The sequence below is a fragment of the Nocardiopsis valliformis DSM 45023 genome (genome assembly GCF_000340985.1).
GTDB classification, from domain to species: domain Bacteria; phylum Actinomycetota; class Actinomycetes; order Streptosporangiales; family Streptosporangiaceae; genus Nocardiopsis; species Nocardiopsis exhalans.
Genome location: NZ_ANAZ01000025.1, coordinates 1 through 115343, shown reverse-complemented (window position 1 = coordinate 115343; position 115343 = coordinate 1). Strand labels below are relative to the sequence as shown.

102 protein-coding genes (1 of these 102 running past the window's edge) are annotated in these 115343 nt (G+C 69.8%); 45 read left to right on the top strand and 57 right to left on the bottom strand.

Annotated elements, in window-relative coordinates; translation table 11 throughout:
• Positions 1-1000, bottom strand: the 5' end (the start) of a protein-coding gene (gene recD2 / locus D457_RS0122250) for an SF1B family DNA helicase RecD2 (protein ID WP_017582885.1). Its footprint begins 1274 nt before the window's first position; 1000 of the gene's 2274 nt are visible here — the first part of the coding sequence; it begins with the start codon at positions 998-1000; its stop codon lies off the left edge, out of view.
• Between the two features lie 13 nt (positions 1001-1013).
• Positions 1014-1496, bottom strand: coding sequence for an MmcQ/YjbR family DNA-binding protein (locus tag D457_RS0122245; RefSeq protein ID WP_017582884.1), 483 nt, complete (start codon positions 1494-1496; stop codon positions 1014-1016).
• A gap of 1109 nt (positions 1497-2605) precedes the next feature.
• Here D457_RS0122245 and D457_RS0122240 point away from each other — a divergent pair.
• Complete coding sequence (locus D457_RS0122240) at positions 2606-3655, top strand: serine/threonine-protein kinase (RefSeq protein ID WP_017582883.1); 1050 nt, start codon at positions 2606-2608, stop codon at positions 3653-3655.
• Here D457_RS0122240 and D457_RS0122235 read toward each other — a convergent pair.
• Positions 3652-4143: a hypothetical protein gene (locus tag D457_RS0122235; protein WP_017582882.1), complete on the bottom strand. Its 492-nt coding sequence runs from the start codon at positions 4141-4143 to the stop codon at positions 3652-3654. The two genes, D457_RS0122240 and D457_RS0122235, sit on opposite strands and share 4 nt — an antisense overlap.
• 382 nt (positions 4144-4525) lie before the next feature.
• Here D457_RS0122235 and D457_RS0122230 point away from each other — a divergent pair, with 382 nt between their 5' ends.
• The gene (locus D457_RS0122230) at positions 4526-6664 is read left to right on the top strand and encodes a bifunctional metallophosphatase/5'-nucleotidase (protein ID WP_026116904.1); all 2139 of its coding nucleotides are present in this window, start codon (positions 4526-4528) and stop codon (positions 6662-6664) included.
• 69 nt (positions 6665-6733) lie between these two features.
• Here D457_RS0122230 and D457_RS0122225 read toward each other — a convergent pair whose 3' ends face one another.
• On the bottom strand, positions 6734-7201 hold the full coding sequence (locus tag D457_RS0122225) for a hypothetical protein (RefSeq protein ID WP_017582880.1): 468 nt from the start codon (positions 7199-7201) through the stop codon (positions 6734-6736).
• A 164-nt stretch (positions 7202-7365) separates the two neighbouring features.
• On the bottom strand, positions 7366-7980 hold the full coding sequence (locus D457_RS0122220; protein WP_152514322.1) for a hypothetical protein: 615 nt from the start codon (positions 7978-7980) through the stop codon (positions 7366-7368).
• A 301-nt stretch (positions 7981-8281) separates the two neighbouring features.
• Here D457_RS0122220 and D457_RS0122215 point away from each other — a divergent pair, with 301 nt between their 5' ends.
• From D457_RS0122215 to D457_RS0122205, 3 genes are all read left to right on the top strand, one after another.
• The gene (locus D457_RS0122215; RefSeq protein ID WP_017570862.1) at positions 8282-8950 is read left to right on the top strand and encodes a response regulator transcription factor; all 669 of its coding nucleotides are present in this window, start codon (positions 8282-8284) and stop codon (positions 8948-8950) included.
• A 65-nt stretch (positions 8951-9015) separates the two neighbouring features.
• Positions 9016-10299 carry a sensor histidine kinase gene (locus D457_RS0122210; protein WP_017582879.1) on the top strand — a complete coding sequence of 428 codons (1284 nt, stop codon included), beginning with the start codon at positions 9016-9018 and terminating at the stop codon, positions 10297-10299.
• A 231-nt stretch (positions 10300-10530) separates the two neighbouring features.
• Positions 10531-12675 (top strand): SpoIIE family protein phosphatase, encoded by a 2145-nt coding sequence (locus tag D457_RS0122205; protein ID WP_017582878.1) that lies wholly within the window; start codon positions 10531-10533, stop codon positions 12673-12675.
• Here D457_RS0122205 and D457_RS0122200 read toward each other — a convergent pair.
• The 3 genes from D457_RS0122200 to wecB all read right to left on the bottom strand — a co-directional run bounded on the left by D457_RS0122200 (position 12672) and on the right by wecB (position 17959).
• Entirely contained in the window at positions 12672-14864 is a 2193-nt protein-coding gene (locus D457_RS0122200) for a glycosyltransferase (RefSeq protein ID WP_017582877.1), read from the bottom strand. The two genes, D457_RS0122205 and D457_RS0122200, sit on opposite strands and share 4 nt — an antisense overlap.
• 92 nt (positions 14865-14956) lie before the next feature.
• Positions 14957-16729 carry a hypothetical protein gene (locus D457_RS0122195; protein WP_017582876.1) on the bottom strand — a complete coding sequence of 591 codons (1773 nt, stop codon included), beginning with the start codon at positions 16727-16729 and terminating at the stop codon, positions 14957-14959.
• Between the two features lie 120 nt (positions 16730-16849).
• Entirely contained in the window at positions 16850-17959 is a 1110-nt protein-coding gene (gene wecB, locus D457_RS0122190; RefSeq protein ID WP_017582875.1) for a non-hydrolyzing UDP-N-acetylglucosamine 2-epimerase, read from the bottom strand.
• A 265-nt stretch (positions 17960-18224) separates the two neighbouring features.
• On the opposite strand from wecB, the gene D457_RS0122185 reads away from it, so the two are divergent.
• From D457_RS0122185 to D457_RS0122170, 4 genes are all read left to right on the top strand, one after another.
• A complete protein-coding gene (locus D457_RS0122185) occupies positions 18225-20006 on the top strand; it encodes a glycosyltransferase family 4 protein (protein WP_193374534.1) in 1782 nt (593 codons plus the stop codon).
• A 112-nt stretch (positions 20007-20118) separates the two neighbouring features.
• Positions 20119-21489, top strand: coding sequence for a nucleotide sugar dehydrogenase (locus D457_RS0122180; RefSeq protein ID WP_026116902.1), 1371 nt, complete (start codon positions 20119-20121; stop codon positions 21487-21489).
• A gap of 286 nt (positions 21490-21775) precedes the next feature.
• The gene (locus D457_RS0122175; protein WP_026116901.1) at positions 21776-22942 is read left to right on the top strand and encodes a glycosyltransferase; all 1167 of its coding nucleotides are present in this window, start codon (positions 21776-21778) and stop codon (positions 22940-22942) included.
• A 125-nt stretch (positions 22943-23067) separates the two neighbouring features.
• Entirely contained in the window at positions 23068-23673 is a 606-nt protein-coding gene (locus D457_RS0122170; RefSeq protein ID WP_017582871.1) for a malonic semialdehyde reductase, read from the top strand.
• A gap of 59 nt (positions 23674-23732) precedes the next feature.
• Here the strand turns inward: D457_RS0122170 and D457_RS0122165 are convergent, their stop codons facing one another.
• The 6 genes from D457_RS0122165 to D457_RS0122140 all read right to left on the bottom strand — a co-directional run bounded on the left by D457_RS0122165 (position 23733) and on the right by D457_RS0122140 (position 29515).
• Positions 23733-25418: a PP2C family protein-serine/threonine phosphatase gene (locus D457_RS0122165; RefSeq protein WP_017582870.1), complete on the bottom strand. Its 1686-nt coding sequence runs from the start codon at positions 25416-25418 to the stop codon at positions 23733-23735.
• The gene (locus D457_RS0122160; protein ID WP_017582869.1) at positions 25415-26461 is read right to left on the bottom strand and encodes a SpoIIE family protein phosphatase; all 1047 of its coding nucleotides are present in this window, start codon (positions 26459-26461) and stop codon (positions 25415-25417) included. The genes D457_RS0122165 and D457_RS0122160 overlap by 4 nt, the downstream gene beginning before the upstream one ends.
• Entirely contained in the window at positions 26458-26895 is a 438-nt protein-coding gene (locus D457_RS0122155) for an anti-sigma regulatory factor (RefSeq protein ID WP_017582868.1), read from the bottom strand. Before D457_RS0122155 ends, D457_RS0122160 begins: the two co-directional genes overlap by 4 nt.
• Complete coding sequence (locus D457_RS33125; protein WP_017582867.1) at positions 26892-27308, bottom strand: STAS domain-containing protein; 417 nt, start codon at positions 27306-27308, stop codon at positions 26892-26894. The genes D457_RS0122155 and D457_RS33125 overlap by 4 nt, the downstream gene beginning before the upstream one ends.
• Before the next feature lie 21 nt (positions 27309-27329).
• Positions 27330-28208, bottom strand: coding sequence for an STAS domain-containing protein (locus tag D457_RS0122145; protein WP_026116900.1), 879 nt, complete (start codon positions 28206-28208; stop codon positions 27330-27332).
• Positions 28209-28348: 140 nt separating this feature from the next.
• Positions 28349-29515, bottom strand: coding sequence for a PP2C family protein-serine/threonine phosphatase (locus D457_RS0122140; RefSeq protein WP_017582865.1), 1167 nt, complete (start codon positions 29513-29515; stop codon positions 28349-28351).
• A 169-nt stretch (positions 29516-29684) separates the two neighbouring features.
• Here D457_RS0122140 and D457_RS0122135 point away from each other — a divergent pair, with 169 nt between their 5' ends.
• On the top strand, positions 29685-30182 hold the full coding sequence (locus D457_RS0122135; protein WP_017582864.1) for a MarR family transcriptional regulator: 498 nt from the start codon (positions 29685-29687) through the stop codon (positions 30180-30182).
• A 395-nt stretch (positions 30183-30577) separates the two neighbouring features.
• Here D457_RS0122135 and D457_RS0122130 read toward each other — a convergent pair whose 3' ends face one another.
• The 8 genes from D457_RS0122130 to D457_RS0122095 form a co-directional block, all read right to left on the bottom strand.
• The gene (locus D457_RS0122130) at positions 30578-31408 is read right to left on the bottom strand and encodes a glycosyltransferase (RefSeq protein ID WP_193374533.1); all 831 of its coding nucleotides are present in this window, start codon (positions 31406-31408) and stop codon (positions 30578-30580) included.
• A 295-nt stretch (positions 31409-31703) separates the two neighbouring features.
• Positions 31704-32474 carry a CDP-alcohol phosphatidyltransferase family protein gene (locus tag D457_RS0122125; RefSeq protein WP_017582862.1) on the bottom strand — a complete coding sequence of 257 codons (771 nt, stop codon included), beginning with the start codon at positions 32472-32474 and terminating at the stop codon, positions 31704-31706.
• Positions 32452-33501 carry an iron-containing alcohol dehydrogenase family protein gene (locus D457_RS0122120; protein ID WP_017582861.1) on the bottom strand — a complete coding sequence of 350 codons (1050 nt, stop codon included), beginning with the start codon at positions 33499-33501 and terminating at the stop codon, positions 32452-32454. Before D457_RS0122120 ends, D457_RS0122125 begins: the two co-directional genes overlap by 23 nt.
• 5 nt (positions 33502-33506) lie before the next feature.
• Positions 33507-34238 (bottom strand): phosphocholine cytidylyltransferase family protein, encoded by a 732-nt coding sequence (locus tag D457_RS0122115; RefSeq protein WP_017582860.1) that lies wholly within the window; start codon positions 34236-34238, stop codon positions 33507-33509.
• Between the two features lie 33 nt (positions 34239-34271).
• On the bottom strand, positions 34272-35009 hold the full coding sequence (locus D457_RS0122110) for a DUF5941 domain-containing protein (protein ID WP_017582859.1): 738 nt from the start codon (positions 35007-35009) through the stop codon (positions 34272-34274).
• Positions 35006-35743 carry a hypothetical protein gene (locus tag D457_RS0122105; RefSeq protein ID WP_017582858.1) on the bottom strand — a complete coding sequence of 246 codons (738 nt, stop codon included), beginning with the start codon at positions 35741-35743 and terminating at the stop codon, positions 35006-35008. The genes D457_RS0122110 and D457_RS0122105 overlap by 4 nt, the downstream gene beginning before the upstream one ends.
• 200 nt (positions 35744-35943) lie before the next feature.
• On the bottom strand, positions 35944-36753 hold the full coding sequence (locus D457_RS0122100) for an ABC transporter ATP-binding protein (protein ID WP_449406555.1): 810 nt from the start codon (positions 36751-36753) through the stop codon (positions 35944-35946).
• 107 nt (positions 36754-36860) lie between these two features.
• Positions 36861-37706 (bottom strand): ABC transporter permease, encoded by an 846-nt coding sequence (locus tag D457_RS0122095; RefSeq protein ID WP_017582856.1) that lies wholly within the window; start codon positions 37704-37706, stop codon positions 36861-36863.
• Between the two features lie 347 nt (positions 37707-38053).
• Here D457_RS0122095 and D457_RS0122090 point away from each other — a divergent pair, with 347 nt between their 5' ends.
• Both D457_RS0122090 and D457_RS0122085 read left to right on the top strand, forming a co-directional pair.
• Positions 38054-38806 carry an IspD/TarI family cytidylyltransferase gene (locus D457_RS0122090; protein WP_017582855.1) on the top strand — a complete coding sequence of 251 codons (753 nt, stop codon included), beginning with the start codon at positions 38054-38056 and terminating at the stop codon, positions 38804-38806.
• Entirely contained in the window at positions 38803-39576 is a 774-nt protein-coding gene (locus tag D457_RS0122085) for a glycerophosphodiester phosphodiesterase (protein WP_017582854.1), read from the top strand. The genes D457_RS0122090 and D457_RS0122085 overlap by 4 nt, the downstream gene beginning before the upstream one ends.
• Positions 39577-39588: 12 nt before the next feature.
• Here D457_RS0122085 and D457_RS0122080 read toward each other — a convergent pair whose 3' ends face one another.
• The 3 genes from D457_RS0122080 to D457_RS0122070 all read right to left on the bottom strand — a co-directional run bounded on the left by D457_RS0122080 (position 39589) and on the right by D457_RS0122070 (position 42193).
• On the bottom strand, positions 39589-40677 hold the full coding sequence (locus tag D457_RS0122080) for a DUF4429 domain-containing protein (protein ID WP_017582853.1): 1089 nt from the start codon (positions 40675-40677) through the stop codon (positions 39589-39591).
• Positions 40678-40783: 106 nt separating this feature from the next.
• Positions 40784-41791 carry a glycosyltransferase family 2 protein gene (locus tag D457_RS0122075; protein ID WP_017582852.1) on the bottom strand — a complete coding sequence of 336 codons (1008 nt, stop codon included), beginning with the start codon at positions 41789-41791 and terminating at the stop codon, positions 40784-40786.
• Between the two features lie 159 nt (positions 41792-41950).
• Positions 41951-42193 carry a TM2 domain-containing protein gene (locus D457_RS0122070; protein ID WP_017582851.1) on the bottom strand — a complete coding sequence of 81 codons (243 nt, stop codon included), beginning with the start codon at positions 42191-42193 and terminating at the stop codon, positions 41951-41953.
• Between the two features lie 296 nt (positions 42194-42489).
• Between D457_RS0122070 and D457_RS0122065 the strand changes: the two genes are divergently transcribed.
• The 6 genes from D457_RS0122065 to D457_RS0122035 all read left to right on the top strand — a co-directional run bounded on the left by D457_RS0122065 (position 42490) and on the right by D457_RS0122035 (position 49599).
• A complete protein-coding gene (locus D457_RS0122065; RefSeq protein ID WP_017582850.1) occupies positions 42490-43995 on the top strand; it encodes an LCP family protein in 1506 nt (501 codons plus the stop codon).
• Between the two features lie 35 nt (positions 43996-44030).
• Positions 44031-44726, top strand: coding sequence for a hypothetical protein (locus tag D457_RS0122060; RefSeq protein ID WP_017582849.1), 696 nt, complete (start codon positions 44031-44033; stop codon positions 44724-44726).
• A gap of 267 nt (positions 44727-44993) precedes the next feature.
• Complete coding sequence (locus D457_RS0122055) at positions 44994-46325, top strand: UDP-glucose dehydrogenase family protein (protein ID WP_017582848.1); 1332 nt, start codon at positions 44994-44996, stop codon at positions 46323-46325.
• A gap of 116 nt (positions 46326-46441) precedes the next feature.
• On the top strand, positions 46442-47140 hold the full coding sequence (locus tag D457_RS0122050) for a TNT domain-containing protein (RefSeq protein ID WP_017582847.1): 699 nt from the start codon (positions 46442-46444) through the stop codon (positions 47138-47140).
• A 338-nt stretch (positions 47141-47478) separates the two neighbouring features.
• Positions 47479-47904: an OsmC family protein gene (locus D457_RS0122040; RefSeq protein ID WP_026116899.1), complete on the top strand. Its 426-nt coding sequence runs from the start codon at positions 47479-47481 to the stop codon at positions 47902-47904.
• A 1122-nt stretch (positions 47905-49026) separates the two neighbouring features.
• A complete protein-coding gene (locus tag D457_RS0122035; protein ID WP_026116898.1) occupies positions 49027-49599 on the top strand; it encodes a TetR/AcrR family transcriptional regulator in 573 nt (190 codons plus the stop codon).
• A 34-nt stretch (positions 49600-49633) separates the two neighbouring features.
• Here D457_RS0122035 and purE read toward each other — a convergent pair whose 3' ends face one another.
• Both purE and D457_RS0122025 read right to left on the bottom strand, forming a co-directional pair.
• Entirely contained in the window at positions 49634-50167 is a 534-nt protein-coding gene (gene purE, locus D457_RS0122030) for a 5-(carboxyamino)imidazole ribonucleotide mutase (RefSeq protein WP_017582844.1), read from the bottom strand.
• The gene (locus D457_RS0122025) at positions 50164-51321 is read right to left on the bottom strand and encodes a 5-(carboxyamino)imidazole ribonucleotide synthase (protein ID WP_039831715.1); all 1158 of its coding nucleotides are present in this window, start codon (positions 51319-51321) and stop codon (positions 50164-50166) included. The genes purE and D457_RS0122025 overlap by 4 nt, the downstream gene beginning before the upstream one ends.
• A 195-nt stretch (positions 51322-51516) precedes the next feature.
• On the opposite strand from D457_RS0122025, the gene D457_RS0122020 reads away from it, so the two are divergent.
• The gene (locus D457_RS0122020) at positions 51517-52017 is read left to right on the top strand and encodes a GtrA family protein (protein WP_017582842.1); all 501 of its coding nucleotides are present in this window, start codon (positions 51517-51519) and stop codon (positions 52015-52017) included.
• Here D457_RS0122020 and D457_RS0122015 read toward each other — a convergent pair.
• A complete protein-coding gene (locus tag D457_RS0122015) occupies positions 52011-53012 on the bottom strand; it encodes a CPBP family intramembrane glutamic endopeptidase (RefSeq protein WP_017582841.1) in 1002 nt (333 codons plus the stop codon). The two genes, D457_RS0122020 and D457_RS0122015, sit on opposite strands and share 7 nt — an antisense overlap.
• Before the next feature lie 437 nt (positions 53013-53449).
• Between D457_RS0122015 and D457_RS0122010 the strand changes: the two genes are divergently transcribed.
• The gene (locus tag D457_RS0122010; RefSeq protein WP_017582840.1) at positions 53450-54589 is read left to right on the top strand and encodes an Mrp/NBP35 family ATP-binding protein; all 1140 of its coding nucleotides are present in this window, start codon (positions 53450-53452) and stop codon (positions 54587-54589) included.
• 139 nt (positions 54590-54728) lie between these two features.
• Here D457_RS0122010 and D457_RS0122005 read toward each other — a convergent pair whose 3' ends face one another.
• The 4 genes from D457_RS0122005 to sigE form a co-directional block, all read right to left on the bottom strand.
• Positions 54729-55790, bottom strand: coding sequence for a S1C family serine protease (locus D457_RS0122005; RefSeq protein WP_017582839.1), 1062 nt, complete (start codon positions 55788-55790; stop codon positions 54729-54731).
• A 603-nt stretch (positions 55791-56393) separates the two neighbouring features.
• Positions 56394-57479, bottom strand: coding sequence for a hypothetical protein (locus tag D457_RS0122000; protein WP_017582837.1), 1086 nt, complete (start codon positions 57477-57479; stop codon positions 56394-56396).
• On the bottom strand, positions 57476-58237 hold the full coding sequence (locus D457_RS0121995) for an anti-sigma factor family protein (protein ID WP_051072994.1): 762 nt from the start codon (positions 58235-58237) through the stop codon (positions 57476-57478). The genes D457_RS0122000 and D457_RS0121995 overlap by 4 nt, the downstream gene beginning before the upstream one ends.
• A 2-nt stretch (positions 58238-58239) precedes the next feature.
• On the bottom strand, positions 58240-58872 hold the full coding sequence (gene sigE, locus D457_RS0121990) for an RNA polymerase sigma factor SigE (protein WP_026116896.1): 633 nt from the start codon (positions 58870-58872) through the stop codon (positions 58240-58242).
• A 353-nt stretch (positions 58873-59225) separates the two neighbouring features.
• On the opposite strand from sigE, the gene D457_RS0121985 reads away from it, so the two are divergent.
• Entirely contained in the window at positions 59226-59816 is a 591-nt protein-coding gene (locus tag D457_RS0121985) for an O-methyltransferase (RefSeq protein ID WP_026116895.1), read from the top strand.
• 88 nt (positions 59817-59904) lie between these two features.
• Here D457_RS0121985 and D457_RS0121980 read toward each other — a convergent pair whose 3' ends face one another.
• From D457_RS0121980 to D457_RS0121965, 4 genes are all read right to left on the bottom strand, one after another.
• Entirely contained in the window at positions 59905-61395 is a 1491-nt protein-coding gene (locus tag D457_RS0121980; RefSeq protein WP_017582834.1) for a leucyl aminopeptidase, read from the bottom strand.
• Between the two features lie 111 nt (positions 61396-61506).
• Entirely contained in the window at positions 61507-61674 is a 168-nt protein-coding gene (locus D457_RS34985; RefSeq protein ID WP_014909697.1) for a DUF3117 domain-containing protein, read from the bottom strand.
• A 383-nt stretch (positions 61675-62057) separates the two neighbouring features.
• Positions 62058-62642, bottom strand: coding sequence for a hypothetical protein (locus D457_RS0121970; protein WP_026116894.1), 585 nt, complete (start codon positions 62640-62642; stop codon positions 62058-62060).
• A gap of 186 nt (positions 62643-62828) precedes the next feature.
• Positions 62829-63368, bottom strand: a complete 540-nt coding sequence (locus D457_RS0121965) for a hypothetical protein (RefSeq protein WP_017582832.1) — start codon at positions 63366-63368, stop codon at positions 62829-62831.
• A gap of 78 nt (positions 63369-63446) precedes the next feature.
• Here D457_RS0121965 and D457_RS0121960 point away from each other — a divergent pair, with 78 nt between their 5' ends.
• Complete coding sequence (locus D457_RS0121960) at positions 63447-63827, top strand: hypothetical protein (RefSeq protein ID WP_017582831.1); 381 nt, start codon at positions 63447-63449, stop codon at positions 63825-63827.
• Here the strand turns inward: D457_RS0121960 and D457_RS0121955 are convergent.
• From D457_RS0121955 to D457_RS0121945, 3 genes are all read right to left on the bottom strand, one after another.
• Entirely contained in the window at positions 63824-64600 is a 777-nt protein-coding gene (locus tag D457_RS0121955; protein ID WP_193374532.1) for an LOG family protein, read from the bottom strand. The two genes, D457_RS0121960 and D457_RS0121955, sit on opposite strands and share 4 nt — an antisense overlap.
• 111 nt (positions 64601-64711) lie before the next feature.
• A complete protein-coding gene (dapE, locus tag D457_RS0121950) occupies positions 64712-65776 on the bottom strand; it encodes a succinyl-diaminopimelate desuccinylase (protein WP_017582829.1) in 1065 nt (354 codons plus the stop codon).
• 132 nt (positions 65777-65908) lie between these two features.
• A complete protein-coding gene (locus D457_RS0121945) occupies positions 65909-66745 on the bottom strand; it encodes a 2,3,4,5-tetrahydropyridine-2,6-dicarboxylate N-succinyltransferase (protein WP_017582828.1) in 837 nt (278 codons plus the stop codon).
• A gap of 210 nt (positions 66746-66955) precedes the next feature.
• Here D457_RS0121945 and D457_RS0121940 point away from each other — a divergent pair, with 210 nt between their 5' ends.
• Entirely contained in the window at positions 66956-67843 is an 888-nt protein-coding gene (locus D457_RS0121940; RefSeq protein WP_017582827.1) for a hypothetical protein, read from the top strand.
• A 65-nt stretch (positions 67844-67908) separates the two neighbouring features.
• On the opposite strand, the gene dapC is transcribed toward D457_RS0121940, so the two are convergent.
• Together dapC and fdxA are read right to left on the bottom strand one after the other, a co-directional pair.
• On the bottom strand, positions 67909-69018 hold the full coding sequence (dapC, locus tag D457_RS0121935; protein WP_017582826.1) for a succinyldiaminopimelate transaminase: 1110 nt from the start codon (positions 69016-69018) through the stop codon (positions 67909-67911).
• A gap of 200 nt (positions 69019-69218) precedes the next feature.
• The gene (gene fdxA, locus D457_RS0121930; protein ID WP_014908468.1) at positions 69219-69539 is read right to left on the bottom strand and encodes a ferredoxin; all 321 of its coding nucleotides are present in this window, start codon (positions 69537-69539) and stop codon (positions 69219-69221) included.
• A 183-nt stretch (positions 69540-69722) separates the two neighbouring features.
• Between fdxA and D457_RS0121925 the strand changes: the two genes are divergently transcribed.
• The 3 genes from D457_RS0121925 to D457_RS0121915 all read left to right on the top strand — a co-directional run bounded on the left by D457_RS0121925 (position 69723) and on the right by D457_RS0121915 (position 72754).
• A complete protein-coding gene (locus tag D457_RS0121925) occupies positions 69723-69980 on the top strand; it encodes a putative acetyltransferase (protein WP_017582825.1) in 258 nt (85 codons plus the stop codon).
• Positions 69981-70283: 303 nt separating this feature from the next.
• Entirely contained in the window at positions 70284-71645 is a 1362-nt protein-coding gene (locus tag D457_RS0121920) for a hypothetical protein (protein ID WP_017582824.1), read from the top strand.
• 71 nt (positions 71646-71716) lie between these two features.
• The gene (locus D457_RS0121915) at positions 71717-72754 is read left to right on the top strand and encodes a site-2 protease family protein (RefSeq protein ID WP_017582823.1); all 1038 of its coding nucleotides are present in this window, start codon (positions 71717-71719) and stop codon (positions 72752-72754) included.
• Between the two features lie 13 nt (positions 72755-72767).
• On the opposite strand, the gene D457_RS33120 is transcribed toward D457_RS0121915, so the two are convergent.
• On the bottom strand, positions 72768-73241 hold the full coding sequence (locus D457_RS33120; RefSeq protein ID WP_239646181.1) for a hypothetical protein: 474 nt from the start codon (positions 73239-73241) through the stop codon (positions 72768-72770).
• Positions 73242-73292: 51 nt separating this feature from the next.
• A complete protein-coding gene (gene mshB / locus D457_RS0121905; protein ID WP_193374531.1) occupies positions 73293-74159 on the bottom strand; it encodes an N-acetyl-1-D-myo-inositol-2-amino-2-deoxy-alpha-D-glucopyranoside deacetylase in 867 nt (288 codons plus the stop codon).
• A 162-nt stretch (positions 74160-74321) separates the two neighbouring features.
• Between mshB and D457_RS0121900 the strand changes: the two genes are divergently transcribed.
• Positions 74322-76529 carry a S9 family peptidase gene (locus tag D457_RS0121900; protein WP_017582820.1) on the top strand — a complete coding sequence of 736 codons (2208 nt, stop codon included), beginning with the start codon at positions 74322-74324 and terminating at the stop codon, positions 76527-76529.
• Between the two features lie 90 nt (positions 76530-76619).
• Here the strand turns inward: D457_RS0121900 and D457_RS0121895 are convergent, their stop codons facing one another.
• From D457_RS0121895 to D457_RS33115, 5 genes are all read right to left on the bottom strand, one after another.
• Positions 76620-78791, bottom strand: coding sequence for a serine/threonine protein kinase (locus tag D457_RS0121895; RefSeq protein WP_017582819.1), 2172 nt, complete (start codon positions 78789-78791; stop codon positions 76620-76622).
• A gap of 546 nt (positions 78792-79337) precedes the next feature.
• Complete coding sequence (locus D457_RS0121890; RefSeq protein WP_017582818.1) at positions 79338-81230, bottom strand: serine/threonine-protein kinase; 1893 nt, start codon at positions 81228-81230, stop codon at positions 79338-79340.
• Between the two features lie 90 nt (positions 81231-81320).
• Positions 81321-83123, bottom strand: a complete 1803-nt coding sequence (locus D457_RS0121885) for a serine/threonine-protein kinase (RefSeq protein ID WP_083926828.1) — start codon at positions 83121-83123, stop codon at positions 81321-81323.
• Positions 83124-83164: 41 nt separating this feature from the next.
• On the bottom strand, positions 83165-84955 hold the full coding sequence (locus D457_RS0121880) for a serine/threonine protein kinase (RefSeq protein WP_026116892.1): 1791 nt from the start codon (positions 84953-84955) through the stop codon (positions 83165-83167).
• 38 nt (positions 84956-84993) lie between these two features.
• On the bottom strand, positions 84994-85944 hold the full coding sequence (locus D457_RS33115) for a hypothetical protein (protein WP_017582816.1): 951 nt from the start codon (positions 85942-85944) through the stop codon (positions 84994-84996).
• A 166-nt stretch (positions 85945-86110) separates the two neighbouring features.
• On the opposite strand from D457_RS33115, the gene D457_RS0121870 reads away from it, so the two are divergent.
• From D457_RS0121870 to D457_RS0121845, 6 genes are all read left to right on the top strand, one after another.
• Positions 86111-86488, top strand: a complete 378-nt coding sequence (locus tag D457_RS0121870) for a DUF3054 domain-containing protein (RefSeq protein ID WP_017582815.1) — start codon at positions 86111-86113, stop codon at positions 86486-86488.
• Between the two features lie 58 nt (positions 86489-86546).
• Entirely contained in the window at positions 86547-86945 is a 399-nt protein-coding gene (locus D457_RS0121865) for a hypothetical protein (protein WP_017582814.1), read from the top strand.
• Between the two features lie 63 nt (positions 86946-87008).
• Entirely contained in the window at positions 87009-87737 is a 729-nt protein-coding gene (locus D457_RS0121860) for a TrmH family RNA methyltransferase (protein WP_017582813.1), read from the top strand.
• A 58-nt stretch (positions 87738-87795) separates the two neighbouring features.
• Positions 87796-88431, top strand: a complete 636-nt coding sequence (locus tag D457_RS0121855; RefSeq protein ID WP_017582812.1) for a GNAT family N-acetyltransferase — start codon at positions 87796-87798, stop codon at positions 88429-88431.
• Between the two features lie 89 nt (positions 88432-88520).
• On the top strand, positions 88521-89156 hold the full coding sequence (locus D457_RS0121850; RefSeq protein WP_017582811.1) for a GNAT family N-acetyltransferase: 636 nt from the start codon (positions 88521-88523) through the stop codon (positions 89154-89156).
• A 47-nt stretch (positions 89157-89203) separates the two neighbouring features.
• Complete coding sequence (locus tag D457_RS0121845) at positions 89204-89779, top strand: AAA family ATPase (protein ID WP_017582810.1); 576 nt, start codon at positions 89204-89206, stop codon at positions 89777-89779.
• A 68-nt stretch (positions 89780-89847) separates the two neighbouring features.
• Here the strand turns inward: D457_RS0121845 and D457_RS0121840 are convergent, their stop codons facing one another.
• The 3 genes from D457_RS0121840 to D457_RS0121830 are packed head-to-tail and all read right to left on the bottom strand — an operon-like array spanning position 89848 to position 93188.
• Positions 89848-90594, bottom strand: a complete 747-nt coding sequence (locus tag D457_RS0121840) for a succinate dehydrogenase/fumarate reductase iron-sulfur subunit (RefSeq protein WP_017582809.1) — start codon at positions 90592-90594, stop codon at positions 89848-89850.
• Positions 90591-92537, bottom strand: a complete 1947-nt coding sequence (locus tag D457_RS0121835) for a fumarate reductase/succinate dehydrogenase flavoprotein subunit (RefSeq protein ID WP_017582808.1) — start codon at positions 92535-92537, stop codon at positions 90591-90593. The genes D457_RS0121840 and D457_RS0121835 overlap by 4 nt, the downstream gene beginning before the upstream one ends.
• Complete coding sequence (locus tag D457_RS0121830; RefSeq protein ID WP_083926827.1) at positions 92538-93188, bottom strand: succinate dehydrogenase cytochrome b subunit; 651 nt, start codon at positions 93186-93188, stop codon at positions 92538-92540.
• 131 nt (positions 93189-93319) lie between these two features.
• Here D457_RS0121830 and D457_RS0121825 point away from each other — a divergent pair, with 131 nt between their 5' ends.
• The 6 genes from D457_RS0121825 to D457_RS0121800 all read left to right on the top strand — a co-directional run bounded on the left by D457_RS0121825 (position 93320) and on the right by D457_RS0121800 (position 101586).
• On the top strand, positions 93320-94309 hold the full coding sequence (locus D457_RS0121825) for a LysR family transcriptional regulator (RefSeq protein WP_017582806.1): 990 nt from the start codon (positions 93320-93322) through the stop codon (positions 94307-94309).
• Between the two features lie 239 nt (positions 94310-94548).
• Positions 94549-96384, top strand: coding sequence for a glycosyltransferase family protein (locus D457_RS0121820; protein ID WP_017582805.1), 1836 nt, complete (start codon positions 94549-94551; stop codon positions 96382-96384).
• 203 nt (positions 96385-96587) lie between these two features.
• A complete protein-coding gene (locus D457_RS0121815; protein ID WP_193374529.1) occupies positions 96588-97421 on the top strand; it encodes a hypothetical protein in 834 nt (277 codons plus the stop codon).
• A 79-nt stretch (positions 97422-97500) separates the two neighbouring features.
• The gene (locus tag D457_RS0121810) at positions 97501-99462 is read left to right on the top strand and encodes a fumarate reductase/succinate dehydrogenase flavoprotein subunit (RefSeq protein WP_017582803.1); all 1962 of its coding nucleotides are present in this window, start codon (positions 97501-97503) and stop codon (positions 99460-99462) included.
• Positions 99459-100250 (top strand): succinate dehydrogenase/fumarate reductase iron-sulfur subunit, encoded by a 792-nt coding sequence (locus tag D457_RS0121805; protein ID WP_017582802.1) that lies wholly within the window; start codon positions 99459-99461, stop codon positions 100248-100250. The genes D457_RS0121810 and D457_RS0121805 overlap by 4 nt, the downstream gene beginning before the upstream one ends.
• Before the next feature lie 217 nt (positions 100251-100467).
• Complete coding sequence (locus D457_RS0121800) at positions 100468-101586, top strand: hypothetical protein (RefSeq protein ID WP_017582801.1); 1119 nt, start codon at positions 100468-100470, stop codon at positions 101584-101586.
• Between the two features lie 80 nt (positions 101587-101666).
• Here the strand turns inward: D457_RS0121800 and D457_RS0121795 are convergent, their stop codons facing one another.
• From D457_RS0121795 to D457_RS0121780, 4 genes are all read right to left on the bottom strand, one after another.
• Complete coding sequence (locus D457_RS0121795; RefSeq protein ID WP_017582800.1) at positions 101667-102302, bottom strand: MBL fold metallo-hydrolase; 636 nt, start codon at positions 102300-102302, stop codon at positions 101667-101669.
• Between the two features lie 71 nt (positions 102303-102373).
• A complete protein-coding gene (locus tag D457_RS0121790) occupies positions 102374-103357 on the bottom strand; it encodes an adenylate/guanylate cyclase domain-containing protein (protein ID WP_017582799.1) in 984 nt (327 codons plus the stop codon).
• Between the two features lie 109 nt (positions 103358-103466).
• On the bottom strand, positions 103467-103988 hold the full coding sequence (locus D457_RS0121785) for a PH domain-containing protein (protein ID WP_017582798.1): 522 nt from the start codon (positions 103986-103988) through the stop codon (positions 103467-103469).
• A gap of 72 nt (positions 103989-104060) precedes the next feature.
• Positions 104061-104891 carry a biotin--[acetyl-CoA-carboxylase] ligase gene (locus D457_RS0121780; protein WP_017582797.1) on the bottom strand — a complete coding sequence of 277 codons (831 nt, stop codon included), beginning with the start codon at positions 104889-104891 and terminating at the stop codon, positions 104061-104063.
• 126 nt (positions 104892-105017) lie between these two features.
• On the opposite strand from D457_RS0121780, the gene D457_RS37730 reads away from it, so the two are divergent.
• Complete coding sequence (locus D457_RS37730; RefSeq protein WP_017582796.1) at positions 105018-105410, top strand: Uma2 family endonuclease; 393 nt, start codon at positions 105018-105020, stop codon at positions 105408-105410.
• Positions 105411-105419: 9 nt separating this feature from the next.
• Positions 105420-105779 carry a Uma2 family endonuclease gene (locus tag D457_RS37725; RefSeq protein ID WP_338043091.1) on the top strand — a complete coding sequence of 120 codons (360 nt, stop codon included), beginning with the start codon at positions 105420-105422 and terminating at the stop codon, positions 105777-105779.
• A 63-nt stretch (positions 105780-105842) separates the two neighbouring features.
• On the opposite strand, the gene D457_RS0121770 is transcribed toward D457_RS37725, so the two are convergent.
• Positions 105843-108488, bottom strand: a complete 2646-nt coding sequence (locus D457_RS0121770) for a phosphoenolpyruvate carboxylase (protein ID WP_017582794.1) — start codon at positions 108486-108488, stop codon at positions 105843-105845.
• Between the two features lie 263 nt (positions 108489-108751).
• On the opposite strand from D457_RS0121770, the gene D457_RS0121765 reads away from it, so the two are divergent.
• The 3 genes from D457_RS0121765 to D457_RS0121755 all read left to right on the top strand — a co-directional run bounded on the left by D457_RS0121765 (position 108752) and on the right by D457_RS0121755 (position 112452).
• Positions 108752-110362, top strand: coding sequence for an acyl-CoA carboxylase subunit beta (locus tag D457_RS0121765; RefSeq protein ID WP_017582793.1), 1611 nt, complete (start codon positions 108752-108754; stop codon positions 110360-110362).
• Positions 110359-110598, top strand: coding sequence for an acyl-CoA carboxylase subunit epsilon (locus tag D457_RS0121760; RefSeq protein WP_017582792.1), 240 nt, complete (start codon positions 110359-110361; stop codon positions 110596-110598). Before D457_RS0121765 ends, D457_RS0121760 begins: the two co-directional genes overlap by 4 nt.
• An 87-nt stretch (positions 110599-110685) precedes the next feature.
• On the top strand, positions 110686-112452 hold the full coding sequence (locus D457_RS0121755; RefSeq protein ID WP_017582791.1) for an acetyl/propionyl/methylcrotonyl-CoA carboxylase subunit alpha: 1767 nt from the start codon (positions 110686-110688) through the stop codon (positions 112450-112452).
• Between the two features lie 69 nt (positions 112453-112521).
• Here the strand turns inward: D457_RS0121755 and D457_RS0121750 are convergent, their stop codons facing one another.
• A complete protein-coding gene (locus tag D457_RS0121750; RefSeq protein WP_017582790.1) occupies positions 112522-113136 on the bottom strand; it encodes a Uma2 family endonuclease in 615 nt (204 codons plus the stop codon).
• Positions 113137-113669: 533 nt separating this feature from the next.
• Between D457_RS0121750 and D457_RS0121745 the strand changes: the two genes are divergently transcribed.
• The gene (locus D457_RS0121745; RefSeq protein ID WP_017582789.1) at positions 113670-115151 is read left to right on the top strand and encodes a dicarboxylate/amino acid:cation symporter; all 1482 of its coding nucleotides are present in this window, start codon (positions 113670-113672) and stop codon (positions 115149-115151) included.
• The last annotated feature ends 192 nt before the right edge of the window (positions 115152-115343 follow it).

Sequence of the window (115343 nt, the reverse complement as noted above, 5' to 3'; positions counted from 1 at the left end):
CGAGCCACTCCAGGGCCGCGGGCCAGTCCACGTCCGTGAAGGCGGGCAGGCGTTCCTCGGGTGTGTCCAACAGGGATCGCAGTCCGGAGGCCAGGCCCATCTCCGCGCGGTGGAAGGGCAGCAGGTAGACCGCGCGGACCGGTTCGTCCTCGGGCCCCGGCACGGTCTCGCGGGCCACGCCCTCCTCCGCGACCAGTTCGGCCAGGCACTCGATGACCAGCCCGGCCTCCACCTGGAGGATCTTCACCGCGGCGGAGATGAGCCGCTCCTCGGGCAGGTAGCAGTGGCCGTCGTTGCTGGACTCCGACAGCGTGAACTGGATGCCCGCCATGACCCGTTGGGGGCTGTCGTGCGGAATGCCGACCGCCTGGGCGATGGTGTCGGCGGTCTTGAAGCCGATCCCCCACACCTCCGAGGCCAGGCGGTAGGGCTCCTTCTGGACCACCTCGATCGAGGAGTCCCCGTACTTCTTGTAGATGCGCACCGCCAACGAGGTGGTGACCTGGACCCCCTGGAGGAAGACCATGACCTCCTTGATGGCCTTCTGCTCCTCCCAGGCGTCCGCGATCAGCTTGGTGCGCTTGGGGCCCAGCCCGGGCACCTCGATCAGGCGCTTGGGCTCCTCCTCGATGACCTCCAGGGCGTCTGTCCCGAAGTGCTCCACGATCCGCTCGGCCATCTTCGGCCCGATCCCCTTGATCAGCCCGGAGCCGAGGTAGCGCCGAATCCCCTGAACCGTGGCCGGCAGGACCGTCGTGTAGTCGTCCACGTGGAACTGACGGCCGTACTGGGGGTGCGAGCCCCAACGACCGCGCAGCCGCAGCGCCTCGCCCGGCTGGACGCCCAACAGGGAGCCCACGACCGTGAGCAGGTCGCTACCGCCCCGGCCGGTGTCGACCTTGGCGACGGTGTACCCGGTCTCCTCGTTGGCGTAGGTGAGCCGTTCCAGGACCCCCTGGACCACCGCCTGTGAGGGAGCGGGCTTGGATGGGGTGGGCACGGTGTACCGCCTCTCAGCCTTCCACTCCGGTGGGAACCTCCGGGGTGCCCTCCCCCAGAGGCGGGGTGCCCTCCCCCAGAACCGCCAGCACCCGCTCCCGGTCCGCCCGGCGCAGACTGCGAGCGACCAGGACATACGAGTGTCTGAGCATCTCCACCAGCTCATCGTCGGGCACACTGCCGTCCAGCAGCACCGAGTTCCAGTGTCGTTTGTTCATGTGCCAACCGGGCGTGACCGCCGGAAACTGCCCCCGCAGCTCCAACGCGAGCTCCGGGTCGCACTTGAGGTTCACCGTGGCAGGGCCATCCTCAGAAGTACGGGAGCCGCCAGGACTGCCAGAGTCTCCGGAGCCACTGGAGCCTTGGGAGCCACCGGTGAGCAGGGCGAACATCTTCTGCCGGGCCACCTTGTACACAAGGGGCCCCGGCCCGAAGGGCTCACTCTCCTCAGCCTCGGGAAACCACAGCGCCGCGTCGATGAACTCCTCAGGTGTCATGCCTCTCCCCAGTCCCCCTGATTCCCGGCCGGTATCGGCTCCGCCAGTGCTGGCTTGCTCCGCCAGTGCCAGCTTGCTCTGCCGGTGCTGACTTTCTCTGCCGGTGCTGACTTCGACATTGCCAGAGGACACCGACCTTCGGGAGTCCGGGCCACCAATCTGTGGACAACCGCCCCGCCCCTGAACCCGCCCAGAAACAGCACGTTGTGACACGTTGCGGCACGGTCCCATCGGTCCCATCGGCCCCAGATAGCTGCCGGGCCATGGGGGCTCTGGCGGGCTTCCTGCGTTGTGTGGGGTCCCTCGGGTTCCCCCGTTTCCCGCCGCTTGATGGTGGCCGTCTCCGCTGCGCGCGTCAAGGTCGTCGCCGTCGCGGCTTCGCCGGATCAGGGCGCTCCACCTTGACCCGCTTCGCTGCGACGGCGGTTGGCGGCTGTCGGGAAACGGGGCAGGAGTGGTCCGGGGTGGCAGACGGGCCCCAAAGGGGCCCAACTACCAACTGCGCGGCCTTCGGCCGGTGCCCTCCACCGCTCTGCGCGCAACGCCTGGCCGTGTCGCGGCCGGTCAAGGTCGGCGACGGAAAAACGGCAGCGACGGCCCCGGTCTCCCCAGGCCTGCGTGGATCGGGCCGCGTGTCGCGGCCGGTCGCGCGTGCCATCGGACACCCGGCGGTGAGGGGTGAGTTCAGCGCTGTGGTGTTGGCTCTGGGGAGGCCAGGGTGTCCGTAACCTGCGTCTGGGGGCTGTCCACTGCTTCCGAAACCCCCTCATCCCCGATGATCTTGCTACCAGAAGCAAGTTCGGCGCCGAACTTGCTTCTGGTAGCAAGATCATCTTCGAAACAGGGGCCGAAACCGGGCTCGGGGCGGGTCGCGGTTGTGGTTCGCAGACCGGCGTGACCGGCCGCGACACGCGGCCCGGTGCGCGCAGGGGTGGGGAGAGGAAGGGCAGCGCGGACGGCACGGAGCAGTCAGGGGGGCAGGTGGACGGGCTGTCCGTCGAGGAGCGTGAGTTGCAAGAGGGATCCTCACGACCGTCGTGGTCCGATCCCAGCGAGGGGTCTGCGGATAGGATCCGGCACGTCCCTCCCCACGGTCGGTTGGAGTTCTCATGAAGGCACGCGGTGTACGCAGACTCGCCCCGCTGGAGCCGGGAGACCCCCGGGAGATCGGCGGGCACCGGGTACGGGGGCGGGTGGGTTCGGGCGGCATGGGCACGGTCTATGCCGCCGATTCGCCCGGGGTGCACGGCTATCTCGCGGTCAAGGTGGTGCACCCGGCGCAGGCGCGCGACCACCGGTTCCGGGAGCGGTTCGCGCACGAGGCGCGGCTGCTCGCCAAGGTCAACAGCCCTTCGGTGGCCCGGTTCGTGCGTGCGGACGTGGGAGCCGAGCTGCCGTGGATGATCACCGAGTACGTGCCCGGGCCCACCCTGCGCCACCACGTGGAGAGGTTCGGCCGGTTGCGCGGGGGCATGCTGCTCGGCGTGGCCGTGGGGGTGGCCGAGGCGCTGCGCGCGATCCACGCGGCCGGAGTGGTGCACCGCGACCTCAAGCCCAGCAACGTGGTGCTCTCGGGGCAGGGGCCGAAACTGTTGGACTTCGGGATCGCGCACGCGGTGGAGGACCCCGACCCCACGAAGTGGATCCGGTTGCGGCGGATGCGGCGGGCCTACCGGGACCTCAAGCTGCCCTCCCCGGACTCCCTACCGGACGAGCGCCCCGCCCAGCAGCGCGACAAGCTCGGCACCCCGGGGTGGATCAGCCCCGAGCAGTACCAGCGCCAGCCCACCACGCAGAAGTCCGACGTGTTCCTGTGGGGTGCGACGGTCGCGTTCGCCTCGGCCGCGCACGACCCGTTCGGGATGGCCGCGCCCAAGGAGATGTCCCGACGGGTGCAGTTCGAGGAGCCCGACCTCCAGCACCTGCCGAAGGAGCTGGAGAAACTGGTGGCGGCGGCGATGAGCAAGGATCCCGACGACCGGCCCGACACCGCGGAGCTGCTCCGGGCCGTCCTGGCCCTGGAAGGCCCCGAGGGCGGGGTCCGCGCTCCGGCGGAACCGGTGACGGGCACCGGGCCCCGGGCCGTGCGCGCCCTGTTGGAGCGCCAGTGGACCAAGGTCGCGGTGCGGGTGCCCCTGCCTCCGCGGGGGCGCGGCTAGAGCAGACCGTAGTAGGCGCGGCTCTCCTTGGCCCACATGAAGCCCAGCATCGTGACGGCGAAGCCGAGCGGGACGATCATAAGGATCTCACCGCCGAGCAGACCCCACAGCAGGATGCCGCCGGCCACGCCCTGGAAGAGCATGGTGGCCCAGAAGACTCCCACCGTGCGGTTGCGCAGGCGAGAGGCGATGAAGAAGGACAGGGCGCCGTACAGCCCGGTCACCACGACCCCGAAGGCCATGAACGAGCGCATCATGTCGAGGTCGAAGGCCATGGCGACGCCCTGCTCGGCGGCCATCGCGGTCTGTTCGTCCAGCGCCGCCTGCATCTCCTCGGGAGAGGCGGACAGGCCCATGATGAAGAGCAGGGACATCAGGATCCCGCAGACACCGCCGATGTACATCAGGGTGCGCACAGTGGAGACCCGCTTGGGCATGGGGGCGTCAGGACGCAGCGCCTCGTAGTGCGGTGCGTTGAAGTCGGGCATCCCTCGCGGTGAGGGGACCCCGTTCTGTCCCGCGTTGGGGTCGTACGGGTCCTGGCCAGAGGGAAACACGAACGTCCTCCGAGGGAATCGAGCCGACTGTCCCCTCCATGGTAGGGGCGCGTGGTCGCGGCGGTGCGGGCCCGTGGGCGGATCCGGCCGGCGCGCAGACCAAAAATCATCACTCAGGGCGACCGAAATACGCACACCGTAACCTTCGGCGACACGCGGAAGTTGGAAAACTGCCTGCACACGGGAGATTCTGCAAATCGTAACCCCCAGGCCCGTGCTCCAACACCTGTCCCCATCTAGGGTGAACAAACTCTGGCCCCTCCCGCCTCAGAGCGGAAACCCCGCACGATCCCCCAAAGGAGTCACAGCAGACATGTCCAGACTCGTGCGCACATCTGGCGCATTGATCCTGACAAGCGCGCTGGTGGTGCCCTTCGCGCCGACGGCCAGCGCCTCCGCGCCCATGGACACCCCCGACGGCGACGCGGCCTTCACTCTCACCCTCCTGCACGGGAACGACCCCGAGTCCGCCCTCCTGCACGCCTCCGCCGATCCGGAATTCGGCGGAGCCGCGCGCTACACGACGCTGATCAACCAGTTGCGTGACGACGAGGCCGCGGGCACCGGCGCCGGTGACGACGAGTCCGACAACCGCGGTGTGGTCGCCGTCAACTCCGGTGACATGTACCTGCCCGGCCCGGAGCTCTCCGCCTCGCTGGAGGACGGCGCACCCTTCTACGACGCGATCGCCACCTCCTACGCGGGCTACGACGCGATCTCCATGGGCAACCACGAGTTCGACTTCGGCCCCGAGTTCTACGCCGAATTCATCAGTGCGGTGCCCGAAGACGTCCCGTTCGTCGCCGCCAACGTGGACGTGTCCGGTGAGCCCGAGCTGGCGGCGCTGGAGGCCGCGGGCCGGATCGCCCCGAGCACGGTCGTCGAGGTCGAGAACGATGTGCAGGTCGGTATCGTCGGCGCGCTCTACCCGGCGCTCGCCACCATCTCGAGCCCGCGCAACGTCGTGCTGGACGAGGTCGTCGGCCCGGTCCAGGCCGAGGTGGACCGGCTGGCCGCCGACGGGGTCGACAAGATCATCATGATCTCCCACCTGCAGAACATCACCTACGAGGAGCGGGTCGCCCGGGAACTGACCGGAGTCGACGCCGTGGTCTCCGGCGGTGGCCACGAGGTGATGGCCAACCCGGAGGACGCCCTGGTCCCCGGTGACGAGGTGACCGTCCACCCGGGTACCGGCGCACCGCTGTCCTACCCGCTGTGGGTGGACGATGCCGAGGGCGCTGAGGTGCCCATCGTGACCGCGGGCTCCGACTACAAGTACGTCGGCCGCCTGGTCCTCAACTTCGACGCGAACGGTGACCTGGCCTCGGTCGGCGACCGCTCCGGCCCGGTCCGGGTCTCCGGCACCGGTGACGACGCCGTCGAGCCGCACCCCGAGGTCGAGGCGCAGGTGACCAAGCCGGTCGCCGACTACGTGAAGGAGCTCGGCAACACCGAGATCGCGCAGAGCGAGGTGGCCCTGGACGGCGGCCGGGACCCGGGGGTGCGCACCCAGGAGACCAACCTGGGCAACCTGATGGCGGACTCCCTGCTCGACGCCGGTAAGCGCAACGCCGAGGAGTACGGTGTCGCCGAGCCGCAGATAGGCATCCAGAACGGCGGAGGCATCCGCAACGACTCCGTGATCCCGGCCGGTCCGCTGTCGGCGCTGGACACCTACTCGATCGCCCCGTTCGCCAACCAGGTGGCCGTGGTCCCGGGCATCCCGCGTAGCCAGGTCAAGGAGCTCCTGGAGCGCGGTGTGGCCGCCACGCCCGCCGCCGACGGCGGCTTCATGCAGGTCGCCGGGGTCAACTTCGCCTACGACCCCGAGCGGACCGCCCAGGTGGTCACCGAGGACGGCGAGGTGGCCACCCCCGGTGAGCGTGTGCGGCACGCGATCCTGCACGACGGCACTGTGCTCGTCGAGGATGGCGAGGTCGTGGACGGTGACGCGATCACGATCGCGACCAACGACTTCTCCGCCCGCGGTGGCGACATGTACCCGTTCCGGGACGCCGACTTCACCGTGGTGGGCACGACCTACCAGGGCGCTCTGGAGCACTTCGTCACCGAAGCCCTGACGGGTCAGATCACCGCCGCCGACTATCCCGAGGGCGGCTCCGGCCGCATCGTGATCGGTGAGGAAGCCACCACGCCCCCCGGTAACGGCGGCGGTGACGACGATGACGACAACGGCGGCGGCGGTACACCCGACCCGACCGACAAGCCCACCGACAAGCCCACCGGCGACCCGGATGACAAGAAGCCGGGCGGCTCCGACGGCAAGGGTGACGGCAAGGACGACAAGGCCGGTTCCCTGCCGGTGACCGGTGGTGCCCTGGCCGGTCTGATCATCGCCGCGGTGGTCGCCACGGGCGCCGGCGGCAGCGCGCTCTACCTGAGCCGCAAGCGCAAGTCGGCCACGGACGTCGGCGAGCTCGACAGCTAGGTCCGCAGGCCTGACCGAACACGGCGGGCCCGTCCGAGCACACCTCGGACGGGCCCGCTTCGCTGTGTCTCAGCAGCGCGGCAAACCCTCGATCGGCTGCCAGGGCTCGTGCCCGCGGAAGGCCGTAGCGCTGACGAAGACGTCCTGATTGCCGGTGTGGTCGTCGGTCAGCGCCCACCAGGTCGAGTAGCCTTCGCCGTCGGAGTGGGGCTCCCCCTCCACCTGGCAGAAGTAGTAGTGGCGTCCGGCCCACAGCCAGCCGCCAGTGGGGTACCGGCTCTCCTGCGACCAGTAGGTCCGCGCGTCGCGCCAGGTGGAGTAGTAGTGGCGGTGTGAGAGACCGGCGACCCCGGCACGCTGCCCCTCAACCCTCTCGGCCCTCTCGGCCACGGCGTACTCGGCCGCTCCGGCGGCCGGTGCCGCGAAGGCCACCGGAAGAAGCACCACCAGCGCGGCCAGGGTGCCCAACCGCACGCCCGCACGCCGCCGGTCCTTGGATCCGTGTCGTTTCCCAGCCGTGTCGTCGCGCCTGGCCATCAGCACTCCTCGTGTGCCCCGGACCGGGTTCGGGGTCCGAGATGTAGGGATAGGTCGGGTGGGGGCCGGGGTCCCGAGACCCGTCAACCACCACCAACACCCCCATTGTCACTCAGAGCAACAGAATGGGCACGCAATGACTCGGCATGTGACCAGGAGGCCCGTCAGCACCCGGTGAGGGCCTCGGTGTCCGCGGCCATGTCGTCGCGCTCGGACTGGTCCATGGAGCCGCCCTCGAACCAGATGAGTACGATGTGGCAGGCCTCCTGGACGTCCACCATCTCGTTGTCGTCCTCCGCCACCTGGGACCGCAGGCCCGCGACCACGATGGTGGCCGTGAACATGTTGTCGAAGGCGATGATCCGGGCGAGGTTGGTGTCCACGGCGCTGGTGCAGACGAAGACGTCATCGTCGCCGTCGCACAGGTCACCGGTGATGTCGATGCCCGCGTTGAGGTCGTAGTCACCTCTCAGCTCAGCCACCACTTCCTCCGCGGACAGCAGGTCCTCGGGCTCCTGCGTGGGGAGTTCGGTCGGCTCCTCGGTGGGATCGGGGCTGGGGAAGGGGTCCTCGGTCGGGCTCGGGAAACCCTCGGGCGAGGGAGACGGAGAAGGGGCCTCGGTGGGCGAGGGTTCCGGTTCGGGCTCCTGGTCGGCCGCGAACCGGCCAGCGACCACACCCCCGAGCGCAAGGCCGCCACCGAGGAACGAGGCACCGGCCAACACCGCGATGACGGCGAGCACCGCAACCATCCCGGTCCCGTACCTGCCACCGGGCACGGATCCCAGTGGAGGTTCCGGCGGAGGTCCCGGCGCGGGAAAGCCGAATTCGCCTCCGCCGTAGGGCGGGGGGTTGGGGTTCACGTGCGAGCTCCTCTGTCTCCGGGAAGGTTCGTCTGAGGGGTACTCTCACACCCTCACGTTCCAGCTTCCCAGTTTCACCAAGAACGTGCAAAGAAAAGGCCCATGGTGGCTATTTACACCATTTGACCGGTATGTGATTAGCGTATTTTCGGCCAACCTTGGGCCATCCGGCGCGCATAATAGGGAAATGCGCCACCCTGGACCTACGATCGGCTCCATGACCTGCGTTTTGCTGGCCGAAGACGATGTCTCGATCTCCGAGCCTCTCGCGCGCGCACTCCGACGCGAGGGTTACACGGTAGACGTGACCGTCAACGGCATTGAGACACTCGACCGCGCCCGTGCGGGAGACATCGACCTCATGGTCCTGGATCTCGGACTCCCCGAAATGGATGGCCTTGAGGTGGCACGTCGGCTCCGCGCCGAGGGTCACGGAACGCCGATCCTGATCCTGACCGCCCGAGCGGACGAGGTCGACACTGTCGTCGGCCTCGACGCCGGTGCCGACGACTACGTGACCAAACCCTTCAGACTCGCCGAGCTCCTGGCCCGCGTCCGTGCGCTCCTGCGCCGCGGCGGGGCCGAGGTCCCGGTGGTCCACGGGGTCCGGATCGACAACGACTCGCGCCGTGCCTGGCTAGGCGAGCGCGAACTCCAGCTGACCACCAAGGAGTTCGACCTGCTGCGCGTGCTCGTACGCGACGCGGGAAAGGTGGTCACCAGGGAACAGATCATGCGGGAGGTGTGGGACACCAACTGGTGGGGGTCGACCAAGACCCTGGACATGCACATCTCGTGGCTGCGCCGCAAGCTGGGGGACGACGCCAACCAGCCTTCCTACATCACGACCGTCCGGGGCGTTGGGTTCCGGTTCGAACGAGACTGACACGACCTTGGGTTCGACGCGCTTGCCGGTCGACCGCCCCGGGGGTCGGACGGACGTGAGGTGACATGCGCAGGCGGATGGTTTTCTCCACCCTGGTGGTGACCGTCATCGCCGTCATGCTGCTCGGGCTGCCCCTGGGTGCGCTCACCTACAAACTGGTGCACGACGAGGCCAGTCGGCAGCTTGAGGGCGAAGCCGAGCTGATCGGTGTCGAGAGCGACAACATGCTCGAGCGCCACGGTGAGATCGACCTGGCGGGGTTCGACCGGGAGCACCCGGACCGGTTCGTGCTCATCACGCCCGCGGACGGGCCGGCGGTGACCGCGGGCGACCCTGCCCTGAACCCGGAGTCCGCGGACTCCCCGCCGCTGATCAAAGCGTCCATCACCACCAGCGATCTCACCCGGGTTGAGGTGTGGAGCAGCAGCGAGGACGTGCAGGAGAGCGTGGTCCGGGCCTGGCTGGGGATCGCCTCGCTGTCCCTGCTCGCGATCGGGGTCGCCGTGGGTCTATCGATGTTCCAGGCCCGCAGACTCACCCTGCCGCTGGTGGACCTTGCGGCCACCGCCGAACGCCTCGGTTCCGGGGTGACCACACCGTGGGGCCATCGCTACGGCATCCCGGAGGCCGACCGCGTCGCCGAGGTGCTGGACCGCAGCGCCGAACGCATCGCCGGCCTCATCGCCACCGAACGCCACTTCGCCACCGACGCCTCACACCAGCTGCGCACCCCGCTGACCGCGCTCACCATGCGGTTGGAGGAGATCATCGCCGAAGCCAACAACCCCGAGGTGGTCCGTGAGGAGGGCGAGGCGGCCCTGGCCCAGACCGAACGGCTCGTCGAGACCGTCGAAAGCCTGCTCGGCCGCGCCCGCAAGAGCCAGAACCCGGAGGTGGAGCCGGTGGAGCTCGACCCGGTCCTCAACCACCTCCAGGAGGAGTGGTCCCCGGTCTTCCACCAGGAACAGCGCAGGCTCCTGGTGACCGGCGACCCAGGACTGACCGCCATGACCGTTCCCACCGACCTCGCCCAGATACTGGCCACCCTGGTGGAGAACGCCTACAAGCACGGCGCGGGGACCGTGACCATTCGCCGCCTCGACACGGGCCAGTCCGTGCGCATAGAGGTCAGCGACGAGGGCGAGGGCGTCCCCGAGCACCTGTCCGGGCGGATCTTCGAGCGCGAGGTCAGCGGGGGAGGCGGCACCGGCCTGGGGCTGGCCCTGGCCCGCCACATCGCCGAGTCCGAGGGCGCCCGCGTCGAGCTCGTGCAGACCAGGCCGACCACTTTCGCCCTGTTCCTACCCGCCGGAGCGGGCGGGCTGTCGAAAATGACCGGACCGGTCTAGGTTTACGCCGAGGCGTTCGCCGGGCCACCGGCCCGACCGCACGGCCCGTGCCGGGGCTTCCCCTCGCGGACCGCACAGGCCTGACACGCACTTGACCCGCGGCGGAGGCCGGAGTGCGTATCTTCGGGTTCAGAGCGTGTTACGCCGACACCAGCGAGAGCATCCGCGGAACACTCCCGGGGACACCCGCATCCAGGGGGACGTATGTCTGGATCTGAGCCCGTTGGCCCGTTGCCGGGTCCTAGCGACCTGATCGACGGCCTGCGCCGCGCGATGGCTGCCGTGGAGGCGCATGCCGGTGGTGTCTACCTCTGGGACCCGGAGTCCTCCGCGCTGCGCATGGCCGTCCTCGTCGGCATGCCGCCCGACCTCCTGCACGCCTGGTACACGGTCAGCCCCGACACGGCTCTGCCCGTAACCGACGCGATCCGCACGAACGGCCTGATCTGGGTTCCCGACAGTGCCGGCGTCGCCCGCAGCTACCCGAGGATCGCGCTGGTACTGCCCTACGACGTCTCGATCGGCTCCTACCCGATCGGTGACCGGGACGCGGTCCACGGCGCGCTGTTCGTCATCGGGCGTTCCAGGCAGACCCCGGAGGTCCCCGAGGAGGGGGTGCGCGAGTTGGACGGCGCCGCCCGGGAACTCGCGAGGGTGCTGGAACGCTCCCGCGAGCTGGGGGCCCCGATCGTTCCCCCGAAAACCCCGCTCATCCCGGACCCGCCGCACAGCTCCCGCACTCCCGTAGCCGGTTTCACCGAGATGGTGGAACGCCTACCCCAGGGGCTTTGCGCGCTCGATACCAACGGGCGCTTCACCGTGGTCTCGGAGACCGCCTCCGAGCTCATGGAGGCGCCGAGCGGGGCACTGGTGGGACGGACTCCGTGGGCCGCGCTGCCGTGGCTGAACGACCCCGCCTACGAGGACCGCTACCGGGCGACCGTGTTCAGCCGGGTGCCCTCGCACTTCGTGGCGCTGCACCCCCCGGACCGCTGGCTTTCCTTCCGTCTGTACCCCGACGACACGGGGGTCACCGTCGTCATCACCCCGACGGAGGTCGACTGGACGGACGCCGGGACGGAGAGCGGGGAGGACGCGCCCCGCTCCCCTACCAGGACGGGCTTCCTCTACCACGTGCTGCACTTGGCCTCGGCGCTCACGGAGGCCGTCGGTGTGACCGACGTGGTACGGATCGTCGCCGAAGAGATCATGCCGACCTTCGGCGCCTCGGCCCTGGCCCTGTTCGGGCACGACCAGCGGCGCCAGCGGCTGCTCCTGCTCGGACAGCAAGGGTTCGACCCGGACTTCCTGGAGCTCCTGAACGAGAGCACCTCCCGTACCCGCGCCCCCGTCGCGCGGACCACCGTCACGGGGGTGCCGGGCTTCTTCCGGTCCGCTGGCAACCTCCGCTCCGCCTACCCCGACCCGGGCGTCCATATCCAGGACGGCCTGGAAGGCTGGGCCTTCCTCCCGCTGGTCGCCTCGGGTCGGACGACCGGCACGTGTGTGCTCGCCTTCACCGACCAGCACACGTTCTCCGTGCAGGAGAGGGGCGTCCTCACCGCGCTGGGCGGCCTGATCGCCCAGGCACTGGAGCGGGCCCGCCTGTACGACTTCAAGCTCGGCCTGGCACACGGGCTCCAGGACGCGCTGCTCCCCCGGTGGACCCCACAAGTGCGCGGACTCTCCGTGGCGACCCGGTACCTGCCCGGGACCGACGGTATGGACATCGGCGGCGACTTCTACGACCTCATACCCCTGGGTGGGAACGCGGGCGCGGCCATCGGCGACGTCCAGGGACACAACGTCTCGGCCGCGGCGCTCATGGGGCAGCTCCGCACCGCCCTGCTGGCCTATGCCACGACTTCGGACGAGGGGCCCGGCGCTGTGCTGCGGCGGGTGAACCAGCTCCTGTGCCTGATGGAGTCGGAACTGTTCGCCTCCTGCCTCTACCTGTGCCTGGATCCCGCGACGGGCAGGGTAAGCATGGCCAATGCCGGTCACCCCTCCCCGATCCTGGCCGATGAGTCCGGGGGGCGTGTCCTGCCCGCTCCGGACGGCCTCCTGCTCGGCGTCGACGCGGAGGCCGACTACTCCGAGAGCGAGTTCACCCTCCACCCGGGGGCCACGCTGGCGCTGTACACCGACGGGCTGGTCGAAAGCCCCGGTGTGGACCTGGAGAGGGCCCAGCAAGACCTCGCCGACCGGCTCGCAGAGGCGTCCCGCAGACCGATCGACGAGGTCGTCGACGAGTTGACCCGGGCAGCGCTCTCAGAAACGCACCGCCGCGACGACATCGCGCTCATGGTGCTGCGCACCGAGACCTGGGAGGCGGCTCCCGCGCGTCCACGGACGCCGCCCCGGGACAGCCGCTAACCCCCAGCACCGGCGTGAGCGGTAGAACCCTGCCCGGCCGGAACCTCGCCTCGGACCACCAGGTCGCTCCACAGGCCGCGCACCCGCTCCAGGCCGTACACCGAGGTCACCTCGGCGCGGGCCCGATCGCTCTCCTCAGTAAACCGACCCTCCGAGACCGTGGCGTGGATCGCCTCGGCCATCACGACCGGGTCGTCGTGGATCCAGTGCGGGTCGTAGATGGTGTCCGACCCGGGCCACGGCAGCAGCGCGGGGACGCCGCCGGATGCCGCACACTCGGCAGGTGCCAGGTGGAAGGACTCGTCGTCGCTGGTGGAGAGGACGAACCCCACCCGGCGCAGCCAGGTGGCCACATCCGGGCCGAAGCCGTCGAAGATTACCCCGGAGGCCAGCTGTTCGTCACGCTGGATGCGCCGGTAGACCCGCTCGAAGTAGGCGCGCTCCTCGGGTCGGTTCCAGATCCACCAGTACTCCCACGGCTGTTTAGTCTTGACCGACAGCGTGTAGCGCGGGTCCATCCGGCGCAGTTCCGAGAGCACGTCCAGGCCGCGGTCCAGACGTTTGCGCGAAGGCGCGATGCCGATCATGCCCAGCGAGTACTCGGCCCCGGCGAGCTTGGGCCGGTCGAGTTGGCGGTCGTCCACCCAGTTGGGCAGGACCACGACCTTGTCGGCGGGCCAGCCGGTCAGTTCGCGGGTGAGGTCGGCGTAGTGCGGGCTCACGCACACCACCGCGTCGACCTTGCCGATGTCCAGTCGGCGCGGCCACTCGGCGTACAGCTCGAAGCGGTGCAGGCGGACGATCAGCCGCTGGTCGGGGCGCTTCCACTTGGCGTAGAACAGGGCGTTGGGCCCGCACCACTCGCAGATGACGACGTCGGCCCAGCCGGCGAGTTCCCGGGACCGGTACTGGTCGTGGGTGCTCAGCCCCTCCCACTCGTCGATGCGCACGTCGAGGCCGGGCAGGGAGTCCAGGTACTCGGCCAGGCGGGTGAAGAACTTGAGGTCGTGGCCGGCGATGACCACCTTGAGCGGTCGTTCGGGGTCGGCGCCCGCGGGGGCGGCCGGGATCGTCTCGGCCAGGTAGCCGCGCAGGCGTTCGGCGGCCCGCTCCAGGGTGTGCTCGGCCGCGGCTGCCCGGCAGCGCTCGGCGGCCTCTGCGTACACGGCGCGGTCGTGGTAGGCGCGGGCGATCACCGCGGCCACCGAGGCAGTGTCCTCACCGGCGAAGAGCGGGTAGTCCGCGCCGAGCAGCGCCTCATGCATCGGGGTGCGGTTGAGCACCACCGGCAGGCCAAGGGCGCCCAGTTCCAGGACCTTGGTGGACAGCTCCAGGCTGGCGTCCATGTCGGGGTCGCGCCAGGACAGTCCGAAGTCGCATTCGGCGGACTGGCGGAGCGCGTCGGCCCGGGCCATACCGCCGCGCCAGTCCACGTTCGGGGTGCTCTCCAGGGCCTTGCGCATGCGCTTGGCCCAGTCGGCGGGTTCGGCGTGGATCTTGTCGCCGATCATCACTAGTTCGGAGTCGACTCCAAGGCGGGAGAGCTCCTCGGGGAGCCCGGTCATCTCCAGGGTGTTCCAGCGGGGCGCGAACTTTCCGGTGTAAGCCAGCCGAGTGCGGGCGTGGGTCTGGCCGTCGGCGGCGACGCCCTCGGGCACCGCGGCGACCGGCGGGAAGAGCACCGAACGGCCGCAGGCGGCGGGCACCGTCGACTCCAGGAACGCGCGCAGCTCCTCGGTCTGGCAGAGCACGAACCGGGAGGCCAGAGCGATGTCGGTGAGTTCGGCGGTGGCCGTGGCGGTGAGTTCGCCGACGCTGTGCGGGAAGTCGGTGAGGTAGGTCCACAAGCGTCCGGCCAGGGCCTCCTCCTGGGCAGCCAGTCCGGCCAGGCGGCGGCCCCGCACGACCACGAGGTCGAAGGGTTTGCGGGCGTGCAGCCTGCCCATGAGCTCCACGGCCTGCTCGGGCGTGAGCCCTCGCGGACCGAGGTCGGACAGCATCTTCTCCTCGTAGGGACGGACCAGCCGAACCCCGGGGGTCTCGGTAAGGGGCGCCGTGAGCCGGTCGGTGCGCACCTGAGCCTTGAGCAGCAGGGTGACCTCGCATCCGGCCGCGGCCAGGGCCTGCGCCATCGACTGCGCCCAGATCGCCGAGCCGTCAATGATGTTCAGGTCCACGTCCCCGTACAAGAGTGCGCGCGGAGGAGGTGTGCTCACGTTCTTCCCTTCGGATGCTGATGGGTGGCCCACGGAGGACTTTCGGGAGGGCGACGGATGGCTGTTCACCCGACCGCACCCGTCGAGGCGTCGGCGTGGGTGGGGCCCTCGTTGTCGCCGTCGGCCCCGGTCCCGTGGTCGGGGCCCAGGGCCAGCAGGCGAGTGCCGCGCCGGTTCCACTCCGCCGGGGGCCAGCCGCGCCGCAGCAGCTCGGTGCGGGCGAGTTCAGGGGTGACCGAGGTGACGAAGACATACTGCCGTCCCCCCGTGTCGCGGTCGAAGAAGCCCCGCTCCCCCGCCCCGGCCACTGCCGCGCCGCCGGTCGCCGCGCTGTCCGCGCCTTCGGGGGTGTCCGGGGTGCCGACGGCGTCGGCATCCGAGCACTCGGCGGCGCAGGCGAGGTCGGCGAGCCGGTGGCGGCCGACCGGCCCAGTCCACAGGTGTGACCAGGGCGAAGTGGCGCGTTCGGCCAGGGCCGCCCAGTGCTGCGGCGGGAAGCCGCCCACCTGGGAACAGGTCTGGTCCCGGGTGAGTTCCTCCGGGGTGTCGGGCGCGGTGGAGCGGACCGTGCGCACGGTCAGCCCCTCGGCGCGCAGGCGCTGGACACCGGGCATCCGGGCGGCGGTGTCGGGCACGACCAGTTCGGCTGGGCGCAGCCGGGAACCCAGAAGGTCCTCGGCCAGGCGTTCGGCGTCGGCCTCGGAGGCCGGGTCGGCCAGGACCGCGACGCCGCGGCCGCTCAGCGGGAGTTCGGTGCCGGGGGTGCCCGCCGCGAAGTCGAGGCCGTGCAGGAGCGCGGCCAGGCGGACCGGGGCGGCCTCGTCGAGGAACACCTGCCGGAGCATGGCGCGCACCTCGCGGGGGGTGGGCTGTTCCGCGCGCAGCCGGGGCACGCTGACGGCGAGGTCCTCGCTGTCGGGCAGGGGCACGGCCGGGTGCGTGATGACCCGGGTGCCGCAGGCCCAGGCCCGGCGGCGCAGGCGCAGGTTGCCGTGGCCGGACTCGGGGATCACGGCGACGTTGGCGGCGCGCAGGGCGTCGGGCAGCCCCGGGGAGTCGGCGTCGACCACGCCCACGCCGAGGTCCTGGAGGACGTCGGGGACCGGTTGGTCGGGTGCGGTGCGCACGAAGACCGCCTCGGGCCCGGAGACGAGTTCGGCGGCAACGGGGTTGTACAGGTGCAGCGGCACCCCGGCGTCACCCTTGTGTACGCGGTCGAAGCCGAGCTGGCGCAGGGCGGGCGGGGCGGGCGCGTCGTCGAGCAGGACCGTGGGAATGCCGCGGGCGGCCGCGGACTCCAGGACCCAGTGCAGAGCGCGGGTGCGGTCGACGGCGGCGGGGTCGCCCGCGTGCGCCCAGGGTGACCCGGGCGCGGCCGCCGAGGAGGACACCAGGAGCAGGTCGACGTCGACGGCGTCCATGACGATCTGGGCGTCGTGCGGGCGCAGCGGCACCGAGCGCAGGTAGGGGTCGACGGCCTTCTCCACGGCCGGGCCGAGGACGGTGGCGACGACCAGCAGGTCCTCACGACCGCCGCTGAGCCCGGTGAGGAGGCGGGCCTCCTGGCGTTCGGCGTCGAAGGAGCGGACGGGTTCGACCCGGCGGCGTGCGGTGTGGTTGGTGCTGCCGCTGCGCCGCCAGAGCCGGTAGAGGTCGCGCGGGAGCTTGACCAGAGAGCGGCCGGGGCGCTTGGCCGCGGCGGTGAGCGCCCGGCCCACCTGGAGTGATGTGGAGCCCTCGAGCGAGGCCAGGCGGGCCTGGGCTTCCTGGAGCTGGGCCTCGCGCTCGGCAAGGGCTTGCCGAAGCTGTTCGGTCTGGCTCTGTTCACGCCGTTTCACGGTCTGCCACCTTGTGCTCGGTTCGAAAAACCTCGGGTCGGGGCACCGCTGTGCCCGTCGGTCGGTCCAGGTGCCCGGGGGCGCCCGTGCGGATGGGGTTCGGGACCTCGACCATTCCGGTCACCGGGACCACTGGGTGAGGACGGAGGCGATACGCTCCCCGGAACGGCCGTCCCACAGCGGCGGTACGTCGCCGATCCGCTCTCCGGTGTGGCCGTCCAGGACCTTGGTGAGGGTCGGCAGGAGGTCGGCCTCGGTAACCAGCTGGTTAGTGCCGTGGGTGATGGTGACCGGGCGTTCGGTGTTGGGGCGCAGGGTAAGGCAGGGGACCCCGAGGATGGTGGTCTCCTCCTGGACGCCGCCGGAGTCGGTGACCACGGCGGCGGCGCCGCGGGTGAGCGCGACGAAGTCGAGGTAACCGAGCGGTTCGAGCAGACGCACCCTCGGGTGGTCCCCCAGTCCGGCGGCGTCGAAGGCGGCCTTGCCGCGCGGGTGCACGGGCATGACGACGTCGGTGAGGTCGGCGATCTCGTGCAGGCGCTCGGTGAGGCGGGCGACGTTGGCGGGGTCGTCGACGTTCGCGGGCCGGTGCAGGGTGGCCGCCACGTAGCGTTCCGGCAGGTCGAGGCGGGCGCGCAGGGCGTCGGCGTCGAAGCGGTCGAGGTTGCCCAGGAGGGTGTCGATCATCGGGTTGCCGACGAGGTGGACGCGGTCCGGGGAGACGCCCTCCGCGGCCAGGTGACCGACGGCCTCGGGGCTGGTCGCGAACAGCACGTCGCTGAGCTGGTCGGTGACGCGCCGGTTGACCTCCTCCGGCATGGTGTTGTCGAAGGAGCGCAGGCCCGCCTCGACGTGCGCGACGGGGATGCCGAGCTTGGCGGCGACCAGAGCGGCGGCGATGGTGGAGTTCACGTCGCCGTAGACCACGACCATGCCGGGGGTGTTGGCGGTGAACTCCTTCTCCAGACCGACCATGAGGGCGGCAGTCTGAGCGGCGTGCGAGCCCGAGCCGACGCCGAGGTCGACGTCGGGGGTGGGCAGGCCGAGGTCGCGGAAGAAGACGGCGGACATGCGGTCGTCGTAGTGCTGACCGGTGTGCAGGACCGTCTGGTGCGCGCCCCGCCCGCGCAGGGCGGCCACGACCGGCGCGGCCTTCACGAAGTTGGGGCGGGCCCCGACCACGTGGACGATCCCGGTGTCCTGGCTGCCAAGAGGGGCACTCGTTGCCACGGCTGCTTCCTTCTGCTTCTGGTGGGGTGACTGCTGTGCTGGTGTAAGTCGGATGACGGCTGGGCGGGTCGGGGTCGGTCATGCGGCACGCGGGTCAGGTGACGGAGTTCCTTGCCCCAGCCGTTCCGTCCGTGTCGCCGTGGTGTCACCACCTGGCCACGTCCACGTGGTTGTGTGACTGACCGTGGATGACTCCCAGATTCCCGAACCCCGTGTTCCGCGTCCGCGTGTCCTGTGGCCGAGGGCGGTGACCTTCACCGCGTCCCTGGCCTGGCACCATCTGCGCTCCGATCCCGCTCGCCTGCCGCTGCTGGCGCCCCGGCTGCTGCCCGGCCCCGTACGGGGTGCGGCCCGCACCGTGGCGGCCCGCTCGGGTGCCCTGCCGCGCGCCTACGCCCTGTGGGACCAGGGGCGACGCGAGGAGGCACGCGGGGTGCTGCTGTCCGCGGCCGGTGGCGCCTCGCCCCGCAAGGTGGGGCGCCTGGTCGCGGCGGCTCTGGCTGCCGGGGACGCAGACACCGCGCGTGAACTGGTCGAACGCATCCCGCCGGGGCCGCATCGGACTACGGCGGAGCACCGGACGGCCCTGGCCACGGGGCGCGCCGTCCCCGCGTCCCCGTCCGTTTCGCCTGACCGTCACGGGTTCACGTTAACCCGCGATGCGCCAACGCGGCCTGACGACACGGTGAACGCTCAGCGACCGGCGCGGACGGCCGGTGAGGCGGCCGGTACGACCCCCGGGGCGGACGATGACAGGACTTGGCGGGTGGCCTCGGAGCGGGTGGCCTCGGATCCGGCCAGGCCCGGGGCGGGGGTGCGAGTCCTGCACCTGGTCACCAACGCGTTGCCGCACACCAACGCGGGCTACACCCAGCGCACGCACAAGATCGCGGTCGCGCAGCGTGAGGCCGGGATGGATGTACACGTGGCCACCCGGGCCGGGTATCCGCTGACCAAGGGGAAGCTGGACGCGCGCACGCTGGTGCGCGTGGACGGGATCCCCTATCACCGGCTACTGCCCTGGGCGGCGCCCAGGGACCACGTCGAGGAGCTGGAAGCCGGGCTGCGGCTGGCGTCGAAGCTGGTGGAGGCGCTGCGCCCGGACGTGCTGCACGCGGCGAGCAACCACCACAACGCGCGGCTGGCGCTGGAGCTGGGGCGCCGGTACGACATCCCGGTTGTTTACGAGGTGCGGGGTTTCCTGGAGGAGTCCTGGCTGTCCCGGGACCCCTCCCGGAGTGTGGACGACGCCTTCTACCGGGCCGAACGCGCGAGCGAGACCGAGTGCATGCTCGCCGCCGACCTCGTGGTGACACTCGGGGAAGCCATGCGCGCCGACATCGAGGCACGCGGGGTGCCCCGGGAGCGACTGCTGGTGGTGCCCAACGCCGTGGAGGCGTCGTTCCTGGAACCGCTGCCCCCGGGGGGCGGGGTTCGGGAGGGGCTGGGCATCGGCCGGGAGGAGTTCGTGGTCGGCACCACCACCAGCTGCTTCGGTTACGAGGGGCTGGAGGTGCTCCTGGACGCGGTGGCGTCCATGCGCGCGCAGGGCGAGTCCGCGCACGCGCTGATCGTCGGTGACGGGCCGGAACTGGCCACGCTGCGCGATCGCGCCGAGCGGCTCGGGCTGGCCGGTGCGGCGCACTTCCCGGGGCGGGTCCCCGCCGACCGGGTCCGGCACCACCACGCCGCCCTGGACGTGTTCGCCGTCCCACGGCTCGATGAACGGGTGTGTCGGTTGGTGACGCCGTTGAAACCGGTGGAGGCTATGGCCGGTGGGCTTCCTGTCGTCGCGAGTGACCTCCCGGCACTGCGAGAGATCGTGGAACCGGGGGTGTCTGGTGAGTTAATTCCGGCTGGCGAATCGGCCTGTCTAGCTGATGTGCTGACAAAACTCGCTTACAGTCATGAAAAGCGGACGTCCTACGGCCGAGCAGGTCAGGAGCGTGTCGGCGCCAAACGAACGTGGACCCAGGCCGTATACCGCTACAACCAGGCGTATCGGGTTCTTATTCGAAAAATGTCCGGACCAGGCCAGAATCCGTAACCGAGGTCAACGTCTGCCTAGACTCGGACGTCCAGTACTCCGAATGGCAGCCCCACGGCAAACCTCGAATATTTACGCCCGTTCACGAAATGAATGCGAGTGTGACCACGAAGTGGATGCCGCAGCCTCCAACCCAACCACTGTCCCCGAGCAGAGCTCTAGCTCGGCCAGCGACCTCGTCGTCCTCGGCCTCGGTTACGTCGGTCTACCTCTGGCGGCCGAGGCCGTCTCAGCAGGACTGAGGGTGACCGGTTTCGACGTCAGCACACGAGTGGTCGACGGTCTCAACAAAGCCGTGTCGCACATCGACGACCTGTCCTCCGATGACGTCAACTCGATGCTGGACCAGGGGTTCAGCGCAACCACGGATCCGGCGTGCCTGGCCACGGCGCACACCATCGTCATCTGCGTGCCCACCCCGCTCTCCCCCGAGGGCGGACCGGACCTGGGCGCGGTCACGTCGGCTTCCAAGGCCATCGCCGCCCACCTGTCCCCGGGGACCCTGGTGATCCTGGAGTCCACCACCTACCCGGGCACCACCGAGGAGGTCGTGCGGCCGCTGCTGGAGGAGTCCGGTCTGGTCGCCGGGGCCGACTTCCACCTGGCCTTCTCGCCCGAGCGCATCGACCCGGGCAATGCGACCTTCGGCGTGGCCAACACCCCGAAGGTGGTCGGCGGGCTCACCGAGGAGTGCGGGGAGGCGGCCGCCGCCTTCTACGAGCACTTCGTGAACACCGTGGTCCGCACCCGCGGCACCCGCGAGGCCGAGATGGCCAAGCTGCTGGAGAACACCTACCGGCACGTCAACATCGCCCTGGTGAACGAGATGGCCGTGTTCTGCCAGGAACTGGGCATCGACCTGTGGGACTCGATCGCGGCGGCGGCCACCAAGCCGTTCGGTTTCCAGGCGTTCTATCCCGGTCCGGGTGTGGGCGGTCACTGCATCCCCATCGACCCGAACTACCTCTCCTACAAGGTCAAGACCCTCGGCTACCCGTTCCGGTTCGTCGAGCTGGCCCAGGAGATCAACGGGCGGATGCCCGCCTATGTGACCCAGCGCGCCCAGGAGCTGCTCAACGACTCCGGGCTCGCCCTTTCGCGGTCCAAGGTCCTGTTGCTGGGCGTGACGTACAAGGCCGACATCGCCGACCAGCGTGAGTCGCCCGCCCGCCCGGTGGCCCGCAAGCTCGCTGCCAAGGGCGCCACGCTCACCTACCACGACCCGCACGTGGAGTCCTGGCAGGTGGACGGGGTGGACATCCCGCGCTCGACCGACCTGGAGCAGGCGATGGCCGACGCCGACCTGACCATCCTGCTCACCGACCACAGCGATTACCGGCCCAAGCTGCTCACCGAGTACGCGCGACTGCTCCTGGACACCCGGGGCGTCCTACGCCGGTCCGAGCCGGAGTCCGAGTCCGTGGCCGAGATTCCGACCCAGGTCCGCCGCCACGTCCAGCGCGAAGGCTTGCAGACCCTCTAGCCTCCGCTTCGGGGACTGCCAGGTCTGCGCGGCCCCGCACAGCCGCGCACAAGGCCGAACACAAGGCACGTCGACCCGGACGCCAGACGGCGTTCGGCGGCGTGCCTTCGCGCGTTCACCGTCGCCCAACCGAAGGTTCACCCGAATCACCCCCCGTGTCCACTCGGCTTTCCTCAGTGTGTTTCCGCAGGTGAATACCGTGTCGTGCAGCTGATACCGCGCCTTCAGAGCGGATCATCGAATACGGACCAGTAATACCAAACGGTGACACACGTAGGTGATCTCGATGCACGCGCTTGTGGCCACGATTGTGCACCACCCCGAGGACGCCCGGATCCTGCACCGCCAGATCCGAGCGCTCGTGGACGCCGGACACACTGTGACCTATGTGGCTCCGTTCCGGGAGTGCGGGGTGATCCCCTGGGACCAGGTGCGCGCCGTGGACGTGCCCCGTGCCTCCGGCCGCGACCGGATGTCCGCCATCCAGGCGGCCCGGGCCGTACTGGCCAAGCTGGCCCCGCAGGCCGACCTCCTGCTCTTCCACGACCCGGAGCTGCTGCTGGCCCTGCCCGCCAAGCGCCCGGTGACGGTGTGGGACGTCCACGAGGACACGCCCGCCGCACTGCTCACCAAGCCGTGGGTCCCACAGCCGCTGCGCCGCCCGATCGGCAGTGTGGTGCGCGGCTTCGAACGCCGCGCCGAACGCCGGATGCGCCTGATCCTCGCCGAAGAGGGGTACCGGCCGCGTTTCAGGGGCGACCACCCGGTGGTGCCCAACACCACCGACGTCCCCGAGGTACCACTCCGCCCGCCGGGCGACGACCGGGTCGTCTACCTGGGCCAGCTGTCCAGGGCCCGGGGCGCCCACGACCTGATCGAGATGGGCCGCCAGCTGCGCGACCACGGGGTTCGCCTGGAGGTGATCGGCGGCGCCGACCACGAAACCCGTCCGCTGCTGCGCGAAGCCCACCAGGAGAACGCGCTGCACTGGTACGGCTTCGTGCCCAACGACCGGGCCCTGCGTATGGCCGCGGGCGCGCTGGCCGGGATCAGCCTGCTGCACGACACCGACAACTACCGGCACTCCCTTCCCACCAAGGTCGTGGAGTACATGGCCCACGGGCTGCCGGTCGTCACCACACCGAACCCGATGGCCGCGGCTCTGGTCGCCAAGCGCCCGGAGGGCCCGGCCGGGACAGTGGTGCCCTTCCAGGACCCCGCGGCGGCCGCCTTGGCGGTACTGGAACTGCGCCGCGACGAGGCGCTGCGCCACGAGTACGCCCGCACCGGACACCACATCGCGCAGACCTCGTTCCACTGGCCGGTGCAGGCGCGGCTGTTCGTGAAGAAGCTGGAGGAGTGGGTGGCCGAGGCCAACAGCCCCGCACCCAGGATCCCCCGCCCGCGCGCTCCCCGCCAGGGAGGACGCAGACGCAGCGCGTTCAGCGAGTAACTCGGGGCCGTGAAGCAGCTCACATATTGTTTGTGTGGAAATATCTTCCCAGTCAACTAGGTTGGGACCGGTAGTCGTCCTCCGACGGCTCCCACCACCCGCACGAGCACCGCCGAGGTTTCGCCATGACTGACACCCTGGTCCTGCACAAGGACGCCCAGGACCTGCTGTTCCGTAGCGCCCGCACCGCCAACACCTTCACCGACGAACCGGTGACCGACGAGCAGCTGCGCGCCATCTATGACCTGGTCAAGTACGGCCCCACGGCGATGAACAACCAGCCGCTGCGCGTCACCGCCGTCCGCTCCCCCGAGGCCCGCGAGCGCCTCGTCAAGCACATGGCGGGCAACAACGCCCCCAAGACCTCGACGGCCCCGCTGGCCCTGGTCCTGTCCGCGGACAGCTCCTTCCACGAGCACTTCCCGAAGACCTTCCCGGTCATGCCGGACGCGCGCGACAACTTCGCCGGCATGCCGGTCGAGGCCCGCGAGTCCATGGCGCTGCAGAACGCCTTCCTCCAGGTCGCCTACCTGATCATGGGCGTGCGCGCCGCCGGTCTGGCCGCCGGCCCGATGACCGGCTTCGACGCCGAGGGCGTCCGCAAGGAACTCTTCGGCGAGGACTCGACCCAGACACCGGTCGTCGTCATGAACATCGGCAAGCCGGGCCCCGACGCCTGGTTCGACCGTCTGCCGCGGCTGGACTACGAAGAGGCCGTCACCGAGATCTGATCCCGGAACAGCCGTGGAGGGGGCGGGCGCCGCGCGGCGCCCGCCCTTCCTTGTTCGGGTCAGTCGGTGTCCGCGGTCGGGCTCAGGAGCAACATGCAGACGTCGTCGTCGTAGGAGTGGCCGCGCAGGGCCGAGGACAGCAGTTCGTCGGCGGCCCGCTCCGGGTGACCGCCCGTTCGAAAGGCGGTTCCGAAGCCCTCCGCCAGACGGGCGATGCCGTCGTCGATGGACTCCCCACGGCGTTCGACCAGGCCATCGGTGTACAGCAGCAGTGCTCTGCCCGGCGGAATCTCCACGCGGTGGTCGGTGTGGGTGAGGTCGACGGGGAGGCCCAGCATGCCGCCCGATGGCATCTCGATCGGGGTGGCCTCGCCCGGCGCTTTGCTCAGCAGCGGTGGCGGGTGCCCGGCCGAGGCCATGGTCACCTCGGAACCGCCCTGTCGGAAACGGATGATGACGGCCGTGGCGAACAGGTCCGGTTCCAGACGGTCGAGCAGCCGGTGCAGGAGCCCAAGAAGGGCGGCCGGGCTGCGCTCGTCCACCGCGTAGGCGCGCAGAGCGGTCCGCAGCTGGCCCATGGTGACCGCGGCGTGGATACCGTGCCCGGTGACGTCCCCGACCACGCCGATGTACTCGCCGTCATCCAGGGGGAAGACGTCGTACCAGTCCCCGCCCACGTTCATGCCGTCCTCGGCGGGGAGGTAGCGGGCGGTGAGTTCCAGTCCGGGGACCCGGGGCAACTGGGTGAGCATGGCCCGTTGGAGCGCGGAGGCGGTGTCGCGCTCGTGCTCGAAGCGCTGGGCGTTGTCCAGCGCCGAGGCGACCCGGCGGGCGAGCTCGCCCAGCATCAGGCTGTCGTCCTCCACGTCGGCGACGCGGTGCAGCACCATGGCCCCAAGCGACTCGGAGGGCAGCAGTAAGGGGAAGGCCGTGCCACGCACTCCGTCGCTCTTGGGCTCGCCGTCCACGGGAAGGCGCTCACTCACCGCGCGGACGACCTCGGCCGGAGGTTCCTGCGTGTCGGAGCCGCCGAGGGCGACCAGGGTGTCGTCCTCGGCGCACACCCAGAGGTCGACCGCCAGCGCGTACGCCGGAACGAGGAGTTTCTCCAGGCGCCCGTAGATCTCCGGGCGCTGGAGAGTGGTCATGAGCTGGGCGCTGGCCGCTGACAGAAAGGTCAACCGGTTGCGTGCGCTCTCGGCCTCGTCCCGCGCCGCGCGCTCGGCACGCAGCAGACGACGCTGCTCGTCGCTGGCCTGGGCGAGTTCTGCGTGCAGTGCCAGAACACCCTGGTTGGTCTCCTCCAGCTCCCTCTGGTGCGAGGCGAGTTCGTCGGCTCGCTCACGGGCCAGGCGGGCCACCCGCAGGTGGCGGCGGTCGTCGGCCAGCTGCTGGACGGACAGTAGTTCGACTTCGGAGACGTCCTTCGCGGGACCTTCCCTTCCCTGCCCAGGCCTCGGCAGGGGGCTCTCGAGGTTCAGGGTCCCGACCCAGGCCTGCGCTTCCCGTCCGTCCCCCGCGACGGTGACCCGCAGCACGCGGTGGTCGCTCGACACTTCCAACCGCACCTCACCGGGCCGACCGGACTCCACCTGGTCCAGCGCGCGCTCAGTGGTGACGGACAGGAACTCCGCCGCGGCGTCCGGGGCGTGCGGGGCCGCTCGCAGGATGTGCCCGATACGCGCGCGGGCCAGAGCCACGTCCACCGGGGAGCGGACGGCTTCACACAGGAGATGGTGACTCATACCGTCTTCCCCTCGAAGCGTTCGGTGTGCAACACGACAGCGACGGCGGTGTCGTCCCGCAGGGGGCGGGCGGCACTGCCCGCGTCACGGAAGACCCGTCCGGCGATCAGCGCGGCGTCATGGTTGAGCAGGCGCTCGACCCCGTCGGGGGACCAGCGGCTGGGAAGCCCATCGGTGTAGAGCACGAGGAGGTCGCCCCGGTTCCACACCCGGCGAAGCGGTACCGGGGTGCGCAGCCCGAACGCACCGACGATGCCGGGCTGGGAAAGCAGGGTCTCCCAGCGCCCACCGCTGTACAGCCGGGCGCTCACGTTACCGACCCCGCAGAAGGTCAACCGGTGGGCCGACTCGTCGATGTCGGCGATGGCCAGGGCGGCGCCCCGGGTGGACCGCAATTCGGTGTGCAGCAGACGCAGCAGTGCCTCGGGGGGCTCCCCGGCCTGACGTCGCACCGTGCTGGCGGCGGTGTCGCTGGCCTCCGCCGCCGCGGGCCCGTGCCCGAGGCCGTCAGCGAGCATGACAGTGCGGTGTCCCGAGCCGCTGCGGAAAGCCAGTCCGTCGCCGGACTCGGGACGACCGCCGAGCGGCAGGTGCAGGCCTCCGGTGATGGCGGGACCGACGAACAGGGCGCTGTGCTCGGGCGCGGCGATGCGGGCCAGGGCGAGGGTGCCCCGCCCGGGGGCGCTGTCGATCTCGAAGTGGTCGCAGGCCCGAGCGCAGGCGCCCAGTCCGCTGCCGAGCGAGCCTCCGGTGGAATAACCGTCGGCCATGGCCCCGGACACGTCGGGGATACCCGGTCCGTGGTCCAAGGCGAGGATCTGCAGAGCGCGGGCGTTGCCCCAGTCGTCGCGCGCCACCTCGGCGACGATCCGGCCCCCGCCCGCGTACTTGACCGCGTTGGTCGCCAGTTCCGTAGCGGTCAGGGCGGCGTCCGCGGCCCTGGCCGGTCCCAGGCCGGCCGCGGCGGCAGCTTCCTCCGCGGCCTCCCTGGCCCGGCGGACCAGTGTGGAGTCACCGACCGCCACGTCCCAGACCCTGGTCATCGGAGTCCATAGGGTGCGGGGCCCGACCACAGGGTGATGGTGACAGTGGTGCCCTCGCCCGGTTCCGTGTTCACCGAGAACTCATCGACCAGGCGCTTGGAGCCGCTCAGTCCCATACCAAGCCCTCCGGCGGTGGAGTAACCGTCACACAGCGCCTGTTCGACATCGCTGATGCCGGGCCCGTCGTCACCGAAGGTCAGGGAGAGCCCCTGGCGGCCCCGACTGTCGCAGACCTCGTCCATGGTGACGGTGCCCCCGCCGCCGTGGACGAGGGTGTTGCGGGCGAGTTCACTGGCCGCGGTCACCAGCTTGGTCTGCTGGACCAGGCCGAACCCGAGCTCCAGGGCCAGGGTGCGCACACGCTGACGCACGGTTATGAGATCGGCGTCACTGCGGACCGGAAGGCTGACGGTGGTGCGCTCATGGGTGCTCACGACGGTGTCCGATCGTTGCCCCTGGCGGCGGATCGGACACCGGTGTCCCGGATCTCGACCCCGAACCGGGAGGCCGCCTCGGTAACGTTTCGCGCGGTCTCCAAGCCGGGGAGGGTGAGCCCCAGCTCCACCAGGGTGATGGCGACGCCGGGACGCATGCCCACCAGCACAACCTGAGCGGCCAGCAGCCGGGCGCTGGCGGCCACCTCTGCCAGGACCCTGGCCAGGAAGGAGTCGACCATGTCGAGTCCGCTGATGTCGATGATGACCCCTCGGGCTCCGGTTCTGGACACGGTGAGGGTCACGTCCGTCCGCAGGTCGACGGCCGCGTTGTCGGGGAGCTCCCCCTGGATGCTGATGAGCAGGACGCCACCCAGGTCCAGAACGGGAACGGGGGATGATCCAGGCTGCACGGTTGTGGTCCGATCGGTCTGTCAGCGGCGGGGCACGAACCCCTGGTCCTTGTCGCTCTGCCGTTCCAGCGCCAGTTCCAGCGCGTCGGCGAGGGTGGCCCGGGTGGTGACCGGGCCGAGGTCGAGTCCTAGCTGGACGATGGTCTGGGCGATCGCGGGCCGGATGCCCGAGATCACGCAATCGGCCCCCATGAGGCGGGCGGAGGCGACGGTCTTCATCAGGTGCTGGGCGACGAGGGAGTCGACTGTGGGCACCCCGGTGATGTCGAGGATGGCCATGGTCGCGTTGTGCTCGACGACGGCCTCCAGGAGGTTCTCCATCACCACCTGGCTGCGGGCGCTGTCGAGCATGCCGATCAGGGGGACGGCCACCAACCGGTCCCAGAGCTTGATGACCGGGGTGGTCATCTCCATCAGCTGCTGGCGCTGGCGGTCTACGATGTCACGGTTCTCCTGGAGCGTGGTCTCGATGACCACCACTCTGAGAGTGGACAGAAGCTCGGTCCACAGGAGCCGGGCCCGGAGCGCGTCCGCCTCGTCCGTTTCAGCCGTCTCGCGCTCCAGGACCTCGACGGGGGCCGCACCGAGCGCTCCGACCTCGCGGTCGACCTGGCCGATGGAAAGCCCCGAGCGGGTCCTCGAGGCGCTCATCGCGGCCAATTGTTGCCGGATCGATCCGAAACCCGGAGCGTCGATGTCACCCACCCTGCCGCTCTCAGCCACCTGGGCCAGAGATTCGAGGACCGCGTGGCAGGCTTCCACCGCCTCATCCCTGGTGACGGTGAAAACCGCTTGGAAGAGCGGCAGGTCCGCCCAGCGCTGGGCGATCTGCTCGTTTCTCACCCTCAGAAGCCGCGCCACCGTCTGTGGCGCGTTCCCTGCCGGGGGGACTTCGGTCATGTGGATCCCATCGTTTTTTGGTTGCCGCCCGACAACTGTCTACCAGAAGGCCGCCGGAACTGTCGGTTGTCGACCCGGCCCCTCGCTCGGGAGGGATCCCCACCGAGGGCGAGCGGACCCGGCGCGCTCGGTGCCGGAGGTCAGCCCTTGCCCCACCAGTCGAGGCACACGACCAGGGCGTCATCCTCACTGGTCGAGCCCTGGCGGTAGTCGGTGAGGTTGCGCAGGATCTCCTGGGGCACTGAGGCCGCGGGGAGCAGCCGGGTCGAGAGGATCGAGCGCGCCAACGCCCGGGCACCGAAGAAGTCGGATCCGGGACCGTAGGCGTCAAAGACCCCGTCACTGACGAACACGAGCCGGTCCCCGCGCTGGACCATGAAGTGCTGCGCCGTGTAGATGGTGTCCTCCGCCATACCCAGCGGCATCTGGGCCTCGAAGGGGTAGTGGATCACCGTGTCGTCCCGCAACACGTACAGACGGGGCGATCCGGCATCGACCACCTCAACCTCTCCGGTGGCGGGATCGAAGGAGAGAAGGAGCACATCAAGGTAGCGCTCACCGGAGTGCTGGGCGTAGACGGCCTTGTCCGCGAGAGCGACCTGGTCGGCCAACGGGACCCCGGCCCGCCGGGCGTTGCGCAGGGCGTTGACGGCCAGGCTTGTCAGCAGGGACGCCTCGATGCCCTCCCCCATACCGTTGGTGACGCTGAGCAGGAGGCGGTCGCTCCCGGCCGACCAGTCGAAGTTGTCACCGTGGATGGCGTAGGCGGGCTCCAGCTGCGCCCCGAGGCTGTACTCGGGGCATTCATAGGCGCGGCCCGCCAGCAGGTCCCACTGCATCTCGGCTGCCAGGGTGAGGCGGTCGCGGCGCCGAATCTCCCGGTACAGGTCGGTGTCCCGTTCGGCGACGAGGAGTTCGTGCCCCAGGGTCCTCGCGATCCGCTCCAGTTCGCGGAGGACGCCTCGGTCCGGTTCGGCGGTGGGCAGCTCCACCACGAGAACACCCAGACGGTCTCCCCGCACACTCACCGGAAGACGAACGACCGATCGTCCGGCACCCGCGAACTTCTCCACCAGGCTCGTCTGGGATCCGAAGGCCCGGCCATCCACGCTGTTGAACAGCGAGTGCTGCCTGGGGTGCTCGTTCGGCTCGGTGACGTAACACAGTGCCGTCATTCCGTAGTCGGCCAACAGAAGATCCACTGCCAGCACGCTGTAATGCGCTCCCAAGGCACCGCGGAGCGCCGTCAGCAGTCCGTCGGGCTTGGCCTGTTGCAGGGCCCGTACGACCGCCTCGTAACCGTTCAAAGTCGTCAACCTGTGTTTTCTGTGCGGGATTCTCTGCGTGTCCACCGGGTTGTGGGCTGGACACGGTCGGCGGGCACGGAACCGGGCGTTCCGTTATGGTCTTGGAGATACCCGACTGCCGACCAAGGCACGGGTTCGACCCACAACCGTGATGTGGTGAGGCTGGAAAGTGAGTGCTGAATCGCAGGACAAGGCGTATGACGCCACCCGGATCGCCTCGGAAGCGACCGAGTTGGTCGAGGTGCTGTGGGGGCGGGGGCGCGCGGTGGCGACCGCTCCGGTATCGGCGTCCCAACTGAAGGTTCTGTTCATTCTCGAGAATGAGGACGGTGTGAACCTCAGGACCGTCACCGATCGTCTGGGCTCCACCCCTCCATCTGTCAGCAGGCTGTGCGACCGCCTGGAAGCAGTCGGTTTCGTGAACAGGACCTCCAGCCCCAACAGCCGTCGCGAGTTGAGGGTCTGGCTGACCGAGAGTGGGCGCTCCTTCATCCGGGACCTGCGCGACCGGCGGGAGCAGGAGCTCCACGCGGTCGTCGCCCTGATGCCCCCGAGGAAACGAGCGATGCTGCTGGAGGGACTCACCGCCTTCCGGGAGGCGGCGAACCGTGCCGACAGCGACGCCGGAGGGGCTGAACGCGAGCAGCGTGGCTTCCATTCAGCGTAAGCCACACTGCTCGCGTCTTCCTTCGAGAACAATGCCCACAAGGTTAATTATTGTCAAGAAGCAACATTTATGATGCCTGCCGCACAGACCCGCGCGTACCGACCCGGGCCCACGGGAACCAGGCCGTGAGCCTCACCGGATCCGGGCAGGAGGGCGGGCACGGCCGCCCCCGAGTCAACGGCTGTGTGGGCCCGCACCCGGTCCGTAGCTGACGACGACCGCTCCGACCACTACGGCCCGGGCCGACGGCACCGGATCCCGGCGCCGCCCCGCGGCTGCCCGCGCCAGTGCGAGGCGGCTTCGAGCAGGGGCAAGAGATCCCTTACGGGGGTATCGCTCGAGGGGTGCGTGCCACGTGGCACGCACCCCTCGGCGCAAGGACAGAACGAGTTCGGTCAGATGATCGGGGGGCGGCCAGCTCGGGTCATCCGCCAGGCGGTCTTCCAGCTGATGGGGGTGCGCGGGCCCGCGTCCTCGCGCCAGCCCTCGCGGAAACCGGCGAACCAGGACTTGAGTGCGGCGCGGTCCCGCTCGCGCAGCACCGTGAGGCCCACCCAGGTGCCCAGGTAGGCGAAGGCCAGCAGCCACGGGAGGTTACGGCGGGCCAGCCACACCCGGTTGCGGGCGTTGAGCCGGTAGAAGTTCTCGTGCCGGGTCGGTGCGACGGCCGGGTGGTACATCACAGCGTCGGCGTCGTACTCGATGGTGTACCCGGAGTCCATGATGCGCCAGGCGAGGTCGGTCTCCTCGTGGGCGTAGAAGAACTCGCCGGGCAGGCCGCCGCCCTCGTCGAAGGCGGTGCGGCGGACGGCGCTGGCGCCGCCGAGGAAGGTGGTGACCACACTGGACTTGCGGGAGTCGCCCACGCGCAGCCGCGGTACATGGCGGCGCTGGTCGGGGCCGCCGTCGGGGTCGGCGATGCGGAACGACAGCGCTCCCAGGGCCGGTTCGGCGGCGAAGCGTTCACGCACGTGCCTAGCCAGGTCCATGGACCGGTACCAGCCGTCGTCGTCCAGGAACAGGACGATGTCGCCGCTGGTCGCCCGCACGCCCTCGTTACGGCCCGCGGGGATGCCCACGTTCTCCGGCAGGCGCACCGTGGTGACGCCCTCCGGCAGCTCGGGCAGGTCGGCGCCGTTACCGACGACGACGACCTCGACGTCCGCACCCTCCTGCTCGAACACGCTGGTGATCGCGCGGCGCAGCTCGGCCGGGCGATTGCCCATGGTGAGCAGAACGCAGGACAGGGTGGGCTTTCCGGTACCGGGCACCTGGGAGCTGCTCCGTTCGGCTCCTGGCGCGCGGGTCGAACGCGTGGCGGACGCGTCGGAGCCTTGCGGGGGAGGGATCACGGGTGTGGCCATGGTTGCGACCGTTCAGTGGACGTCGTGCGACTGGCAGGTGTACACCTGCCAACTTTCGCAGAAACAGACTAACGAAAGGATAAAAACGAAGTGTACGGAGCCGTGAACGGGGTATCGCTCACGGCTCCGTAGGAGACGTCAAAACGTCATCATCGCGTTACTCGAGGCGGCGGGAGGCGAGCACGCTCACGAAGTGCGCGAAGCTCATCAGAACCGCCACGCCCGCGCAGGCCACGACCAGGATCCGGGTGGCCATCAGGTCCCCGAGGAAGAGGTCGGCCACGGCCGCCACCACCACGATCAGGGACAGCTCGACCGCCTGGATCAGGCGGTGCACCTTCAGCATGGAGGCCAGGCGGCGGGCCAGGCTCAGCCCCGAGGACTTCGGCTTCATGGCCTCCTCGGAGATCTTCTCCGGCAGGCCGGCCTTGGCCCGGGCCACCACAACGTTGTCGGTCTCGGCCTTGATCAGAACGACACCGAGCGCAGCGGTCATGCCCAGGATGACCCAGCCGCCCGCCTCGAACTCACCCTGGGCGCGGATGCCCAGGCCGATCAGCAGGGCGACCTCGGACACGTAGTGCCCGATGCGGTCCAGGTAGATCCCGGCCACGCTGGTGCGGCCGGTGTAGCGGGCCACCTCGCCGTCGGAGCAGTCCAGCAGGAGGTAGATCTGCACGAACACGGCGGCGAGGATCGCCGACCACAGTCCGCCGAAGGCCACGATCACACCGGCCAGCACGCCGAAGACCATCATCAGGTAGGTGATGGGGTTCGGCGGCACGCGCAGGCGCACGAAGAGGGTCGTCAGGTACGGGGAGATGTCCCGCATGTAGAGACGGCCCGCCCAGTGCTCCTCATTGACGCGCTCCTTGATCCCCGCGGGCTGGCCGCCCGCGCGGACCTCAGCGACCGACGGCTTCGACATAGTCCGCGACACTCCGCCCGATCTCGTCCTCGGAGAGGTTCAGGTGTTCAAGGATGGTGAACCGGCCCGGGCGGGTGCCCGGGGCGTGGGCCACCGCACGCGCGAACGAAGCCTCGTCGAGACCGACGTCGGAGGGCACGATCGGCAGGTCGTGGCGGATCAGGCAGTTCCTGATCTCATCCATCCGCGCCTGCGGCCAGTCCAGGTGCTTGACCCGCAGGTAGGACGCGTACAGCGCACCCAGACCGGCGAGCTCACCGTGGTTGCTCGTACCGGGGTAGAGCTGGGTGATGGCGTGCAGGATCTCGTGGCAGGCGCCACTCGCCGGGCGGCTGGACCCGGCGACCACCATGGCCATGCCGGACAGCACCAGGCCCTCGGCCAGGATCTTGATGAACCCCTCGGAGTCGATCGAGTCGGGGCGGTGCAGGACCGCCTCGGCGGCCACGCGCGCGAACGTGACGGCCATGCTGTCGATCGGCTCGTCGTTCACCTTCCCGGCGAGCTCCCAGTCCTCGATGGCCGAGATGTTGCTGACCACGTCACCGATACCGGAGCGCACCAGGTGTGGCGGGGCCGCCCGGACGTAGTCGACGTCGATGACGATCGCGAGGGGCATGGTGACGCCGATGGACGGCTTGCCACCCTCGTGCTCCAGAGAGCTGACGGGAGAGGCGATGCCGTCGTGGGCCAGGTTCGTGGCCACGGCCACCATCGGGATGCCCGCCATGGTCGCGGCGAACTTGGTGACGTCGATGATCTTGCCGCCGCCGATACCGGCCACGGCCTCATAAGCACCGGAGCGCAGCTTCTGGCCCAGTTCGGTCGCCGCGTCGACGGTGCCTTCCTCGACCTTGAAGACCTCGCAGTTGGGCAGGTCGAGGTCAGCGGCGATCTGTGCGCCCTGGCCCGGGCCCACCGCGACGGCGATGCGTCCCTCGGTGGCGATCCGGCGGTCGGACAGCACCGTTCCGAGCGAGGCGATGGCTCCCCGGCGAACGTCGATCGCCAGCGGGGAGGGGAGCATTCGGGCTAGTAGTGGCACGCGATCTCCCTTGCCTTGGCCAGGTCGTCGTGGTTGTCGACCTCGACCCAGTCGACCTTACCGATGGGGGCGACGGAGATCTTCTCACCGCGGCGGACGAGCTCCTGATAGCCGTCCTCGTAGTACAGCTGCGGGTCGCGCTCCCAGGTGGCTTTGAGGGCGTCGGCCAGGCGCGGGGCCAGCGAACCCTCGATGAGGGTGGCGCCGATGTACTCACCCGCGGCGGTGGCTGGGTCCATCAGTTTGGTGATGGTGCTGAGGTGGCCCTCGTCGTCGAGGGTCACCTTCATCTCCTCGTCGGCGAGGGTTTTCACGTTGTCCACCGCGAGGAGGAGTTCCGGGCCCCGGGCGGCGAGTAGCGTTTCCTCGACGCTCACCGGGTGCACGGTGTCGCCGTTGACCAGGAGGACGCCCTCGGAGAAGAACTCACGCGCGGTCCACAGGGAGTAGGCGTTGTTCCACTCCTCGGCCTTGTCGTTGTAGCTGAGGGTGAGCTTGACGCCGTGGCGCTTCTCCAGCGCCTCCTTGCGCTCCTCGACGGCCTCGGCTCGGTAACCGACCACGACGACGACGTCGGTGAGCCCGGCGGCGGCCAGGTTACGCAGCGAGATGTCCATGATGGTCGTCTCGCCGTCAACAGGCACCAGGGCCTTGGGCAGGGTGTCGGTGTAGGGGCGCAGACGGCGCCCCGCGCCTGCGGCGAGAACCATTCCGAGCATGAGGGCGTGTTCCTCCTTAGTGCGAGGAGGCTCTCACGCCTCCCCGTTCGTTCCGGCGGCCGGTTGGCCCCCGTCTCCCCGGCGGGTGATCGGGTGATCACCCAGGACGGCGGCGTTGTCGCCGCCCTGCGTGACGGCGCTGACGCCCACGTCGGTCACCGGTGTGGCGCTCCAGGTGCGCACGGCCTCGCGGACGAGCAGGATCGCCAGGTATGCGGCGAGTATGCCGTAGGCGGTGGTGAGGGCGGAAAACGCGCCCCCGACCGCGATGACGAGCATCCGACCGTCCCAGCCGAGCGCGGCGCGCCGCACCCACACCGGTCGGCTGACACCGACGGCGGGCCGTGCGACGTCGTCGCGATGATGGCAGACGACCGTCATCAAGAGTACGAACACCAGGGGACCGGGTACGCCGGACGCGAGCCCGACGACCGCCAGGTAGCTGTACTCGGTGACGCGCAGGATCGGGGGTACGAGCCAGTCGTACCGCCCGTCGTGGGGGTGGCCCGAGGCCAGACCGGACAGTAGCAGGGCAGCGGCCGGTGCGAACAGGGTAATGCCTGTGAGCTGTCCCCCGTCAGCCGCGATCAGCCCCAGGACGACGACGGCCGCGGCGACGGCGGTGAGCAGCGGCGGAGCCAGTCCCGGGACGATCCTGCCCAGCAGCACCCCGATGTGACTGTCATCACGAAGAAGGCGCAGGTCGGGGATGGTGGGCACGAAGCGTTCCCGCGTGCTCGGGGGCTCCTCCCTCGCCTCCCTCGCGCTCATCGGCGCTCCCCCTGGGAGGAGGGATCGACCAGCTCCCCGGTGATCGCCACGACGCAGCCGACGATCAGGCTGAGGAAGGCGATCCGCGCGTCCACGGCCACGGTGGCGACGGCGATCACGAGGAAGCGGGTCGTCTGACCGAAGGCCATGACCCGCCGAGCCAGGAGCACCGGCGACAGACCTCCGTCGACTTCCGGCGCCACCGGGGAAGTCACTGAGGGGGCGACTGTCGCAGCCGCGCTTCCGGTGGAGCCAGGCCTGGGCGGAGGCACCCGAAAGCCCTCAGCGCGACGCTGCGCGGGCGGGGCGAGCGGATTCGCCCCCGAGCCCCCCGAGGCTGCCGCGGGGGCCGAGCGGGCCACCAGGAGCGCGTCACGCAGGGCCAGGGCGATCAGCGCTCCGGCGGCCCACCCCCAGGCGCTGGTGAACCCGGCGGCGGCCGCCCCGAAGGCGAGGCCGACGTAAACGGCGTACTCCCGGAGCTGGGCGGCAATGGAGGCCGTCCAAACGGTGAGGGCGTCCCTGCGGTTGGCCCGCATACGGGAGCGGACCGCGTCACAGAACAGGACCAGCCCGAGCAGCGCGGACCCGGCCAGGGCGCCGGCGAGGTCGGCCCGACTGAACCAGACTGCCGCGGCGACCGCCAGCAGGACACTGATCCGGGTCACCCCCGAACGGGTGACGTGCCTGCGCTCCAACATTCGCGCGGTCGCCCGCGCCACTGTGCCAGCCATGCCCGTGCCCTCCCAGTTTCAACTGAGAGTCACCGTCGCCTACGCTCTGTGTGCAATCAACCACTGACACGCGTATGGCCGCCGAGATGCCGCTTTCAGCCCTCCGAGGGCGTTCCGGACAGGTCCGGACGCGAAAGAGCGCACCTCCGGAACAGTCCGGGGTGCGCTCTTTCGTCAGCCTTCGGGGGGATTCGCCCACATCAGGCGGCCTGACCGCCATCCTTGCCGTTGGGCTTGTCAGCGGAGTCGGACTCAACGGCCTGCTGCTCCGTGTCGACCTTCTTCTCCGCCTCCTCGGCCCGCTTCTTCTTGGCCGCGTCCTTCTTCTTGCGCTCCTCGATCTCCACCTTGGTGTCCGCGTTGTACGCGGCCAGGGCGGAGTCGATGTCGGTGTCCAGGGCGAGCGAACCGCCCTTGATGTACAGACCGCGGTTGCAGAAGCGGCGCAGGTCATGCTCGTTGTGCGAGACCAGCACCATCGTGCGCTCGTTGGCGAGCATGCGGTCGATGGCCTCGTAGCACTTGCGCTTGAAGGCCTTGTCGCCCACCGCGAGCACCTCGTCGACCAGCATGATCGGGTGCTCCAGCTGAGAGATGAGCGCGAAGCCCAGGCGCACCTTCATACCGCTGGAGTAGTGCCGCACCGGGGTGTCGATGAACTTCGGCTTGACCTCGGCGAAGTCGACGATGTCGTCGAAGCGCTCGTCGATCTCCTTCTCGGTCATGCCGTGCAGCGAACCGACCAGGTACACGTTCTCGCGCCCGGTGAGGTTGTCGTTGAACCCGGCGCGCAGCTCCAGTAGCGGAGCCACCTTGCCGTGCACGCTGACCTTGCCCTCGTCCGGGATGAGCACCCCGGCGATCATCTTGAGCAGGGTCGACTTGCCGGTGCCGTTCTTGCCGACGATGCCCACGCAGTCGCCCTTGGCGATGTCGAAGGAGACGTCACGCAGCGGCCAGAACTCGTTGCCCTCGGCGTTGGGGTCGCGCTTGCTGCCGTGGATGAACATCTCACGGAGACTGCGCTTGCGGCGGCGGTTCACGGCGAACTTCACACCGAGGCCCTTGGCCTCGATGACCGGGCCGCTGGTGACCGCGGCCTCGTAGGTGGACGCCATCACAACTCCTTCAGAACGGACATCTCCAGACGGCGGAACGTCCAGTATCCGATGACGAACATCAGGATGGAACCGACCACCGCAGAGGTCAACGCGAGAGCACTCGGCGTTAGTTCCGCGTACTCGGGGAACCACACCGTGCGGTGCATCTGGAAGATACCCATCAGCGGGTTGAGCTCGTAGAGCGTCTTCGCCCAGCCAGGCGCACTCGAATCGAGCACCATGGCGGCCGGGAACAGGATCGCCGAGCCGTAGAACAGGATGCGAGTCAGGATACGTGTCAGCCGTTCCACGTCGCGGAGCAACACGTTGACCGCGGACAGGAACAGGGTCACTCCCAGACCGAACATGAAGGTGAGCACGATCGCCAGCGGCAGCCAGAGGAGCATGCCCTCCCAGCTGAACTGGCCGCCCATCGCGAACACGAAGATCAGCAGGACCGGCCAGGTCAGCAGGTACTCGACGAACTTGGTGCTGACGGTGGCCATGGGGAAGATCTCACGGGGGACCTTCATCGTGGTGATCAGCTTCGAGTGAGTGATCATCGCGCGCGGTGCCTCGCCGAGGATCGACCCGAAGATCGTCCAGGGCAGGATCCCCGCCACGAGGAAGAGGATGTAACCGCCGTGCTCCATGGCCTCGGGCGGCATGCCCCGATCCGCATTGAGCACGACGCCGAAGACGAAGAAATACACCATCGTCAGCGCGAGGGGTTCCAACATCGTCCAGGCGTAACCCAGCACGGACTGCTGGTACTTGACCTTCAGGTCGCGCCGGACCAGGAGGCCGACGACCTTCCGGTGCTCCCAGACGGCCAGCGTCCTTGACGCCACCGCCACCTCCAAGGTTTGAGATCGTCCGGTTCACGATGTGCCGGACTGTCGCGTCTATCGAAATCGCCTGCGCGCACCAGCCGTCTACGCGGTCACACGGTCGGACCCTCACCGGACCGGAACGGGGGTGTTTCGGATGACCGAGGGATGTCACGAACCGCGCCCGGCTCCACGACCGCATCAGAGGAGGTATGGACCGGGCACGCCAAACAGGCGTCCATAGGTTACCGCTGCATCGGACAGACCGTGCCAACCACGTGCCGCGTACCCCACATCCGCATCATTCCCGCCCACCTCGCCTTCATCCGGTTCGGCTAGGGTCAGCGACTGACATCCCGCCTCAGGAAAGTTGGGAAGCAATGTCCGCAGGTCCGCGGGTGATCGCGGCGGTTCTGGCCGGAGGGGTCGGGGCCCGGATGGGCGCGCCCTCCCCCAAACAGCTGCTGCCCCTGGAGGGTCGGCCCATCATCGAGCACTCGATCGCGGCCTTCGAGGCCAGTCCCGAGGTGGACGAGATCGTGGTGCTGATGGTCGAGGAGTACGTGGGGCGGGTCGAGGACATCGTCGCCGAGGCCGGTTTCAGCAAGGTCTCCCGGGTGCTTCCGGGCGGGGCGACCCGGACGGACACCTCCTACGCGGCGCTGTCGGCGATGGCCGGGGCGGCCGACTCCGACCTGGCGCTGCTGCACGACGCGGCCCGACCGCTGGTGCGCGCGGGGACGATCGCCGCCTGTGTGGCGGCGCTCGGTTCGGCGGGGGCCGTGGGTGTGGCGGTGCCCAGCGCCGACACCGTGGTGCGGGTGGCGCCGGGGCACACCGGTGGCGAGGTGATCGCGCAGACCCCGGACCGTTCCCGACTGCGCAGGATGCAGACCCCCCAGGGTTTCCGGCTGGGGGTGGCCCGGCGCGCCTACGAACTGGCGATGGCCGATCCCTCGTTGGTGGCCACCGACGACTGCGGGGTGGTGCTGCGGTACCTGCCCGAGGAGGAGGTGCGGATCGTGCCGGGTGAGGAGACCAACATCAAGGTGACCAACCCGGGTGACGTGGAGGTCGCCGAAACCCTGCTGCGCCGGATGCGCGCGCACGCGGATCCGGGTGCACCCTCATGAGCGGGATCTTCGGGGCCACCGCGGTGATCGGCCACCGGGGCGCGGGCCGGGGTGTGGTCGACGGCGCGCTGGAGAACACGCCCGTCTCCTTCGAACTGGCGGCGCGGACCGGCGCGGACTGGATCGAGATCGACGTGCGCCGCACCGCCGACGACCGGCTGGTGCTCTTCCACAACGCGGCGCTGGACGACGGCCGCGCGATCGTGGACCTCACCGAGGAGCAGTGCCGGGCGGCGGGCCTGGCCGGTCTGGAGGAAGGGCTGGCCGCGATCCCGACCGAGCTGGGCCTGGACGTGGACGTCAAAACGGTGATGGAGGACGGGGTGGACGCCCCGGCCCGGCGGACCCTGTCCCTGGTCCTGCCGTTCCTGCGCCGGGAGGCCGAGCGGCGCAGGATGTTCGTCTGTTCTTTCGACCCCGGTCTGCTGCTGGGGGTGCGCGAGGGCGCTCCGGGGGTCGCGACGGCGTGGATGCCCTACGTGCGCAACCCGGCGGACACGGCGGTCCCGGGAGCGGTGGGCATGGGCTGCCCGATCGTGGCGGTGGACGCCCGGGCGCTGGGATTGTCGGGGGAGAACCCCCGGCCGGGCCGCCGGGAACTGGAGTACACGGTGGAGACGGCGCACCGGGCCGGGTTGGAGATGATCTCCTGGTGCCCGGACCCGGTGGACGCGGCGCGGTTCGCCCGGGCCGGGATGGACGCCGTGGTCGTGGACGACGTCCCCGGCGCGGTGGCGGCGCTGAAGGAAGCCACCGAGAGCACCGAGTGAGGCGGGAACCGCTCAGATGCGGTCGAGGAGTTCGGCCTTCTTCGCGCTGAACTCCTCGTCGGTGAGCAGTCCCTTGGCGTGGAGATCGCCGAGCCGTTCGATCTGCTCGAAGATCCACGTGGTGTCGGCGCCCGCGGGGGCAGCGTCCGGTGCGGGTGCCGGGGCGGGCTCGACCTCCGGGGGCCGCTGTGCCCCGGCCGGCCCCTTCGGATCGTCCTCGCCGACCTTGGCTCTCCCCAGGCCGGGCAGGTTCAGGGTCAGCCGCGGCCCGCGCATGACCTCCATGGTGTTGCGGGCCGCCTCCTTCCACCACTCCGGGTCGTCGAAGCCGGGCGGGGCCTCCTCGGTGTCGTCCGCGCCGGATTCGAGCACGGGTCTGGTGGCCCCGCCCAGCGTCCAGCGGTGCGCGGTCACCGCGGCGGCGAGCAGGAGCACCTGGTGGATCTCGTTGCCCTCCTCACCGGCGCGCAGCAGGTTGAGGTCGTTCTTGGGTTTGGCCGAGGTGCCCTCGGCGTTCTTGCGGGTGATGAACCGGACGAAGCCCCAGCCCCAGTCGTCCAGGGGCATCCACTCCACGCCGGTGATCTCGGCGAGGTCGTACTCCCGGCGCTGTTTCTTCTTCTTGTAGCTGCTCGCGTAGCTGCCGCCCCAGACCAGGGTCAGCCGGCCGGCCTCCAGGCGCGCGGTGCCCTCACAGGTCCTGATGTGCAGGGGCAGGGCGGGCACCAGGCGCGTCGGGGTCGCGGGGTCGGGCGGTCCGGCCTGACTGGCGGCGAACGTGATCTGGTCGGCCAGGTACTCCGCGACCAGCTCGGTCTTGGCCGGACCGGTCAGCCGGAAGGGCTCGGACTTCTCGTCGAGCATCGCCCCGACGGCGGCGTAGGGGTCCATGCGGTCGTGCATCCGCAGGTTCATCACCCAGCCTTTCTTACGCCCGGCTCCGGGGAGGAAGTCCACGCCCTGGACCGCGGAGACCGGGAGTTCCACACTGCCGAGCAGTTTGAGCAGCGGGCTCTTGAACCAGCCCTTGGTCTCGTACCTGATGGAGATCGACTCACCGTCGAACACCCAGGCGGCCTGGTCCCCACGCAACTCGTCCATGTCTCCCTCTCCGACTTTCCTTGGTCCCCTTGCCTAGCAGAACGTCCGCCCCCGTTCGAGGGCGGACGCCGTCCGCATGTGGCCGCTCGGGGCGGCGGGATTCGGGTCAGGCGGTCTTGGAGCCGCTGTTCGACCGGGCGGTGCGGGAGTCCGCGCCGAGCCCGGGCGGGCTGGTGATGAAGCCGACGCCCCACGACATGTGCATGGTGGCCAGCGCGACTGGGATGAGCGGCCACGAGGAGGCGGGCAGACCGCGGGTGAGCGGCACCGATGCGGCGGTGATCAGGGCCAGGTAGGCGCCGGGCACCAGCCACAGCGGCCAGAAGAACGCTCCGCCGACCAGACCGACGGTGATCCCGGCCACGGCCACCGGCGGGGCCAGGTAGCGCAGGTTGATCGTGCCCTTGTGCTGGCGGGCGACCACGCGCCGCCAGCGGCCGTAGTGGAAGTACTGCTTGGCCAACAGCTTGATGTTGCGGCGCGGACGGTAGGAGACCTGCATCCGGGGCTGGAACCAGACGGTGCCGCCGGTGGTGCGGATGCGGTGGTTCATCTCCCAGTCCTGCGCGCGCAGGAAGGCCTCGTCGTAACCGCCGACCCGCTCCAGGGCCGAGCGGCGGAAGACGCCGAGGTAGACGGTGTCAGCGGGACCGCCCTCACCGCCGGTGTGAAAGCGGGCATTGCCCACGCCCACCTTGGAGGTCATGGCGGCGGCCACGGCCTTCTCCCAGGGAGTGGTGCCCTCGGCAGCCATGATGCCGCCGACGTTGTCGGCCCCGGTCTCGTCGAGGGTCTCCACCGCCACCTTGAGGTAGTCGGAGGGCATCATCGCGTGGCCGTCGATGCGGGCGACGATGTCGTGCGAGGAGGCGCTGATGGCGGCGTTCAGCCCGGCGGGGGTCTTGCCGGTGGGGTTGTCCACCACCTTGACCCGGGCGTCGGCGGCGGCGAGGCCGTCGGCGACCTCGCGGGTGCGGTCCGAGGAGGGACCGACGCCCAGAACGACCTCGAGCTCGCCCGGGTACTCCTGGGCGAGGACGTGCTCCACCGCTGCGGCGAGGTGGCGCTCTTCGTTCAGTACGGGCATGACGACGGAGACAGGCGGCCAGGACACAGGCACTTCCCAAGGTCAAGACTGTCGGGACTGCGCCGGCTCCCCGGGGCCTTCACGATGGCACGGCATGAAGGTGTCGCGGGGGCTTGACGCGCGCTCAACGGTACTGCACGCGGCCCGGGGATCCGGACCGCTCGGCTCCGCCGTCACACCCGGGGATCAGGACTTGTTCTTGATCGGCAGGCCGTCCGAGTCCTTGAAGTTGCCCGTGACGACCATGATGAAGTCGATCAGGGCCCAGATGCCGAGACCACCGCAGGTGAGGATCATCAGGACGCCGGTTCCGGTCTTACCGGTGTAGAAGCGGTGGACGCCCAGACCGCCGAGGAAGAAGCTGAGCAGGACGGTGGTGAGCCAGTCCTTGGGGGACAGGGCCTCGGGGTGCTGCGGGTACGCGTTCATTTCGTTTGACTCCAGGGACATGAGGAGGGAGTTGGGGGTGACGGACGTACCGTCCCCTGACAGGCGGGGACGCGTGCGACAGCGGGCTGCCGGTACTTCCACCCCGTATGGGGCGACATGCATGACGCCGTGCAGGTCGGAGCGGTTTACATGATTTCCCGGAACCAACGCGGTCGTTCCCGGCTCGAAACATATGGGGGGCAACACGCCGAGGGTTGACATCCCGCGCCCTTCGGCCGATCGGGTGACAACCTAGGTACCAAGGACACCGCTGAACGGGTGGGACGGGGACGCCGATGAGCGACGAGGACGCCGGACGGCGCAGGACGACGGGCGAGTTCCGACGCGAACGCTCGCAGCCCGTACCACCCGGTGATCGGCGCTCCCCGAGGTCCGGCCGGGTCACCGTGCCCAGCGCGCGGGTGCGCCGCCACCGCAACGGCCTGCTGCTGATGAGCGTGTTCTCGGTGCTGGTCCTGCTCGCCTCGGGCACCTCGTGGGCGATCACGGGGTGGGTGTCGGGCTCCCTGAACCGGTTCGACGTGTTCGGCGGGCTGTCCGACGGCGAGCGCCCGGCGGAGACCGGGGGGCTGACCTTTCTCGTCATCGGCTCCGACAGCCGGGGCGAGATGAGCAAGGAGGACCAGAACGCGCTCAGTGTGGGCTCCACCCCGGGGCAGCGTTCGGACGCCATCATGCTGGTGCGGCTCAACCACGAGCGCGACCACGTCACCGTGATCGGCCTGCCCCGCGACCTGTGGGTGGACATCCCCGGCGAGGGTGATGACAAGATCAACGCCGCCTACGCCTACGGCGGCCCCCAACTAGCGGTCCAGACCGTGGAGTCGGTCACTGACGTGCGCATCGACCACTACGTCGAGGTGGACTTCAACGGGTTCGTGGACGTGGTCGACGCCCTGGACGGGATCGACGTGTGCCTGCCCGAGGCGATCAACGACCCCAAGGCGCACTTGGACATGGAGGCCGGTACGCACCGGGTGGACGGCAAGGAGGCGCTGGCCTTCTCCCGAACCCGGGCCACCGCCCGCGGCGACCTGGACCGGATCGACCGCCAACAGCAGGTGCTGTCGGCCATGCTCGACCGGGCGATGAGCACCGAGACGCTCTCGAACCCGACCAAGCTGACCGCGTTCCTGGACAGCGCGCTCTCCTCGGTGACGGTGGACGAGGGACTGGACACCAGCACCATCAACGACCTCGCCTACCAGATGCGCGACCTCGACCTCGGTGAGGTCACCTTCGCCCAGGTGCCCATCGCCGACATGAATCACTGGACCCCGCGCGGCGACGTCGCCCTGCTGTGGGACGAGCCCGCAGCGCGGGAGATGTTCGCGGCGGTCAACGCCGACCGCCCGTTGGTGGAGCCGGAGCCCGAGGCCGAGGACGACGGCGAGGAGACCGAGCCGGTTCCGGGCGACATCAGCCTGCGGGTGTTCAACGGCACTGCCACCCCGGGTCTGGGGGCGCAGCTGGACAACCAGCTGGCCACGGCCGGGTTCGACGTCACCGACGGCGCGGAGAACTGGAGCAGCCGGGACGTGGCCCGCACGGAGGTCAGGTACGGTCCGGGTCAGGAGCGGACCGCCGAGTACCTGGCCCAGACCCTGCCGGGGTCGGAGACCGTGGAGGACCGCACCCTGGACGACGGCCTCCAGCTCGTGATCGGATTCAACTACACGACGTTCGAAGCCCCCGAGGTCGTGGAGCCCGAGCCGGAGGAGGAGCCCTCCGCCGGTACCGAAACGGCCACCACGACCGCGAAGGACAACATCTGCGGGTGACCATCTGAGGTGGTCCCCGCCAAGGAAGGGTTAGCGTGCTCCGCCACCTGGTCGGCCTGCTCGCCGGTATCGCCCTGGCCCCCGCCCTGTGGGTGGGCATCGCCTGGTCGGCCGACCTCTTCCCGAAGATCACCCAAGGTGATGTGAGTGTGACAACCGTGTTGTCCGTGGTGGTGCTGTGCCTGATGGGGATAGTGGGCGCCTACCTGGTGGCTTCGCGGCTCTCCCCGCTGACAGCGGGCGCTGCAGGGACCCTGCTGACGGCGCTGTGCCTGTGGCCGGTCCTCTCCCCCGCCTCGGTGGAGTCGGCCCTGTACTGGATCAACGACGAGGTCTTCCTCTACCCGAACGGAGCTGGGCTCGGCGTGGCCCTGCCCCTGGGCGTCCTCCTCCTGGGTTCGGCGGTGTCGCCGACCCGCTGGCGGGCGGCAAACGACCTCGGCTCGGCGGGTGTTCCGGTCCGGGAGCGGGTGGTGGCCAGCACCAGCCGGGAAGACTACGCGGGACGGTCGGGGTCGGACACCGTGGTCGAACCGGATCAGCCCTGGAACGACGGCGGCCCTGTGGGCGACACCGTCCCGGACGTCCCCCCGCCCACCTCACCGATCCGCGAGTATGACGATCCGAACAAAACCACGACACCGTTTCGCCGCGGGGAGACCGGTGCCGTGTGGACCCCGCTGGACGAGGACCCCGGCCACACCCGGTCGTTCGGCGACGGCAGGTACTGAAGTCACGGTCGGGCGCCTGCCGCGTATTCGCACAAACGCTCCTCCCCGGTACGTACCGGCTCCCACCCGCCGGTAATCTGTGCGCCTGACTGTTCACGTGTTGTTCGGTCACGCGCCAGACCCCGACGCGTAGGGTGATGCACCGTCCCCCCACGGACAACCCGTCGGCCGAACCATGTCCGTTTTCTGCCCTCCTGCGGGATGTGAGCCGTCATGAGCGGGCACACCAGCAGACGAGGCGCGTGCGGAAGCGAGGAAGGAACACCAGTGGTCGAAGCGGAACGCATGCGGGTATCCGTCATCGGAACCGGCTACCTCGGCGCCACCACGGCCGCCTGCCTGGCCGAGATGGGCTACGAGGTCATGGGCCTCGACGTCGACGAAGCCAAGATCGATCTGCTCCGCTCCGGCAAGGTCCCCTTCTACGAGCCCGGGCTCGCCGAGCTGCTGACCGAGAACCTCCGGACCGGTCGGCTGCACTTCACCACCGACTTCGCCGAGGTCGCCGCCTTCGCCGACCTGCACCTGATCTGTGTGGGCACCCCGCAGCGGGACGAGTCCGGCGCCGCGGACCTGAAGTACGTCAACTCGGCGATCGACAACCTCGCCCCGTACCTGACCCGGCCGACCGTGGTCGTGGGCCGTTCCACCGTCCCGGTGGGCACCGCCGCCACCCTGGCCGCCCGGCTCTCCGCCCTGGCGCCCGTCGGTGAGGAGGCCGAGCTCGGCTGGAGCCCGGAGTTCCTGCGCGAGGGCTTCGGGGTGAAGGACACCCTGCGGCCCAACCGCATCGTGCTCGGCACCGACTCCCCCCGGGTGGAGAAGGCGGTCCGCGCACTCTGGCAGCAGCAGGTGGACGAGGGCATCCCCTTCCTGGTCACCGACCTGCAGACCGCCGAACTGGTCAAGGTCTCGGCCAACGCCTTCCTGGCCACGAAGATCTCCTTCATCAACGCCATGGCCGAAGTGTCCGAGGTTGCGGGCGCCGACGTCATCCAGCTCGCCGAGGCGCTGTCCTACGACGACCGCATCGGCGGCAAGTTCCTCGGCCCCGGCCTGGGCTTCGGCGGTGGCTGCCTGCCCAAGGACATCCGGGCGTTCATGGCCCGCGCCGACGAACTGGGTGTGGAGCCCGCGCTGTCCTTCCTACGCGAGGTGGACGCGATCAACCAACGCCGTCGGGCGCGCACGATCGACATCGCCCGCCAACTGATCGGCGGCAACTTCGCCGGACGCACCGTCGCGGCGCTGGGCGCGGCGTTCAAGCCGAACTCCGACGACATCCGGGACTCGCCCGCGCTGGACGTGGCCTCGACCATCGCCTCCCTCGGTGCCCACGTAACGGTCTACGACCCGCAGGCACTGGAACGGGCCCGCGAGGCGCACCCGGAGCTGAACTACGCGGACTCCATGCTGGAGGCCGTCCGCAACGCGGACGTGGTCCTGCTGCTCACCGAGTGGGCGGAGTTCCGCGAGGCCAACCCCGAGGAGCTGGCCACGGTGGTCGCGCAGAAGCGGATCGTGGACGGCCGCAACGCCCTGGACCCGACCTACTGGCGCGCCTCCGGCTGGACCTACCGCGCCCTGGGTCGCCAGTAGCCCCCGTTTGTTCGCACTGAACGGCCGCTCCGTCAGGGGCGGCCGTTGTTGTGCATCCATGATTAACTCCATTCAGTATCAATAACCTCACCCTGAGTGACACTGAATGGAGTCCAATGCGGAAGTTCCCCGTGCTGGTCGGCACCGCCCTCGCCCTGCTCCTGACCGCGGGCCCGGCCACCGCCGAGCCGGTCTCGGAGTGCCCAGTCCTGGTCCCACCGCCCACCGCGGAGGACATGGAGCGCTACCTGTGCGGCGACTCCCGTCTCGGCCCGGCTGACCTGCCCGAAGAAGGCCCCGTCGGCAGCCTGGTCGAGGGGTACGACCGCCTCGGCGGCCTCTCCCCGACCGAGTTCCTGGACCGCTGGTGGACCGCCGACGGCAGCTGGGACTACCCGGAACACGACGGCTTCGTGGTGGCCGACGGCCAGCCCCTGAAGGAGCTCCAGGAACTCCCCCGGGGCTGGATGTTGGACCGCTTCGGCTCCCCGTGGGGTTCGTTCCTGGCCCCGGCAGGCGCCCCCTACTCCGAACGAGCGCTCCCGCCGAACTCCCTGAACACCTGGCCGGACGGGCCTGAGCACAACTACAACTGCTACGAGGTCACCCAACCGGTCACCGCATGGGTGGGGCCGATCGCCCCGCACTTTGAACAGCCGGGCGGCGGTGAACAGCTCCTGGTCCCAGTCGAGGCAGTCCCCGAGGCCGAGGGCGACGGCCACGTCCCGGTCAACGACCTCCTTGACTGGGGCTACCTGGACCAACGCCCCACCGAGGAGTGCGTCCTCCCGGAGGGATACCGGTTGAGCGCCTAGCGCTTGGGGCCAGCGCAGCAGGAAAAGCCGCCGATGGCCGGGGCGCCAGCGCACCCGGTCCGCCAGCTCGTCAAGGAAGCCCTCCCGAGCCCACGCGGCCTGTCCCTGGACCCCCTCCCCGGCGAGTGTCCAGGGACAGGGCGGTCACCGGGCCGTGTCCCCAACCCGGATGACCCGGCGGCCGCTTTGACCGCTGTGCAATAACACTTCCGCCATGGCCCGGACGCTACTTCGCGGGTACGTCTTCCGCATCCGACGAGGGTTGCGGCACCACAATCTCCGCCAGGACTGCGAAGCTGGCTGCGACCGCTCGACCAGCAAGCACGAGGAGCATGACCATGGCGACCACACGAATCTCGACCGCGCACTGGGAGGGAGCCCTCCTGGACGGGGCGGGCCAGGTGTCCCTGAACTCGTCCGGACTCGGCACCTTCGATGTCACGTGGGCGTCCCGCGCCAACGACCCCGAGGGCCGGACAAGCCCGGAGGAACTGATCGGCGCCGCACACGCCTCCTGCTACTCGATGGCGTTCTCCAACGCCCTGGCCCAGGCGGACACACCTCCCCGGAGCGTGGACACCACGGCATCCGTGACCTTTCAGCCCGGCGAGGGGATCACCGGCATCCACCTGGACGTCGTGGCCGATATCCCGGGGATCTCCGAAGAGAACTTCCAGCGGATCGCCGAGGACGCCAAGACCAACTGCCCGGTTAGCCAGGCCCTCAAAGCCACCAAGATCACGCTCAAGGCCACTCTGCACTGAGTCTTCGATTTTCCCGGGTTCCGGGATTCCTGGGCCCTGGGGTTCTCGGGGCTTGGGATTCCTGAGGGTTCGAATTCCCGGGCAGAAACCTGGCTGCGAACTCGGGGGAAGCGATTCCTACGCCGCTTCCCCCGCCCAGGTCACGGTGTCCCTCTGCGTGGCAGTGACGCCTGGCCGTGTCGCGGCCGGTCACGCCTGCCTGCGAACGACAACCGCGACCCCGCCAGGCCCCCGAGCACAGTTTCGGCCCCTGTTTCGAAGATGATCTTGCTACCAGAAGCAAGTTCAGCGCCGATTTCGCTTCTGGTAGCAAGATCACCGGGGATGAGGGGGTTTCGGAAGCAGCGGACAACCCCAGACGCAGGTTACGGACACCCTGGCTTGCCCAGGGCCAACACCACAGCGCTGAACCCAGCCCTCACCGCCGGGTGCCCGATGGCACGCTCGACCGGCCGTGACACGCGGTCCGGTCCGCGCGGGGCTGGGGAGACCGGGGCCGTCGCTGCCGCTTGTCCGATGGCACGCTCGACCGGCCGTGACACGCGGTCCGGTCCGCGCGGGGCTGGGGAGACCGGGGCCGTCGCTGCCGCTTGTCCGATGGCACGCTCGACCGGCCGTGACACGCGGTCCGGTCCGCGCGGGCCTGGGGAGACCGGGGCCGTCGCTGCCGCTTTTCCGCCATCCACCTTGACCGGCCGCGACACGGCCAGGCGTTGCGCGCAGAGCGGTGGAGGGCACCGGCTGAAGGCCGAGGTAGTGAGTAGTTGGCCCCTTTCGGGGCCCGTCTGCCACCCCGACCACTCCTGCCCCGTTTCCCGATAGCCGCCCACCGCCGTTGCAGCGAAGCGGGTCAAGGTGGAGCGCCCTCCGGGCGAAGCCCTCGACGCGACGACCTTGACGCGCGCAGCGCAGACGGCAACCATCGAGCGGCGGGAAACGGGGGAACCCGAGGAACCCCACACAACGCAGGAAGCCCGGCAGGGATCAGGAGGAGTACAGACCCGTTTCAGGTGCGGCCGGGGGCGCGTTCGTCCGGTTTTGTCGCATTCATGGAGTCGATCGTACGTACGTATACATCGAGGATAAATAATGTACGTACGTCAAAATGCTAGGGTGTGCGCCATGAGCCAACGCGAGGACCTGCTGGCCGGCGCGAAGAAGTGCCTGATCGAAAAGGGCTACAGCAAGACGACCGCCCGGGACATCGCCGCCGCCTCGGGGGCGCACCTGGCGTCCATCGGGTACCACTTCGGGTCCAAGGATAACCTGATGAACACCGCGGTGATCGAGGCGACCAGTGAGTGGGGAAACGTCTTCGACAGGGCCGTGCGGGAGACCGCGACCGGGAGCCCCGAGGAACGGATCCGCCTGTTGGTCACCGTGCTCTTCGAGAGCATCCCCGAGCAGCGGGACCTGATGGTGGCGGGGGTCGAGGCCTACGCCCAGTCGCCCTTCAACGAGGACATCCGGGCGGCGCTCACGGAGGGGCACCAAGAGGCGCGCCGGGAGCTCGCCGCGCTGATCCTGGACGTGCCGTCCGACCAGGTCGACCCGGGCACCGTCGCCGGGCTGGGCTCGATGATCTACAACATCGTCACCGGATACGTGCAGCAGTACATCGTCGACCCGAACTCCCTGCCCACTGTGGATCAGGCGATGGAGGGCCTGCGAGCGCTGGTGAGCCCCGGCACCTGAGGCACCGGGGCTCGGAAGCCGACCAAACGACCGGCTAGAAGCCGAAGCCCATGGTCGAACCGTTCTCGGACACCTCACGGCGGAGACGCTCGCCCTTGGCGTGCGCCTGCTCCTTGAGCTCCTCCTGGAACTTGGCCATGCGCTCGGCCAGCTCCGGGTCGTGCGCGGCGAGCTGGCGCACGGCCAGCAGCCCGGCGTTGCGGGCCGCGCCCACCGCGACCGTGGCCACCGGGACCCCGGCGGGCATCTGCACGATGGACAGCAGCGAGTCCATACCGTCCAGGTACTTGAGCGGCACCGGGACACCGATCACCGGCAGGGTGGTGACCGAGGCCAGCATCCCGGGCAGGTGGGCGGCGCCGCCCGCGCCGGCGATGATCGCCTTGAGACCGCGGCCGGCCGCTTCGGCACCGTAGGAGATCATCTCGTGCGGCATCCGGTGCGCGGAGACCACGTCGGCCTCGAAGGGGACGCCGAACTCCTTGAGCGCCTCGGCCGCCTCGCGCATCACCGGCCAGTCGGAGTCGGACCCCATCACGATGCCCACCACGGGCTTGCTGTCGGTCACTTCTGGTCTCCTCGTAGGTAGCTGGCGGCGTCGCGGGCGCGCTCCAGGAGGTCCTGGTAGTCGTCGCCCATCACGGTGACGTGCCCGATCTTGCGGCCCGGGCGCACGCCCTTGCCATAGAAGTGCACCTTCACCTCGGGGTCCTTGGCCATGACGTGCAGGTAACGGCGGTAGACGTCAGGGTCCTCGCCGCCCAGCAGGTTGGCCATGACGGTGTAGGGGGCGTTGGTGCGCGGTGACCCCAGGGGCAGGTTCAGGACCGCGCGCAGGTGCTGCTCGAACTGGGACGTGCGCGCGCCCTCGATGCTCCAGTGGCCGGAGTTGTGCGGGCGCATGGCCAGCTCGTTGACGACCACGTCGTCGGCGGTCTCGAACAGCTCCACCGCCAGCACACCGGTCACGTCCAGGGCCTGGGCGATCTCGATGGCCAGCTGCTGGGCGCGCAGGGCCTTGGCCTCGGGCAGGTTCGGGGCGGGGGCGATCACCTCGTGGCAGATCCCGCCGCGCTGTACGGTTTCCACGACCGGGTAGACGGCGACCTGCCCGTGCGGGGAACGGGCCACCTGCACGGCGAGTTCGCGGCTGAAGGCCACCTTCTCCTCGACCAGGAGCGGCACCTCCTCGGCAGCGGCGCGGTCCACGACCTCGCGGGCTTCCTCGGGACCGTCCACGACCCACACGCCCTTGCCGTCGTAGCCGCCGCGGGAGGCTTTGAGCACGACAGGCCACCCGGTCTCCTCCGCGAAGGAAGCGACGTGGTCGAGGGTGGTCACCGCCCGCCAGCGCGGGGAGGGGGCGTCCAGCTCGGCCATGCGGGTACGCATACGCAGCTTGTCTTGGGCGAAGCGGAGGGCGTCGCGGCCCGGGCGCAGCAGCCCGCCCGCCTCCTCCACGGCCCGCAGGACCGGCTCGGGTACGTGCTCGTGGTCGAAGGTGACCACGTCGTGTGCCTTGGCGAAGGCCAGGACGTCGTCGAGGCCGCGGTCATCGCCCAGGGTGACGTCGCCCGCGACCAGGGCCGCGCTGTCGGTGGGGTCGGCTGCCAGGACGGAGAAGTCCACTCCCAGTCCGATGCCCGCCTGGTGGGTCATCCGGGAGAGTTGACCTCCGCCGATCATTCCCACGCGGGGGACGATGCGGTTACGCTCGCTCACAGTTCCTCAACTCAATGCTCGTCAACCGCGGATGCGGGGCGGATCCGCGCACAGCGGAACCTGGCCGTTCGGCTCGGAACCCGCGGCCGGGGTGTCTGTCGAAGCCCCCGGTTAGAGTCTAGGGCGTGCGGTCACCGGGCCCCCAGGTGCCATCCCCACCGCCGCGACCCCCACAGGAGCAGGAAGGCACAGGCCATGCGTGATTTCGCTACCCGGCACCCCCGGTTGGCCAAGCTGGCCGCCGAGGTCGGCAAGTTCGGTTCCGTCGGCGCCGTCGCCTATGTCGTTCAGCTCGTCGTGACCAACCTGCTGTGGGCCAACGGCATGCAGGTGATGGCCGGACAGGTGCTGGGCACCCTGTGCGCGATCGCAGTGGCGTTCGTCGGCAACCGGTTCTGGACCTTCAGCGACCGGGCGCGCACCGGCTACGGCCGGGAGACCTTCCTGTTCCTGGTGATGAACGGCGTGGGCATGCTCATCCAGGTGGGCTGTCAGGCCTTCTCCCTGTACGTGCTCGGCCTGGACGGCCCCCTCGCGCAGAACATCTCCGGCAACGTGGTGGGCGTGGCCCTGGGCACGCTGTTCCGGTTCTTCGCCTACCGCACCTGGGTGTTCCCGCCCCAGCCGGAAACCGAGAGCACCGGCCCGCAGGGCAGCGCCCTTCCCGAGGACGACAGGGCTCCGCGGGCTCAGTAACGGGTGACCGGGCTGCGTCGGCTGACACCGGCGCGGCGGGCCAGGCCGGTGACCAGGAGCAGGTAGAGGCCGACCTGGACGGTGGTCAGCGCCAGAGTCATCGGGGTGTTGGTGCCTAGCGGCAGTCCGCTGCCGATCACGACACCGGTGCCGACCTCGGACAGGCGGCCCTCCACTGCGCACAGGGTGAACTGGACCAGGCTGTTGACCACGTGCAGACCGATGGCGGCCTCCAGGCCGCCGGTGCGCCAGGTCAGCCAGGCCATGCCCAGGCCGAAAACCGCCAGGGACACGGTGGTCCACAGGTTGCCCGGGTGGGTGGAGGCGTACAGGGCGGCGAACAGAGTCCCGCCCGCCAGGACGGCGGGCCACGGGGAGCGCAGCACCCGGGAAAAGGCGCTGTCCCCGGAGGGCGAGCCGAGTGAACCCACGAGCTGCATGGTCAGCCCGCGCACGGTCATCTCCTCGGCCGCGGACTGGAGTGGCACCAGCAGGGCGATCACGAGCAGCGCCGCTGCGAGGACCTCGACGCTGCCGTAGTTGACCGCACCCGGGCCGCCGGCGGGGGTCCCGCCGGACACCAGCAAGAGCAGTCCGGCACCCGCCGTGACGGGGACCGCCGCGGTGAACACGCACCGGGCCAGCCAGCGCCAGCGCACGCGGCCCTCGACCGAGATGAGTGATCCGGCCCGGCGCCACTGCACCACGCGGACCACGAAAAGGGTGACGGGGATCAGCAGCGCTATCGCCGCCAGCCCGAAGGCCAATCCGGCGATCTCACCCACCCGGACCGAGTCCGGGGCCAGGCCGCTGCCACCGAGGATCGCGACGATCGTCACGACGAGCACGACGCCGACCCACAGGAAGAACAGCAGGACCGCGAAGACCAGCACCGCCAGCGGCAGGACCCACCAGCGAAACAGCGGGGTCCGGGCCAGCCTGTGATAGGCCTCACCCTCGGGGAGCTCCGCGCAGGCGAACTGCTTGGAGCGCACCGGACGCGGAGGTGGCCAAGCCCACACCGACGGGTCCGGGGTCAGCGCCGGGTGCCCGCCGGGCGGGGTCTGCCTCGCGCCGCCGGGCGGCCAGGCCCAGGTCTGCTCCTGGGTGTAGCCACCAGAAGCCTGCCCCTCCGGCCCTTCAGGCGCGGCGGGCCAGGACGAACCAGGCGGTGGCGGCACATTTCCCATCGTGCGCCGAGACTACTATCCGGGCATGTATTGCCTGCGTTAAGGCCACGCCGTTATCGCCTGGTCACGGTACGGAACAGCCGCTCCACAGGCCCGCGGAAGAACGGGCGGGAGACCAGTGGGCACTGAGACAAAGGAATAGCGCCCCCCGATCCACCTGTTGGAACAGGTGGTCCTGCGGGTGGTCCTGCAAGCGACACCACAGGCCAAGTACCCCGTCCCGCTGACCTACGATTGAGTACATGTCCTCCACACCCACCACCGAGCAGGTCCACGAAGCCCTGGCCACGGTGCAAGACCCGGAGATCCACCGACCCATCACCGACCTCGGCATGGTCAAGAGCGTCGACATCGCCGACGACGGTGCCGTGCACGTCGGTATCTACCTCACGGTTGCCGGCTGCCCGATGAAGGGCCGCATCGAAAAGGACGTGACGGGAGCGGTGACCAAGGTCGCCGGCGTCACGAAGGTCACCGTCGAACTCGACGTCATGAACGAGGAGCAGCGCAAGGAGCTCCAGACCAAGCTCCGCGGCGGCCAGGCGGAGAAGGAAATCCCCTTCGCCAAGCCGAACTCGCTCACCAAGGTCTACGCGGTCGCCTCGGGCAAGGGCGGTGTCGGCAAGTCGTCCGTCACCGTGAACCTCGCCGCCGCGCTCGCGGCCCAGGGCCACAAGGTCGGTGTCGTCGACGCCGACATCTACGGCCACTCGGTGCCGCGCATGCTCGGTGCGTCGGACTTCCCGACCAAGGTCGAGGACATGATCCTCCCGCCGACCGCGCACAACATCAAGGTCATCTCGGTGGGCATGTTCACCGAGGGCAACACCCCGGTGGTGTGGCGCGGCCCGATGCTGCACCGTGCCCTCCAGCAGTTCCTCTCCGACGTCTTCTGGGGTGACCTGGACGTCCTGCTGATGGACCTGCCCCCGGGCACTGGCGACATTGCGATCTCCGTCGCGCAGATGCTCCCGGGCGCCGAACTGCTCGTGGTCACCACGCCGCAGCAGGCAGCCGCCGAGGTCGCCGAGCGCGCGGGTGCCATCACCGCCCAGACGCACCAGCGCATCGCCGGTGTCATCGAGAACATGTCCTACTACCAGCCGGAGGGCGGCGGCGACCCCGTCTACCTCTTCGGCCAGGGCGGTGGCCAGAAGGTCGCCGACGCCCTAACCAAGACCCTGGGCGCGGAGATCCCGCTCATGGGACAGGTGCCGCTGGACACCCGTCTGCGCGAGGGCGGCGACGAGGGCCAGCCGCTGGTCCTGACCCACCCTGACGCAGAGGCCAGCAAGGTGCTCGTCTCGATCGCCGAGAAGCTGGTCGGTAAGCCCCGCGGGCTGGCCGGGATGCAGCTGGGCATCTCCCCCGCCGGTCGCTGACGACTGACCGCTCCGAAGGTCGGCTGGAAGACACACGTACGGCCCCTGAGTCCTGGGATTCACCCTGGACCCGGGGGCCGTCGTGTTGCCCGGAGCTAGCTTCCCGGCCGGTCGGACATCCGGCCGGACGTCCGACCGGTCACTCGCCCGATCCGAGGGTGACGGTGGCGGTCTCCCGTTCGCCGTCGCGCTCGTACTCCAGCTCGATCTCCTCGCCTGGCGAGCGGTCGCGCACCATCGCCTGGAGTTCGCCGTGGGAGTTGACCCTGCGGCCGTCGAAGCTGACGATCACGTCACCCGGCTGCAGCCCGGCCGCGTCGGCGGGGCCGCCCGGCTCGACCGCGTCGTCGTCCTCGGCGATGACCGCGCCGATGACCGGGCTTTCACCGTCATAGGTGACACCGAGGTCGGCGGGGCCGGTGTTCTCCGCGTCGTCGGTGCCGATCATCCGCTTGACGACCTGCTCAGCCTCCGTGGCAGGGATCGCGAAGCCCAGGCCGATGTTGCCGCCGGGCTGTTCGCCCATGAAGCCGCCGCCCATGGTGACGATCATCGAGTTGACCCCGATGACCCTGCCCTGGATGTCCACGAGGGGCCCGCCGGAGTTGCCGGGGTTGATCGCGGCGTCGGTCTGGATGGCGAAGAACTGGCTCTGGCCCTCGTCGGAGCTGACCGGACGGTCCATGGCGCTGATGATGCCCTGGGTGACGGTTCCGGCCAGGCCCAGGGGCGCGCCGATCGCGATGACCTCGTCGCCGACGACCGCTTCGTCGGAGTTGCCGAACTCCAGCGGCTCGACGTCGTTGGGGTCCTCCAGTTCCAGGACGGCGAGGTCAGACGTGGGGTCGGAGCCGATCACCGTGGCCAGGCTGAACTTGCCATCGCTGTACTCAATGATGATCCCGTCCTCCTCGAGCGGCGTGGAGACGTGTTCGTTGGTGACCACGTAGTCGCCGTCGATGACGAAACCCGAACCGCTCGCCCCGATCCGGCCGCCCGCGCTGCGCAGGGAGACCACGCTCGGGCTGACCCGCTGGGCCACCCCCGCGATGGTGTCGGGGGCGCGCTCGGGCGCTTCGGACGGGGGTTCGTTGATGGTCGGCCCCGGGTCGGGGGCCGGGGCGGCCTGTTCCCCGGAGGAGCTGATCAGGCCGCCGGCGAGCCCGCCCGCGCCGCCCGCGATGAGGGCGACGACGAGCATGCCGCTCAGCGCGATCCAGGCGGGGACCCCGCGCCTGCGGGAGCCCGTCCCCTGCCTCGGGGCGGGCTGGGTGTACTGGGCCTGGGTCCCGGGCGGCGAGGCGAAGTGCCCGTGGCTCTGGGACGCCTGCTGGGCAGCCTGACCCTGCTGGGCGGTCTGACCATACTGGGGCTGCTGAGGTTGCTGCGCCTGCTGACCGTACTGGGGTTGCTGTCCTTGCTGAGGTTGGCTGGGACCGCCGACGCCCTGGTGGTAGCCGGTGGGGTCCTCCGAGGAAGGGGGCCGGTTGGGGTTCATGGGGTCTCCGCTGCCGGGGGACGAACCGTGAGTGGTGCCCTGGTTCACGGGACGTTCTGACTGGGGAGGCTGGCCTCCCCCGGTGTGGGGCGGGGCGATCCACTCACCGGTGGGTCGCCGTGGTGGTTCCGCAGGCGCCTGCCCCTGGGCGGATGTGCCCGGCACACCTCGCTGAGGTCCTCCACCGCTCGGCGAGGGGGTAGGCCCCTGCGCGGGTTCCGAACGGTCGTTGTCCTGACTCAAGACCTGCTCCGTATGTCGCTTGGCTTTCGGCTCGGCACACGCTCCGCCACCCGGGCCAACCCCTTACAGGAGGCCCAGCCGGGATAGACCCCGCAGCACCCTGGCCCAGAAGCCCGAGTCCTCGGGCCCTGGCAACGCGGCCACTGCCGAGGAGGCCAGGTCCGCGGGGGCGTCGGCCAGGACCGTGTAGACGAATCCGTTCGCCTGCCACACGCTCTGGTACTGACCCACGTCTCCGCCGAAGATCGTGTCGTGCCCTGTTGTGACGCCTCCTCCCCCCGTCCCGGTTCCGACATATCCGTTATGAAGTGTGGAGGGGTGTTCTGTTCCCAGCTTGCCACGTTGGCTGAAAACCGACACCTGCGAGAGCCCGTCTGAGTAGACGGCGTGCACGACCGGCTCGCCCTCGTAGTGCTTGGAGCGGGTGTCGACCAGCCGGAGGTTCCAGGTGAGGTGCTCGGGCAGCACCCAGCCCGCCTCGCGAAGTTCGCGGCGTTCCGCACTGTCCAGGGCGTCACCCCAGGGCGAGTCCCCGAGGACCTCGTCCGGCCAGGAGCCCTCCTCCAGGCTGAGCTCGGTGAGGTGGCTGCTGAACGCCTCCTCCCCCGCGAGGTCGTACACCGTGTGGCCCAGGAGAAGGTCGGTCTCGATGTCCACCCAGAAACGCCCGGCGACGGTGGAGTCCGCGCGCAGGACCTCCACCAGGTGGGCCGGGCGGCCGTCGAGGTCGTCGGGGCCCGAGTCCACCACGTGGTAGGTGTCCTCGAGCACGTCCAGCAGTCGCTCGTCGAGGGACTCCAGGGCGGAGGAGGCCAGCACGACGAAGGCGCGTTCCTCTCCGGCCTGTTCCTCCCCGTCCAACGGGGACATGGCCAGGCCCGCGCCCGGCCGGTTGACCACGCGTACGTCGACCCCGCCCCGGTCAGCGCTCTCCGGTCCACGCACCTCGCGCACGGCGGTGTAGGCCACCTCGTTGTGCGAGGCGGCGGAGAGCTGCAGTACGGCCATGCCGTCGTCGTCGCCCTCGGCCGGAACCGAGGTGGCCTCCGGATGTACCGCGCCGGTCAGTACGAGGACGCACAGCAGCGCGGCGATGACGGCGGACGCGGGTCCGGAGTACGGACCGGAAGAGGGGCCTTCCGACCTCACCGGGTCGTTTCGGTCGGGGCCGAGGAGTGCTCGGCCACGACGGGCAGGGGTTCGAACGGTGCCTGGTGCGCGGGCAGTGGGTCCACCACCGGGATCTGACGGCTGGTCACCGCGTGCTCGACCGCGAAGTCGGCCAGGTGGGGTTCGACCACCGGAGTGTCCTCGCCCTCAGCCCCCGCGACGAACGCGCTCCCCAGGAGCGCCGTCGCCACCGCCAGGCCCGCGACCGCGTAGCGCCCGCCGGAGAAGTACGGCAGCAGGCCGGAGAACCGGTCGCCGCCGTCCCGGCGTTCGGGTCGGGCCGGGACGTACCGCTCCGGCTGGGTCCGCGGCTGGTTCGTGGGCGCGGTGGACCGGTTCCCGTCCGTCCGGGTCGAGCGGTTCCCGGAGTGCCGGTCGGTCTGCTCGGCCATCAGGGGTCCGCCCGTGGGGTACCCGCCGAGGGGTCGGGAGTGCCCCAGCGGGGGGCTCGATCCGAAAGGGCTGCCCGAGGGCTGGTCCGAGGGGCCGCGATCACCCCGATCACCGGGACCGCCGCCCATGCCGCCCAGGCCGGGCTGGGACATCAGGCGCCCCATGAAGTCCATGTCAGGTTCGGGTTCGCCGAGCCCAGTGAGTCTGCGCTTGAGCCGGCGCATCATGTCGGCCTCGAAACGGCACGACTCGCACTTGGCCAGGTGGATGAGGGCACGCTCGTGTTCGGCGGCACCCAGCTCCCCGTCGATGAGCGCCGAGAGGCGCTCCCCGAGGTGGTCCATGCTCACTCCGCCTCCCCGTGCATCACGTCGGTTCCGCCGCCCCGGGTCATGCTCTGGGCGCCGTCCTGACCGCCGTTCAGGGCCTGGGCCGCCAGGGACCTGCGGTGCTCCAGGGCGCGGCGGAGCTGGGCCCTGCCTCGGTGGATGCGGCTGCGTACGGTACCGAGCTTGACGTCGAGTGTGGCCGCGATCTCCTCGTAGGAGAGCCCCTCGATGTCGCACAGCACGACGGGGGCGCGGAACTCGGCAGGCAGGGCGTCCAGTGCGCTCTGGATGTCGGCGTCGAAGTGCCGGTCGTCGTAGCGCTGGGCGGGCGAGGGCTCGCGGCCCTCCAGGCGTTCGTCGGCGTTGTCGGCCAGCCCCTCGAAACGGATGCGGGCCTTGCGCCGGGCCATGTCGAGGAAGAGGTTGGTGGTGATGCGGTGCAGCCACCCCTCGAAGGTTCCGGGAGTGTAGTTGGCGAGGGAGCGGAACACACGGATGAAGACCTCCTGGGTGAGGTCCTCGGCATCGTGCTTGTTCCCGGTGAGGCGATAGGCCAGCCGGTAGACCCGCGGCGAGTGGACGCGCACGACCTCTTCCCAGCTCGGGGGTTCCCATGCCTCGAACTCAACGGCAGGGCCGGTCTCTGGCACCGCGCTGCTCCCTTCGTCCCGCTGGTCTCGCCTCGAAGCCGATCCGCTCCACGGGGGTTGGTTCGGGGGGAGTTTACTTCGTGGCGATCAACGTGCGTTCATCCCGATTCAACGCCGGGGGACGCCGATTAAGTTCCCGCCGCCACACTCGGAGTTCCGGCCGGATCAGGCTAGTCTTTTGCGCAGGGACATACCTGGCCGCGACCACCATTCTACGGTGGGTGACGATCCCCCGGTCAGAGCGCCTGGCCACAACATTCAGCAGGACTTGGGAGGCCGTCATCAGCGCAGAAGAGAGCGTCGCCCGGACCATGTGGGTCCGGACCGAGCAGGCTCGGTTCGAGGAGTCCGCCATGGGCGACGGACCTCTGGCGGACGCTTACGACGCGGGTGTGCGTGCCGCCGCACCGCCCGTGGACGCCGCGACGGGGGCGGCGCTGCGGTTCCTCAGCGCCGCTATCGGTGCCCGTTCGGTGGTGGAAGTGGGCACCGGCTGCGGGACGTCGGGGATCTGGCTGCTGCGGGGGATGGTGCCGGAGGGGATCCTGACGACGGTGGACGTCAACGCCGCCTACCAGGACTACGCGCGTTCGGCCTTCGCCCGGGCCGGTTTCGGCGCGGGCCGGGCCCGGCTGATCCGCGGTACGGCACTGGAGGTACTGCCCCGGCTGACCGACGGCGGCTACGACATGGTGTCCGTCGACGCGGACCAAGTCTCCTACCCGGCCTACCTGGAAGAGGCGCTGCGGCTGCTGCGGCCGGGCGGGGTCGTGGTGTTCAACAACGTCATGGTGGGCTCGGACGAACCCGACGGCCCGCTGCGGGTCCCCGGCCCGGCGGAGATCGCGGTGCGCGAGGTCATGCAGCGGATGCGCGAGGACGAGTCCTTCATCCCGCTGCTGGTACCGGTGGGCGAAGGGCTGCTCGCCGCCATCCGCCCCTGAAAGCCACGGGCCTACGCAGACATACCGCGGGCCCGGATGGAAGAGGTCTTCCGCCCGGGCCCGCTGGTCGTCCGTGCGACCCGAATACCTACTTTCGGGCGAGCCAGCGCAGCAGGGTTCGGGTGGCGAAGGCGGTACCGCCCTTGGTGAGCAGGCCGCTCTCCTGCATGGACCGGCCCGGACCGGCGATGTCCAGGTGGGCCCAGGGCAGGTCGCCGGTGAACTCGCGCAGGAACAGCGCCGCGTCGGTGGCCCCGGCCGGACCGAAGTCCTTGCCGCGGGTACCGATGTTGGCCAGGTCCGCCACCCGGGACTTGGTGGTGGGGACGTAGTCCTCAGTGAGCGGCATCCGCCACAGCGGCTCGCCCGCTTCCTCGCCGGCGGCCTCGATCTCGGCCGCGACGGAGTCGTCGGTGCTGTAGAGCGCGCCGATCCCGGTGCCCAATGCCAGCTTGGCGGCGCCGGTCAGGGTGGCGACGTCGACCAGGACGTCCGGGGCGAGCTCGGTGCTGGCGTAGCCCATGGCGTCGGCCAGGACCAGGCGGCCCTCGGCGTCGGAGTTGAGCACCTCGACGGTCTTGCCGGTGTAGGTGGTCAGGACGTCGCCGATACGGGTGGCGTCACCCGAGAAGGCGTTCTCCGCCAGCGCGAGCAGGCCGGTGACCCGGACGTTCGCTCCCACGGAGGCCAGCGCCGACAGGACAGCCAACACGATGGCCGAGCCGCTCATGTCGGTCTTCATGAGCTTCATGTTGTCGTTGGGCTTGAGCGAGAGACCACCGGTGTCGAAGGTGATGCCCTTGCCGACCAGCACGACGTGCCCGGTGGGGTTCTCCGGGGTGTAGGACAGCTGGACCAGCCGCGGCGGCCGGGTTGAGCCCTGGCCGACCGCGAGGATCGCACCGAAGCCCTCGTTCTCCAAGTCTTTCTCGTCCCACACGCGCACGGTCAGGCCGGAGTCCTCAGCCGCCTCACGCGCCCGGGCGGCCATCCACTCCGGGTCCTTGGTCAACGAGGGGGTGTTGATCAGGTCCCGGGCCAGGGCGGTGGCCGTGGCCAGGGTGCTGCCCAGGGCGAGGGGTTCGATCAGGGCCGCGGGGTCGCCGACAACGTCGATGACGGGTGCGGGCCGCTGGTCCGCCGGGGCCTCGGCGCTCTTGAGCGTGAAGGTGTAGGAGGCGAGCAGGGCGCCCTCGGCGAAGGCCGTGGCCGCCGCGGCGTCCGAGCCGGGCCAAGCGAGGGCGATACGCTCCTTGCCCCGTGCGGCCCGGGAGAGGGCGGCGCCCGCCTTCCGGAGGTCGTCGGGGCTGCCCGAACCGACTCCGAGAAGGGCCAGGCGGACCAGGCCCCCGTCCCGGGACACCGGGAACTGGGCGAGCTCACCGGGCTTGCCGGTGAGCGCGTAGTGCGCGAACAGGTCCGCGAGCTGGGAGGGAAGGACCTGTGTCAGTCCGCCGTCGGCGACCCCTCCGACCGCCTCGGGGCCTTCCTCGCCCGTGAGTACGGGGAGGACCAGCAGGTCCGCGGTGGATTCGGCGAGGGTCCCCGGTACGGGGTGGATCTCCGTGGCGAATGGCACAGGCCGCTCACAATCGTTCACTCATTGCGGGAGGTTCACGCATGTGGGAGGTGTGAAACCTCGGGGGTCGTCAGGGCGTTCCGGCCCAGGTGGGGGACGGGTCGTATCCGGTTATCCGACGACACCCTGGAGCGCGTCCCGGAGCTCGGTCGCCTCGTCCGGAGTGAGCTCCACAACGAGACGGCCGCCGCCCTCGAGCGGGACCCGCATGATGATGCCGCGACCCTCCTTGGTGACCTCCATCGGCCCATCGCTGGTCCTCGGCTTCATCGCCGCCATGCCATTCCCCTTTCTAGGTGTTCCTCGCAGATGGCCGGGGCCGACCCACAGCACCGACACCGATCCGCCTGAACGGTTCGGCTTCGGAGCCGTGGGCCGGTTCCGCGTGACTCGCGCCCGTGTGACTTAAGGGACGTGCATCACTCTTCGCCCATTATCTCGGAGGTTGACCCATGGGTGTGCGCCGGGCGACAGCCGGGCCACCTCCGTGCGTTCCCGCAGCGAGGAATCGTTGGTCAGTAAGGTTATATCGGTCTCGACCGAAACCCGTGCGGTGCAAGAGCGGCCGCACGGACTATTGCCGCAGGACAGCGGGTCAAACCAGGAAGTCGACCGGCACCCGGACCGAAGGCGCCACCTGGGACTTTCGTCCTCTTCTGCGCTCAGTCCAGGGTCCCGGTGGAAACCATCCTGGTTCCCTCACGGGTCACGGAGGACCATTCCGCGTTGAGGCCCCCGCCGTCCGAAACAGGCCAGAGGGTTAGTTCCGACTCGTCGACGCAACGGTCTTCCGGGTCGGAGATCTCGGTGTAGGAGTACACCAGCCGGTCGCCGTCGCGCGCCGACAGCTCCAGTGTTCCGGAGCAGGAGAAGGTGCTCCAGGCGGTACTGCCGCGTTCGGCGCCCTCCTCGATCCGCACCTCAGCATCCCATTCGGCGACGGGTTCGCCATCGGTGTCGACCTGGCTCATCGACCCCGACCACGATCCGACGAACTCGTCGGGGTCGGGCGCGGTGGTGACGGCATCGTCGCCGGAACCGTCCAGGTAGGCCCAGGCCGCGAAGCCCCCGCCGCCGAGCAGCAGGAGGACGGCCGCGGCCACGGTCACCTTGGTGAACTGACGGCGGCGCTTGTCCCGGTACCTGGTCGCGCGGGGCGGCGGCCACAGGGACATCTGACGCACCGGGGTGGCGGATTTCCCGTGCCCGTCCTCTGAGCCCGCTCGGAGTTCGGCTGCTGTGTCCATCCTCGCCATCCTCACGACGGTCCACCCGCTCCGGCGGAGCGGGGGTACGCATGTACAGCGACCGAGAATAGAGCAACTGAACGCACCACATCCGACCAAGAACGACACATCGGATGTGATGCACGACATAGGGGTTCCGGGCGCGCCGGGCCCCGGCGAGGGAGTCGCCGATCGGGCGAAGCGGGATCAGGCCTGGTCGTCGCGGTTGCCGCCACCGACCGTGGCGTCGTCGGCCCGGGGGGAGGTTTTGGCCACGGACCCGGCTGAGGGATCCACGGCGGACTCGGAAGAGAGGTCGGCGGAGGGCTCGGTTTCCTCGACGGGCCCGACCTTCGATCCGGAGGCGGGCTGGTCGGCGGGCAGCTCGCCCTCCCCCGGCAGGTACGAGCCGGGCCGGGGGCCGGTGCCCCGGGGGACGTAGGACGGGTCCAGGCGGGCCAGCCGCCACTCCAGGTCCTCGATCCGCTCCTCCCGCTCGCGCAGGGTTCCGGTGAGCCGCACCAGCAGCTCGTCGACCGCGCGCACGTGGTAGCCCCACATGGACAGGGGAAGCAGGAGTCCGCCCAGGTCACGGGAGCCCACCGGGCGCCCCTCGGGCAGGTTCAGCGGGGGGAAGTCGGCCTCGAACCGGGCGAGCTGGCCACCCTTGCCGAGCACGACGTAGACCACGCCGACGAGCACGGCGAGCGCGGCCGCAGCGACCAGGATCATGATGAAGATAGGCACGGCTCCGATCGTGCCACACCGCCGCCCTCCCCCGGGAGTGGCCGGGCGTGGGAGACTCGGCGGGGGTCGAATCCGCGCTTGCGAGTCCTGAACCCGGACTCCGTTCCCGAGTACAGCTCCACGGCGGCCCCCGAGGGTTCCTGGACCGCGGACGCGGGCCACCGCCCACCGGCGGCCCGGGTGTCGGACCTGGTCACCGAGGGGCACACCGTCCTGGTCCGCTGCACGCGGCCGGCCGGGCAGGAGCCGCGCACGGACCTGCCCCCGGCCCCGCCCGGGATCGCGGGCGCCGTCCCGGTCGAGGCCGCCGAGGAGGTGGCTCTGGCCACCGTGTACGCCTGGGCGGGCGCGAGTGTGTTCGTCACGGCCCACCCGGAGCGGGTCCGCCGGGCGCTGGACATGGTCGCGTCGGTGCGCGGCGAGCGCCCGCCCGCGGCCGTGCGCCGGGGGCTCGCCTAGGTGGAGGGTCCGGGCTCGAAGCGCTCGAACTTGTTCTCGATGTGCAGGTGCGCCTGCTGGACGATGCGCACGGCCTCGTCCGGGTCGTCGGTGACGTGGAGCAGTTCCATGTCCGTGTCCGCGATCAGCCCGTGCTTGAGCAGGCTCGCCTCCACCCACTCGCGCAGACCACCCCAGAACTCGGTGCCGATCAGCACCACGGGGAAGCGGGTGATCTTCTTGGTTTGGACCAGGGTGATCGCCTCGAACAGCTCGTCGAGCGTGCCGAACCCACCGGGCAGCACCACGAAGGCCTGCGAGTACTTCACGAACATCGTCTTGCGGACGAAGAAGTACCGGAAGGTCATCCCCATGTCGATGTAGGGGTTGAGCGACTGCTCGAACGGTAGCTCGATGCCGAGCCCGACGGACAGCCCGCCCGCCTGCTGGGCGCCCTTGTTCGCGGCCTCCATCATCCCGGGTCCGCCGCCGGTGATGGTGGCGTACCCGGCGGCAGCGAGCTTGGCGCCGACCTCGACGCCCAGTTCGTAGTACTCGGTCCCGGGCTTGATCCGCGCCGAGCCGAAGACGCTCACCGCGGAGGGGAGCTCGGACAGCAGCCCGAAGCCCTCCACAAACTCCGACTGGATGCGCAGCACCCGCCAGGGGTCGGTGTGCACCCAGTCGGAGGGCCCTCGCCGGTCGAGGAGCCGCTGGTCGGTCGTGGTGTCGGGGATCGCGCGGCCACGGTAGGTGAGCGGTCCGGCGCGACGCACGTCTTCTTCTTCCGTCATGCCCGTAAAGTTATCCACCCGAGGCAATCTCACACCCGAACGACGCGTGACACGCTGGTGACCGGTAGCGGTCAGGCCAGGTCAGCGCAGCTCAGAGCAGGTCAGAGCTGATCAGCGCCGGCCGGTGAGCCAGGCGACCATGCGCTCCTCAGCCTCGCGGATCTGCGGGATCTTCGCGTACTCGTCGCGCGTGTGGGCGAGCATCGGGTCGCCGGGGCCGTAGTTGACCGCGGGCACGCCCAGTTCGGAGAAGCGCGAGACGTCGGTCCAGCCCAACTTGGCGCGGGCCTGGCCCTCACCGACCGCGGTGACGAACGCCGCCGCGGACGGGTCGTCCAGACCGGGGCGGGCCGGGGCGGAGGAGTCGGTGACCTCGACCTCGAAGCCCTCGAACACCTCGCGCAGGTGGGCCTCGGCGTCGGCCGGGGTCAGGTCCGGGGCGTAGCGGTAGTTCACCCGCACCACGCACTCGTCCGGGATGACGTTCCCGGCCACGCCGCCCTCGACGAACACAGCGTTCAGGCCCTCGTGGAAGGTCAGGCCTTCCACCTCGGGCCGGCGGGGCGTGTAGGCGCGCAGGACGTCCAGGACGGCGCCCGCCTTGTGGATGGCGTTCTCGCCCTTCCACGAGCGCGCGCTGTGGGCGCGCTTGCCGTACGCCTTCACGTCCACGCGCATCGTGCCCTGGCAGCCGCCCTCGATCACCCCGTCCGTGGGCTCCATCAGGATCGCGAAGTCCCCGGCAAGCCACTCCGGGTGGTTGCGGCTCAGGCGCAGGAGGCCGTTGCGGACGGCATCGACCTCCTCGTTGTCGTAGAAGACGTAGGTGACGTCGTGGACCGGCTCGGTGACCAGAGCGGCCAGCTTGAGCTGGACGGCCACGCCCGCCTTCATGTCGGAGGTGCCGCAGCCGTAGAGGCGGTCGCCGTCCACGTGCGAGGGGACGTTCTCGACGATCGGCACGGTGTCGAGGTGCCCGGCGATCACCACGCGGCGGTCACGGCCCAGTTCCGTGCGGGCCACGACGGCGTCGCCGTCGCGCGTGACGGTCAGGTGGGGCAGTGCCGACAGGGCGCTCTCGACCGCGTCGGCGAGGGCCTTCTCGTCACCGCTCTCGGAACGGGTGTCCACGAGGGCGGCGGTCAGGTCCGCCACGTCCGAGGTCAGGTCCAGCATGGTGTCGCCCCGTTTCGGTGAGGTGTGTGGGTGGCTGTGCGTGCACGCACGCAACACTTCGCCACCTTAGAACAGACGAAGGGGACGCCCTCCCCTGCTGGGAGGACGCCCCGCTCGTTGTTCTGTGATCCCTTACGCGTTGACGCCGTGCTCGCGCAGGAGGTCGTTCAGGGCGAGCTTGTCGTGCTCCTGCCCCTCCTCCAGACGCTTGAGCACCAGCAGCACCGGCATACCGAAGTCGCCGCCGGGGAAGCTCTTGGTCCGGTTGGCGGTGACGCACACCGACCAGGCCGGGGCCTCGCCGCGGGGCAGTTCCGCACCGGTCTCGGCGTCGAAGACGCGCGTGGACGAGGTGAGGATGGTGCCCGCACCGAGCTTGGCGCCCTTGCGGACGCGGGCGCCCTCGACGACCATGCTGCGCGAGCCGAGGAAGGCCTCGTCCTCGATGATCACCGGGGAGGCCTGCGGGGGCTCCAGGACGCCGCCGACGCCCACGCCACCGGACAGGTGGACGTTCTCGCCGACCTGCGCGCAGGAACCGACGGTGGCCCAGGTGTCGACCATGGTGCCGGAGCCGACGTAGGCGCCGATGTTGGTGAAGGACGGCATGAGCACGACGCCCGGGGCCAGGAAGGAGCCCCAGCGGGCGATGGCGCCCGCGACGACGCGGACACCGTCGAAGCGGGTCTTCAGCGGCATGCGGTCGTGGTGGTAGAAGTCGCCGACCTGCGACTCCTTCATGTCCAGGACCTTGAAGCCGAGGAGGATGGAGCGCTTGGCGCGCTCGTCGACCACCACATTGTCCGTGGCGGGGTCGACGAAGGCCACACGGGCCTTGCCCTCGTCGATCTGGTCGATGGCGCCGGTGATGATCTCACGCGCCTCGGTGTGGCCGGGGGTCAGTTCGGAGCGCTGCTCCCAGAGTTCGTCGATCTGGTCGGGCAGCGGACTGGTGTACGAGCTGGTCATGTAAACCCACGTTAGCCGCTCCGCGAGGGTGGATGGTCGACGCCCCGCCCACAGGGTTCCTCTGAGGGTTCGTGGTGCCGACTACACTTTCGCCGAGGCTCACCCGGGACCGCCTCCTACAGGAGCCCGGCACGCCCCTCGCACCGACCCGGTCCTCCCCTCGGGCCCGGACACGGTGCGGTCCACCTGTCATCGACCCTTGGTGCGCCCGTGCCCAGTAAACGCCGGAAGTTCTCCGCGTTCGCCAAGATCCTCCTCATCCTCACCTTCGTCTGCGGCCTGTTCGTCGCCGGGGGCTACTACGTGCTGACCACGTTCGAGCCCCTGGACACCCGCGAACGCCCCGACCCGGGCTGCCGTCTGGCGCTGACCGACGGGCGCTATGAGATGGAGATCGCCCAGGCCGTGAACGCGGGCACCGTGGGCGGGGTGGCCTTCAGCCGCGACCTGCCCGAGCACGCGGTGACCGTGGCCTACGCCACGGTGTGGCAGGAGTCCACCTTCTACAACGTGGACTACGGCGACCGGGACTCCCTGGGCCTGTTCCAGCAGCGCCCCTCCCAGGAGTGGGGCGAGCCGGAGGAGATTCTGGACCCGGTCTTCGCCAGCAGGGCGTTCTACGACAGGCTCGTCGAGGTCGACAACTGGGAGGACCGGCCAGTCTACGAGGCCGCCCAGGCGGTCCAGCGCAGTGCCGAGGGGTTCGCCTACGACCAGCACGAGGGCCTGTCCGCCCGGATGGCCGAGGTCTTCACCGGACGTAGCGGCCCCGCGGTGACCTGCTGGTTCGAGGAGGAGACCCTGGACTCGATGCGGGCCGGGGACGCCGACGTGGCGGGCGCCCAGGAGGAGATGGCACGGGTGTTCGGCACCGATCCGGCGCAGCTTCCGGTGGACCCGGACCAGGCCGGCCAGACCGGCGACCTGGGGTGGGCGATGGCCCTGTGGGCCGTAGTGCACGCCGAGGAGTACGGGATCACGTCGGTGACCTACGAGGACCAGCGCTGGGAGGCCTCCGACGGCATGGACAGAGACGAGGCCTGGGCCGAGCTGGAGGACGAGGGCGACCACACCGGCGGCCGCGTGGTCCTGAGGTAGGCACGGAAGCGATCCGGGTACGGCCGGGTCCTGAGAGCTCGGACCCGGCCGCCGGTACTTCTCGGTTACTCGGACAGGCGCTTGACGGCGGTGTCCACGCGCTCGTCGGTGGCGGTGAAGGCCACCCGCACGTGGCGGTCGCCCGCGGCGCCGTAGAACGCGCCCGGAGCGACCAGCATGCCGCGCTCGGCCAGGGCGCCCACGGCGCCCCAGGAGTCGTGGTCGGGGTGGCTGGCCCACAGGTACAGGCCCGCGTCCGAGTGCTCGATGCGCCAGCCCGCCTGTTCGAAGGCGGTGCGCAGCTTGGCGCGGCGGTCCCGGTAGCGCTCCTTCTGCTCGGCGGCGTGCGCGTCGTCGTCCAGGGCGGCCTTCATGGCGGCCTGCACCGGGGCGGGCACGATCATGCCCGCGTGCTTGCGCACGGCGAGGAGTTCGGCGACCAGGTCGGGATCGCCCGCGACGAAGGCGGCACGGTACCCGGCGAGGTTCGAGCGCTTGGACAGCGAGTGCACGGCCAGCAGGTTCTCGTGGGAGTCTCCGCACACGTCCGGGTGCAGGATCGACACGGGCTCCGCGCCGTCCCAGCCGAGGTCGAGGTAGCACTCGTCGGAGGCGACGATCGCGCCCCGCTCGCGGGCCCAGGCCACCACCTTGCGCAGGTGGTCGACGCCCAGCACGCGGCCGGTCGGGTTGCCGGGCGAGTTCACCCACACCAGCTTGACGTCGGCCGGGCCGAGCGAGGTGAGGCCGTCGGAGGGCACCGGGGTGGCCCCGGCGATGCGCGCGCCGACGTCGTAGGTCGGGTAGGCCAGCTCGGGGTGGACCACGGTGTCGCCCGCGCCCAGGCCGAGCAGGGTCGGCAGCCAGGCCACCAGCTCCTTGGAGCCGACGGTGGGCAGCACCGCACCGTCGGCGACGCGCACGCCGTGGCGGCGCTCCAACCAGCCCTGGATGGACGCGCGCAGCTCGGGCGTGCCCCAGGTGAGCGGGTAGCCGGGCGAGTTCGCGGCGTCCGCGAGGGCCTTGCGGAGGTTGTCGGGGACCGGGTCGACGGGGGTGCCCACGGAGAGGTCGACGATGCCGTCGGAGTGGGCCGAGGCCGTTTTCTTGTACGGCGTCAGACGGTCCCACGGGAAAGTCGGGAGCCGATCGGTCACCGGTCGACGTTCACCCATCGGTGCGCACTCCATTCTGAATCACTGCTTGGCCATCCTGATTACTGCCTGCTCGGGCAGGGCGTTGCCGGGGGCGTGTAAGGGCCCCACACAACAGCGTCGCGCCGACCCCCGGCCAGGGGTCGGCGCGACACGTCACGCTTGTTCGGCCTCACACCCACGCAACCTCTGCGCCAAGGGGATGCGGTGGCGGACCGCCGCTACTCGGCCTGCGGAGGCAGCTTGGCGACGATCGGGTGGTCGCGGTCGATCTTGCCGACCTTGGAAGCGCCGCCGGGAGAGCCGAGGTCGTCGAAGAAGTCGACGTTCGCCTTGTAGAACTCGGACCACTGCTCGGGCAGGTCGTCCTCGTAGTAGATGGCCTCCACCGGGCAGACCGGCTCACACGCACCGCAGTCCACGCACTCGTCCGGGTGGATGTAGAGCATGCGGTCGCCCTCGTAGATGCAGTCCACGGGGCACTCGTCAATGCACGCCTTGTCCAGCACATCAACACAGGGCTGCGCGATGACGTAGGTCACGTCGTACTCCTTGTCTCACCCCCGATTACCCACGGGGGAGGCGGGGACCTTCAGAGATCTCCGGACCCGGTCCGACGTGCGGGCGTCGGCTCCGGTCCGAGCTCTGCAAGCAATTGGCACAGATGTCGTACTCCTAGTATGGCGCTGGAGAACACCCATCGCACACTCGGGGGGCCGGATTTCATGCAGTTGCGGGGACGATTGGTCCACAGGATCGTGCCGAATGACCTAGGCAAGCGGGTATCCGTGCGAATCACCCACCCCGGGGGCGGGTTCACCGATATCGTCGGAGTCGTGGAGTCCTGGGCCGAAGGCGTGCTCACACTGCGCAGGAGGGACGACTCGACGGTGGAGGTCCTCGAGGCCGACATCGTCGCGAGCAGGGTCGTCCCCCCGGTTCCCCCGCGGCGGCGTGACGGGCGTCCCCCACAGGCGCCCTGAGGCAGCACGGGGGAAGCACAGGGCACACGGGCGGGATGCGCGCACACGTGTCCGCCCTCCGAACAGCAAAGACGGCCCGACTGCGGCTCACGTGACGAATACGACCCGCCCAGCGGGTCGCGAAGGGGTGCCCATCGGCACCCGCAAGCTGGCATTCTTCGGCCTTTCCGGGGTAGGAGAGGCTCAGCCCCGGCGCGGTGGTTCCCCCAACCGTGACCTCGGGCGGACAACGAAGCACCGAGCCCGGCCGTCCCACCCCTTGGACGGACCGGGCACGAGGTACGCGGGGAGGTGACGCCCATCATGAGGGAGGCGGTCGCGTCCGCACTCGCCGAACTGGCCCGGCGGGACGAGCGGGCTGCCGACATGGCACGGCTGGCTCTGGGCACCCTCGCCCCCGACGGTGAGATCCAGCGGCTCAACCAGCACTCCGTGCAGCGTTTCTGCTGGTACGAGCTGCCCATGCGCTTCCAGAACTCCGCCGACGACTCCCTGTTCACGGTGCGCTCCCTGTGCCACCTCTTCCAGCTGCTCAAGCTGTACCGGTACGCCGGGGTCTGTTCAGCCCCCGAGACCGCCACCCTGCTCGCCCTCTACGACTCCGACCACACCGCGGGTCTGGCCATGTACGAGCGGCTCATGTGGGAGTCCGGGGTGGAACCCCCGGACCTGCCCGAGCTCACCTGGGGCACCGCCGTCGGCGACGTCGAGCTGCACGCCCGCCGGGAGACCGCAGCCGCCCTGGAACTGGCCATCTCCCTCGGCGACATCCGGCCCGGCAAGCGCGGCTGGCGCCCCGCCCAGGAGCGGTTCGCCCGCTCCTTCCTCACCCAGCCCGACCACCGCGGGCTCAGCCACCTGGACCGGATCCGCGAGGAACGGGTCCGCGCCTGGATGTCCTCGTCGTCGCACCCGCACCGGCAGCGGCTGTGGCCGCTGGTGGGCCAGGTGATCGCCGGGGCGGACGTCCCGCGCGGTTCGGACGCCGCGATGGCGCCGCTGCAGCGGCTGCTGGACCTGGCCGCGGACGGGATCGCCCTCACTCAGATCGGGTACATCTCCCCCGGTGTGGTCCGGCAGATGTGCGAGGACTTCGGCTGGTCCACGACCCCCGAACCCCCACGCAGCGAGACCGACGCCACCCAGATCATCGCCCTGCACCAGGTGCTGCGCATCATGCGCGCCGTGCGCCGGTCCGGCCGCCGACTCGAACTCACCCGCCGGGGCCAGCAGCTGCGCGAGGACCCCGACTCCCTCTGGCAAGCCGCCACGGAGACCCTGTGCCGGACCGGCGGCATCCAGCAGGCCGCCGCCGAGACCTTGCTCGGCATGCTGCTGGCCCGTTCACCGCAGGGGCTGGGCTCGCACGCCCGGCGCGGGATCTCCGACGCCGAGGCGGCCGAGCAGGTGCTCACCGAGTCCGGATGGCGCCCGGTGGAACCGCAGGTGGCCGCCGGCCGGCACGCGGCCGCGCACCGGCGCACCGCCGAGACCTCCTCGGACCAGGTGCGCGCGATGGTGATGGCGGTCGGCTGGCTGCTGGAGGCGCTCGGCCTGGTCACCGGGGACGACAGCGACGGCCGCCGGGAACTCACCCCGGCTGGTCGGGCCTTCGCGGTGGCCTGCCTGCACAAGTCCGCGGTGGCGCCGCGCGCGGTGGTCTGAGCCCCGCTGCGAAGGGGTGCGCGTCAGGGCCTAACCTGGATCGCGAACCACCCGCGACCAGCAGGAGCACCATGCCCACGCCCGAGCCGCCCCAGCAGGCGGAATCCGACGACGCGACCGTTCCGGACCCCGAGAACGCGGACTCCGGCCAGGAGCGCGCCGCCGACCCGTGGGATCAGATGCCCGACGACGCCCTGAACGCCGCCGGGGTCGGTGCCGGCTCTGACGCCGAGCCCGAGTCCGGCTCCGGTGTCGAGGCGGCGAAGTCCGGTGAAGAGAAGGACGAGGCGGAGAAGGCCGAGGAGGAGCGGGCCGAGAGCTGGGCGGACTTCCTGCCCAGCCCGATCTTCGTGCTGCTGCTGGGCCTGGCCGGGTTCGCGGGCTGGCTGTCCTGGCGCGCCGTGGAGCTGGACTGGGCAGAGGAGGGAACCGCGGTCACCCCGTTGATCCCGCCGCTGCTGATCCTGATCGGGTGGATCGTCTCGGTGGCCGTGCACGAGTTCGCGCACGCCCTGACCGCCTACCTCGCCGGTGACCGCTCCCTGCGCGGTAGCGCCTACCTGCGGCTCAACCCGTTCGCCTACCGGGAGGCCTTCGGCGGTCTGGTGCTGCCGGTGGTGTACCTGGGACTGGGCGGGTTCGGCCTAAACGGACCGCCCACCTACGTGGACTGGGAGCGGATTCCGAGCCGCGGCCGCCGGATCGCGGTGGCGCTGGCCGGTCCGCTGGCCAGCCTGCTGATGGCGGCCGTGCTGGCGGTCACCGTCACTTTGCTGGTGCCGCCCGGCCAGGACAGCGTGAACTGGGCGATCGCCGCGATGGCCTTCCTCGTCTTCGCCAACCTGACCAGCGCGATCGTCAACCTGCTGCCGTTGCCGGGCCTGGACGGCTACCACGTCCTGGCCGCCTTCCGCAGCGCCAAGTGGACCGCGTTCGCCAAGGTCAACGGGCTGTTCTGCTCCATCGCGGTGTTCGCGGTGCTGTGGCTGCCGGTGGTCCGGGACCTGTTCGAGAGTGCCGTCTACTCGCTGTCCGAGCTGCTCCTGCCGAACGACAACGCCACCGGGATGATGTTCCTCGGCAAGCTGCTGCTCCAGTTCTGGGAGTAGGCGCAAGAATCGGCTAGGCGCCCGAGACCTGGGGCTGGGCCTGGGGTGTGGTGCGCGGCGGCAGCACGAAGCTGCGCATCACCCCGGCGGCCAGGGCGATCATGGAGCCGAACAGGAAGACGTAGTTCACCGGCTTGCCGGAGAACACGATGCTGCCGCCGACGGTGTAGCCGATCATCGCCAACATCATCGCGACGAAGCCGACCGCGAAGCCCAGGGCTCCGGACTGGCGGCGGCTGCCCCAACCGGCGAGACGGCACAGCGCGTACAGCGCCACCAGGTAGGCGACCACCGCAGCCACTCCCCCGACCTGCACGGTCAGGCCCAGGTCCCAGAAGTGGGAGACCCAGCCCATCGAGAACCCGGACATCAGCCCCACGGCTGCTCCCGCGAAGAGCAGGACCGCGAAGGAGAGCACGGTCATCGCCGCGGACGCGAACGGGTGGGGGCTACTGTGCGGCGCTGCGGCCGTTTCAGGAGTGGTCACGGAAAACGAGGGTAGGCGCTCCCGGAGGGGACGGCGTCACAGCCCCTCGGCTCACAGTCCAGCGAAGAGGTCCGTCTCGTAGCCGTCCTCCCCCGTCTTGGGCGGCGGGCCCATCAGCAGGGTGTAGTGCTCGACGGCGTCGATCTCCTGGGCGATGTCGTTGGAGAGCGCGAACCGCTCCCCGTCCACGGTGATCTGGGTGGCGTGCGCCCGCATGGCCAGGGCCTTGGCCGCCCAGTGGTCGGTGGCGTCGATCCGAGTGGTGACGATCGCGTCGGGGGTGCCCCGCGCGATGTCGGACACCTCCTTGGGCGGGGTGAAGGGGCCCGCCTCCTCGTTGAGCCGCGCGATGGACTCCTCGATGCGGGAGACCGGCTGGGCGATCGCGTAGAGCTTGCTGACCTGCCAGGGCGTGCCGGGCATGGCCCGCTCGTTGGCCTTGGCGCAGGCCAGGCGAGTGACCCGGTGGGTCTGGATGTGATCTGGGTGACCGTAGCCGCCGTGTTCGTCGTAGCTGACCAGCACGTGCGGGCGGACCTCGCGGATGATCTCGGCCAGGCTCCTGGCCGCCTCCTCCACGTCCGCTCCCCAGAACGCGTCGGGGTGGCCGTTGGTGGGGCCGCCCATCATCCCGGAGTCCCGGTAGTGCCCGGGGCCGACGAGGAAGCGGTGGTCGCGCACGCCCAGGGCCAGGCAGGCCTTGTCGAGCTCCCCGATCCGGTACTCGCCCAGCGTGTCCTCGCGGTCGGAGGTCAGGTGGGCCAGGTCGTCCGGGATGACCTCCCCCTCCTCGCCCAGCGTGCAGGTCACCAGGGTGACCCCGGCCCCCTCGGCCGCGTACTTCGCCAGCGTCGCACCGGTGACGATGCTCTCGTCGTCCGGGTGCGCGTGCACCATCATCAGTCGCCTGTCCATCACGCAGCGAACAATACCGTCCGGATGCGCTTTTCCCTGCCCAAACACCCGAATCGGCATGCCGGAACGGCGGAGGGGCGGGCACGGGCGGCGAGCGTTCGACGGGCGGGCGAGCGGCGCGGCACCGTGGAACGGTCCGTGGGTGGAATGGGACACAATCGGCGTATGAGCTTTCCTCGCCAACAGGCCCGAACCCAGCGCTTCACGATCGGAGTCCCGCGCGCGTTCCAGATCTCCCCAGACGGGGAGCGCGTCACCTTCCTGCGCGGACGCAGCGGTACCGACAAGGCGACCTGTCTGTGGTCGTACTCCACCGAGACGGGCACCGCTTCGGTGCTCGCCGACCCCAAGGCCCTCGGCGCCGACGACGAGAACCTGCCCCCGGAGGAGCGGGCCCGCCGCGAGCGGATGCGCGAGCACGGCGGCGGCATCGTCTCCTACACCGTGGACGACGCCTTCACCCGCGCGGTGTTCACGCTGTCCGGCCGGGTGTTCTACGTGGACCTGGTCGGCGACGACAGCACCCCGTGCGAGCTTCCGGTGGCCAGCCCGGCCGTGGATCCGCGGATCAACCCGGCCGGTGACCGAGTGGCCTACGTGCACAAGGGCGCGGTCCGGGTGATCGACATCGCCGACGAGGACGACCCGGACCGGGACCGCGTGCTCGTAGAGCCGGACGGCGAGAACGTCACCTGGGGCCTGGCCGACCTGGTCTCCGCCGAGGAGATGAACCGGGTGCGCGGGTTCTGGTGGGCGCCGGACGGCCGTTCGCTGGCGGTCAGCCGGGTGGACGAGTCGGAGGTGAACCGCTGGTTCGTCGGCGACCCGAACCAGCCCGGCCAGGAGCCGCAGCCGCTGCGCTACCCGGCGGCCGGTACCGCCAACCCGGACGTGCGGCTGGCCGTACTGCCGGTGCCCTCGGCGACCGAGTACCGGCGGGACGGCCGCACCGAGCCCACGCCGATCGAGTGGGACCGCGAGGCCCTGCCGTACCTGCCCACCGTGGACTGGACCAGCGGCCCGGACGGCAACCCGGTCCTGGTGTTCACCGCGCAGAGCCGCGACCAGCGCACCCTCACCCTGTTCAGCGCCGACCCCGCGACCGGGTTGGTCTCGCAGACCCGCACCGAGAGCGACGGCGTGTGGGTGGAGATCATGCCGGGCGTGCCCGCGTTCACGGCGTCGGGCGAACTGGTGTGGATCGGCCGCGACGGTGCCGGGGGAGAGCGCCGGGTGTACGTGGGCGATCGCGCCGTGAGCGGCGACGATGTGTACGTGCGCGGTGTGGTGGACGTGGACGGCGACCGGGTGCTGTTCTCCGGCTCCCCCGCCGGCCGGGCCGGGGACGTGTCCCTGTGGTTGGCCGACACCCGGCAGGGCACCTGCGCCCCGCTGGAGCTGCCGGACGGTTTCGGGGAGTCGGGTGGTGCCGACGACGGCCACGGCGGCGTGCGCGCCGGTCGGCTGCGCGGTGACACCCTGGTGGTGCAGCACCGCTCGCTGGACTTCACCGGGGTGCGGACCCTGGTGGTCCGCAACGCCAGTACCGAGACCCGCCGCACCCACGGTGAGGTGGAGAGCCTCGCCGAGACCCCGGAACTCCCGGACGTGCGTGTGAAGACCTGGCTGGCCGGGGAGCGGAAGATCCCGACCGCGCTGATCCTGCCGTCCTGGTACCGGGAGGGCGAGGACCCGCTTCCGGTGCTGATGGCCCCGTACGGCGGCCCGCACGCCCAGCGGGTGCTCAACGCGCGCGGCGCCTTCCTGTCCTCCCAGTGGTTCGCGGAGCAGGGCTTCGCGGTCCTCATCGCGGACGGGCGCGGCACCCCGGGTGTGGGCCTGGCCTACGAGCAGGCGGTCCACCACGACCTCGCCGAGCCGGTCCTGGAGGACCAGGTGGCGGCGCTGGAGGACGCGGCGGAGCGGTTCGGCTGCCTGGACCTGACCCGGGTCGGCATCCACGGGTGGTCGTTCGGCGGCTACCTCGCGGCGCTGGCGGTGCTGCGCCGCCCAGACGTGTTCCACGCGGCGGTCGCCGGTGCCCCGGTGATCGACTGGTCGCTGTACGACACGCACTACACCGAGCGCTACCTGGGCACCCCGCAGGAGCAGGCGCGGGTGTACGCCGACTCGTCGCTGATGGCGGACGCCGCCAAGCTGGAGCGGCCGCTGATGCTGATCCACGGCCTGATCGACGACAACGTGGTCTTCGCGCACACCCAGCGAATGTCCGAGGCCCTCCTGGCCGCGGGCCGCCCGCACACGGTGCTGCCGCTGGCGGGCGTGACCCACAGCCCGTCGGACCCGGTCACGGCGGAGAACCTGCTGCTGTTGCAGGTGGACTTCCTGAAGGAGAACCTCAGGGGCGCGTAGCCCCGGGGAGGTTCGACGCGGGTCCCGGCGCCGGAAAAGGCACCGGGACCCGCGCGAACGGTTCAAGGACGGTGAGAACCAGCCGGTGGATCAGGGCTGGATCTCGGACTCCTCGGGGATGTAGACCTCCACGGGTTCGTTGAACCGGAAGAAATCGATGTGGTGGTAAAAGGTCAAGTGCTCACCGGACTCGGCGGTGCGCCCCTCCTCGTCCAGAGCCGTCAACGCCAGTCGCACCGGCTCCCCCTGGTCGGAGACCCAGAGTTCGAAGTCCGTCGCCTGCACGGTTCTGGTCCAGCCCATCTCGTGGGTGAGGGTTCCGGTGTAGTGGTGTCCACCCCGCTCTTGCGGGTCGACGTCGCCCAGGAGCTCCTCGGGGTAGTACAGGTCCTCGCCCGCTTCGAGGAGCGTGCTCTGCCCCTCGTAGGTGACCTCGGCGTCCCCGGACAGGAGCTCCTCCATGAGGCGAAGCAGTGTTTCCCACTCCGCTCGGGCGTTCTCAGCGGGTTCGGCGTCGGGCCCGGGGTGGTAGTACATGAACTCGTGATCGCTGAACGCTGGCCCCTGAACAGTGTTGATGTGCACGGTCTCGTCCAGGTCCGGCCCCAGAGCGAGTACGCCTCCCGCGGTGGGGCCGATGAACCAGTGCCGGGACAGGGCCGGTTCCGGATCCTCCGTGTACCGGTATTGGGTTGACGGGTTGTGACCGACGTCGTTGGTGAGGAAGATTTCGTAGGTGGTGAAGCTGGAGGCCTCCAGCGCGATGTCGATGGCCTCTGTCACCACGGCTTCGAAGTCCTCCGGGTCTCTGTCGACCGCGAGCCTGTCATCCTCCTCCTCAGGTTCCTCGGCGGCCACCGTCTGCTCGGCCGGGGCGTCGTCCCGGAGATACCAGGCCCCGGCCGCCGCAGCCCCACCGATCAGCGTCAACGTGCCCAGGACGGCCACGGCCCCCTTGACCCCGGTCAGGGCACCGAGCACCCCACCGCTACCCGCAGCCCCGGCACCAGCACCAGCACCAGCACCAGCACCAGCACCAGCACCAGCGGCCATGCTGGTCACTCCGCCGGTCGCACTCACGGCGCCACCGGCGGTTCCGGCAGTGGCCATCCCCGAAGCAGCCCCTGCACCCGCCGCTCCGGAACCCGCGACGCCTGACCCCAGCGTGCCCGCGCCGACCACACCCAGGCCCAATGCCGACGCCGCTCCCAGGGCGGCAGCCCAACGGGCCGGATCGTGTCCGGCCGCGTCCACTCCGCGCCAGTAATCGGCCAGCATCCCGCGCAGCACCCGCTGCGTACGAGGACGGTCGGGCACCGCCCCAGCGTGGAGCTCGGTCTCCACAGTCACGGGCGGCAGCAGCTCGGTCAGCAGATCGACCGCGGAAGGCCGATCGGAAGCGGACACCGACAGCGCCCGCTCCACCAGGGACAACAGATCCTCAGGGACGCCCTCGACGTCATAGGTACCGGCCTGGACCCGGGCAGCCAGATCCACTGGGCTCCCCGAACCGAAAGGCGCCCGACCGCTGGCGGCCAGGGTCACCAGACCACCCCAGGCGAACACGTCCGCCGCCGGATCGGCGGCCGCCCCCGTATAACGCTCAGGCGCCGACCAGCCCGGAGTTCCATAGGAAGCCGACGCGTCCTGTTCCGGGTCGGTGCCGATCTCGACCGCGATCCCGAAGTCCACGATCTTCGGCCCGTCCGGGGCCAGGATGACGTTGCCCGGCTTGATATCGCGGTGCGCGATCCCCGCCGAGTGCAAAGTGGCCAAGCCTTCGGCCATACCCAGCGCGAACGTACGCAGCATGTCACCCGACAGCGGCCCGAACTCCCGCACATGCCGGTTCAGATCCCGGCCGGGCACATAATCGAAAGCCAACCACGGCACCGGCGCCGACGGGTCCGCGCCGTGCAGCCGGGCGGTACTGATCCCATCAGCCCGGCGCAGCATCTGCACCTCGCGGGCGAACGCCTCCCGATGCCCGGGCCGGTCCGCGTACTTCGCGTGCACGGTCTTGAGCGCGATACAGGTGCCGCCGGGATCCAGGGCCGCGTACACCACACCCATACCCCCGGCCCCGATCCGGCCCACCAGCCGGAAGATGCCGATCTGGCGGGGATCGCTCTCGGTCAGCGGCTCAAGGCCGGGCGGCAGACCGGGCCCGGAGGGCGGGCCCGGTGTGTGGTCTGACTCCCCGACGGGGTCGGGGTGCGGCGGGGGGACGGGCCCCTCGGCCGGTGTGGGGGACGTGCTCATCGTTGCCTTTCCCGATGCTGGGGATGCTGGGGGTGGTGGAGTGCTGGGCCGATACGGAGTTCCATGTGTTCGCCCCGTGTGAGCCCTCCGTCACCGCAGAAGTTCTCCCCGGCATCGGAGAACCCCCTCGGTCCCGAGGCCGGAAAACAGGGGACGCAGGTCAGGACGGAACTCACCCAGGAAGAATCTCGGATTCGTCGGGGACCTCGGTCTCTACGGGCTGGTCGAAAATGACCACGACGACCTCCCAGCCCTCGCAGTCCTTGCGGTATCCCCTCCGGGGCCGGTGAGTCGGAGAGGATACGACAGACAAACCGTTCGTGCGCGCGCTGTACGAAGGGCGGCTTCCCGGGCGCAGCGTAGGCGACCGTCTCGGCTCAGGCGAAAAGGTCCGAGGCGGGACTCGTATGCCGCCCCCGGTACCGCCCGGACCCTGGTGTCCGCTCCCGAGGAGGCCGGGACCGGCAACCGCGGGCCGGATGGCCCAGGGCCCGGACGGCGTGATGCACACGGCAGGTACGGCCCCTGGGCCAGAAGCAGGCCCGGCTAGTTGACGCCGGGCCACTCGGGCAGGATCTCCGACTCCTCGGGGATGTAGATGTCCCTGGGCTCGTTGAAGGTGTAGTCGCGGGTCACCGTGAAGGTGGTCCCCGGGTCGTCCTCAGGGTGCTCCAGGTAAACATAGGACCCGGCCCCGCCCATGCGCAGCGGATACCCCTCGTCGTCCAGCCACAGGTCGAAGGAGACGGCCACGGCCGCCATGTCCTCGTTCTGTGCCTCTTCGACGTAGGTTCCGCTGTAGAGGTGCCCTTCGGCTTCCTCGAACTCCAGACCGTAGCTGGGGGTGTCCCAGAACTCCGACTCGTAGGGGACCCGGCTACGCCCCTGGTACGCCACCTCGGACTCGGATCCCGGCTCCAGGATCCACTCCAGATCCCGGGTGAGACCCTCTCTCAGGTCGTTGTCGCTCTCGCTCCCGGGCTCGGCCGCGTAGTACTGGATGACAGGGGCGGCACCGGCTTCCGGATGGTCGATCCAGCCGTTGGTCGTCTCCTCCAGCTCGTCCCCCTGGCGCAGGGTGACCGAGGTCCCGAACGGACCATAACTCTTGTTCTGGATGGCCCGGACCGGGTCCTCGGTGTACTCGACGGTGTAGACCACCGGATCGCCGCCCTCCCGATCGACCACGTTCTCGTGCCGGTACACGTAGTCCGACGCGGCCAGCATCAGTTCGATGGTCTCGGCGACCACGGCCTCGGCGTCCTCGGGGTTGGTCTGGACCAGCGGGCCGCTGGGCTCGTCGGTCTCTTCCGCCGCCTCGTTCCCTCCTTCGTCCTCGGCGGAACCGGCCATCCAGGGGATCCGGTCGGAGTAGACCAGGCCGCCGACAAGCGCGACCACCAGTACAGCCGCCGTGACCGACAGCCACAGACCCCGGCGTGACCGGCGCACCCGGCGCACACCCGGGTCGGCCACCGCCGTCCACTCGGTGGCCAACAGCTCGGGCACGATCCGGGTGGAGTCCGTGCTCTGCCCCTGCTCCGCCACCAGGGTGGGCGACAGCGCGCCGCCCGGCATGATCCGGGTCGCCGACCAACCACGGGTCAGCTCCGCCAGGGATTCGTCCGCCCGTGGACGTTCCCGCGGGTCCTTGGCGAGCGCGCGGCGCACCAGCACCAGCAGGTGCTCCGGGACACCTTCCAGGTCCGGCTCCTCGTGCCTGCTGCGGTGGATGACCCCGTCCACGGTCCCGCCGCCGAAGGGGTCCCGTCCGGTCGCCGCCACCGCGACCAGCCCGCCCCAGGCGAACATGTCGGTGTAGCCGGTGGCGTCGGCGCCCTCGTACCGTTCGGGGGCCACCCACCCGGGGGTCCCGTGCAGGCCACCGGTGGCGGTGAGCACGGTCCCGTCCGCGGCACGGGCAATCCCGAAGTCCAACACCTTGGGCCCGTCGGGGGCCAGGATCACGTTCCCAGGTTTGAGGTCGCGGTGCACCACACCGGCACCGTGGATCGCGGTCAGCGCCTCGGCCAGACCGACCGCGAGCGCGGTGAGCATGCCACCGCTCAGCGGCCCGTGCTTCTTGACGTGCTGGCGCAGGGTCAGACCGGGGACGTACTCGGTGGCCATCCACGGGGTGGCGGCGGTGACGTCAGCGCCGAGGAAAGCCGGGGCACAGGTGGCCCGGACTCGGGAGACCAGACCGACCTCGCGGGCGAACCGGGCCCGAAAGTCCGGATCGGCGGCGAACTGGGAGTGGACCACCTTGACCGCCGCGGTCTGCCCGGTGTCCGTGAGTCCGGCGTAGACCGCGCCCATGCCACCGGCACCGATCCGTCCGACCACCCGGTAGTCACCGAGGCGTTCGGGGTCGCCGCTCCCGGGCGGGTCCACACCGGGTGGCAGGTGCTCGCGGTCGAAGGGGATGTTGCTGGTCATCGTGGTTTCCTGTTCAGGAGGGGGAAGGGATCGGGATCGGGGAAAGGTCAGGGGCGGGGTTCAGGGGGCAGGGGCGCCGGGGTTCGGGGGTCACTCGGGGCGGGTGCCCTCGCCGTCCCACAGCTGGCGCAGGTTGGGTTCGTAGACACAGTGGTTCAGCGGGGAGCCGTCGGTGAGGGTCGCGTCGACGGGGGTGGCCTCGACCGGGTCGGGCGTGAAGAAATCCTCGCCCAACGCCCAGCCCCGCCAGTGATAACAGATCCCGCCCGGGTAACCGACCTCCGGATCCGGAGTGGAGACCGCCTCGGCAGGGGTGTAGAAGACGGCCATGGCGTGGTCACCCGCCGAACCGCGGTCAGTCGCAGCCCCGCCTACGAAGGTCAGTTCGAACTCCGCCGTGGGTTCCTCCGGGGAGAGCGTGGCGAGGCTTCCGCCGCTGTTCGCGACGGTGGCCTGCATGTACTCCGCACCGGGCTCGATAAACCAGACCCGCGCGAACTCGTGGCTGTACACCTGGAGCGAGCCGAAGTCCGGCAGGTACTCGGCGGTGACGTTGACGATGAGGGTCTGGGACTGGAGCCAGGAGTGCTCCCCCATGTCGAACCGCACCTGCTCCAGGGTCTGCCCTGCCTCGCCGTCCTCCAGGGAGCGGACGAGGACGTCACCGGCGTCCGTGTCGGGAACCACGGTCACGGTTCCGTTCTCGTAGAGGTCCCGGTACTCCTCGGGGACGTCCTCGGCAGGCACTCCGTCGGCTGTGGTCACGGTGGTGTCCGTCGCACCGTCGGAGAGATCACCCGGCGGTCCACCGCCGATCCGCCCGTCAACCCCCGCCCAGACCCCGCCCGCGGCGACCAGGGCGAGCACGCACCCGGCCGCGCCGACGGCCAGGCGTCCACGGTAGCGCCGGGCCCAGGAACGGCGGGGCGGGGCGTACAGCCGCCAGGGATCATCCGCCGGGGCGGGAAGCGGCGCGCCGGTTCCGGGCCCGGCTGCTGTCCCGGACCCGTGCGCGGCCAGGGCCGGGTCGTTCAGGAGCCCGGCGGCGTCGGGGCGGTGCGCGGGGTCCTTGGCCAGGGACCGCCCCACCGTCTCGCGCAGCCCGGCGGGGAGCGCCTCCAGGGACGGCTGGGCCGACAGCACTCGCGAGACCACCACATCAGAGGCGGCCGTGCCGAAGGGACCGGCCCCGGTTGCTGCGTAGGCGACCAGACCGCCCCAGGCGAAAACGTCCGAGCGGTCGGTGGCCTCCGCGCCGCGGTACTGCTCAGGCGAGATCCACCCGGGCGTGCCGACCAGGCCGCCGGTACGGGTCAGCGCGGTCTCCTCCACCGCGCGGGCGATCCCGAAGTCCAACACCTTCGGCCCCTCAGGGGCCAGGATCACATTGCCCGGCTTCAGGTCACGGTGCACCACACCGGCGGCGTGGATCGCCGCGAGCGCCTCGGCCACCCCTGCGGCGAAGAAGGCCAGCGCCGGGCCGCGGAGGGGCCCGTACCGGCGCACGTGCTCGTCGAGGGTGAGGCCAGGCACGTACTCGGTGGCCAACCAGGGCGGGTCAGCCCTGGTATCAGCGCTGAGGAAGGCCGGGAGCGCACGCGCGCGCACCCGGCGGAGCATCTTCACCTCACGAGCGAACCGGTCCCGGAATTCCCGGTCGGCGGTGTGGGAGCGGTGCACGCACTTGACCGCCGCCCGCCGCCCGCGTCCGTCCAGCGCCGCGTACACCACACCCATGCCACCGGAGCCAAGGCGTCCGAGCAGGCGGAACGATCCGAGGTGGCGAGGGTCGTCGGCGGCCAGGGGAAGCACACCGGGAGGAGACTGGGGTTCGGAGACCGGGAGGTGAGATGCGGGGCGCCCGGAAGCCGGGGGTTCGGTGGAAGGGTTCATTCGGGGGAAGGTCTCTCAGTCAGGAAGGGGCCAGAGACGGGTCAGGGCCGCTCGGGGTGGATTTCGGACTCGTCGGGGATCCCGACGTCCACGTGCTGGTCGAACTGGAAGTAGTCCATCCGATGGGCGATGCGAAGGGCTTCGCCGCCGTCGGTGATGCCCCCGGGAACAGCCTCCAAGGAGAGCCGTACCGGGTGGCCCTCCGAGGAGATCCAAAGCTCGAACTCCGCCGCCACGGGTTCGGAAAACAGGTGTACCGGAAAAACGTGCGCCAACGTCCCGGTGTAGTGGTGCCCGCCGCGTTCGAGGGCGTCCTCGTCACCCATCAGTTCCCGGGGGATGTACTCGTCGTCGAACGTGCCCTGGCCCTCGTAGGAGACCTGCGCGTCCTCGGCCAGGACCACCTCCATGGTGAGGAGCATCTCCTCCCATTCCTTCCGGGGTTCCCTCAGCCGGTCGGTGCCGGGGCCCGGGTCCAGGAAGTACTCCTTGACGCTCCCGGTGAACGTTTCCGTCGGCCTGTCGGTGAAGTACACGAACTCGTTCAGTTCCGGCCCCAGGGCGAGCACACCTTGCCCGTGGGGTCCGAGATACATGGTCCGGCTCATGGCCGGTCGCGGGTCCTCGCTGTACAGGTAACGGGTCGGCATGAAGTCGCCGGGACTGTTGGAGATGAATTGCTCGTAGGTGGTGAAGCTGGAGGCTTCCAGGGCAAGGTCGATCGCCTCGGTGACCACCGCGTCGATGTCCTCCGGGTCCTCGGCGACGGTCGGGCCGGAGGGTTCTTCCGCCGCGTCCTCCTGCATGCTGTTCCCGGCCGCCGCGGTGTCCGCCGGGTCGTCCCCGGCTCCGGGGCGGGCCAGTGCCCAGCCGCCGAGCAGGGCGACGACCAGCACGGCCGCGGTTCCGGCGAGCGCTGCGGGTCTGCGGACGCGGTGCACCCGCTGGGGTTCGGGGGCGGTGATCCCGGTCCACTCGGCGGACAGGAGCGCGGACACCGCCTCGGGCGGGTCCTCCCCCTCGCCCGCCGTGAGCTCCTGGAGGAGTTCCAGCGCGGTGGGCCGCTCACCCGGTTCAGCCACCAGGGCACGCCGGACCAGCGGTGCCAGGTGCGCGGGGACGGCACCGAGTTCGGGTTCGGTCGCGGTGTCCCCGGAGGGCTCCCAGCCGGTGGCGGCGAAGCGCACCAGAGCACCCCAGGCGTACACGTCGGCGTAGCCGGTGATCCCGGTGGCGGGGGCGCCTTCGGGGGAACCCTGTTCGGGCGCGGCCCAGCGCGGGGCGGAGATCGGTTTCCCGGTGGCCCGGGCGACCCCGAGGCCCACCACCTTCGGTCCTTCCGGGGCCAGGATCACCTTGGTCGGGTCCAGGGCCAGGTGCGTGGCCCCTGCGGAGTGTCCGGCGGCCAGGGACTCGGCCAGCCCCGCGGCCAGAGCGGTGAGCATGCCGCCGGTCAGCGGACCGTGCTCGGCGACGTGCGCGGCCAGGGTCCGGCCGGGCACGTAGGCGGTGGCCAGCCAGGGCTGCGCCGCCCGGACGTCCGCTCCCCGGTAGGCGGCGGTGCACAGGGCCCGGACCCGGACGAGGCGGCCGACCTCCGCGGCCATCCGGGAACGCACGTCCGGGACGTCGGCCAGCGCCGCGGGTATCAGTCGGACCGCGGCGGGGACCCCGTCACCGTCCACCCCGAGCAGCACGGTGCCCGCGGCGTCCCGGGTGATCCGGCCGACGATCCGGTAGGCGCCCAGCCGGTCGGGGTCGCCCTTGGCCGGGGGCGCGACCCCCGGTGGCAGGAAGTCACGGTCGAAGCGGGCACTGGTCTCGGCGGACATGGGGGCTTCCTGTTCTCGGGTCGTGTGGGGGTGGGGGTTCAGGCGCCCCGCTCAGGGCGGTCGGGGAGGATCTCCGACTCGTCGGGGGCGTGGATGTCCTGTTCCCGGTAGTCATAGTCCCGGGTGATGGTGATGACGGCGTCCTTGAACCCCGGCACGTCGTAGTCGAGGACGGCGGATCCGTGGAAGCGCAGCGGGCGGCCCTCGTTGTCGATCCACAGGTCGAAGGTCATGGGATCGCCCTCCTCACCCTCCGACCGGCTCGGGTCCCGGACAGCTCCGCTGTAGTGGTATCCCTCGGTCTCCTCGAACGACACCCCGACGCTGACCCCGCCGTCCGTGAACTCCTGCTGGTAGGGCACCCGGCTCCGCCCCTGGTACTCGATCTCCGCGCCCGGCTCCAGGATCAGTTCCAGCCCCCAGTCCAGGTCCTCCGTCGGCTCCCACTGGATGACGTCCGTTCCCGTCTGCTCGTAGTAGACGACGTCCGGGACGTCCTGTCCCATGCCGATCAGACCCACGGTCGACTCCTCCATGTCGTCGCCGTGACGGAGGCGGATCGCGACCCCGGCCGGATCGTAGGTCCTCAGCCGGTAGACCGGCACCGGGGTCTCGGTGTACTCGAGGACTCTGGCCGCAGAGTGCGCCTGCTCCGGATGCCCGACGGTGTCGTGCCGGTACAGGAGGTCGGGTGCCTCCCGCAGGAGCCCGATCGCCTCGGCGGCCACCGCCGGACCGTCCTCGGGGTCCGCTCGGACCACGGGGCCCGGGTCCTCCTCGGCCACGGCCTCCTCTTCGCCGTCAGCCGCCCCGTTCCCCCAGGGGATCTGGTCGGAGTAGACCAGGCCGCCGACGAGGGCGACCACCAGCGTGGACGCGGCGGCCGACAGCCACAGGGCCCGACCCGCCCGGCGGAACGGACCGAGGTGACGCGGGTCGGACGGGTCGAGGGCCAGGATGCCAGCCGGGGGATCAGGGGATGTGGGCATGGAGGGGGTTCCGGGTTCGGGGACGGGGTGGCGAAGCGGATCGGGGTGACCCAGGGACTCAGATGCCCCGATTCCGTGGGCGGTTCACGCCGTCACCCTCCGTTTGTGCCCCGCGGTCGGGCGGACCCACCCGGACCGGCACGGAAGCCGGGTCTAGCCTGGGGTTATGCGTTCGTACACCCCGGTGCTGGCCTTGGCAGCCGACCTGCTCTGCGTGCTCGTGTTCGTCGTGGTGGGCAAGGCCGACCACGCGACCGGTCTGGCCCCGGCCGCCGTGGCCGCGACCGCGTGGCCGTTCGTGGCCGCTCTGGTCCTCGGCTGGGTCGTCACCCTGGCCTGGCGCTCCCCTGGCCGGATCTGGCCGACCGGGGTCCTGGTGTGGGCGGTGACGGTCGTGGGCGCGATGCCGTTGCGCCTGCTCAGCGGTGAAGGCGCCCCGTTCTCCTTCGTGCTGGTGACCACGCTGTTCCTGGCCACGACCATGCTCGGTTGGCGGGCCGTGGCCCTGTTGGTCTCCCGACGGAAGCGACAGACGGTGGCCTGAGCGGGAAGACTGGGGGCATAAGCACACCTTGAGAACCCCCACAACCTTAGGGACCCCCATGGCCGATCCCGTCACCACCGCCATCATCGCCGCCCTCGCCACCGCCTCCGCCACCAAGCTCGGCGAGGGCCTCGGGGACGGTGTGGTCTCGACCTTCAGGTCCCTGTACAAAGCGGTCACCCGACACTTCCGCTCGGACCCCGAGGCCCAGGAGGCGCTGGACGACCTCCGGCTGGACGAGCACGACACCGAGGCCATGGACGTGGTCTCCACGCACCTGGACCGGGCTGCGCACGAGGACCCGGAGATCGGTCGGCTCCTGGAGGAGCTCCGTTCCGAGGTGAACGAGATCAACCAGGAGGGCGACGGCACTGTCGTCAACCAGATCAACGGCAACGTGAGCGACTCGGCCAAGGTCATCCAGGGCCGCGACTTCCACGGGGGCATCCACCTGTAGTCGGCGGGCCTTCGGCGGGTTGGGCGGGTCGGGCGGCGGCGGGCGGTTCGTAAGCTGGAAGTGATGAACGAGCAGCGCGCCCCTGAGGCCATCTTTCCCGAGGCCGCCCTTTCCGAGACCGCCCCGGCCCCCGTCGAACCCTCCTCAGGGGAGGACGAGGCGCGGGAGGTCGGGGTGGGCCCGTGGTCGGGGCCCTGGCCCGAGGGCGACCACTACGACCCCGAACTGCTGGCCCACGGCGACCGCCGCAACGTCGTCGACCAGTACCGGTACTGGCGGCGCGAGGCGATCGTCGCCGACCTCGACACGGTCCGGCACGAATTCCACGTGGCGGTGGAGAACTGGTCGCACGATTTCAACATCGGATCCGTCGTGCGCACCGCCAACGCCTTCGGCTGCGCGGCCGTGCACATCGTGGGTAAGCGCCGGTGGAACCGTCGGGGCGCCATGGTGACCGACCGGTACCAGCACGTTTTCCACCATCCGGACACGGAGTCGCTGGTGGCGTGGGCCGCCGAGCGCGACCTCGTGCTGGTCGGGGTGGACAACCTGCCCGGGGCGGTCCCGTTGGAGACCCATCCGCTGCCCCGTAACGCCGTGCTGGTGTTCGGTCAGGAGGGCCCCGGGCTGTCCGAGGAGGTGCGCCGGGTGTGCGCGGCGGTGCTGTCCATCGCCCAGTTCGGGTCGACCCGGTCGATCAACGCGGGCGCGGCCGCCGCCGTGGCCATGCACGCCTGGGTACGGGCGCACGTGTTCGACCAGCCGGTCCCCGACAGGGCGACCACCCCATAGCCGTGATTGTCTTGTGATCTACGATGGACAAGACGCCCCCTACCAGGAAGTAGCCAGGATGAGCCCGATCGTCACCTCCGTCGCCCGCACCACCACCATCGAGGACGTCCCCGATGTGGCCCGGGTCCTCAGCCGCGCGCTCCACGACGATCCGCTCTTCCGGTGGCTCTTCCCCGACGACGAGCTCCGCATGGCCAAGGTCCGGCGGTTCTTCGCCCTGGCCGTCGGGTTCGGCTACATGCCCGCGGGTGACGTCCGGATCGCCGAGCTCGCCGAGAGCACCGAATCCGCCCCGGTCACCCGTGCCGCCGCGCTGTGGGCCCCGCCGACCAGCAACCCCGAGAGCCCGCTGGTGTCGCTGCGCACCTGGCCGCACTGGGGCGCGCTGATCGGCCGCGCCCGCCTGGCCGCGTTCGTCCGGATCTTCGCCGAGTGGAAGATGGCCAGCCCGCAGGAGCAGCACCTGTACCTGGCCGCGCTGGGCGTGGACCCAAGCGTGGCGGGCACCGGGGTGGCGGGCGGGCTGCTCACCGCCGGTCTGGACGAGGCCGACTCACAGGGGCTGCCGGTGTTCACCCAGACCCTCAACGACAAGAGCGTCGGCTTCTACGAGCGTTTCGGGTTCCGCTGCGTACATGAGGTCCCGCACGAGGGCATCGGAACCAGCTACTTCCTGCTGCGCCCGGCTTCCTGAACCCTGCTTTTCCCCAAGGACCCCACCCGTGATTTTCCCGTGATCTAGCATGGGCGGTGACGACCCCGGGGAAGAGGGAGACTGCACAGATGACCCCCACGGCCACCACTATCAAGTCGATCCGTACCGCCGCCATGGACGACGTCCCGGGGGTGGCCCGGGTCCTCGGCAGGGCCTTCTGTGAGGACCCGCTGTTCCGGTGGCTGTTTCCGGAACCGAATCTGCGCATGGCCCGGTCGGTCCGGATGAGCGCCCTGATGGCAGGGTTCGAATACGTCCCGAGGGGACACACCAGCGTGTTCGAGGCCGAGGAGGCGGGCCGCCGGGTGGTGCGCGGTGCGGCTCTGTGGGCCCCTCCGGCAGGAGACGGTGAAGGCCTCGCCTTCCTACTGCGGGCGCTGCCACACCTGGCCTCGCTCGTGGGCGTGAACCGGCTTCCCGAGGTCCTCAGGTACTTCGCGGAACTGAAGGCGTCGGCTCCGGAGGAGCCACACTGGTACCTGGCCGTGCTCGGTACCGACCCCGTGGCCCGCGGCACCGGCGTCGGTTCTCGCCTGCTCCGCGATGGCCTGGCCCAGGCGGATGCCGACGGCGTACCGGTCTACCTGGAGACCATGAACTCGGCCAACATCGGCTACTACGAGAAGTACGACTTCCGGGTGATGCGGGCGATCAACGACCCGGACCTCCCTTCCACCTACTGCATGCTCCGCCCCGCCGTCTGACCGTTGGGGAACGTCCCCTGTCGGTACCCCCTGGAAAGCTGAGGGCCATGCTGATCGTGATGGCCGGGCTGCCCGGCTCCGGCAAGAGCACCGTGGCCGAGGAGCTCGGTCGGCGGCTCCCCGCACCCGTACTGTCGGTCGACCCCGTCGAGGCTGCCCTGTGGAGCGCGGGTGTCGACCGCGCACAGCCGACCGGACTGGCCGCCTACGTCGTGGTGGAGGCGATGGCCGCCGACATCCTGGCCCTGAGCCAGACCGTGATCGTCGACGCCGTCAACGACGCCGAGGAGGCCCGCGAGCAGTGGCGCGGGCTGGCCGCGCACCGGGATGCGCCCACCGCCTGGATCGAGGTGGTCTGCTCCGACCCCAACCTGCACCGCCACAGGTTGGAGAGCAGACGGCGCGACCTGCCCGGCTTCCCCGAACCCACCTGGGACTCGCTGGCCGCGCGCCGGGCAGGTCTGGGTTCGTGGCGCGAGGAGCGCCTGGTCCTGGACTCGGCGCAGGCCCTGGAGCCCAACGTGGAGAAGGCCCTGGACCACCTGCGCACGGCCCGGGTCCGGGCGATCGCACAGCGGATCACGGACGAGGACTCCGAACTCCTGCGTCGCCTCGCCGAATAAGGCGAGCGGGCCGCACCCCGAAGGGATGCGGCCCGCTTGTGCACTCAGTCAGTACAACCGGAGCTCGGTTAACCGACGCCCTTGCTGAGGGAGCCCAGCAGGTCGCGGTTGAGCTGCGAGATGGTGTCCAGCGGGATGCCCTTGGGGCAGACCGCCGCGCACTCACCGATGTTGGTGCAGCCGCCGAAGTCCTCGTGGTCGTGCTGGTTGATCATCTTCACCACACGCGAGGCCCGCTCCGGCTGCCCCTGCGGGAGCATGCCGAGGTGGGTGACCTTCGCGGCGGTGAACAGCATGCCCGAGGCGTTCGGGCAGGCCGCCACGCAGGCGCCGCAGCCGATGCAGGTCGCGGCGTCGAACGCGCGGTCGGCGTCCGGCTTCGGGATCGGGTTGGCGTGGGCGTCCGGCGCGGTACCCGTGGGGGCGCTGATGAAGCCGCCCGCCTGGATGATGCGGTCGAACGAACCGCGGTCCACGATCAGGTCCTTCACGACCGGGAAGGCCTTGGCCCGCCACGGCTCCACCGTGATGGTGTCGCCGTCGTTGAAGCTGCGCATGTGCAGCTGGCAGGTGGTGGTGACCTCCGGACCGTGGGCCTCGCCGTCGATCACAACGCCGCAGGCACCACAGATGCCCTCGCGACAGTCGTGGTCGAACGCGACCGGGTCCTCGTTCTCGAGAGTGAGCTTCTCGTTGAGAACGTCGAGCATCTCGAGGAACGACATGTCCTCGGAGACGTCCGTGAGCTTGTACGTGACCATCCGGCCTTCGTCGTCACGGCCCTTCTGGCGCCAAACGCGCAGGGTGATGTTCACTTGTAGCTCCGCTGCTTCATCTCGACGTACTCGTACTCCAGGGCTTCCTTGTGGAGCACGGGCTTGCTGTCAGCGCCACCGAACTCCCAGGCGGCGACGTAGGCGAACTCGTCGTCGTGGCGCAGGGCCTCGCCGTCCTCGGTCTGGCTCTCCGAGCGGAAGTGGCCGCCGCAGGACTCGCGGCGGTGCAGGGCGTCGATGCACATGAGCTCGCCCAGCTCCAGGAAGTCGGCCACGCGGTTGGCCTTCTCCAGAGCCTGGTTGAGCTCCTCGTTCGTGCCCAGCACCTTAACGTCGCGCCAGAACTCGGCGCGCAGCTCACGGATGAGCTCGATGGCCTTGCGCAGGCCCTCCTCGTTGCGCTCCATACCGCAGTAGTCCCACATGATGTGGCCGAGCTCCTTGTGGAAGGAGTCGACGGTGCGGGAACCGTTGATGGAGAGCAGCTTGTCGATGCGGGAGGTGACCTCCTCCTTGGCCTTGACGGCCTCGGGGTGGCTCTCGTCCAGCTTCTCGAAGGGTCCGTCCGCCAGGTAGTCGTTGATGGTGTTCGGCAGGACGAAGTAGCCGTCCGCCAGACCCTGCATCAGCGCGCTGGCGCCCAGGCGGTTGGCGCCGTGGTCGGAGAAGTTGGCCTCACCGGTCACGAACAGGCCCGGGATGGTGCTCTGCAGGTCGTAGTCGACCCACAGACCACCCATGGTGTAGTGCACCGCCGGGTAGATGCGCATCGGAACCTCGTACGGGTTCTCGCCGGTGATGCGCTGGTACATGTCGAACAGGTTGCCGTACTTGGCCTCGACGGCATCCCGGCCCAGACGCTCGATCGCGTCGGCGAAGTCGAGGTAAACGCCCAGACCGCCAGGGCCGACGCCGCGGCCCTCGTCGCAGACGTTCTTGGCGGCGCGGGACGCGATGTCACGCGGCACCAGGTTGCCGAACGCCGGGTAGATGCGCTCCAGGTAGTAGTCGCGCTCGCCCTCGGGGATCTGACGCGGGTCACGCGCGTCGCCGCCCTCCTTGGGCACCCAGATCCGACCGTCGTTACGGAGCGACTCGCTCATCAGGGTCAGCTTGGACTGGTAGTCGCCGCTGACCGGGATGCAGGTCGGGTGGATCTGCGTGTAGCAGGGGTTCGCGAAGTGCGCTCCCTTGCGGTGGGCACGCCACGCGGCGGTGACGTTGGAGCCCATGGCGTTGGTCGACAGGAAGAAGACGTTGCCGTAACCGCCGGTGGCCAGGACCACCGCGTCGGCGAAGTGCGTCTCGATCTCGCCGGTGACCATGTCGCGGGCGATGATGCCGCGCGCCTTGCCATCGATGACGATGACCTCGAGCATCTCGTGGCGGGGGTTCATCTGAACGGTGCCCGCCGCGATCTGCCGCTCCTGCGCCTGGTAGGCGCCGATCAGCAGCTGCTGGCCTGTCTGGCCGCGCGCGTAGAACGTACGGGAGACCTGCACGCCGCCGAAGGAACGGTTGTCGAGCAGACCGCCGTACTCACGGGCGAACGGCACGCCCTGGGCCACACACTGGTCGATGATCTCGACGCTGGTCTGGGCCAGACGGTAGACGTTCGACTCACGGGAGCGGAAGTCGCCGCCCTTAACCGTGTCGTAGAACAGGCGGTGGATGCTGTCGCCGTCGTTGCGGTAGTTCTTCGCGGCGTTGATGCCACCCTGCGCGGCGATGGAGTGCGCGCGACGGGGGCTGTCCTGGTAGCAGAACGAGATGACGTTGTAGCCGGCCTCGCCCATGGTCGCCGCGGCGGCGGCACCGGCCAGACCGGTACCGACGATGATCACGGAGAGCTTGCGCCGGTTCGCGGGGTTGACCAGCTTGGCCGAGAAACGGCGCTTGTCCCAGCGCTCGTTGATCGGGCCCTCGGGCGCCTTCTCGTCGCGGAGCGGGGCGCCCTCGATGTAGAGGTCGTTCTCAGACATTTACTTCACCAGTCCAAAGGTGACTGCCAGAGGCGGCAGCAGGAAACCGACGGTCACGATCACCGCGAGCGCCACCGCGACGGCGTTGATCTTGCCCTGGCGACTGGCCTTGTTGACGCCCAGGGTGGCCATACCGCTCCAGATGCCGTGCCGCAGGTGGAAGCCCACCGCGATGACGGCCAGGACGTAGAACAGGGTCACGTACCAGAACTCGGGCTGGAACCCGTTCACGAGCCGCTCGTAGGGGCTGTCGGACTTGCCGCCCGGAGCGATGTTGTTCGTCGTCAGGTGCAGGATGTGGAAGACCACGAAGAGCGCGATCAGCACACCGCCCCAACGCATGGTGTAGGAGGCGTAGGTGCGCTGCACCCGCTTCTTCACCACGTAACGCTGCTCGCGGGCCTTGCGTGCGCGGATCGTGAGCACCGCGGCGGAGTAGATGTGGATCAGGATGCTCGCGAGGAGCACGATCCGGAAGACCCAGAGGAAGCCGCTCTCGGGCAGGAGCGGGTAGCCCAGCTCGCGGAGACTGTGGGCATAGCCGTCGAAGGCAGCCTGGCCCGAGAAGACCTTCAGGTTGCCGTACATGTGCGCGATCAAATACAGCACGAGGATCGCACCGGAGGCAGCCATTGCTGACTTGAGCGCCACCGTGGACCCGTAGGCCGTAGACCGCTTCTTGGTCAAGGTACTGTTCGCCACAGCCTGCAACTTTAAATTGGGGTTAAGTCCGACGTCCAAGTCATGAGGACCCTGGTGTCCATAGCCTTAGGCTATGAAGCATGCAGTTCCAGCAGCTCGCCTACTTCGTCGCTGTGGCCCGCACACGCCATTTCACCCGTGCAGCCGAGCTTTCTCGCGTCGCCCAGCCGAGTTTGAGCAAACAGATCCGCAGCCTTGAACGTGAGTTGGGTGCGCCGTTATTCAGTCGTGCTCGGGGAAACATCACACTCACGCCGGCGGGCGAGGCCTTACTTCCGCTGGCACAGCGCATCCTGACCGACCTGGAGACGGCCCGCCGCGAGGTCGCGGAGCTCGCCGGGATCCGCCGCGGCCGGGTCCGGCTGGGGGCGACGCCGTCGCTGTGCGCGGGGCTGCTGGCCGACGTGCTCGCGAACTTCCATACCCGTTTCCCCGGGATCGAACTCCACGTGGAGGAGAGCGGTTCGCGCGACCTCATCCGGGATCTGGGCCGAGGTGAGCTGGACCTGGCGCTGATCATCCTGCCGCTGCACAGCAGCGACCCGGACTTCTCGACCACCCCGATCCTGAGGGAGAACCTGGTGGTGGCGAGCCCGACCTCGCACCCCTCCCCGAACGGTCGGGCGTCCATCCGCATCACCGAGCTGGAGAACCGTCCGCTGGTGATGTTCCGGCGGGGCTACGACGTCCGCGAGGCCACCCTGCGCGCCTGCCGCGCCGCGGGGTTCGAGCCGGACCTGGCCGTGGAGGGCGGCGAGATGGACGCGGTGCTGCGGTTCGTGGAGGCTGGCCTGGGGTTGGCGGTGGTGCCGAGCATGGTGCTGCGCAACCGCCCCGGCCTGCGCGGTACCCCGCTGGCCAGGCCGCGGCTGCTGCGTACGGTGGCGCTGGCCCGGCGCAAGGACGTGGAGCCGTCGCATTCGGCGGAGGCCTTCCGCCGCCACCTGAACGAATACCTGCTGACGATGTCGCCGGAGGACCTGGGGCCGGATCTGGAGGTGCTCATCTCCGCCGCGGACGCGGGCGATCCGGGGCACGACCTGCGTGGGGGACCAGGGGAACGGGACTGATCCGACGGGCTGCCCCGGGCCGAGCGTCTGAGGGCCCGAGGGCCTGCGGACTTCCGGCCTGCCGGACTGGTCCGACTTCCCCTACTTCGCATGGCTCTGTCATCGACCCTCCCCCGTCCCGCGGTTGCTTCGCCGCGACCCCCGCCTGAGTGACCCTTGAACCCAACCGCCGCCACCGGCCCTCCCCCACCGGTCCCGTGCGGGAGGCACCCATCCCCTATGCGGAACGTGGTCGCGTGATGAGACTCAGGTCGTTTTCCCGTAAGCAGGTCGTACTGGTCGCTGTCGCCGCGGCCACCGTCGCCGTCGCCCTCAGCCCGCCCAGGCTGGCCCTGGCCCTGGCCTTCGCCGGACTGGCCGTCCTGACCCTGGGCGCGGCGACCCTGGTGGAGAGGCAACGCCACCGCCTGTCCGAGGAGCTGGAGCAGGTGCACACCCGGCTCGACGAGATGACCCGTGACCGCCGCGACGCGGCGAGTATCGCCCGCGAGCGCGACGTGCGGGTACGGCAGACCATCCAGGAGGCCGCCGACGCCTGCGCGGACCGGACCGTGGAGGGCCTGGCCCGACTGGACCGGAAGCGGTCCCGGGAGCGGTCCCGGGAGCGGAAGGACACCGCCCGGACACAGGCGGAGAAACGGCTGCACAACGCGCAGGACCTGCTCTGGACCGGATACAGCTCTCTGGGGCTGGAGCGGTTGCGCGACCTGGGCGCGGATGCCGAGGCCAGTCCCGGAGTCCGGGCCGAGGCGCACAAGACCCTGTCCAACTGGCACCGCGCCACGGGCACACCTGACAGCGCCCGGGACCACGCCCACCTGGCCGACCTGGCCGCCCCGCGTGCGGCGCGTGGCGCCTCAGGGGTTCCCTCGCTGCTGACCGCGCGTATCCGGGCCCCGCGCACGGCCCGGCACTTCGACGTGGTGCTGCTGTCGGACTTCGGACTGCCCGGAGGGAGCACAGGCAGCAACCTCCAGGAGATCACCGCGCAGCGGCGGGCCGGGCTGAGCACCGGGCTGGTGCACCACCCGGTCGCCGAGTGGGGGGTGCGGCAGGGGGTCAACCCCAAGATCATGGCGGCCGTGGACAACGACCGGGTCCGGTTCATCGCCCCGGACGAACGGGTCACCTGCGACCTCATGATCGCCCGGGTGCCCAGGCTGGGCGAGCGCCCGATGGACGTCCTGCCGTCGGTGGAGGCGGCGAAGCGGATCGTGGTCCTCAACCAGACACCGGACCGCCGCTACGGAGTGGAGATCGAGGACAACGAGGCGTGGAACGTGGGCCGCTGTGTGGAAGGGTTCACGAGCCTGCTCGGAGAGCACACCTGGCACCCGATCAGTCCGCGGGTGCGTGAGGCGATGGTCCGGCACCACGCCGGGGAGATGGCCGGGATCCCGCTGGCCGAGGAGGACTGGACCAACATCATCGACCTGGACGCCTGGCGCCGCCCGTCCCGGCGTGCGGTGGACGGTCGGGTGCTGCTCGGTCGGCACTCACGGGACCACCGGGACAAGTGGCCGGACAAGGCGTCGGTGCTGGCCGCCGTGTATCCGGCGCTGCCGGGCTGGGAGACCCACGTGCTGGGCGGGGCGAAGGTTCCCGAACACACGCTGGGCGTCCTGCCGGACCACTGGACCGTGCACGACTTCGACACGGTGGACGTGCGGGAGTTCCTGCACGGCCTGGACGCGTACGTCTACTTCACCGGGGAGGGGCACCTGGAGCCGTTCGGCCGGTCCCCGCTGGAGGCGATGGCCGTGGGCCTGCCGACCCTGCTGCCGGAGTCGTTCCGGCCGGTGTTCGGGGACGCGGCGCTCTACACCGATCCGGCGGGGGTTCGGGAAGCGGTCGAGGCACTGATGGGCGACGAGGACCAGTACTCCCGGCAGGTGCGGCGCGGGCATGAGGCGCTGCGTGAGCGCTTCAGCCACCAGACGCACCTGCGGAGGTTGGCGGGACTGGGGGTACGGGTTCCGGCGGAGTTCCTGGAGGTGCCGGGGACGTCCGTGGCGTCAGGGGCCAACGGGATCAATGGGACAGCAGGGGAAGCAGGGGCTCTGTTGGTCCCCTGAACCATAGAGAGTGGCGCAGATCACACTAATTTCCCCGAGGTTACTCGGGAGCCGGAACGTGACCGTGATCACAGCGGCTTAGCGTTGCGTAACAGACCGGTTCGCTACTGCTTCCCGCAGCAATCCAGCACCCGGGAGCGGTCACGGCCACCGGAGGCACGGGTCCGCGCCCCGTCTCCCCGGCCCGCCGCTCTCCACAGGAGGTGGAGACCACGGTGACCCCTACGACCTCTGCACACGACGATCGCCCCGGCGGTGGCCGGGCGCGGCTGAGGCAGCGCACGCTCCGCACCGACCGATGGTGGCTGGGCCCGGCCCTGACGACGTTGGGCCTGGCCACCTTTCTGATCTACGGGGCGGTCCGGGTGTTCCAGCAGGACCATTACTGGGTCCAGGAACACCACTACCTGACGCCCTTCTACTCCCCCTGCCTGGCCGCGCAGTGCGTCCCGGACGCCTCGCTCTTCGGGCGCGTGCCGTGGGAGTTCCCCCCGTTCCTCCCCTACGCCCTGATCAGCCTGCCGATCCTGCTGCTGTTCCGGGTGACCTGCTACTACTACCGCAAGGCCTACTACCGCTCCGTCTGGCAGGCACCCACGGCCTGCGCGGTGCGAGAGCCGCACAGCAGCTACACCGGCGAGACGCGTCCGCTGATGCTCCCGCAGAACGGCCACCGCTACTTCTTCTACGCCGCCGGGGCCATCGTCCTGATCAACACGTGGGACATGCTCGTGCCCTTCTTCCACGGGACGGAGGGCGGATTCGGCATCGGGGTCGGCAACCTCATCATGCTCACCAACGTGCTGCTGCTGTGGGCCTACACCTTCGGCTGCCACTCGTGCCGACACATCATGGGCGGCCGCCTGCGCAGCTTCAGCAGGAGTCCGGTCCGGTACTGGTTCTGGACCCGGATCTCCACGCTGAACAACCGGCACATGCTGTTCGGCTGGCTGAGCATCGCGTCGCTGATGGCCACCGACGCCTACATCGCCCTGGTCGCCAGCGGCGCCATCACCGACCTGCGCATCCTCAACTGAGCACCGCATCTCGAAAGAACACTGCATCTGGACTGGGCACGACAACCCACACGAGCATCGGGGAAGGAAGACGCATCCAATGCCCCCCACAGCAGAGAACGGGATCACTCGGTACGACTACGACGTCGTGGTGATCGGGGCCGGCGGCGCAGGGCTCCGGGCCGCAATCGCCGCACGCGAGCAGGGAAAACGCACCGCGATCATTTCGAAATCGCTCTTCGGCAAGGCGCACACGGTGATGGCCGAGGGTGGCGCCGCGGCCGCCCTGGGCAACACCAACGAGGCCGATTCCTGGAAGGTGCACTTCCGCGACACCCTGCGCGGCGGCAAGTTCCTCAACGACCCGCGCATGGCCGAACTCCACGCCAAGGAGGCGCCCGAACGCATCCTGGAACTGGAGTACTGGGGCGCGCTGTTCGACCGCACCGCGGACGGGCGGATCAGCCAGCGCAACTTCGGCGGACACGAGTACCCGCGGCTCGCGCACGTAGGCGACCGCACCGGCCTGGAGCTCATCCGCACGCTGCAACAGCGGATCGTGGCGCTACAGCAGGCCGACGCGGCGGAGTACGGTGACCCGGACGCCCGGCTGAGGGTCTTCGCAGAGACCGCCGTGACCAGCCTGATCAGGGCGGACGGCGATGAGGGAAGGATCGTCGGAGCCTTCGGCTACCGCAGGGTGGACGGCGGGTTCGTGCTGTTCGAGGCGCCCACCGTCATCCTCGCTACCGGCGGCATCGGCAAGGCCTTCCGCACCACCTCGAATTCCTGGGAGTACACGGGAGACGGGCACGCCCTGGCACTGCGCGCCGGGGCCTCACTGATCAACATGGAGTTCGTCCAGTTCCACCCCACCGGGATGGTCTGGCCACCCTCGGTGAAGGGCATCCTGGTCACCGAATCCGTGCGCGGCGACGGCGGCGTGCTGCGCAACTCCAAGGGCGAACGGTTCATGTTCGACTACGTGCCCGACGTCTTCCGCTCGCAGTACGCGGAGACCGAGGCCGAGGCGGACGGCTGGTACGACGACCCCGCTCATCACAGAAGGCCGCCGGAACTGCTGCCCCGCGACGAGGTGGCCCGGGCGATCAACAGCGAGGTGAAGGAGGGGCGGGGCTCCCCGCACGGAGGCGTGTTCCTGGACGTGTCCTCGCGGCTGCCCGCCGAGGAGATCCGGCGGCGGCTGCCGTCCATGCACCACCAGTTCAAGGAGCTGGCAGACGTGGACATCACCGCCGAGCCCATGGAGGTGGGCCCCACCTGCCACTACGTGATGGGCGGGGTGCGGGTGGACGCCGACACCGCAGCCTCGGACGTGCCCGGCCTGTTCGCCGCCGGTGAGGTGGCGGGAGGCATGCACGGTTCCAACCGACTGGGCGGCAACTCGCTGTCGGACCTGCTGGTCTTCGGGCGGCGGGCCGGGCTGGGTGCGGCCGCTTACGTGGACGCGCTCGACGGCGCTCGGCCGGGATCCGAGACGGTCGACCGGGCAGCAGCCGAAGCGGTGCGTTCGTCACTGACCCCGCTCAAACAGGGTGAGGGGGAGAACCCGTACACGATCCACTCCGAGCTCCAGGACACCATGAACGACCTGGTCGGGATCATTCGCAAGGGCCCGGAGGTGGAACAGGCCCTGGAGCGGCTGAAGGAGCTGTCCGAGCGGGTGGAGGTGCTCAGCGCCCCCGGGGACCGGGTGTACAACCCCGGCTGGCACCTGGCGCTGGCCCTGCCCAACATGCTCCTGGTGTCCGAGGCCGTGGCCCGGGCGGCGTTGGAGCGCACCGAGTCGAGGGGCGGGCACACGCGCGACGACTTCCCGGAGATGTCGGCCGAGTGGCGGAAGGTGAACCTGTCCGCCCGGGCCGTCGACGGCCGGGTGGAGCTGGAGCGGCGCCCGATCGCGGACATTCCCGAGGAGATGCTCGCCCTGTTCGACCGGGACGAGCTGGCCAAGTACCTGACCGAGGCGGAGCTCCCGGGTGACGGGAGCGCCGACGAGGAAGAGCTCCCTGAAGAACTCCCCGAGGAGGGCACGTCATGACTGAACGGACGTTCCGGGTGTGGCGCGGCGCGGCCGACGGCGAACTCACCGAGTACCGGGTGGAGGTGAACGAGGGCGAGGTGGTCCTGGACGTGCTGCACCGCCTCCAGGCCACCCAGACCCCCGACATGGCGGTTCGGTGGAACTGCAAGGCGGGCAAGTGCGGCTCGTGCTCGGTGGAGATCAACGGGCGTCCACGCCTGTCCTGCATGACCCGGATGAGCGTGTTCGACGAGGACGAGGTCATCACAGTGACCCCGATGCGCACCTTCCCAGTCGTGCGGGACCTGGTGTGCGACGTGTCGTACAACTACGACAAGGCCCGGGAGATCCCGTCGTTCACCCCGGATCCGAAGACGGAGCCGGGTGACTTTCGGATGCGCCAGGTGGACGTGGAGCGCTCGCAGGAGTTCCGCAAGTGCATCGAGTGCTTCCTGTGCAACAACGTCTGCCACGTGATCCGCGACCACGAGGAGAACAAGGAACACTTCTCCGGGCCGCGGTTCCTGATGCGGGTCGCGGAGCTGGAGATGCACCCGGAGGACACCGCGGACCGGCGGAAGATCGCCCAGGAAGAATTTGGGATGGGCTACTGCAACATCACCAAGTGCTGCACGGAAGTCTGCCCCGAAGGGATCCGCATCACCGACAACGCGCTCATCCCGCTGAAAGAACGCGTGGTGGACCGCAAGTACGACCCGCTGGTGTGGCTGGGTTCAAAGATCGGCATGCGCCCGAAGGACACCCCGATGGCCCCGAACATCCGCCGCCCGGAGGACGGGAACTGAGGGGTCCAGGAGGTGAGCCGTGGGCGGCGGGGACGACAAACCCGCCGCCTTTCCCACCCAAGGTCCACAAAGCTCGCTTCATCCCTTTCCTACCTGATTCTACGTTTTCTCGACTTCGTCGTAGGGGGCGGATAGCTTGACCGTCCCGACGCCGGTGCCGCCCCTCCCCGAGCCCCGGCGAGGCACCGATCCGGGGCATACACGAAGGAAGCGGGACATGGCCGAGGACACCGGTTTCAAGCGGCATTTCAATGCGGAGAGCGCACGTTACCTCGGTGAACGGATCCGTGTGGCCCACCCCGGTTTCGACGTGGACGGCTACAGCGCGCAGGTCGGCGCCCGGGTCGGCCCACTGGAGCTCAAGGACCGGGTCCTGGTGATGGCCGAAGGCCTGCGCGCAAGGCTGCCCGAGCACTACCCCGACGCCCTCGACGTGCTCTGCGCCTGCATGTCCGCCCTCACCGACGAGGACAAGAGATACGCGGACGGGTTCTACCTGATGGCCGTGACCCGGTTCGTGGAGGAGTTCGGGGTGGATCACCCCGAAGCCTCTCTGGCCTCGATGCCCGAACTCACCCGGCACCACACGTGTGAGTTCACCGTCCGCCCCTTCGTGTCGGCGCACTACGAGGCGGCGATGACGATGATGCGCTCCTGCGCCGTCCACACCGACCACGACATCCGCCGGTTCGCCAGCGAGGGCATCCGCCCCCGGCTGCCCTGGGCCCGCAGGCTCCCGGAGTTCGTCGCCGACCCAGCCCCGGTGCTGGAGGTCCTGGAGCTTCTGCGGAGCGACCCGTCCAAGTACGTGCGCACCTCGGTCGCCAACAACCTCAACGACATCTCCCGAGACCATCCCGGTCTGGTGCTGGACACAGCCGAGCGTTGGACCCGGGAGAGCCCGACTCCGGAGACCGCGTGGACGGTCCGGCACGCGCTGCGCACCCTGGTGAAACAGGGCGACCAGCGGGCGCTGGCACTGCTGGGTGCCACCGGCGGCGAACACGTGGAGGTGAAGGGGCTGGCCCTCACCCCGGAAGTGCTCGACCTGGGCGGACCCCTGCTGCTCCGGGTGGACCTGGCCAACACGGACGGACGGGCGCACACCGTGGTCGTGGACTACGTGGTGCACCACGTGCGCGCCAACGGCAGCCGGAGCCCGAAGGTATTCAAATGGGCGAAGGTCGAACTGCGCGCCGGGGAGCGGCGGACCCTGGAGAGGAAACACCCGGTCCGCCCGATCAGCACACGCTCCTACTACTCGGGGGAACACCTCGTGGAGATCCAGGTGAACGGCCTGGTGAAGGCGGCGGGAGCGTTCGAGCTGCGGGTCTGACCGGTCCGATCGCGGCGGGTGCCCTCCCTCGGCACGGACACAGGATGCCCCGCTGCGCGTCGGGGAGGGCTGTGCCGGCCTCAGAACCCCCGGCTGGTCCACTCGTCGAGGTGGGCTGCGGCTTCGGCGATGGTGGTGGACTCGCCGTGGCCGGGGTGGACGACGGTGTCGCCGGGCAGGGTGGCGAGTTGGTCGCGGATGGAGGCGATGATCGTCGGGAAGTCCGAGGCGGGCTGGCCGGTGGCACCCGGACCGTCGGGGAAGAGGGTGTCGCCGCTGAAGACCACGCCGAGGTCGGGGGCGTAGAAGGAGACGCCGCCGGGGGTGTGGCCCGGAGTGTGCAGGACGTTGAGCTCCGTGTCTCCGGCGCGCAGGACCTCGCCGTGCAGGAGCGGGGCGTCGGGTTCGCGGTAGGGGTGGACCTGGTGCCAGAGTTCGGCGTCGTCGGGATGGAGCAGGATCGGGCAGTCGGTGAGATCGGCCAGGGCGACGGCAGCGTTGACGTGGTCGCTGTGGCCGTGCGTGCACACGATCGCCATCAGTTCGCGGTCGCCCAGGCCCCGGGCGATGCGCTCGTGGTCGTGGGCGGCGTCGATCACCACGGCGCTCTCGTCGTTGCCGATGATCCACACGTTGTTCTCGACGTTGGACTCGGCGCCCTCGATGCTGAAGATTCCCGAGGTACGCAGCCGCTGGACGGGGGACAGGGAACTCACAGGCTCACCACCTGACGTCTCGCGGGACAGGGTTTCTGAGCCTATCCCGACGGATGTGCACGCACACGCTTTTAGCCGGCGTCGAAGTCGCGGCGCAGGGCGTAGGGCTGGATGAGGCCGAGGCCGTGCGCGTGCCGGGCCCGGACCTTAACGACTTGGAGCCCCTCTTCTTCGGCGAGGCTCTCGGCGAGCGCGTCGTCGATGAGGACGGTGCCGGGGCGGGCGAAGGAGGTGAGGCGGCTGGAGCGATTGACCGTGGTGCCGAAGACGTCCCCGTGCAGGGTGAGCACCGGGCCGTAGGCCACGCCGACACGGACGTCGGGGACCTCGACGTGGGTCTTCACTCCGGAGGCCAGGCGCAGGGCGATGTCCGCCGCTTGGAGGGGCGAGTCCGCGACGTAGAGCACTTCGTCGCCGAGGGTCTTCACCACGCGGCCTCCGCCAGAGGCGACGATGTCGGCGGCGGTGGCTTCGAAGCCCTCCACGACCCCGGCGAGTTCGACCTCGTCGAGTTCGCGGCTGAGCGTGGTGAAGGAGACCAGGTCGGCGAAGCCCACGATCAGCGGGTAGTAGTTCGGGACGATGTCGTTGCCGTTGGACATCACGGCGAGGGTGCGCGCGGTGGAGGCCGCGAGCTGGCGGCGCCAGATGTGCAGGAGGAGGCGCTCCACGTCCGGCAGGAGCTCCTTGACCTGATTCATCAGAGGGTTGGCGGCTTCGTTGCCGTCCTGGAACATGAGGGTGCTCAGGATGCTGGTCTGCCAGTCGGCCAAGCGGGCCATGGTCTGCCCCATGGCGCGGGCGAAGCGGACCACGCCCTCCTCGTCGAGGATGCCCTCCTTGAGCAGGGAGTCGGTGATACGCAACGCCTCGACGTCGCTCTCGGCGAAGATGACCGAGTCGTCACCCAAGGTGGGGAAGCCCAGGGCGCGCCAGACGCGGCCGGCAAGCTCGGGATCGGCTCCGGCGAGCTCGACCGCCTGTTCCCTGGTGTAGACCGCCTCACCACCGAGTAGGACGGACTCGATCGCTTTCGGGTCAGGACGCGACGGCATACGTTCTCTTTCACGGGACCTTCCCCGCCGGAGCGGGGAGCAATCTCTTTGCCACCGGCCCGAAGGCGCGGTGCTGGATGCGCCTCCAGCTTACGCCGGAGGCCTGGGGTCAACCCTGGGGGCCGGTCGGGTAGTCCGGCCGCTGGGCCGCGTTGACCTGGCGGTAGATCTCCGACTGGAACCACTGGGGTCTGGGCACCCTCTGGAGGACCATGCCCTCCTGTTCTGATGCCGACTGAATGGACAACGTTCCGTACCGCATGATCCGTTCCCAGAGCGTGATGTTGAAGGAAACATCGTTCACCCTGGTCAGCGGCATATCCCGGCCCTGCTTGGAGATGATGCCGTCCCGCATCATCAGCCGCCGGTTGGTGAGGATGTAGACGGTGGTCGCCCACTTAAGCATGGGGACGAACCAGAAGGCGAGTGCGGCGACGACGCCGACGGCCACCACGACTCCTCCGGCGATCAGGCTCCAGTCCTCGTTCCAGGGCATGAAAAACAGGGCGGTGCCGACGACACCGATGATGAGCAGCAGCGCGACGAACTCACCGGCGAGGAGAGTCCAGTGCTGCCGTGCGACGTAGACGAGTTCCTCGTCGTCGGAGAGATAACGGTCCGCGATAGCCATAACGGTGATAATGGCACACGCCGCCCGGGTCCGGGAGTGGCTGGAATACGCCTGTGGACCAGTGGTTCGGGCTCATCGGCCGGGGCGGACGTGCACGACGTCCCCGGCGCTGAGCACCCGCTCCCCGACCAGGAGCCTTGCTTGGGTGTCCACCCCGGTGGCAGTGCCTTCCAGGAGGCGGTCTCCGGGCAGGTGGACCCGGACGGGCCGTCCGAGGGTGAGGCAGACGTCCCGGTACTCGGCGGCCAGCCCGCTGACCTCGGCGTCGCCCGCTGACGCGGTCCATGCGGCGTAGCGTTCCTCGAACTCGGCCAGGACGGTGGTGAGGAGTTCGTCCCGGCTGATCCCGGACGCCCCCTCGGCGCGGAGTGAGGTCGCGTTCTCCACGGGGAGCTGCTCGCGGGTCTGGGCGACGTTCAGCCCCATACCCACCACGATCCCCAGTTGGTCGGCGTCGGAGAAGTCGGCCTCGGCGAGGATCCCGGCCAGCTTGCCGTCCCGTTCCTCCCCCGGCACGAGGACGTCGTTGGGCCACTTGAGCGCGGCCTTGACACCGGCAACCTCGCGTACGGCGGCGACGGCGGCCAGCCCCATCATCGGGGAGACCCAGCCCAGCCGGTCGGAGGGCACGGAGGGCCGCACCAGCACGGAGAAGGTGAGCGCCACACGGGCCGGTGTGGTGAACCCTCGCCCCAGACGGCCCTTGCCCGCGGTCTGGTGCTCGGTGACCAGCACGGTGCCCTCGGGCGCTCCCTCCTTGGAGCGGGCGATGAGGTCGGTGTTGGTGGACCCGGCCTCGGGCACCACGTCGACGCTGCGCCACAGCCCGCCGGGACGGATGACGGAGGCCGCGATCGCGGTCTGGTTCAGAGGGAGGAGCGCAGTGTGGGCTTCGCTGGTCATAGGCCCATTACAACAGCCCCGAAATCCTCTGTGGGCAACCCGCCAAGCCGGTTCCACCCCGGTTAAGCTGATTCCAGCACATCGGTGATCATGTCTAGCTACTTTGCGTAGCCGGAGGTGCGACAGTTGACCATCGCAGCAACAAAGACGGCCGAGCACGAGCCGTCCTACTGGGAAGTCGTGCTGCGTGCCTGGGAAGAACTCGACCTGCCCGAAGGCTGGCGAGCCGAGATCATCGAAGGCGACATCACCATCACACTGCTGTCAGAGGTGGCGGAATCCATGAGTATCGCGGAAGCGGAAGAGCTCGGCATACCGTCCCACTGGGAAGTCGTGCTGCGCGCCTGGGAAGAACTCGACCTGCCCGAAGGCTGGCGAGCCGAGATCATCGAAGGCGACATCAAGATCATGACTCCCCCCTCCCTCGAACACGGCCACATCGTGACCCTGATCAACAAGTGGCTCGTTCTGGAGTGCCACCGTGAGGGAAGCGGAATCGGTGGAGCAGAGGTTTACTAGAACATCGGTGTGCGGGTACCACTCCGCAGTGGCCTGTACATACCTGACCTGATGGTGTTGCCCGAGTCAGTGCTGAGCTCTGACCCTGAGCAGCTGATCAAGGATGCGATCCTCGTGGTTGAGGTGACTTCCAAGAGCACGGCACAGAAGGATCGCAAGCCCAAACTCTGGGGCTATGCACATGCTGAGGTCCCCCTTTACCTCCTGGTGGATCGCTGGGACCCGGAGAGCGCCAAGGGTGAGGTAACCCTGTTCTCAGCTCCTGAAGGTGGGCGCTACACCCGTAGTCTCCGTGTCCCCTTCGGTGAAGGCATCGAGCTCCCCTCACCCTTCGACCTCTTGATCGACACCGGCGCGTTCCCCGTCTGACTCATCCACGAGTCGGGCCCCGCACCTGTGACAGGTGCGGGGCCCGAAGCTCGACAAGCCGGGTCAGCCGGTGTTCTGCAGCCCCGCGGCCACTCCGTTGACGGAGAGCAACAGCAGGCGCTCCAGGTGCTGACTGTCCTGGTCGGACAGGGAGTCCGACTCCTCGCCGCGCAGGGCTTCCAGGGCGCGGAGCTGGAGGTGGCTGAGCGCGTCCACGTACGGGTTGCGCAGGTCCACGGCGCGAGAGAGGATTGCGCGGTTCTCCAGGAGGCGGTCGTGGCCGGTCACCTTGAGGACGAGTTCGCGGGTGCGGTCGTACTCGCCCAGGACCGTCTCGGTGAGTTCGGGCCGCCCGCCCAGGGCCAGGTAGCGCTCGGCGATGGTGCGGTCGGTCTTGGCCAGGCTCATCTCCGCGTTGTCCAGCAACGAGGCGAACAGCGGCCACTCCCGGTAGGCGGCTTGGAGGGCCGACAGGTCGTCGACGGCGGCCAGGCCGGTGCCCAGGCCGTACCAGCCGGGGAGGTTGACCCGGGTCTGGGTCCAGGCGAACACCCACGGGATAGCGCGCAGGTCCCCGAGGCCCTTGGCCGCGCCGCGGCGGGCGGGCCTGGAGCCCAGGCGCAGTTCGCCGAGTTCCTCCAGGGGGCTGACCCGGGAGAACCACACCGCGAAGTCCTCGGTGTTGATCAGCGACAGGTAGGTCCCCTGGGCCGCGTCCGCGATCGTGTCCGCGTAGGGGCGGTAGCGCTCGGCGGCGGCGCGTTCGCGCTCCTGGACGGTGTCGGTGGAGGCCATCAGGACGGCGTGGCCGACCTGTTCGATGTGGCGGCGGCCGATGGCGGCCTGGCCGTAGCGGGCGAAGATGACCTCGCCCTGTTCGGTGACCTTGAAACGGCCGCCGACCGAACCCGGTGCCTGGGCGAGCAGGGCCCGGCTGGCCGGGCCACCGCCACGGCCGAGGGAGCCGCCCCGGCCGTGAAAGAGGGTGAGGACCACGTCGTTCTCGCTGGCCCAGGCGGACAGCCGGGCCTGGGCGTCGTACAGCCGCAGGGTGGCGCTGACCGGCCCCACGTCCTTGGCGGAGTCGCTGTAGCCGAGCATGACCTCCACGCGGCGGTCGTTGTCGGCCAGGCGCTGGCGGACCGGCGGGAGTTCGAGCATCCCGGCCAGGACTCTGGGAGAGGCCTCGAGGTCGGCACCGGTCTCGAAGAGCGGAATGACGTCCAGGACCGGCACCCGCTTGGGCGGCAGGGCGTGCGTGGCCAGCTTGTAGACGGCCTCGATGTCGGCGGCCGACCGGGTGAAGCTGACGATGTAGCGGCGGCAGGCCTCCACGCCGAAGCGCTCCTGGATCCAGGAGATGGTCCGGATGGTGTTGAGGACCTCCTCGGTGCGCTCCGAGAGGGGGCCGCCCGCCTCGACTTCGGCGAGCGCGGCGGCGTGGACCTCGCTGTGCTGGCGGACCTCCAGTTCGGCCAGGTGGAAGCCGAAGGTCTCGGTCTGCCAGATCAGGTGCTGGAGTTCGCCGTAGGCCTGTCGGCTGGCACCGGCGGCGGCCAGGGAGTCCTGGACCAGGCGCAGGTCGGCGAGAAACTCGTCGGAGTCGGCGTAGGCGAGGTCGGCGTCGCGTTCGCGGGTGGCGCGCAGGCGGGCGGTGGCCAGGAGCAGCAGCTGGCGGTGGGGTTCGTTGGGTGAGCGCTGGGTGATCTCACCCATCAGGGTGGGGTGTCCGGCCTTGGCCTGGGAGACCGTGTCCAGCAGCGCGGGGCTGGCCGGGGTGAGGTTGGAGTAGGCGGTGAGGGTGCGGGCGAGCTTGCCGCAGGTGGTCTCCAGGCCGCGCAGGATGTGCTCGGACTGGATGGTCATGGCCTCGCGGGTGACCTCGTGGGTGACGAAGGGGTTACCGTCGCGGTCGCCGCCGATCCAGGTGCCGTAGCGCACGAAGGGCGTGGCGCGGGGCGGGCGGGTGCCGGTCCCCTCGGGGTCGATGGCGCTGTCCAGCGTTCGGTAGACCTCCGGGATGATCGCGAAGATCGTCTCGTCGAAGGCGGCCAGCGCGGTGCGCACCTCGTCGAGCGGGTCGAGCTTGGTGTAGCGCAGCTGAGAGGTGCGCCAGAGCAGGTCGATCTCCTCCAGGAGGCGGCGGTGCGCCTCTGCGGCGGCGCCGCTGCCCTCGTGGGAGGTGTGCCAGGCGTCCAGCTGGGCGCTGATCCGCAGGATGGAGGTGGAGACGGCGCGGCGGCGGGCCTCGGTGGGGTGGGCGGTGAGCACCGGGTGGAACTCCATGCCCGCGACCAGTTCGGCCAGGCGCTCCTCGCCGCCGTCGGTCTCGCGGATGGCGCGCACGGCGGCGGCCAGAGACTCGCGGGACGGGTTGGCGGCGTCGTCGCGTTCGCGCAGGGCGCGCATCCGCTGGTGTTCCTCGGCCAGGTTGGCCAGGTGGAAGTAGACCGTGAAGGCGCGGGCGACCTGCTTGGCGCGCTCCAGGGGCCAGGCGGCGACGAGCTCGGTGATCTCCTCGGTGGTGACGGAGCCGTCGCGGGCGCCGATCACCGCGTGTCGGAGTTTCTCGACATCGGCGAGCAGATCCTCACCGCCGCTTTCGGCGAGGACCGTTCCGAGCATCTCGCCGAGCAGCTTGACGTCATTCCTGAGCTGTTCGGGGACTTCCTGCCGGGCACTGTCACGTTCTGCGCTTACCGCTGTCATGGGGCCGACCTTACCGAGATCGTCCCTGGCGGCGTGCGTGCGGGGGTGGATTTACCGTGGTTATGCCCGAGCGTTAACAATTGTGGCCCGGCGGGGACAATTCACATTGACTCACGGTTATCCGGCGTTTCGGGGCGCCTTTTACACCCCGGCTTCCTCCCGGATCGCGGCTGGACACCCGGGCTGCATAGGGGCACACCTACTGACGAGTAACCCGGGCCGCGTGAAGGCGCGTGAGACCCCCGGAGCTAACCTGAGCTGTTATGGCCACCGAAGCCCCTGAACCGCTGTCCGCGGCTGAGATCGACATCCACACGACCGCTGGCAAGCTCGACGACCTGCGGCGACGCAGGTACGAAGCCGTGCACGCCGGGTCCGAGCGAGCCGTCGAGAAGCAGCACGCCAAAGGCAAGATGACCGCACGCGAGCGGATCGACGCACTGCTCGATCCGGGTTCGTTCGTCGAGTTCGACGCGCTGGCCCGGCACCGCTCGACCAACTTCGGTCTGGACGCCAACCGCCCCTACGGGGACGGCGTCGTGACCGGCCACGGAACCGTCGACGGCCGTCCCGTCGCCGTGTTCAGCCAGGACGTCACCGTCTTCGGCGGATCACTGGGCGAGGTCTACGGTGAGAAGATCTGTAAGGTCCTCGACCACGCCCTCACCAACGGCTGCCCCGTGGTGGGCATCAACGAGGGCGGCGGCGCGCGCATCCAGGAGGGTGTGGTGGCGCTCGGCCTGTACGCGGAGATCTTCAAACGCAACACCCACGCCTCCGGTGTCATCCCGCAGATCTCCCTGATCATGGGCGCCACTGCGGGAGGACACGTCTACTCTCCCGCCCTCACCGACTTCGTGGTGATGGTCGACGAGACCTCCCAGATGTTCATCACCGGCCCCGACGTCATCAAGACCGTCACCGGCGAGGACGTCTCCATGGAGGAGCTCGGCGGTGCCAACACCCACGCCAGCAAGTCGGGGGTGGCGCACTACCGGGGCGCCGACGAGCAGGACGCCATCGACTACGTGAAGGCGCTGCTGTCGCACCTGCCGGACAACAACCTCGAGGAGGCCCCGCGCGTGGCCCCCGAGGACGACCCGGGCGACGAACTCACCGACACCGACCTGGCCCTGGACGCGTTCATCCCGGACTCGGCCAACCAGCCCTACGACATCAAACAGGTCATCGAGTCCGTCCTGGACGACGGCGACTTCCTCGAGGTACACGGGCAGTTCGCCACCAACATCGTGGTGGGCTACGGCCGGGTGGACGGCCAGTCCGTGGGCGTCGTCGCCAACCAGCCGATGAGCTTCGCGGGCTGCCTGGACATCGACGCCTCCGAGAAGGCCGCGCGGTTCGTCCGCACCTGCGACGCCTTCAACGTCCCGGTACTGACCTTCGTGGACGTGCCCGGCTTCCTGCCCGGTACCGACCAGGAGTGGGACGGCATCATCCGCCGCGGCGCCAAGCTCCTGTACGCCTACGCCGAGGCCACGGTTGCGCTGATCACCGTCATCACCCGCAAGGCCTTCGGCGGCGCCTACGACGTGATGGGCTCCAAGCACCTGGGCGCCGACGTCAACCTGGCCTGGCCCACGGCGCAGATCGCGGTCATGGGCGCCCAGGGCGCGGTGAACATCCTGCACCGGCGCACCCTCGCCGCGGCCGACGACGTCGAAGCCGAGCGGTCCCGGCTGGTCGGCGAGTACGAGGACACCCTGCTGAACCCGTACTCGGCGGCCGAACGCGGCTACGTGGACGGGGTCATCCTGCCCTCCGAGACCCGGGTACAGGTCACCAAGGCGCTGAAGGCGCTGCGCAACAAGCGCAAGCAGCTGCCGCCCAAGAAGCACGGGAACATCCCGCTGTGAGCGCGCCGACCGACCCGCGTAAGAACGCGCCGCACCTGGCCGTGGTGCGCGGTGAGCCCACCGAGGAAGAAATCGCCGTGCTCACCGCCGTGCTCACCGCCCGCGCGGCGGCCGCCCGGGCCGCCGCCGAGGCACCCGAGCCCGAGCGTCCCGTCTCCGGGTGGCGGGACCGTTCGCGCGGTATGCGCACCCCGTTGCGTCCTGGCCCCGGCGCCTGGCGCCTGAGCACGAGATGACCTCTGCCGTGCTCTCCCGTTTCCTAGACTCTTCGTCGAGCGGTCGGCGCGTGACCCGCTCCACGCTCCAGCTGGAGGATTTCCACCGTGCGTAAAGTTCTGATCGCCAACCGCGGCGAGATCGCCGTGCGCATCGCCCGCGCCTGCCGCGACGCCGGGATCGCCAGCGTCGCCGTCTACGCCGAACCCGACCTGGACGCCCTGCACGTCAAGGTCGCCGACCAGGCCCACAGCCTGGGCGGTTGCACCCCGGCCGACTCCTACCTGGACATCGGCAAACTCCTGGCCATCGCCGCGGAGTCCGGTGCGGACGCCGTGCACCCCGGGTACGGGTTCCTGGCCGAGAACGCCGACTTCGCCCAGGCCGTCATCGACGCCGGGCTGACCTGGATCGGCCCGCCCCCCGCCGCGATCACCGCGCTCGGCGACAAGGTGCAGGCCCGCCACATCGCGCAGAAGGTCGGCGCACCGCTGGTCGCGGGCACCCCCGACCCGGTGGAGTCAGCTGAGGAGGTCGTGGCCTTCGCCGAGCAGCACGGTCTGCCGATCGCGATCAAGGCCGCCTTCGGCGGCGGCGGGCGCGGGCTCAAGGTCGCCTACACCTTGGAGGAGGTCGCCGACGCCTATGAGTCGGCGGTGCGTGAGGCGGTGACCGCGTTCGGTCGGGGCGAGTGCTTCGTGGAGCGCTACCTGGACAAGCCCCGGCACGTGGAGACCCAGTGCCTGGCCGACTCCCACGGCAACGTCGTGGTGGTCTCCACCCGCGACTGCTCACTCCAGCGCCGCCACCAGAAGCTGGTGGAGGAGGCCCCCGCCCCCTTCCTGTCTGACGATCAGATGCAGCGGCTGTACGCCTCCTCCAAGGCCATCCTCAAGGAGGCGGGCTATGTGGGTGCGGGCACCTGCGAGTTCCTGGTCGGAGTGGACGGCACCATCTCCTTCCTGGAGGTCAACACCCGCCTGCAGGTCGAGCACCCCGTGTCCGAGAAGGTCACCGGGATCGACCTGGTCCGTGAGATGTTCCGGATCGCCGACGGCGAGGAACTGGGCTACTCCGACCCCGAGATCCGCGGACACTCCTTCGAGTTCCGGATCAACGCCGAGGACGCCGGACGCAACTTCATGCCCGCCCCCGGCACCATCACCTCCTTCAACCTGCCCGGCGGCCCCGGAGTACGGGTGGACACCGGCTGCGAGGCCGGGTTCACCGTCCCCCAGGCCTTCGACTCGATGGTCGCCAAGCTGATCGTGACCGGCCGCACCCGCACCGAGGCGCTCCAGCGCTCCAAGCGGGCGCTGGCCGAGTTCGAGGTCGGCGGCATGCCCACGGTGATCCCCTTCCACCAGACCGTCGTCGAGGACCCGGCGTTCGCTCCGGCGGACCCCGCTCAGCCGTTCGGGGTCTACACCCGGTGGATCGAGACCGAGTTCGACAACCAGATCGCCCCCTGGTCCGGTGAGGCGGGCACCGCCGAGCCGGCCGAGCGCGAGACCGTGACCGTCGAGGTGGGCGGTAAGCGCATCGACGTGGTCCTGCCCGCCTCCCTGGGCGTCGCGGCGGCTCCGGCCGCCGGAAACGGTGGCGGCAAGAAGAAGCGCGCCGCCCGTAAGAGCGGTGGCACGGCCGCGGCCAGCGGGGACTCGCTGGTCTCGCCGATGCAGGGCACCGTGGTCAAGGTCGTGGCCGCCGAGGGCCAGACCGTGGCCGAGGGCGAGACCGTGGTGGTGATCGAGGCGATGAAGATGGAGCAGCCGCTGGCCGCGCACAAGTCGGGGACCATCACCGGGTTGAAGGTCGCCGCGGGCGAGACCGTGGGCAACGGCGCCGTGGTCTGCGACATCAAGGACGCCTGACCACACGTTCGTTCCTGGTGCGGAGGGCACCGCCTTTCCGGCGGTGCCCTCCGTTCGAGCTCTGGCCGGTCAACGCGCGAAGGGAAAGCCCGTGAGGTCGATATCCAAGGGACAGGGCACGTTGAGCTTCAGCCGTTCCCTGTACACACCGGAACTCGCGTAGCTCTTGTGTACGGGCTCCAGCTCGTACACGTACACGACCGGACCCTGGTCGTCCCTGTCCACGAGCCAGAAGTGCGGGATACCCGCCTGGGCGTAGATCTGGGGCTTGCGCTCTCGGTCGCGGACCTCCGATTCTGGGGAGACCACCTCGACCGCCAGGAGCACGTCCGCCGAGTCGACCGAGGTACCGTCCTCGTCCTGTGACGCTTCGGCCCGGACCAGGAGGAGATCCGGTTCTGGTCTCTGCCGCTCCCCCAGCACGGTGGTCATCTCACGTTCCACCGCGATCTCTTCCGGGACCTGCATGACCATCTGCATTTCGAGAAGGCGAAGCATACGCATGTGAAAGCGTTTCTGGGGACTTACCAGGACCAGACTTCCGTCGATGAGTTCGGTGTGCGGCGGAAGATCCGGCATACGGTCCAGGTCGTCAGCGGTATACCCCTCCGGCGGCGGCTGGATCAGGGACCACTGCTCCGCCCTGGAGGAGACCGACTTCTCTGCCACGGTGGGAGCGGACATGTCACTGCCTCCGGTAGTCGGATCGTGCTCGTCGCCCACAGTAGCCACCCCTGTCACCCCGCAACGGTGCTTTCCACGGATTGTCTCACTCCGCCCCACCCGGCACCCGTGGGTGTTCCCCCGACCGCGCCCGTTGACTCCGGCCTCTCCCCCTGCGCCCCTGGGCGTGATCCTCATCGCCCCCGGAAGCGGGAAGACCCAGCGCAGTAGGCACTCCGACCAGCTGTTCCGCACAAGGCGACCAGTTGTGTATGGAAAAGGTAAGGAAACCGGGCTATTGTTCTCGATCGTGACGAACATCTGGGGACTGACGCGAAGGTGGCACATCGACCTGTGCCGCTTCAACAGTCACGCGTGTAGCTAGGTCCACGCGCGCCCGTGCCTTCCGCCGGGCAGCGCGCCGCTCACCCTTCCCAGGTCACCTCTCCCGGTGATGCCCGCCCTTCCCCTGCGCCGAGCACCCGCGGCCCGCCGCGCCGACCCGTGACGTCGCACGCGTGCGCCCGGCCACCCATCTCTGGAGTCTTCCTTCCGTGTCTGAGCAGACCACAGCTCCCCGACGCAAACTGCGTTTCCCGTTCGCCGCCCAGGTCCTCGCCGGCCTGGTGCTGGGCATCGTCTTCGGCGTCCTCGCCCTGCAGATCAGTCCGCCCCACCCCGAGACTGGTGAGGCCACCAACTGGCTCGCGGTCACCCTCCAGACCATCGGCTCGACCTTCGTGGCGCTGCTGCGCACGATCGTGCCGCCGCTGATCGTCCTGGCCGTCATCTCCTCCATCGCCAACCTGCGCAACGTCGCCAACGCCGCCCGGCTGGCGTGGAAGACGCTGCTGTGGTTCGCGACCACGGCGCTGATCTCGGTGGCCATCGCGATCACCATCGGCCTGACCCTGCGCCCCGGGCTGAACAGCGGTGTGGACGAGGCGACCGCCGCGGAGCCCTCCACCACGGGCTCCTGGCTGGCCTTCATCGAGAGCATCGTCCCGGCCAACTTCCTGGGCCTGGCCGCGAACACCTCCGGCACCGTCGCCGACGACGGCTCCATCGCGGCGACCACGTCGCTGTCGTTCAACGTGCTCCAGCTCATCGTGATCGCCGTGGTCCTGGGCATCGCGGCGGTGAAGGTCGGCAAGGCAGCCGAACCGTTCATCGCGTTCACCTCCTCCACCCTGGAGGTCGTCCTCAAGGCCCTGTGGTGGGTCATCCGCCTCGCCCCGATCGGCACCGTGGGCCTGCTGGGCAACGCCGTCTACAGCTACGGCTGGACCACCATCGGCGCGCTCGGGCAGTTCACCGTGGCGATCTACCTGGGCCTGGCCCTGGTGCTGTTCGTCGTCTACCCGGTGATCGCGCGCCTCAACGGACTGTCCCCGGTCAAGTACTTCACCGGTGTGTGGCCCGCCGTCCAGCTCGGCTTCGTGTCGCGCTCCTCGCTGGGCACGCTTCCCGTCACCCAGCGCGTCGCCGAGCAGAACCTCGGCGTGCCCCGCCACTACTCCGCGTTCGCGGTTCCTTTCGGCGCCACCACCAAGATGGACGGCTGCGCCGCGATCTACCCGGCGATCTCGGCGATCTTCGTCGCCCAGTTCTTCGGTATCGACCTGGGGATCACCGACTACCTGCTGATCGTGTTCGTCTCGGTGATCGGCTCCGCGGCCACCGCGGGCACCACCGGCGCGACCGTCATGCTGACCCTGACCCTGTCCACCCTGGGCCTGCCCCTGGAGGGCGTCGGCCTGCTGCTGGCCGTCGACCCGATCCTGGACATGGGCCGTACCGCCACCAACGTGGCCGGTCAGGCCCTGGTCCCGGCGATCGTGGCCAAGCGTGAGGGCATCCTGGACGTGACCCGCTACCACGCCCCGCGCGGTACCACCGGTTTCGTCCCGCTGGACGAGCCGGGCACCGCCTCCGCCGAGGAGCTCGCCGCCGAGCGTGCGACAGCCGAGGCCGGGGAAGGCCGTGAGGGCACGGACAACGACGCTGACCTCGCAGAATCGGGCGCCAAGCGCTAGCCGCTCCGCCGCACCGCAGCACCGCACTCATGTCGGGGCCCGCCGAGTCCGCTGATGCTGTTGGCGAATCCGGGTGGGCTCCGGGCTGGGGTTCGGGCTGGGGTTCGGGCTGAGGTCGGGGCTGAGGTCGGGGCTGAGGTCGGGGCTGGGGTTCCCCCGTTTCCCGCCGCTTGATGGTTGCCGTCTGCGCTG

What these genes read in the sequence shown, in the direction of transcription:
- D457_RS0122245 (WP_017582884.1), bottom strand. Translation starts at nt 1,496, where the DNA reads ATGACACCTGAGGAGTTCATCGACGCGGCGCTGTGGTTTCCCGAGGCT.
- D457_RS0122240 (WP_017582883.1), top strand. Translation starts at nt 2,606, where the DNA reads ATGAAGGCACGCGGTGTACGCAGACTCGCCCCGCTGGAGCCGGGAGAC.
- D457_RS0122235 (WP_017582882.1), bottom strand. Translation starts at nt 4,143, where the DNA reads ATGCCCGACTTCAACGCACCGCACTACGAGGCGCTGCGTCCTGACGCC.
- D457_RS0122230 (WP_026116904.1), top strand. Translation starts at nt 4,526, where the DNA reads ATGTCCAGACTCGTGCGCACATCTGGCGCATTGATCCTGACAAGCGCG.
- D457_RS0122225 (WP_017582880.1), bottom strand. Translation starts at nt 7,201, where the DNA reads ATGGCCAGGCGCGACGACACGGCTGGGAAACGACACGGATCCAAGGAC.
- D457_RS0122215 (WP_017570862.1), top strand. Translation starts at nt 8,282, where the DNA reads ATGACCTGCGTTTTGCTGGCCGAAGACGATGTCTCGATCTCCGAGCCT.
- D457_RS0122210 (WP_017582879.1), top strand. Translation starts at nt 9,016, where the DNA reads ATGCGCAGGCGGATGGTTTTCTCCACCCTGGTGGTGACCGTCATCGCC.
- D457_RS0122175 (WP_026116901.1), top strand. Translation starts at nt 21,776, where the DNA reads ATGCACGCGCTTGTGGCCACGATTGTGCACCACCCCGAGGACGCCCGG.
- D457_RS0122170 (WP_017582871.1), top strand. Translation starts at nt 23,068, where the DNA reads ATGACTGACACCCTGGTCCTGCACAAGGACGCCCAGGACCTGCTGTTC.
- D457_RS0122165 (WP_017582870.1), bottom strand. Translation starts at nt 25,418, where the DNA reads ATGAGTCACCATCTCCTGTGTGAAGCCGTCCGCTCCCCGGTGGACGTG.
- D457_RS0122160 (WP_017582869.1), bottom strand. Translation starts at nt 26,461, where the DNA reads ATGACCAGGGTCTGGGACGTGGCGGTCGGTGACTCCACACTGGTCCGC.
- D457_RS0122145 (WP_026116900.1), bottom strand. Translation starts at nt 28,208, where the DNA reads ATGACCGAAGTCCCCCCGGCAGGGAACGCGCCACAGACGGTGGCGCGG.
- D457_RS0122130 (WP_193374533.1), bottom strand. Translation starts at nt 31,408, where the DNA reads ATGGGCAATCGCCCGGCCGAGCTGCGCCGCGCGATCACCAGCGTGTTC.
- D457_RS0122125 (WP_017582862.1), bottom strand. Translation starts at nt 32,474, where the DNA reads ATGTCGAAGCCGTCGGTCGCTGAGGTCCGCGCGGGCGGCCAGCCCGCG.
- D457_RS0122120 (WP_017582861.1), bottom strand. Translation starts at nt 33,501, where the DNA reads ATGCTCCCCTCCCCGCTGGCGATCGACGTTCGCCGGGGAGCCATCGCC.
- D457_RS0122115 (WP_017582860.1), bottom strand. Translation starts at nt 34,238, where the DNA reads ATGCTCGGAATGGTTCTCGCCGCAGGCGCGGGGCGCCGTCTGCGCCCC.
- D457_RS0122110 (WP_017582859.1), bottom strand. Translation starts at nt 35,009, where the DNA reads ATGAGCGCGAGGGAGGCGAGGGAGGAGCCCCCGAGCACGCGGGAACGC.
- D457_RS0122105 (WP_017582858.1), bottom strand. Translation starts at nt 35,743, where the DNA reads ATGGCTGGCACAGTGGCGCGGGCGACCGCGCGAATGTTGGAGCGCAGG.
- D457_RS0122100 (WP_449406555.1), bottom strand. Translation starts at nt 36,753, where the DNA reads ATGTTCATCCACGGCAGCAAGCGCGACCCCAACGCCGAGGGCAACGAG.
- D457_RS0122090 (WP_017582855.1), top strand. Translation starts at nt 38,054, where the DNA reads ATGTCCGCAGGTCCGCGGGTGATCGCGGCGGTTCTGGCCGGAGGGGTC.
- D457_RS0122085 (WP_017582854.1), top strand. Translation starts at nt 38,803, where the DNA reads ATGAGCGGGATCTTCGGGGCCACCGCGGTGATCGGCCACCGGGGCGCG.
- D457_RS0122080 (WP_017582853.1), bottom strand. Translation starts at nt 40,677, where the DNA reads ATGGACGAGTTGCGTGGGGACCAGGCCGCCTGGGTGTTCGACGGTGAG.
- D457_RS0122070 (WP_017582851.1), bottom strand. Translation starts at nt 42,193, where the DNA reads ATGAACGCGTACCCGCAGCACCCCGAGGCCCTGTCCCCCAAGGACTGG.
- D457_RS0122065 (WP_017582850.1), top strand. Translation starts at nt 42,490, where the DNA reads ATGAGCGACGAGGACGCCGGACGGCGCAGGACGACGGGCGAGTTCCGA.
- D457_RS0122050 (WP_017582847.1), top strand. Translation starts at nt 46,442, where the DNA reads ATGCGGAAGTTCCCCGTGCTGGTCGGCACCGCCCTCGCCCTGCTCCTG.
- D457_RS0122040 (WP_026116899.1), top strand. Translation starts at nt 47,479, where the DNA reads ATGGCGACCACACGAATCTCGACCGCGCACTGGGAGGGAGCCCTCCTG.
- D457_RS0122035 (WP_026116898.1), top strand. Translation starts at nt 49,027, where the DNA reads ATGAGCCAACGCGAGGACCTGCTGGCCGGCGCGAAGAAGTGCCTGATC.
- D457_RS0122020 (WP_017582842.1), top strand. Translation starts at nt 51,517, where the DNA reads ATGCGTGATTTCGCTACCCGGCACCCCCGGTTGGCCAAGCTGGCCGCC.
- D457_RS0122010 (WP_017582840.1), top strand. Translation starts at nt 53,450, where the DNA reads ATGTCCTCCACACCCACCACCGAGCAGGTCCACGAAGCCCTGGCCACG.
- D457_RS0122005 (WP_017582839.1), bottom strand. Translation starts at nt 55,790, where the DNA reads ATGCTCGTCGTCGCCCTCATCGCGGGCGGCGCGGGCGGGCTCGCCGGC.
- D457_RS0121995 (WP_051072994.1), bottom strand. Translation starts at nt 58,237, where the DNA reads ATGGACCACCTCGGGGAGCGCCTCTCGGCGCTCATCGACGGGGAGCTG.
- D457_RS0121985 (WP_026116895.1), top strand. Translation starts at nt 59,226, where the DNA reads ATGGGCGACGGACCTCTGGCGGACGCTTACGACGCGGGTGTGCGTGCC.
- D457_RS34985 (WP_014909697.1), bottom strand. Translation starts at nt 61,674, where the DNA reads ATGGCGGCGATGAAGCCGAGGACCAGCGATGGGCCGATGGAGGTCACC.
- D457_RS0121970 (WP_026116894.1), bottom strand. Translation starts at nt 62,642, where the DNA reads ATGGACACAGCAGCCGAACTCCGAGCGGGCTCAGAGGACGGGCACGGG.
- D457_RS0121955 (WP_193374532.1), bottom strand. Translation starts at nt 64,600, where the DNA reads ATGACGGAAGAAGAAGACGTGCGTCGCGCCGGACCGCTCACCTACCGT.
- dapE (WP_017582829.1), bottom strand. Translation starts at nt 65,776, where the DNA reads ATGCTGGACCTGACCTCGGACGTGGCGGACCTGACCGCCGCCCTCGTG.
- D457_RS0121945 (WP_017582828.1), bottom strand. Translation starts at nt 66,745, where the DNA reads ATGACCAGCTCGTACACCAGTCCGCTGCCCGACCAGATCGACGAACTC.
- dapC (WP_017582826.1), bottom strand. Translation starts at nt 69,018, where the DNA reads ATGGGTGAACGTCGACCGGTGACCGATCGGCTCCCGACTTTCCCGTGG.
- D457_RS0121925 (WP_017582825.1), top strand. Translation starts at nt 69,723, where the DNA reads ATGCAGTTGCGGGGACGATTGGTCCACAGGATCGTGCCGAATGACCTA.
- D457_RS0121920 (WP_017582824.1), top strand. Translation starts at nt 70,284, where the DNA reads ATGAGGGAGGCGGTCGCGTCCGCACTCGCCGAACTGGCCCGGCGGGAC.
- D457_RS0121915 (WP_017582823.1), top strand. Translation starts at nt 71,717, where the DNA reads ATGCCCACGCCCGAGCCGCCCCAGCAGGCGGAATCCGACGACGCGACC.
- D457_RS0121900 (WP_017582820.1), top strand. Translation starts at nt 74,322, where the DNA reads ATGAGCTTTCCTCGCCAACAGGCCCGAACCCAGCGCTTCACGATCGGA.
- D457_RS0121895 (WP_017582819.1), bottom strand. Translation starts at nt 78,791, where the DNA reads ATGAGCACGTCCCCCACACCGGCCGAGGGGCCCGTCCCCCCGCCGCAC.
- D457_RS0121890 (WP_017582818.1), bottom strand. Translation starts at nt 81,230, where the DNA reads ATGACCAGCAACATCCCCTTCGACCGCGAGCACCTGCCACCCGGTGTG.
- D457_RS0121885 (WP_083926828.1), bottom strand. Translation starts at nt 83,123, where the DNA reads ATGAACCCTTCCACCGAACCCCCGGCTTCCGGGCGCCCCGCATCTCAC.
- D457_RS0121880 (WP_026116892.1), bottom strand. Translation starts at nt 84,955, where the DNA reads ATGTCCGCCGAGACCAGTGCCCGCTTCGACCGTGACTTCCTGCCACCG.
- D457_RS33115 (WP_017582816.1), bottom strand. Translation starts at nt 85,944, where the DNA reads ATGCCCACATCCCCTGATCCCCCGGCTGGCATCCTGGCCCTCGACCCG.
- D457_RS0121870 (WP_017582815.1), top strand. Translation starts at nt 86,111, where the DNA reads ATGCGTTCGTACACCCCGGTGCTGGCCTTGGCAGCCGACCTGCTCTGC.
- D457_RS0121865 (WP_017582814.1), top strand. Translation starts at nt 86,547, where the DNA reads ATGGCCGATCCCGTCACCACCGCCATCATCGCCGCCCTCGCCACCGCC.
- D457_RS0121860 (WP_017582813.1), top strand. Translation starts at nt 87,009, where the DNA reads ATGAACGAGCAGCGCGCCCCTGAGGCCATCTTTCCCGAGGCCGCCCTT.
- D457_RS0121855 (WP_017582812.1), top strand. Translation starts at nt 87,796, where the DNA reads ATGAGCCCGATCGTCACCTCCGTCGCCCGCACCACCACCATCGAGGAC.
- D457_RS0121850 (WP_017582811.1), top strand. Translation starts at nt 88,521, where the DNA reads ATGACCCCCACGGCCACCACTATCAAGTCGATCCGTACCGCCGCCATG.
- D457_RS0121845 (WP_017582810.1), top strand. Translation starts at nt 89,204, where the DNA reads ATGCTGATCGTGATGGCCGGGCTGCCCGGCTCCGGCAAGAGCACCGTG.
- D457_RS0121835 (WP_017582808.1), bottom strand. Translation starts at nt 92,537, where the DNA reads ATGTCTGAGAACGACCTCTACATCGAGGGCGCCCCGCTCCGCGACGAG.
- D457_RS0121825 (WP_017582806.1), top strand. Translation starts at nt 93,320, where the DNA reads ATGCAGTTCCAGCAGCTCGCCTACTTCGTCGCTGTGGCCCGCACACGC.
- D457_RS0121820 (WP_017582805.1), top strand. Translation starts at nt 94,549, where the DNA reads ATGAGACTCAGGTCGTTTTCCCGTAAGCAGGTCGTACTGGTCGCTGTC.
- D457_RS0121810 (WP_017582803.1), top strand. Translation starts at nt 97,501, where the DNA reads ATGCCCCCCACAGCAGAGAACGGGATCACTCGGTACGACTACGACGTC.
- D457_RS0121805 (WP_017582802.1), top strand. Translation starts at nt 99,459, where the DNA reads ATGACTGAACGGACGTTCCGGGTGTGGCGCGGCGCGGCCGACGGCGAA.
- D457_RS0121800 (WP_017582801.1), top strand. Translation starts at nt 100,468, where the DNA reads ATGGCCGAGGACACCGGTTTCAAGCGGCATTTCAATGCGGAGAGCGCA.
- D457_RS0121790 (WP_017582799.1), bottom strand. Translation starts at nt 103,357, where the DNA reads ATGCCGTCGCGTCCTGACCCGAAAGCGATCGAGTCCGTCCTACTCGGT.
- D457_RS0121785 (WP_017582798.1), bottom strand. Translation starts at nt 103,988, where the DNA reads ATGGCTATCGCGGACCGTTATCTCTCCGACGACGAGGAACTCGTCTAC.
- D457_RS0121780 (WP_017582797.1), bottom strand. Translation starts at nt 104,891, where the DNA reads ATGACCAGCGAAGCCCACACTGCGCTCCTCCCTCTGAACCAGACCGCG.
- D457_RS0121770 (WP_017582794.1), bottom strand. Translation starts at nt 108,488, where the DNA reads ATGACAGCGGTAAGCGCAGAACGTGACAGTGCCCGGCAGGAAGTCCCC.
- D457_RS0121765 (WP_017582793.1), top strand. Translation starts at nt 108,752, where the DNA reads ATGGCCACCGAAGCCCCTGAACCGCTGTCCGCGGCTGAGATCGACATC.
- D457_RS0121750 (WP_017582790.1), bottom strand. Translation starts at nt 113,136, where the DNA reads ATGTCCGCTCCCACCGTGGCAGAGAAGTCGGTCTCCTCCAGGGCGGAG.